Genomic DNA, 115343 nt, shown 5'->3' on the forward strand with positions numbered 1-115343 from the left:
GGCACGAAACCAGTCAGGCGAAGGGTCACACCTGCTACTGCCGACCATCAGCTCACCACTGATGAACCGACCCCGCCATGCTCACAGTCAGGCGACGACCGAGACCAGCCGGCCCGGCACCACGATGACCTTGCGCGGCTCCTTGCCGGCCAGCGCGGACGCGACCGCCGCCAGGGCCGCCGCCCGGACGGCCTCCTGCGGCGCGTCGGCGGGCACCTCGATCCGGCCCCGGACCTTGCCGTTGACCTGCACCGGGTAGGTGACCGTGTCGGCGACCAGCAGCGCCGGGTCGGCGGTCGGGAAGTCCGCGTACGCCAGGGAGGTGTCGTGGCCCAGCATCCGCCACAGCTCCTCGGCGACGTGCGGGGCGAACGGGGCCAGCATCAGCACCAGCGGCTCGGCCACCTCGCGCGGGGTCTCCTCCAGCCGGGTCACCGCGTTGGTCAGCTCGATCAGCTTGGCGATCGCGGTGTTGAACCGGATGCCCTCCATGTCGGTCCGGACCCCGTCGATCACCCGGTGCAGCAGCCGGCGGGTCTCGGTGTCGGCGGGCGCGTCGGTGACCCGCAGCGTGCCGGCCTGCTCGTCGACCACGGCCCGCCAGACCCGTTGCAGGAACCGGTACGACCCGACCACCGCCCGGGTCTCCCACGGGCGGGACACCTCCAGCGGGCCCATCGACATCTCGTACACCCGGAAGGTGTCCGCGCCGTAGGCCGCGCACATGTCGTCCGGGGTGACCACGTTGCGCAGCGACTTGCCCATCTTGCCGTACTCGCGGGTCACCTCCTGCTCGCCGTGCATCCAGCGGCCGTCGACCTCGACGACCTCCTCGGCCGGCACCGGGGTGCCCCGGGAGTCGCGGAAGGCGTACGCCTGGATCATGCCCTGGTTGAACAGCTTGCGGAACGGCTCGAACGACGACACGTGCCCCAGGTCGTACAGCACCTTGTGCCAGAACCGGGCGTACAGCAGGTGCAGCACGGCGTGCTCGGCACCCCCGACGTACAGGTCGGTGCCCCCGCAGTCACCCTCGGCGCGCGGGCCCATCCAGTACGCCTCGTTCTCCGGGTCGACGAACCGCCCGGAGTTGGTCGGGTCCAGGTAGCGCAGCTCGTACCAGCAGGAGCCGGCCCACTGCGGCATCACGTTGGTCTCCCGGGTGTACCGCTGGGGCCCGTCGCCCAGGTCCAGCTCCACCTCGACCCAGTCGCGCCGCCGCGACAGCGGGGTCTCCGGGTTGCTGTCGGCGTCATCCGGGGCGAACGTCTTCGGGGAGAAGTCGTCCACCTCGGGCAGCTCGACCGGCAGCATCTCCTCGGGCAGCGCGATCGCCGCGCCGGTGGCGTCGTAGACGATCGGGAACGGCTCGCCCCAGTAGCGCTGCCGGGAGAACAGCCAGTCCCGCAGCCGCCAGGTGACCGCGCCGACACCGTGGCCGTTGGCCTCCAGCCAGGCGATGGTCGCCGCCTTGGCGTCGGCCACCCCCAGCCCGTTCAGGTCCAGGCCGCGCTCGGGCGCGGCGCTGTTGATCGCCGGCCCGTCCCCGGTGTACGCCTTCCCGTCGAACCCGTCGACCGGCTGCACGGTCCGCACGATCGGCAGCTCGAACACCTCGGCGAAGGCCCAGTCCCGCTCGTCCTGGGCGGGTACCGCCATGATCGCGCCGGTGCCGTAGCCGGCCAGCACGTAGTCGGCGATGAAGATCGGGATCTGCCCACCGGTGACCGGGTGGGTGGCGTACGCGCCGACGAAGACGCCGGTCTTCTCCTTGGTGTCGGCCTGCCGCTCCACGTCGGTCTTGGCCGCCGCCGCCTTCCGGTACGCCTCGACGGCCTCCCGGGGGCCGGCGTGCCCACCGGTCCAGGCGTCCCGGGTCCCGGCCGGCCAGGCGGCCGGCGTCAGCGCGTCGACCAGCTCGTGCTCGGGGGCCAGCACCAGGTAGGTGGCCCCGAAGATGGTGTCCGGCCGGGTGGTGAACACTCTGATGCGGGCTTCGCCCGCGACACCGGAATCGGTGGTCCCGGTGGCGAAGTCGATGTGCGCGCCGGTGGACCGGCCGATCCAGTTGCGCTGCTGCAGCTTGATCGACTCGGGCCAGTCCAGGGTGTCCAGGTCGTCCAGCAGCCGGTCACCGTACGCGGTGATCCGCATCATCCACTGCTTCAGGTTGCGCTTGAAGACGGGGAAGTTGCCCCGGTCGGAACGGCCGTCGGCGGTGACCTCCTCGTTGGCCAGCACGGTGCCCAGCCCCGGGCACCAGTTCACCGGCGCCTGCGAGACGTACGCCAGCCGGTGGTCGTCGACGATCCGCCGCTGCTCGGCCGGGCTCAGCTCGGCCCAGGCCCGACCGTCGGGGGTGGGCCGGTCACCGGCGGCGAACGCGGCGGTCAGCTCGGCGATCGGCCGGGCCCTGCGGGCGTCGGCGTCGTACCAGGAGTTGAAGACCTGCAGGAAGATCCACTGGGTCCACCGGTAGAAGTCGGTGTCGATGGTGGCCACCGAGCGCCGGTCGTCGTGGGCCAGCCCCAGCCGGCGCAGCTGCGCCTTGTACCGCTCGATGTTGGCCACGGTGGTCGTGCGGGGGTGGGTGCCGGTCTGCACCGCGTACTGCTCGGCGGGCAGGCCGAACGCGTCGAAGCCCATCGCGTGCAGCACGTTGCGCCCGGCCATCCGCTGGTAGCGGGCGAAGCAGTCGGTGCCGATGTAGCCCAGCGGGTGGCCGACGTGCAGTCCCGCCCCGGACGGGTACGGGAACATGTCCAGCACGTACAGCTTCTCCGCGCCCGCCCGCGGGTGCCCGGGGTCGGCCAGCGGACCGGTCGGGTTCGGTGCGTGGAAGGTCCCCTCCCGCTCCCAGGTGTCCTGCCACCGACGCTCGATCTCGTCGGCCATGGCCGCGGTGTACCGGAACGGGGGGATGTCGCCCGCCGGTGCGGCTGCCTCACTCATACCTACTCCTTGGCGCGGTCATCGCGGTCGTGTCGCACTGACGCGATCATCGGGGACCGGTGCCCTCGGGCGGGACCGGCGCGGTCGTGTCGGATCTGGGGAGCGTCGGGCCCGCAGGACCCTGCCGCGGGCACGAAAAAGCCCCTCGCACAGGAGGGGCCGCCGTGCTGTCGCGCGTCAGCGCATCAGCACGGCCCGGTAAGAAGCAGGGAGACTGCGCTCATGTCCCGCAGTCTACCCCCTGGCAGCCGCAGGCCGGGGACCGCACCCGCCCCGACGGTCACCTTCCGTGAGCACCCGGCCGCGTCGGGTCCCCCGACCTGACGAATATCCGCTGTGTGACCGGCCGACTTCCGGCAGGGTTCGGCGTTCACCGTAAACATGGTTAGCCTGAGAGACCAGTGCGATTCCTGCGGCAGACGAGGCTTCCCGTTGCGAACCGAACGACGGGTCCAGGTGCTCTTTACCGAGCTGCCGTCGCGACGAGGAGAAGGCCCGTGACACAACAGACCTGGGACGAGGTGGGCGGCGTACTGCCGCACGACGAGTTCCGCGCCGCCAGCGAGGCCGTGGTGGCCAACATCGAGCAGGTCATCGAGGGCAAGACAGCCACCGTGCGGCTCGCCCTGGCCGTCCTGCTCGCCGAGGGTCACCTGCTGATCGAGGACGTCCCAGGAGTCGGCAAGACCAAGCTGGCCAAGGCGCTCGCCCGGTCCATCGACTGCTCGGTGCGGCGCATCCAGTTCACCCCCGACCTGCTGCCCAGCGACGTCACCGGGGTCAGCGTCTACAACCAGGAGACGCACGACTTCGAGTTCCGCCCCGGCGCGGTCTTCGCCAACCTGGTGGTCGGCGACGAGATCAACCGGGCCTCCCCCAAGACGCAGTCCGCCCTGCTGGAGTGCATGGAGGAGCGTCAGGTCACCGTCGACGGGGTGACCTACCAGCTCCAGACCCCGTTCATGGTGATCGCCACCCAGAACCCGATCGAGATGGAGGGGACGTACCCCCTCCCCGAGGCGCAGCGGGACCGGTTCACCGCCCGCATCGCGATGGGCTACCCGGGCCCGGAGGCCGAACTGGCCATGCTGGACGGGCACGGCGCGGCCGACCCGCTCCAGGAGCTGCGGCCCGTCTCCGACGCCGACACGGTCCGCCGCCTGATCGCCACCGTCCGCAACGTGCACGTCGCCGACGCCGTCAAGCAGTACGCCGTCGACCTGGTCACCGCCACCCGGGAGGCCCCCGACCTGCGGCTGGGCGCGTCCCCCCGGGCCACCCTGCAACTGTTGCGCACCGCCCGCGCGGTGGCCGCCCTGGAGGGCCGCGACTACGTGCTGCCCGACGACCTCCAGGCGCTCGCGGTGCCGGTGCTGGCCCACCGGATCATCCCCACCGCCGACGCCCAGCTGGCCCGCCGCACCACCGACGCGATCGTCGCCGAGCTGGTGCACCGGCTGGCCCTGCCGGCGGACCGCAAGCGTCCCACCGGGTACGACACCCCCCGCCCCGCCGCCGGCAACGGCCGCCCGCCGTTCGAGCCGCGGAGGCCGTGACGTGCGTGCCGGGCTGCGTGGCCTGACCACCCGGGGCCGGTCGTTCCTGGCGGCGGCGATCGCCGCGGCGATCTCCGCCGGCATCCTCGGCGAACGGGACCTGCTCCGGGTGGCGGTGCTGCTCGGCGTCCTGCCGCTGCTCGCCGCGCTGTACGTCGGCCGGACCCGCTACAAACTGGCCTGCAACCGCTCGCTGGACCCGCACCGGGTGCCGGTCGGGGCCAGCTCCCGGGTGGTGCTGCGGTTGCAGAACATGTCCCGGCTACCCACCGGCACCCTGCTGCTGGAGGACCGGCTGCCCTACGCGCTGGGCAGCCGGCCCCGGGTGGTGCTGGAACGGCTCGGCGCGCACCAGGCCAGCTCGGTGGCGTACACGGTCCGCGCCGACGTACGCGGCCGCTACGAGGTGGGCCCGCTGGTGGTCCGGATGACCGACCCGTTCGGGCTGTGCGAGCTGAGCCGGGCCTTCCCCAGCACCGAGCAGCTGACCGTGATCCCGCAGGTCACCCCGCTGCCCTCGGTACGCCTACCCGGCGAGTACGCCGGCAGCGGCGACAGCCGGGCCCGGTCGGTGGCGGTGCACGGCGAGGACGACGCCGCCACCCGGGAGTACCGCAGGGGCGACGATCTGCGCCGGGTGCACTGGAAGTCGACGGCCCGCACCGGTGAGCTGATGGTGCGCCGGGAGGAACAGCCCTGGGAGAGCCGGGCCACGGTGCTGTTGGACACCCGGGCGCACGGTCACCGGGGCGACGGTCCCACGGCCAGTTTCGAGTGGTCGGTCTCCGCCGCCGCCAGCATCGCCTCGCACCTGCGGCAGGCCGGTTACAAGCTGCGCCTGGTCACCGGGGACGGGGTGGACGTGGACGCCACCGAGGCCACCGGGGACGGCCTGCTCCTCGACCAGCTCGCCGACGTCCGGCTCGACCAGCGTGGTGACGTGGCGACCCTGGTGCAGCGGGTCCGGCAACGCGCCGACGGGGGCCTGATCATCGCCTTGTTCGGCTCACTGACCACCAGTGAGGCGGAGCTGCTGAGCGGGCTGCGCGGCAGCGGCGCGACGTGCGTCGGCTTCGTGCTCAACAGCTCCACCTGGCTCAGCCTGCCGGAACGGGCCCGGTTCGAGGCCGAGCAGACCCACGCCGCCGCCGCGTTGGCCCTGTTGCAGGGCGGCTGGCGGGTCATCGGGGTCAACCACGACGGCCAACTGCCGGTGCTCTGGCCGCAGGCCGGGCGCGGTTCGCAGGGCTTCGCGCTGCGTGCCGCCCTCGCCGAGACGGTCGCCGGGGCCGTCCGGTGAGCCGTCCGACGACAGGAAGGGTGACGTCGTGATCGCGTCCCGGAACATCGGCTTCGTGGCAGCGGTGGCGACCCTGCTCGCCGCGGCACCACTGTCGTCGATCTTCCAACAGTGGACCTGGCTGATCCAGTCCGCCATCGCGGTCGCCGTGGTGGCCGGCGCGGCGGCACTCACCCGACTGGTCCGGGCCCCCCTGTGGGGTCAGGTGCTGGGCATGCTCGCCGGTCTGCTGCTCGCCCTGACCTGGCTCTTCCCCGGTGGTGGCGAGCTGATCGCCTTCCTGCCCACGCCGGCGACGCTGGCCCACTTCGGCGAGCTGGCGCAGGGCTCCTTGCAGGACATGCGCTCCTACGGGGTGAAGGTGCCCGACACCACCCCGCTGCTGTTCATCAGCGTGCTCGGGGTGGGCGCGGTCGCGGTGGTGGTCGACGTCCTCGCCGTCGGGCTGCGGCGACCGGCCCTGGCCGGACTGCCGATGCTGGCCATCTACTCGGTGCCGGTCGCGGTCTACGTCGACAGCGTCCCCGCGCTGCCGTTCGTGGTCGGCGCCGCCGGCTACCTCTGGCTGCTGGTGACCGACAACGTCGACCGGGTCCGCCGGTTCGGCCGCCGGTTCACCGGTGAGGGCCGCGACGTGGACGTCTGGGAGTCCTCCCCGCTGGCCGCCGCCGGTCGCCGGCTGGCGGTGGTCGGGGTGGCGCTGGCCGTGGTGCTGCCGTTGGCCGTGCCGGGGATGACCGGTGGGCTGCTGGACCAGTTCAACACCGCCGGCAACGGCACCGGCACCGGCACCGGCCGCCCCGGGCAGGGTGGCGGGCCAGGCCGGATCGACCTCTTCGCGTCGCTCAGCGGGCAGCTCAACCAGTCCGAGGTGGCCGACATGGTCAAGGTCACCACCACCGAGCAGAACCCGTTCTACCTGCGCTTCGGGGTCGCCGACGAGCTGCGCCCGGACGGTTTCCGGGTACGCCCGCCCAACGGCCGCCCGGTGAACCGGGAGCTGCCCGACCCGTCGGGTCGCACCGGGCCGGGGGTGGAGCAGCGGACCTACCGGGCGACGGTGGAGATCAACCGCACGCTGAGCATGCCCTTCGTGCCGCTCTACACCGACCCGGTCAGCTTCGACGGGCTCAACGGCAACTGGTCGTACGACCAGAACCTCGGGGTGGTCTTCTCCAACCGGGACAACTCCCGGAGCAAGCGCTACTCGTTCGAGTACGTGCGCTCGACGTTCACCCCGGCGGCGCTGCGTCGGGCCCGCCCGTTGCCGGCCGAGCACCCGATCCGGCTGCAACAGACCCGCACCCCGGAGGTCCGTGAGGTCAGCCTGCTGGTCAGCCGGCTGGTGGAGGGGAAGTCCACCGACTACGACCGGGTCCGGGCGATCTACGACTACTTCTCCCGGGAGAACGGCTTCAGCTACTCGCTGAGCACCAAGGGCGGCACCAGCGGCCAGGAGATCGTCGACTTCCTCACCAACAAGGTCGGCTACTGCCAGCAGTACGCGGCGGCGCTGGCCTGGCTGGTACGCGAGGCCGGCATCCCGGCCCGGGTGGCGTTCGGCTTCACCAACGGCAGCAGCGCCAACGGGGACACCTACACGTTGACCAACCGGAACCTGCACGCCTGGACGGAGGTCTACTTCGACCAGTTCGGTTGGGTCCCGTTCGACGCCACCCCGGCGTACGGCGTCCAGGGGGCGAACCGGTCGGCGTGGGCGCCGGACTCCGACGCCCCGGACCCGGAGCCGTCGGACACCGCCGCGCCGGCCGCCCCGCAGGACCCGGGGGCCACCACGGGACCGCAGCGGGACGAGGCCGCCGACAAGGACACCGACGCTGGTTTCGACCCGACCACCGGCGCTCCCGTCGAACGTGCCCCGACCTGGCCCTGGTGGACGGTGAGCGCGCTGCTCGCGGTGGCGGCGCTGTTGGCCGTCCCGGCGCTGCGGCGGCGGGCGCTGCGCCGGCAACGGCACCACCTGCCGACCCCGGTGGCGGCCGGGCCCGCCCCCGACGACGGGGCGGGCGGGAGCATCCCGATGACGGTGCTGGGCGTGGACGCCGAACGGGCCCGGGCGGACGCCCACGCGGCCTGGGACGAGTTGCTCGACACCCTGGTCGACTACCGGGTGCGGATCGACCGGACGGAGACGCCCCGGGCGACCGCCGAGCGGCTGGCCCGGGAGGCGGTCGGTGAGGACGCCGGCTCCGCCACGGCGGTACGGCTGCTCGGTCGCGCCGAGGAACGTGCCCGGTACGCCCGGGACCCGCTCACCGGCGAACCGCTGCACCCGGCGTTGCGGACGGTACGCGACAGTCTCGCCGCGCGGGCGGACCGGCGTACCCGGTTCCTCGCCGCCGTGCTGCCCCCCTCGGTGCTGCTGCGCTGGCGTACCTCGCTCGGCGACACGTCGGCGCGTCTGGTGACGGCTTCCGGCCGGCTCCGCCGCCTGCTGCTGCGCTGGAACCCGCGCCGCCTGCTCGCCACCCGCCGCGCCTGACCCCGCCCCGGCGGGGCGGGCCGCTCGTGGGGCGATACAGCCGTGTCAGCCGTCCTGGACACCGCCACGTCGCCGCACGGGAGTGGGCCAGGGATGGTGACGGGCGGCGTGGGGGCACCGACGGGCCCGGGTGGGCAACCTGGCTGGCAGCAGAGCGCGGGCATGGCGATATGACGGAGGTGGCCGGACCACAGGTCCGGCACCTACCGTCGTCGGCGACGCCCGTCCACCCTCAGGGGTGGGCCGGGTTCAGCGATGTCCCTCCGGACGTTGCCGCCACCGATCCTCCATGCGGTCCAGCAGCGACGGCCGACGGCCGCCCCGGCCACGCGGACGACGACGACTCGTCGTGCCGCCCACCACGTGCAGGTCCGGTGACTGCGCCCGCCGGTGCGACTGCACCGCATAGCCCAACGCGGCCAGCATGACGACGAAGCCCGCCACTGCCAGTGGCGGTGTCTTGATCACCGCGCCGTAGACCAACAGGGCCAGGCCGACGACCACCACGCCGGCAGCGACGAGCAGGCGACGCCGCGTATGGAAACGCGGGTCGCTGGCGCGCACGGCCGAGGCGAATTTGGGGTCCTCGGCAAGCGACCGCTCGATCTGCTCGAACAGCCGCTGCTCGTGCTCCGAGAGCGGCACGGCACTCCTCCCCGGTCACGTTGGTCGGCCCGGTCGGGCCGACAGACCGTGGCAGCCATCCGGCTGCTTGCCGCCAAGTCTACGAGGGGGGTCGCGCGTCGGAAAGCGGGACGACCTATGGCCGACTGCTATTTTCCCCGCGCCGGGGATCACGTTTACCGAGCAGACTGGCCGGACCTATGACGGACCGCCCGAAACGGGCAGCCGCCGCGTCGGCGGCGGTCTCCGCTTCCCGCCATCCCCGCTCCGGTGCGCCCAGCGTGAGTTGTCGCGGGGTGTCGACCGCTCCCGCCAGGCCCTCCACCCGGACGCCGACCAGCCGGACCGGCTCACCCGGGTCGAGAACCGTCCAGAGGCCCCAGGACGTGTCGAATATCTCCCGGGCCACGTCGGTCGCCCCGTCGAGGGTGCGGGACCGGCTGACGGTGCGGAAATCGGACATTCGGACCTTGATCGAGATGGTCCGGCCGACCTGGCCGGCCGCCCGGAGCCGACTGCCCACCTTTTCGCTGAGGGCGAGCAGCGCGCGCCGGATCTCCTGCGGGTCGACGACGTCGACGTCGAAGGTCACCTCGGCCCCGATCGACTTCTCCACCTGGTCCGGGCTGACTGGGCGCGCGTCGCGCCCCCGGGCCAACTCGTGCAGGTGGGTCGCGGACGCCACACCGAGCGCCTTGCGGAGCATCCCGGCGGGTGCCTCGGCCAGGTCGCCGACGGTGCGTAGGCCGAGCCGCCGCAGCGTCTCGGCGGACCGCTCCCCCACCCCCCACAACGCGTCGACCGGCAGTGGGTGGAGGAACTCCAACACCCGATCGGCCGGCACCACCAGCAGGCCGTCCGGCTTGGCCTGGGTGGAGCCGAGCTTGGCCACGAACTTACTCGGCCCCACCCCGACCGAGCAGGTCAACGCCTGCTCGGCGGCGACCCGGGCCCGGATCCGCCGGGCGATGGCGGCGGGCGGGCCGAACAGCCGGCGGGCACCCGTCACGTCGAGGAACGCCTCGTCGAGGGAGAGCGGCTCGACCAGCGGGGTGACGTCCCGGAAGATCCGCATCACCGCGTCGGAGGCCGCCCGGTAGCGGGCGAAGTCGGGGGGCAGGTAGACCGCGCCGGGGCAGAGCGCGCGGGCCCGCGCGGTGGGCATGGCGCTGCGCACGCCGAAGCGGCGGGCCTCGTAGCTGGCGGAACTGACCACACCCCGCGGCCCGACCCCGCCGACCACCACCGGACGGCCGGCCAACTCGGGCCGGTGACGCACCTCGACGGAGGCGAAGAAGGCATCCATGTCGACGTGCAGGATCGGGCTGGCCGAGTCGTCGGCGTCGGGCCCGAAACGCGGGTCACCAGCACCACGCGGCAACGACTGGCTCCGGCCCATCACCGCAGGCTAGCCGCCCGGTACGACAACCGGCCCGGCGGTCAGCCCCGGACCACCAGCAGCGGCACGGTCATCTCCGCCGCGCTGTCCGCCCCGTGGTACGCCACCAGCCGGGACGCCGCCGGCGGCTCCGACCGGGTGGCCAGCACCGCGTACGTGTCGCGGCAGGTCACCACCACGTCACCGACCCGGGACAGGTGTTCCTCGGCGACCGGGCCGAACCAGCCCTCGGCCACCAGCTCCGCCCGGGTGCACACCCGGGCGGCCGGCCCGAGCACCGCCGACCAGGTGGCCACCACGTCGTCCACCGCCCCCGGCTCGACGTGCAGGTACCGCACCCGGGGCTCACCGGCGACCACCCGGATGCCGGCCCGCAGCCGCAGATCGGTGTCCAGGTCGAAACGGTGGGCCGCCGGCACGTCGAGCTGGCCGTGGTCGGCGGTGACCAGCAGCGCGGCGTCGGCCGGCAACCCGTCGACGAGCCGGGCGAGCAGGCCGTCCACCTCGGCGGCGGCGATCCGCCAGGGCGCGGAGTCGACCCCGCTGAGGTGCCCGTGCCGGTCCAGGTCGGGGTGGTAGCCGGAGACCAGGGTGGGGCCGGCCCCGGCGGACAGCGCCGCCAGCATCGTCCGGCCCAGGGCGTCCACCCCGGCGGCGCCCCGGTAGTCGCCACCCCGGTTGGCGGCCAGGGTGAGCCCGCTGCCGGCGTACTCGGGACGACTCACCACGCTCACCGCGACCCCGGCGGCACGGGCCCGCTGCCACTGGGTGCGTACCGGCTGCCAGTGCAGCGGGTCCGGGTCGCCGTGCCAGTCGATGTGGTTGAGCACCCGGTCGGTGCCGGGCACCCGGACGGTGAAGCCGAGCACGCCGTGCGTGCCGGGGGCCGCGCCCGCGCCCAGGGTCACCAGGCTGGTCGGGGTGGTGGAGGGGAAGCCGCAGGTGAGCGGGCGGCCCACCGTCGCGGCCAGCCCGGTCAGGGTCGGGGCGTACCGGGCGGCGGTGGGGAGCTGGTACCAGCCGAGACCGTCGACGAGCAGCACGGCGACCCGGCGTACCCCGGCCAGGCCGGGGGCGAGCCCGAGCAGGTCGACCGCGCCCGGCACACCGAGCACGGCCAGCGCGCTGGGCAGCACGTCGGCCAGGCTGCCCCCGCCGTAGCGCGGCGACACCACCGCGAGCGGGTCCGCCGCAGGCACCGGCCCCGCCGCTCGGTCCACCGGCACAGCAGCCGGGGGCAGGGTCGTCCCGGCCGGGGGCAGGTCGGTCATGCCGGGCGGCGGGCGAACAGGTGCAGTTGGGCGGCGAGATCCCGGTAGGGCGGACGCCCGGCCAGCGCCTTCTCCAACTCGACCAGGGCACCCGGCTGACCGTCGGCGACGGCGGCGGGCAGCAGGTCGGCGAGGACGCGTACCCCGTGGATCTCCTCGACGGTGAGGCCGGCGGCGCGCAACAGGGCGGTGGCCTGCTCGGCGTCGAAGCGGCGGCGCAGCGTGTCCCGGGGGCCGGCGGCGCCGTCGGTGGCGGCGGCCAGCGCGGCGGCGACGTCCAGGTGACCGTTCATCGCCCGACCCAGCACGGCGGCGGCCCGCCCGGCGACCAGCACACTCGCCGCCCCACCGGGGCGCAGCGCGGCGGCCAGCGCGGTCGTCACCGGCAGCGGGTCGTCGACCACCTCCAGCACCGCATGGCACAGCACCAGGTCGACGGAGGCCGGTTCGACCAGGCCGGTCAACGCGTCGCCGTCGCCCTGCACGGCGCGGACCCGGTCGGCCACCCCGGCCTCGGCGGCCCGGCGGGTGAGGGCGGCGAGGGCGTCGGGGCTGGCGTCGACCACGGTCACCCGGTGGCCGGCCTGGGCGAGCGGCACGGCGAAGCCGCCGGTGCCGCCGCCCACGTCGAGCACGGTCAGCGTGTCGTCGGCCCGCCGGTCCAGCTCGGCGGCGAGCACCGACCAGATGACGGCGGTACGGGGGGTCAACGGCGGCTCGACGAACCGACCTCGGGTGCTCTGCTCCACCCGGTGGAGCCTAGTCACCCGCCTCACCCGACCCCCGCTGGCGGTGCCGACGCCGACGGCTCAGATCTCGCCGCCGCCGGCCGGGTCCTCCTCGGCGCGGGACCGGCGGTCGTTCGCCACCGGGCCCTCGGTCACCTGGTACTCCCGCGGCTCGGCGTCCTGGGCGGGCGTCCAACCGGCGCCCAGCCGGGTACGCCGGGCGTTCGCCAGTCCACCGGTGTACGTGCTGTCCATCGTCACTGGTCATCCCCCTTGCCGCGAGCGGGCCGCTCTGCCCGCGCGTGCCGGAATTCTCCCGTCTCCCGGCCCGGAAAACCGTAATGTGGATCACTTCACCGGAAGTCGCGGGAGGCGGATTCCACCGGCGGCGTGATCGGGTCCAGCCGGTCGGCGGTGAGGTTGGTGACCCCCTCGTGCCGCTGCAACCGACCACGGACCACGAGGGCGCTGCTGGTGCGGGCGATTCGACGATAGCGCTGCCACAGCCCCGGGGAGCAAGTGACATTCAGCATCCCCGTCTCGTCCTCCAGGTTGAGGAAGGTGACCCCACCGGCGGTCGCCGGCCGTTGCCGGTGGGTGACGATCCCGCCGACCCGGACCCGCCGACCCGACTCCACCCGCCCCAACCGGGCGATCGGCACCGCACCCAGCGCGTCGAGCCGGTCCCGGACGAACCGGGCCGGGTGGGTCTCCGGGGACAGCCCGGTGGCCCAGACGTCGGCGACGAGCCGGTCCACCGCCTCCATCCCCGGCAGGGTCGGGGCCGCCGCGCCGGTCACCGTGCCGGGCAGCCGGCCCGGCCGGTCCTGGGCCGCCGCCCCGGCCGCCCAGAGCGCCTCCCGCCGGGTCAGCCCGAAACAGGCGAAGGCGTCCGCGGTGGCCAGCGCCTCCAGCTGACCCGCGGTGAGACCGACCCGCCGGGCCAGATCAGGCATGTCCCGGTACGCCCCGTGCGCCGTCCGCTCCGCCACGATCCGCCCGGCCAGGTCGTCGCCGAGGGTACGCACACCGCCCAGCCCGAGCCGGACCGCCGGACCGCCCAGCCCCCAGGCGTGCGGCGGTTCCCCCGGCACGCTCCCCCACCGGGTCTGCGGGGTGGACTCCAGCACCGCCCCGGCCCCACTGGCGTTGACGTCCGGCCGGCGGACCTCGACGCCGTGCCGCCGGGCGTCGTCGACCAGGGTCTGCGGCGCGTAGAACCCCATCGGCTGGGCGTTGAGCAGGGCGGCCAGGAACGCCGCCGGATGGTGCCGCTTGAGCCACGAGCTGGCGTACACCAGGTAGGCGAAACTCATCGCGTGGCTCTCCGGGAAGCCGTAGCTGGCGAACGCGGTGAGCTTGCGGTAGACGTCGTCGGCCAACTCGCCGGTGATGCCCCGCTCGGCCATCCCGGCGTAGAGCCGGTCGGCGAGCTGCGCCATCCGCTGCACCGACCGTTTCGCCCCCATCGCCCGGCGCAACTGGTCGGCCCCGGCGGCGTCGAAGCCGGCCAGGTCGATGGCGAGTTGCATCAGCTGCTCCTGGAACAGCGGCACGCCGAGGGTCTTCTCCAGCGCGTTGCGCATCAGCGGATGCGGGTACGTCACCGGCTCCTGGCCGTTCTTGCGCCTGATGTACGGGTGCACCGAGCCGCCCTGGATCGGGCCGGGCCGGATCAGCGCCACCTCCACCACCAGGTCGTAGAACTCGCGGGGTTTCAGCCGGGGCAGGGTGGCCATCTGGGCGCGGCTCTCCACCTGGAACACCCCGACCGAGTCGGCCCGGCAGAGCATGTCGTAGACCTCGGGGTCGTCCAACGTCATGTCGCCCAGGTCCAGCCTGGACCCGATCAGGTCGTAGCCGTAGTGCAGGGCCGACAGCATGCCCAGCCCGAGCAGGTCGAACTTGACCAGCCCGACGGCCGCGCAGTCGTCCTTGTCCCACTGGAGCACGCTGCGGCCGGGCATCCGCCCCCACTCCACCGGGCACACCTCGATCACCGGCCGGTCGCAGATCACCATCCCGCCGGAGTGGATGCCGAGGTGCCGGGGGAACGTCTGCAACTCGTTGGCGTACGCCACCACCTGCTCGGGGATGCCTTCGACGTCGACCGCCGCGACGGAACCCCAGCGGTCGATCTGCTTGCTCCAGGCGTCCTGCTGGCCGGGCGAGTAGCCGAACGCCTTCGCCACGTCCCGCACCGCCGACCGGGGCCGGTAGGAGATGACGTTGGCGACCTGGGCGGTGTGCTCCCGGCCGTAGCGGGCGTAGACGTGCTGGATCACCTCCTCCCGCCGGTCGGACTCGATGTCCACGTCGATGTCGGGTGGCCCGTCGCGTTCCGGGGCGAGGAACCGTTCGAACAGCAGCCGGTGCCGTACCGCGTCCACGTTGGTGATCCGCAGCGCGTAGCAGACCGCCGAGTTGGCCGCCGAACCCCGGCCCTGGCAGTAGATGTCCTGCGCGCGGCAGAACGCCACGATGTCGTAGACCACCAGGAAGTAGCCGGGGAAGCCCAGCTCGTCGATCATCCGCAGCTCGTGTTCCAGCTGCGCGTACGCCTCCGGGTGCGCCCCGGGCGGCCCGTAGCGCTCGTGCGCCCCGGCCAGCGTCAGGTGGCGCAGCCAGCTCATCTCGGTGTGCCCCGCCGGCACCGGGTACGCCGGCAGCCGGGGCGCGACCAGGTGCAGGTCGAAGGCGAGTTCCGCGCCGAACTCGGCGGCCCGGGACACCGCACCCGGGTACGCGGCGAAGCGGGCCGTCATCTCCGCACCGCTGCGCAGGTGGGCGGTGGCGGCAGCCGGCAGCCAACCGTCGATCTCGTCCAGGCTACGGCGGGCCCGGACAGCGGCCAGGGTGGTCGCCAACCGTCGTCGCCCCGGGCTGGCGTAGTGCACGTTGTTGCTGGCCACGGTGGGCAGCCCGGCGGTGGCGGCCAGCTCGGCGAGCGCGTCGTTGCGGTCGGCGTCGACCGGGTGCCCGTGGTCGGTAAGCTCCACCGCCACCGTCTCCGCGCCGAACAGCGCGGTGAGCCGGTCCAGCTCCCGGGCCGCCGCGTCGACCCCCGTGGTGAGCAGCGCCGCCGGCACGTGCCCCTTGCGGCAACCGGTCAGCACCAACACGTGGTCGCGCAGCTCGGCGGCGACCTCCTCCAGCTCGCCGTAGACCGGCCGGCCCTTCTCCCCGCCGCGTAGCTGGGCCCGGGAGATGACCGACGCGAGCCGGGCGTACCCCTCGTGGCCGTGGGCGAGCACCAGCAGGTGCCGGCCCAGCGGGTCGGGCTCGCCCTGCTGCGGGCCGGGCAGCCCCAGCGACAGCTCCGCCCCGAAGACCGTGGGCAGGCGCAGCGTACGGGCCGCCTCGGCGAACCGGACCACCCCGTAGAACCCGTCGTGGTCGGTCACGGCGAGCGCGGTCAGCCCCAACCGGGCGGCCTCCTCGGCCAGTTCCTCCGGGTGGCTCGCCCCGTCGAGGAAACTGAAGTTGGTGTGCGCGTGCAGCTCGGCGTAGGGCACCGGGTCGTCCGGGCGGGCCAGCTCGGGGGGCGCGTACCGCTCACGGTGCCGGGTCCAGGCCGGCGAGTCGCCGCCGTCGGCCTCGGCGAGCGGGTCCACCACGTGCAGGTGCCGTTCCCCGCGCCGCCGCCCGCCCCGCCCCCCGCCGTCCTGGGCCCCGCCGTCCCGGAGGCGGTCGTCCCGGAGGCGGTCGTCACGGAGGCGGTCGTCACGGGAGCGGTCGTCACGGGAGCGGTGGTCCGCGCCGCCGTCGGTGGTGGACCGTCCGGACAGCACCCGCTCCAGCTCCGACCAGGGCAGCTTCGGATTGTGGAAGCTCATCCGGCCGCCCCGGTAGCGCGGGTCGGCCTTCTGCGTGCGGCGGTGGGACCGGGCGTGGCCACTACGGACAGCCATGGTCCTCCCGATGAGTGATATGCCACTGAGGCATATTTATGCCGCTGAGGCATACCACTCACCCGGAAACATCGTCGGGACGCGGGGTGACCCCGGACGGAACACCGCACCGATCGGCATACAGCCGACCGGCATGCGGTCAGCCGACACGCGGTCAGCCGGCAATGCCCGAACCGGCAGCACTCCGGCAGACCCGGAACCAGCGCGCACCCGACCGACCGGCATACCACCGGCCGACACACGGCCGACCTGCACGCAGCCGGCCGATCCGGGTCCAGCCCGGAAAGGTCCCACCGGCGCACACGAGGCCAGCGCGAACGAGGCCAGCCCAGGCAAGACCAGCCCGGACCGAACCAGCCCGGAGCACCGGTCAGTCATAGATCGCCTCCACCAGCCACCGGCCCGCCTCGACGGCCAGCAGCAGGGCGGCACCGTCGGCCAGGCAGACCTGGAACCGGGCCCGGCGACGGGCCTCGGCGGGGGCCCACCACCGCTCGTCCACCGGCCACGGGCCCGTCCAGCCGACGATCTCCGTCGGCGCGGTGCCGCCGACGGCCAGCCGGGCGGGCGCCGCGCTGACCACCAGCCTGGCGCTGACCAGCACCGGTTCGCCGGTGGCGTCGTGCACGGTCGCGGTGAGCGGAACGGGCAGCACCACGGCCGGCGCGGGTGGCGGCAGTCGCCCCGGCCAGGGCGGTACGGGACCCGGCCGCCGTGGCCCGCCCCGCCTGGCACCCCCGGCCCCCGTCACCGCCTGCCCGGCACCCCCGGCCCCCGTCACCGCCCGCCCAACGCCCCCGGCCCCCGTCACCGCCCGCCCGGCACCAGCAGACTGCGCCACCGCCCGCCCGACGCCACCGGACTGTGCCACCGCCCGCCCGGCGGCACCAGGCTGCGCCTCGGTGACGCCCGGCAGTGGGGGCGGGCCGGGACGGGCGGGGAGGCGTTCGTCGCCCCAGGGGACCAGGCGGGTCTGGTCGGCCGGGGACCGACCACCGCCCAGCACGGCGGTGACCACCGCCTCCGGACCGAGGATGCCCTGCACCCGGCTCAACGCCCGGTGTGCCCGGTCGCGTTCCTCGCCGACCTCCCCCCACAGGCCGGGTTGCAGCCCACCCCGGGACAGCAGCCCGTCGGGCACCAGCCGCAGCCGGATGATCCCGGCGGTCGGTCGGGCCGGTCGGGCACCGGCCCGACCGGTGCCGCCGGAGAGCCAACCGTCGAGCTGCCAACGCACCCGGTCGGCGATGGCGGCGGCGGTGAGCAGCCCGTCGTGCCGCCACACCCGGTGCAGTTCCTGGCCGTGCGCGGTGACCGCCTCGATGCCGAGCCGGGTGCAGGCCAGCCCGTGCCCGGCCAGCCGGTCGTGCAGCCGTTCGGCGAGCATCCGGGCGGCGAAGGCCGCCGCGTCGACCCGGTCGAGGGGTTCGTCGTGGTGGGCGGTGACGGTCAGGTCGACGGGGGGCTGCCGGACGGCGAGCGGCCGGTGGTCGTGCCCGGCGGCGAGCCGGTGGGCGAGGGCCCCGTCGAAGCCGAACCGGGCCAGCACGTCACCGGCGGGCAGCGCCGCGAAGTCGCCCAGCGTGCGTACGCCGAGCCGGCGCAGCAGGTCGGCCAGGGCCGGGCGGCCGATCGCCTCGACGGGCAGCCCCGCCAGGAACCCCGGCGTCCCGCCCGGCGGCACCACCTGACCGGTACGCGCGGCGAGGCCGGCGGCGAAGACCCCGTCGGCGATGCCGATCTGGCTCTCCACCGCGCAGGACTCGGCGACCTGCTCGACGATCCGCTCGGCGGCGGCCTCCTCACCACCGAGGTAGCGGGCGGGCCCCCGGGCGGCGAGCGCGCAGACGCCGGGGCGGACCACCTCGACCCCGGCGGCGACCTCCTCCACGGCGGCGACGACCGGTTCGAAGGCGCGGGCGTCCCGACCGGGGTCGTGGTCGACGACGGTCAGCGTGGGGCAGCGCCCCTGCGCCTCCCGGCGGCGCAGGCCCCGGCGTACCCCGGCGGCGCGGGCCGGTGCGGAGCAGGACACCACCCGGTTGGCGTGCAGCACGGCCACCGGGCCGGTGGCGGGCACCCCGTCGACGATCTCGGCGGCGAGCACCGGCCAGTCCGGGCACCAGAGCAGCAGGGTGCGCACGGGCGTGCCGGTCACCCGGACCCGACCACGGTGAATCCGCCCGGCCGGGGCCCGGCGGTTGCGGCGGGGACGGCCGACGCGGCGGGGGGTACGACCCGGGTGAGCCCGTCGCCGGGCAGCCACATCGTGATCTCCTTGGGACGGGCCGCCGCTCCGCGTCCGCGTGCCGACACGGTGACCTCGCGTCGGCGCAGCCGGCCCCGCCCCGCCCCGAGCCCCTCCCAGACCCCCCGGACCACCTGGAGCGTCACGTCCGCACCGGTCCACCGGCCGTACGGGACGAGCACGCAGCCGCGCTGCCGGGCCCGGGCGGCCAGCCGGTCGGCGACCGGGGCGGAGACGGTGTGCGGTACGGCGGTCACCACCACGTCGACCCCGTCGATCAGGGCGGCGACCACGGTGGGCCACTCCGGGCCGGGATGGGGCACCAGGGCCAGCCGGTCCAGGGCGATGCCGGCCTCGGCGGCGGCGCCGGCCCCGAACGTGGGCACCCCGACCACCGCGCACCACGACCCGGCCCGGGACGCCTCGGCGAGCAACGCCAGCACCAGGGAGGTGCCGCCACTGCGCCGGGGCTGGCCGACGGTCACGGCGACGGTGCTGCCCCGGCGCAGCCCCCGGTGTGGCAGCAGGCCGGTCAGCTCGGGTGCCACCGGGAGCAGCCGGTGACCGACCGCCGGGTCCGGAGCGCTCGCCGGGCGTACCAGAGCGGCCAGTGCGGCGGAACCGCCCACCATGCGGCCCGCCATCGGACCAACCCCCCGTCGTGTCGTTGCGTGGATCAGGTGCACTGCGTGCTCGCCCCGGACGCGGTGGGACGCTGCGTCGAGGTGCTGCGGCGGGCCCGGTGCCGGCCGGATCAGGTGCCCGGCGGGGACCCGGGCACGCCCCCGGGTCAGGCGGCGAGGCCGTCGAGGGCGGGCTGGTGGGTCACGCCGAGCGCCTGCTCCACCACCGTCACGAACTGTTCGGCGGCCCGGAGCAGGTCGTCGGCCTCCCGGGCGTTCACCACCCGGGGTATGCCAGCCTCGGCGGCGGCCCGCTTGCCGGCGGCGGCGGCGAAGTAGCGGGACCACTCGTCCAGTTCGGGGGCGACCCCGGCGAGCAGCACCCAGACGCTGGTGATCCGGCGGCGGCGGGCGGGCGCGGGCCGGGCCCGGGCGGCCAGCAGGGCGGCGGCGGCGCGGAGCGCGGCCAGGTGGGCGGCGGCGTAGCGCAGCCCGTCGGGGCGGGTCTGGGCGGCCTCGGCCAGCCCGTGTCGGGCCACCGTGAGGAGTTGGGTCGGGGTGCGGTGCGGCAGCACGTGCGCGGGCACCGTCGGCGCCTGGGCCGGGTTGGTCGGCATGACTGTCTCCTCCGCGTGACCGGATCGGGCGGGACGCCCGGTGGAGGAGGTCCACCGGCGCGATGCCCGGGGCGGGTGGTGCGGAGGAAGACGCACCGCTGGGGGCCGGCCGGGTGCGGATGCTTCCCCACACCACACCCGGCCGGCGAACCGGCGGGTTCGTCGCCCGCCGCCCGGGGGTCGTGGGCGGCGGGCGACGACCTGCCTTGACGGGACCGGGCTCGCGACTGCCCGGAACCCGGTGCGGTCCGCGAAACCGCACCTGCCCGGGTCGACGCCGCGAAACACCGCCCGGGGGCGTTGGAACGGGTGTGCGACTGAATCGAACACTCGTTCTAACTGCTCTGACAGTACACCCTGCCCCCGACGAAAACGCAACGTCTGGCGTACGGCGTGCCAGCGACGATTCCCAGCCGGCGCACAGCGACGGCAAAGCCTGACCCGAGGTCACCGCCGCAGGGTGGAACGCATGAGTGAAGGACCCGCCGGAACGCCCCGCGGATGAGCGCCACCGTCCTGGACCGGGGTACCCCGCGCCGGCCGTTGCCCACCGCCCCCGGCTGGTGGGCCGACCTGGCCGGCAGCGCGGCGGTGCTCAGCCTGCTGGTCGTCGTCGCGCTCTGGACCGCCGACCGGGGGGTGCAGGAACTGCTCTCCGGGGTGGCCACCGGCCTCACCTCCGCCGGTCGGCTCACCGGCCTGCTCAGTGCCGACCTGATGCTCGTCCAGGTGGTGCTGATGGCCCGGGTGCCGCTCGTCGAACGGCGCTTCGGCCAGGACCGGATCGCCCGCTGGCACCGGCTGGCCGGCTTCACCTCGTTCCACCTGCTGCTGGCCCACGTGCTGCTGACCACCCTGGGGTACGCCGGCGCCGCCCGGGAGAACCCCGTGACGCAGCTCTGGCTGCTGGTCACCGGGTACCCGGGGATGCTGCTGGCCACCGCCGCGCTGGCACTGCTGGTGCTGGTGGTGGTCACCTCCGTCCGGGCGGCCCGCCGTCGGCTGCGCTACGAGTCCTGGCACCTGCTGCACCTGTACGCGTACCTGGGGATCGGGTTGGCGCTGCCGCACCAGTTGTGGACCGGCGCGGACTTCGTCTCCTCGGCCGCCGCGCGGGCGTACTGGTGGACGGTGTACCTGGGGGCGCTGGGCAGTGTGCTGGTGTTCCGGCTCGGGCTGCCGGCGTACCGCTCGCTGCGGCACCGGGTCGAGGTGGCCGCGGTGGTCCCCGAGGCGCCCGGCGTCACCTCGGTCTGGTTGCGCGGGCGGGACCTGGACCGGCTGCCGGTCCGGGCCGGGCAGTTCTTCGGCTGGCGCTTCCTGACCGGCCCCGGCTGGTCCCGGGCGCACCCGTACTCGCTGTCCGCCCCGCCGACGGGCGACCTGATGCGGATCACCGTCAAGGACCTCGGCGACGACAGCTCCCGGGTGGCCACCCTGCGACCGGGCACCCGGGTGCTGTTGGAGGGCCCGTACGGGCGGCTGACCGGGCAGCACTGGCGCGGCGGCGGGATCACCCTGCTCGCCTGCGGGATCGGCGTCACCCCGCTGCTGGCCCTGCTCCGGGAGCTGCCGTACGCACCCGGGCAGGTGGTGCTGCTCTACCGCGTGCGTACCCCGCAGGAGCTGGCCTTCCGGGCGGAGCTGGAGCGGCTCGCGGTCGAACGCGGGGTGTCGGTCCACTACCTGGTCGGTCCGCGCGGCCGGCAACCCTCCTGGCTGCCCGGTTACGCGGCCGGGCTCCCGGACGCCGAGGCGCTGCGTCGGCTCTCCCCCGGCATCGCCGACCACGACGTCTACCTGTGCGGCCCGGACGGCTGGGTCGACGCGGTGCAGGCCGCGACCCGGGCCGCCGGGGTGCCCGAGCGGCACGTCCATCACGAACGCTTCGCCTGGTGACGGGCGGGAAGGGGGAACCGTGCGACGGATCACCATCTGGCTGCTCTCCACGGTGACCGCCCTGGTGCTGCTGTTCAGCTACCGGACCAGCACCATGGGCGTCGGCGGGGGGACCAGCGCCGTCGCCGTCGACCGTGGCGGCACCACCCCCGGCTCCGGGGACACGCCCACCGGCACCGACCCGGGCTCGGGCGTGCCGGGCGGAGACACCGGCGAGGGTGGAAACACCGGCGAGGGTGGAAACACCGGCGACGGCGCAAGCACCGGCGACAGCGGCGGCGGAAGCTACGACGGGTCGGTGGCGCAGACCCGGTGGGGGCCGGTGCAGGTCCGGATCACCGTGGCGGGCGGGCGGATCACCGACGTCACGGCACTCCAGGTGCCCGACGGCAACTTCCGGGACCAGCAGATCAACGACTACGCGGTACCGATCCTGCGGCAGGCGGCGCTCACCGCGCAGAGCGCCCGGATCGACACCGTGTCCGGGGCGACCGTCACCAGCGACGGTTACCGCGAGTCCCTCCAGGCCGCCATCGACGCGGCGCACCTGAAATGAGCACGCCGACGGGCCGGACGGCGGAGCTGGACCGGCGGGCCTGGGTGGTGCAGGTGATGGGGCTGCCGGTGAGCGTGCACCTGCGCGGCCCGGACGTGCACGACGACGCGGTCGCCGCCCGGGTGGAGCGGTTCTTCACCTGGCTGGGCACGATCGACGCGACGTTCAGCGTCTACCGGTCGGAGAGCGAGATCGGACGGCTGGCCGGGCGGGAACCCGATCCGGCCACCGCGAGCCCACTGGTACGGGAGGTGGCGAAGCTGTGCGAACTGGCCCGGACGCGCACCGGCGGCCGGTTCGACGCCCGGCGGCTGCCGCTGCCCACCGGCGGTGCCGGCTACGACCCGTCCGGGCTGGTCAAGGGGTGGGCGGTGCAGCGGGCGGCCGGGTGGCTGGCCGATCTGGCCGGGCACGACCTCTGTCTCAACGCCGGTGGGGACGTGGTGCTGCGCGCCGAGGCGGACCGGCCGGCCTGGCGGGTCGGCATCGAGGACCCGGACCGCCCCGGCCACCTGCTGGACGTGCTGGACCGGCGCGACGGCGCGGTCGCCACCTCGGGCACCGCCCGGCGCGGCGCGCACATCGTGGACCCCCGCACCGGCCGACCGGCGACCGCGCTGCGGTCGGTCACCGTGGTCGGACCGGAGCTGCTCTGGGCCGACGTGTACGCCACCGCGGCGATGACCCGCGACGCCGACGACGCACTGACCTGGCTGACCGGCCTGGCCGACCACGAGGCGCTGCTGGTGACCGCCGACGGCCGGATCCGGGCCACCGGGCACTGGCCCGGCACCCGTCCCGGGTCGCCGCCCGCCCGCTGACCCGCCACGGTGGGCGGCCGGCTGCGGGGTGTCGGGGCGTACCGGGGAGAATGGGCCGCATGCAGTCACACCCGAACGTGCAGGCGGTGCAGCGGGCACTCGACGAGGCGGGCGCGCGGGACGGTTCCGGTGCGGCCAGCCGGGTCCGTCTGCTACCCGAGGCGGCGCACACCGCCGCCGCGGCGGCCGACGCGCTCGGCGTCGACGTCGGCGCGATCGCCAACTCGCTGGTCTTCGAGGCCGACGGCACGCCGCTGCTGGTGCTCACCTCCGGCGCGCACCGGGTCGACACCGCCGGCCTGGCCGCCCAGCTCGGGGTGACCCACCTGCGCCGGGCCACCCCCGACTTCGTCCGGGAGCACACCGGCCAGGTGATCGGCGGGGTCGCCCCGGTCGGCCACCCCGGGCCGCTGCGCACCCTCGTCGACACCGCCCTGACCGGGCACCCGCAGGTGTGGGCCGCCGGTGGCGTACCGCAGGCGGTCTTCCCCACCACCTACCCGGAGCTGCTGCGGATCACCGGCGGCACCCCCGCCGAGGTGGCGTGAACACCACCCCGGAGCTGGTCACCCTGCACGTGTGGCGGGTGCCCCGGGCCGCCGTCGGTCGGGCGTTGGCCCGGATGGCCCGGCATCCGTGGCAGCTGCGACGCACCCCCGGCGTACGGTTCGGCAAGCTGCTCGGCACCGGGACCGGCACCGGCTTCGGCCCGGGGGACGCCGACCTGACCCGGTGGGCGGCGCTGGTGGTGTGGGAATCCCCCGCCGCGGCGGCCGGCTTCGACGCCTCCCCGGTCGGCCGTTCCTGGGCCCGGATCGCCCAGGCGTCGGCCCGGCTGGAGCTGCGCCCGGTGACCAGCCGGGGCGAGTGGTCGGGCCGGCGGCCGTTCGGCGATCCGGCGGGCGGCCGGGTCGACGGGCCGGTGCTGGCGCTGACCCGGGCCCGGCTGCGCCCCCGCCGCGCGCTCACCTTCTGGCAGGCCGTCCCGCCGGTCGCCGCCGCACTGCACGCCGCGCCGGGGCTGCTCGCCCGGTTCGGTGTCGGTGAGGCCCCGCTGGGTTGGCAGGGCACGGTCAGCGTGTGGCGCGACCCGACGGACCTCGTGGCCTTCGCGTACCGTCACCCGGAGCACCGGGCGGCGATCACCCGCACCCCCACCGAAGGGTGGTACGCGGAGGAGTTGTTCGCGCGCTTCGAGGTGCGCGCAGTGGTCGGTGACCGGTCGGTGCTGGGATGGGTCGCCGACGGTGATCCGCAACCGTGAGAGGACGCGCATGAGGTTGGTGCGGTGGACGCCGGAGGATCTCGTCCGGCGGCTCGACGACGTGGTCGCGGTGTACGGGGAGGCGATGGGCTACCGCAGCGACCTGCTGGAGGCCCGACGCGGCTACATCGCCACCCACGCCCGCCGGCCCGGGTTCCGCGCCGTCGCCAGCCTCACCAGCGAGGGCCACCTGGCCGGCTTCGGGTACGGCTACCTCGGCGCGGGTGGACAGTGGTGGCACGACCAGGTCTACCGGGCGCTGGACCCGGACGCCCGGCAGCGCTGGCTGACCCACTGCTTCGAGGTGGTCGAGTTGCACGTCCGGCCGCCCGCGCAGGGGCACGGCCTGGGTGCCCGGCAGCTCACCGCCCTGCTCAGCATCGCCGAGGGCGGCACCACCCTGCTGTCCACCCCGGAGGCCGACGAGCGGACGTCGCGGGCCTGGCGGCTCTACCGGCGGTTCGGCTTCGTCGACGTGCTGCGGCACTTCCGCTTCCCCGGCGACGAACGGCCGTTCGGGGTGCTCGGCCGGGACCTGCCGCTGCCCCGACCCGACACGTCCGGCCCGGCCTCGTCGTGACCCGCCGGCACGTCCCGTGGCTGCTGCTGGCCCTGCTGGTGCTGATCCAGATCTGCTACCCGCTCACCACCGGGGTCACCCGGGCCCGGCTCACCGTCGCCACGGTCGTGCTGGGCTACCTGCTGTCGGTGGGGCATGCGCTGCTCACCCGGGGTGCCCGTACGGCGGCGGCGCTGGTCGCGGTGGCCACCGGCGGCGGGTTCGCCATCGAGGCGCTGGGGGTGGCGACGGGCTTCCCGTTCGGCAGCTACGACTACTCGGGGGAGTTGGGGCCGAAGCTGGCCGGGGTGCCGTTGATCATCCCGCTGGCCTGGACCTGGATGGCCTGGCCCGCCTGGCTGGCCGCCGTGCGGCTGACCACGCCCGCCGGCCAACTGACCACGCCCGCCGGCCGGATGCCCGGCACCGCGCCGCCCGCCGGCCGGATGCCCGGCACCGTGTCGACCACCGGTCGGACGCCTGGCACCCTGACGCCGGCGGGGCACGTCGGGCGGGTGGCGTTGGCCACCGTCGGGCTGGCCGGCTGGGACCTCTTCCTCGACCCGCAGATGGTTGCCGAGGGCTACTGGGTGTGGCGCGACGCCACCCCGGCGCTGCCCGGACTGCCCGGCATCCCGGTCAGCAACTACCTGGGCTGGTTGCTGTTCGCGGTGCTGCTGATGAGCGCGCTGCGCCCGCTGGCGGGGCCGGCCGTCGCGGTCACCGGCTCCCGCGACGACCCGATGTTCGCCCTCTACCTGTGGACGTACTTCTCCAGCGTGCTGGCGCACGCGGTCTTCCTCCGGCTGCCCGCCTCGGCGCTCTGGGGTGCGGTGGGCATGGCGGTGGTGGCGGTGCCGCTGGCGGTGACCCTGCTGCGCGCCCGCCGACGGCCCGCCGACCGGCCGGCACCGCAGCGGCGCGGCGTCGACACCCCGGCATGAGCGGCACCCGCCCCGGCCGACCCGCCCCGCCACCGCGCCGGCACCCGACGCCGGGACGACGACCGCACCCGGCCTGGTCGGTGGGGGTCCGGCGGTGACCGTGGTTGCGCTCGTGCTGGCCGTCGCGGTGACCGCGCTGACCGCGCACACCTGGGTCAACGCCCGGTACTGGCTGCGCCGGCCCGCCGACGGGCCGGTCGGGGTCGACGAGACGGTGGCGGTGCTGCTGCCGCTGCGCGACGAGGCCGACCGGGTCACCCCGTGCCTGCGCGCGCTGCTCGCCCAGCAGGGGGTGCCCGGCCTACGGATCGTGGTGCTCGACGACGGTTCGACCGACGGCACCGCCGGGGTGGTCCGCGCGGTCGTCGGCGACGACCCCCGGGTCACCCTGCGCACCGGGGTCACCCCGCCACCGGGCTGGCTGGGCAAGCCGTACGCCTGCCACCAGCTCGCCGGGCACGCCGGGCCGGACGCCACCGTGTACGCCTTCGTCGACGCGGACGTGGTGCTCACCCCGTACGCGGTGGCGGCGGCGGTGACCGAGCTGCGCGCGGCACGGGCGACGCTGCTGTCGGCGTACCCGAGGATTCTGGTGCGGACGGTGGGTGACCGGCTGGTGCAGCCGCTGTTGCAGTGGTTGTGGCTGACCTTCCTGCCGCTGCGCGCGATGGAACGCTCGCCGCGGCCGTCGCTGGCCGCCGCCGGTGGGCAGTTCCTGCTGGTGGACCGGGCCGGCTACGAGCGGGCCGGCGGGCACGCCGCGGTCGCCGACCGGGTGCTGGAGGACATCGAGCTGGCCCGGGCGGTGAAACGCGCGGGCGGCCGGATCGCGCTGGCCGACGGCTCCCGGCTGGCCGCCTGCCGGATGTACGAGACCTGGCCGCAACTGCGCGACGGCTACACCAAGTCGCTCTGGGCCACCTTCGGCCACCCGGGGGCCGCCGCGACCGTGGTCGCCGCGCTGCTGCTGCTCTACACCGCGCCGCCGCTGCTGGCGGTGGCGGCGCTGGCGGCGGGTTCGCCGTCGGCCGCCGGGCTGGCCCTGACCGGGTACGCGGCGGGAGTCGCCGGGCGGGTGGTCGCCGCCCGCGCCACCGGCGGCCGGGCCTGGCCCGACGCGCTGGCCCACCCCGGCTCGGTCGTGGTGCTCGGTTGGCTGACCCTGCGGTCGTACCATCTGCGGAAGCGGCGTCGCCTGTCCTGGCGTGGCCGCCCGGTCAGCTAGGAGGCGCGGCATGGCGCGGATCGTGGTCATCGGCGCCGGCGTGGGCGGGCTGGCCACCGCCGCCCGGCTCGCCGTCAGCGGGCACGAGGTGACCGTCTTCGAACGGTCCGACACCGTCGGCGGCAAACTCGGCAGGTACGTCCACGACACCCCGGCGGGCAGCTTCCACTTCGACACCGGGCCGAGCCTGCTCACCCTGCCGCAGGTCTTCCACGACCTGTTCGAGGCCACCGGCGCGAAACTCGACGAGTACCTCGACCTGACCCCGCTGGACCCGATCGTGCGGCACGTCTTCCCCGGCGGCGGGCCGGCCCTCGACTCGTGCGCCGACCCGGACGAGTTCGCCGCCCGCATCGGCGTCGCCCTCGGCGACCGGGCCGCCGCCGACTGGCGGCGGCTGTGGCGGCGGGCCGCCCGGGTGTGGACCGCGTCGCACCGGGACATCCTGCGGCGTACGGTCGACTCGCCGCGCGACCTGGCGGCGCTGGCCTGGCGGCTGGGTGACCTGGCCGCCATCGGGCCCGGCCGTACCCTGCGCGGGCTGGGTCGCAGCCACCTGTCCGACCCCCGGCTGCGGATGCTGCTCGACCGGTACGCCACCTACACCGGCGCGGACCCGCGCCGGGCCCCGGCCGCGCTGGTCGCCGTCCCCTACGCCGAGCTGGCCTTCGGCGGCTGGTACCTGCGCGGCGGGCTGGGCACCCTGGCCGACGCGCTGCTCTCCCGCTGCCTGGACCTGGGCGTGACGGTCCGCACCGGGGAGACCGTCACCCGCATCGACGCCGCCGGTGGCCGGGTGCACGGGGTACGCCTCGCCGGGGTCCACGCGCCCGTCCCCGCCGACGTGGTCGTCGCCAACGCCGACGCGCTCACCGTCTACCGGGACCTGCTGCCGCACCCGGGCCGGCTGGCCGCCCTCACCGACCGCAGCCTGGCCGGTTTCGTGCTGCTGCTCGGGGTACGCGGCGACTCCGGGCTGGCCCACCACAACGTCTTCTTCCCCACCGACTACGACGCCGAGTTCGACGCCGTCTTCGGTGACCCCGGTCGGGGGGTGCGGGCCCGACCGGCGACCGACCCGACGATCTTCGTCACCGTGGCCGACGACCCGACCGCCCGCCCGACCGGGCACGAGGCGTGGTTCGTGCTGGTCAACGCCGCCCGCCACGGCACCGCCCCGGACGCCGTCAACTGGCGTCGGCCGGGGCTCGCCGACGCGTACGCCGACCGGATCCTCGACGTGCTCGCCGCGCGGGGGGTCGACGTCCGCGACCGGCTGGTGTTCCGCGAGACCCGTACCCCCGCCGACCTGGACGCCGCGACCGCCGCGCCCGGCGGGTCGATCTACGGCACGGCCGGTGGGCTGCTCCGCCCCGCCAACCGGGGGCCGGTGCACGGGTTGTGGCTGGTCGGCGGCTCCACCCACCCCGGCGGCGGCCTGCCCATGGTCACCCTGTCCGCGCAGATCGTCGCCGACGAGATCGGCCCCGCCTGGTAGGCCCCGCCCCTGCCCGGCCCGTCGGGGCGGGTGGGTCAGCCGGCGTCGAGCAGGGCGCGGCGGACGGTGGACAACAGCTGCCCCAGGCCGAAGCCGGCCAGCAGCACCCAGACGGCGGTGGCCATGGTGATGGTGCCGGCCGTCAGGTCGAGGTCGATGAGCCCGGTCAACCCGGCCAGCAGCAGCCCGACCAGGGCGACGCAGACCCGGGTGGGCCGCTCCCCCACGGTGACCGCGCCGATCTCCCGCATCCCGGCGGCGACCGCGCGGGCCCGCACGTACTCGTGCAGCCAGGACAACGCGCCGGCCGCGACGACCAGCGCGCCGGGCGCTCCGATCAGCCAGAAAGCCGCCAGCCAGGCGATCTCACCGAGCCGGTCGGCGACCGAGTCGTAGACGTAGCCGAGCCGGGTGGTCCGGCCGGTGGCGACCGCGACCGCCCCGTCGACACTGTCGGCGACCGAGGCCAACAGCACGAACAGCGCGCCGACGATCGGGCCCTGCGCCGACCGGACGCTGAACAGCGGCACGCACAGGCAGAGCAGCACCCCGCCGACGGTCACCGCGGTCGGGGTCACCCGCAGCCGTCCCAGCACATAGCCGACGTGGTACGCGAAACGCAGCCAGGCCCGGACCACCGGCGCCGCGACCCGGGGGTCGAAGCCACCGTGCAGCCGCGCCCACGCGGTCGCGTACTCGTCCCATTTCAGCTGTGTGCCCACCATCGGTCAACCGTCGCGGCCTGGTCGAGGTGTCGGGGTCGACGCGTTCACACCCGGGCGTCGGCCCGCAGGCTGCGCCACACCTCCCGGGTCGCGGGAGAACGGTTGAGGGTGATGAAGTGGATGCCGGGCACCCCCTCGTCGAGCAACCGGGCGCACATCTCGCTGGCCTGTTCGATGCCGAGCCGGCGGACCGCCTCCGGGTCGTCGGCGACCCGGGCGAACCGCTCGGCCAGCGCGGGCGGGAAGGGCGCTCCGGACAGCTGCACCGAGCGTTCGATGGTGCCGATCTGGGTCACCGGCATCACCCCGGCCAGGATCGGGGTGTCGCAGCCGGCCGCCGCGACCCGGTCGCGCAGCCGCAGGTAGTCGTCGGCGTCGAAGAACATCTGGGTGATGGCGAACTCCGCGCCGGCCCGACACTTACGCACGAAGTGCGCGGTGTCGCTGTCCACGTCGGCCGAGCGGGGATGCTTGTAGGGGAAGGCGGCCACCCCGACGCTGAAGTCGCCGGCCTCCCGGACCAGCCGGACCAGGTCCTCGGCGTAGTCGACGCCCTCCGGGTGCCGGATCCACTCCCCTCCCGGGTCACCGGGCGGGTCCCCACGGACGGCGAGCACGTTGCGCACCCCCACGCCGGCCAGCCGTCCGATCACGTTGCGCAGCTCGGCGACGGAGTGGTTGACGGCGGTCAGGTGGGCCATCGGCAGCAGCGTGGTCTCGGTGGCGATCCGTTCGGTCACCGCGACGGTGGTGTCCCGGGTCGAACCACCGGCCCCGTAGGTGATCGACACGAACGACGGGCGCAACGACTCCAGCTCCCGGATGGCCTGCCAGAGCAGCCGCTCGCCCTGCGCCGTCTTGGGCGGGAAGAACTCGAACGAGAACGTCGGCTGGCGGTCGCGGATCAGCTCCCCGATCGCCGGCTGGGGATTGGGAAGGACAGAGGGAAGACCGAGCGCCACGTGACGACTCTAGCGGGCGACGCGGCCCGACCCCACGCACTTCCCACCAGAGCATCGACACCCGCCGAAACCCGGCCGACCGACGCCGTCGCCACGCGGCGGCGCACGTCGTACCCCCGGGGTGGAAACGTCGTACGCCGGGGGTAGAACGGACGGGCGCGGGTGGCGTCGGTCGGTGCCGACGCCCGGGGTCACGCGCGGGGGTCGGCCACCGTGACCGGCGGCATCCCGGCCGTGCTGTGGGGCGGACGGGCATGGCCGCGTCGACACCCACCGGAGGACCGATGACCCCGTCCGACCCGAGCCTGCTCGGGCCGCTGATCACCCAACTGCGGCTGGCCCGTGGGTGGAGCCAGCAGCGGCTCGCCGACGAGCTGTGCGCCACCGCCGGCACACCCACCCTGACCCGGCACGAGGTGTCCCGGTGGGAACGGGCGGTACGGGTGCCGGGCGACCGCTGGCGACGGCAGCTCGCCGTCGTCCTCGACGCTCCGATCGGGTCGCTGGCCGGCGGCCCGACCCGCGACCGGCAGGCCGCTCCGACCCAGCGGGCCGACCCGACCCGGCGAGCCACTCCCACCCGGCAGGCCGACCCCACCCGGCGAGCCACTCCCACCCGGCGAGCCACCCCGACCCGGCGAGCCACTCCGAAGCCGACCCGGGCCGGCAACGCCGCCCCGGGTCGATGGATCGAGCCGGGTCCGGACGGGCCGACACCGCAGCGGCGGCGGACCGGTCCGACGCCGGGCAAGGGACCGGGGTCGGGCGGCGGTCCCGTGTCGGGCAAGGGACCGGGGTCGGGCGGCCGTCCCGTGTCGGGCAAAGGACCGGGGTCGGGCAACGGTCCGTCCCGTCCGGCGGGACACCCCGGCCGCCCGGTCGGGCGGGGTCGGGGTGGCGACCGGGGTGACGCGCCGAGCCGCTGGTGAGGCGGCGGCGGTGGGGACCGGCTAGCGTCGTGGCGTGACCCACGCTGCTCCCGTCTCCCCTGTCGACCGTGCCGGCCTGCGGCAGCGCGTCGACAAGGCGCTGACCGAGTTCCTGTCCGGCCGGCGCAGCTGGATGGCCGGCATCGACGAGGCACTGGCCCCGATCGCCGAGTCCATCGAGGGGTTCGTGCTCGGTGGCGGCAAGCGGCTGCGTCCGGCCTTCGCGTACTGGGGGTTCCGGGGTGCCGGCGGGGTGGACGCCGACCCGGTGGTGACCGCCCTGGCGGCACTGGAGTTCTTCCAGGCCAGCGCGCTGATCCACGACGACCTGATGGACCGGTCGGACACCCGGCGCGGTGAGCCTGCGGTGCACCGACGGTTCGCCACCCGACACCGGGCGTCCGGCTGGCACGGTGATCCGGACAGCTTCGGCGACGCGGCGGCGATCCTGCTCGGTGACCTCTGCCTGGTCTGGTCCGACGAGCTGCTGCACTCCGCCGGACTGGCCCCGCACACGGTGGCCCGGGCCCGACCGGTCTTCGACGAGATGCGCGGCGAGGTCACCGTCGGGCAGTACCTCGACGTCCTCACCCAGGCGACCGGTGAGGTCTCGCTGGAGCGGGCCGGCAAGGTGGCCCGGTACAAGTCGGCCAAGTACACCGTCGAGCGGCCGTTGCTGCTCGGCGCTGCGCTCGCCGACGCGTCGCCCGACGTGCGTACCGCCTACTCGGCGTACGGGTTGCCGCTCGGTGAGGCGTTCCAGCTCCGCGACGACGTGCTGGGGGTGTTCGGCGACCCGGCGCAGACCGGCAAGCCGGCCGGGGACGACCTGCGCGAGGGTAAGCGCACCTACCTGGTGGCGGCGGCGGTGGAGGTCGCCGACGAGGCCGGCCGGGACCTGCTGCTCAGCCGGCTCGGCGATCCGGAGCTGGACGAGGACGGGGTGGCCCGGCTCCGCGAGCTGATCAGCGCCACCGGCGCGTTGGCCCGCACCGAGCAGCGCATCGTCACCCTCACCGACACCGCCCTGGCCGCCCTGGCCGGCGTCGACCTCGACACCGAGGCCCGCCAGGCCCTGGTCGACCTGGCCATAGCCGCCACCCGCCGCGCCGACTAACCCGCACCCCCTCCCCCGCCTCCCCCGCCGCCCGCCCCTCCCCGCCCGCCCCTCCCCGCCCCGCCCGATCACGTTGATCAAGAGGTTTCGGTCACGAATGGGCCGTCAGATGACCCAAACCTCTTGATCAACTGACCCAAACCTCTTGATCAACGCGGGCGGGGGCAGGGGGGTGGGGGGTGGGGGTGGGGGTGGAAGGGGCGAGGGGTGGGGCGGGGGTCGGGCTAGAAGCCGAGGGCCTGGGCGCGGCGTTTCACCTCGCGGGCGTGGTCGCCGCCGAGGGTGACCGCGCCCGTGCCGCCGGAGAGGGTGTCGTCGGGCTCGTAGAGCCAGCGCAGGGCGGCCTCGTCGTCGTAGCCGGCGTCGGCGAGCAGGTTGAGCACGCCGGGCAGGTGCTTGAGCACCGTCTTGTTGGCCACCAGGTCGGCGGGGATCCGGCGGACGCCGTCGCGGCGGACGGCGATCAGCTCGCGGTCCCGGATCATCTGGTGGACCTTGCTGATCGACAGGTCGAGCCGCTCGGCGACGTCGGGGAGGGTGAGCCACTCGGCCGGGTCGCGGGGGCCGCCGAGGTCGCTGTCGGCAGGCTGGTCGGCGGGTACGGAATCGGTCACCGGACCACCCTGCCACGTCACCCGGCCACCCGTGCAGCGGCACCCCGTCGGGCCTGGGTGAGCGCGCCGGGACGGACCGGCGGGGACCCCGGCTGTAGCATCCTGTTCAACCTTCACCCTCAGGACACATAGACTCCCTGCCGATGGACATACAGGTCGCCGACACGTTGCTGGGCTCGCTGCTCGACGGGCGCTACCGCATTCGCGGCCGCGTGGCCCGTGGCGGCATGGCGACCGTGTACACCGCCACCGACGAGCGCCTGGAGCGTACCGTCGCGGTGAAGATCATCCACCCGTCCCAGGCCGCCGAGGCGCGGTCGCGGCTGGCGGGCTTTCCGGACCGGTTCACCGACGAGGCCAAGGCCATCGCCCGGCTGACCCACCCCAACGTGGTCGCCGTCTACGACCAGGGCACCCACCAGGGGCTGCCCTACCTGGTGATGGAGTACGTCCGGGGTCGCACCCTGCGTGAGGTGCTCGCCGAACGCCGCCGGCTGAACCCCGACGAGGCGCTTGCGATCATGGAGCAGATGCTCGCCGCGATCGCCGCCGCGCACCGGGCCGGACTGGTCCATCGTGATGTCAAGCCGGAGAACGTGCTGGTGGCCGAGGCGCCCACCGGCGGGGTCGCCAATCTGGTCGACAGCGTGGTCAAGGTCGCCGACTTCGGCCTGGCCCGCGCGGTGGAGGCCAGCGCCGAGGAGGGCGACGGCAACCAACTGATGGCGACCGTCGCGTACGTGGCGCCGGAGCTGGTCACCGACGGACGCGCCGATCCCCGTACCGACGTCTACTCGGCCGGCATCGTGCTGTTCGAGATGCTCACCGGCCGGGTGCCGTACGACGGGGACCGCCCGGTCGACGTGGCCTGGCAGCACGTCGACCGGGACGTCCCGGCCCCGTCGGTCCTGGTGCCGGGCCTGCCCCGGGTGCTCGACGAGTTGGTCGCCCGGGCGACCCGACGGGACCCGGGCGCGCGTCCGGCCGACGCGGGCGCCCTGCTGGCCGAGGTGCAGGTGGCCCGGGACGACCTGGGCAACCCGAACGCGCACACCGCCGTGCTGGGTCGGGTGGCCGAGGAGTTGCCGGCGGTGGCCCAGCCGACGATGGTGGTCGCGGCGGTCACCCCGGTCACCCGGCCGACCTGGGCGCGGCTGCCCGAGCCGGCCACCCCGCAGCGCCCGCACCGACGCCGGGCCGCCGAGAGCGCCGGCCTGGGGTCCCGCCTGGCGGAGCTGCGTACCCGGGTGATGGGCACCCCGCGCGGCCGGCTGTCGGTGGCGGCGGCCGTGGTGGTGGTCGGCCTGCTCGCCGCGATGGGCGGCTGGTGGGTGGGGGTGGGCCGGTACACGGTCGCGCCGCAGCTGGTGAACCTCAGCCGGGCCGACGCGCAGGCGCAGGCGGACCGGGCGGGTTTCCAGCTCGACTTCGCCGCGCCGCGCTACGACGAGAAGATCCCCCGCGACGGGGTGGTCGCCCAGGACCCGGGTTCGGCCGCCAAGATCCTCAAGGGTGGCACCATCACGGTGACCCTCTCCCTCGGCCCGGAGCGGTTCCCGCTGCCGGACGTCGTCGGCAAGGAGTTCGGCCTGGCCGAGGCCGACCTGACCGGCGCGAAGCTGGTGGTCGCCAAGGGCAGCCCCCGCTATGACGACAACCTGCCGGCCGGGGTGGTGGTGGACACCAACCCGAAGGTGGGCACCGAGGTCAAGCCGGGCACGAAGGTGACCGTCATCCTCAGCCGGGGCCGCGCCCCGATCACCGTGCCCGACCTGGTCGGCAAGAGCCTCAACGACGCCCGGTCCGCGTTGTCCCGGCTCGGGCTGGTGGTGGCCGAGACGACCTACAAGGAGTCCGACAAGCCCCGCGACGAGGTCCTCGGGCAGAGCCCGGCCGACGGTGCGGGCGTGGAGAAGGGCACCAAGGTCAAGCTGGAGGTCAGCAAGGGCCCGCCGCAGGTGACCGTCCCACGGGTCGTCGACCTGCCCTGCCAGCAGGCCAAGCAGCAGTTGGAGGGGGCCGGGTTCACGGTGAACGTCCAGTTCAACCCCAACGGCACCGTCCGGTTCCAGAACCCGGGCGAAAACTCGCAGGTGCCGCCGGGCACCCCGGTCACCCTGGGCTGCCTGTGAGCACCCGCCGGCCGGTCGGCTCGCACACCCCCACCTCGGGTGGGCTGGCCAGGGCCGCCCTGCCGTACGTGGACGCGGCCGGCTCCCAGGTGGTGCAGGTCTACGTCGCCAACTCGCGGGGCTGGGCGTTGCCGCCGGGCGACCCGGCTCAGGACGCACTGTTCGCCGAGGGTTGCGCCGCCCGGGGCGTGCCCGTCTACATCCACGCGTCGCTGCTGGTGAACCTCGGCTCGCCCACCCCGGCGACGGTGGAGAAGTCGACGCAGACGCTGGCGCACGCGCTGCGCCGGGGGCGGGCGATCGGCGCCCGGGGCGTGGTGTTCCACGCCGGTAGCGCGGTCGACGCCGGTTACGCCGAGACCGCCCTGCGGCAGGTACGCGAGTCGCTGCTGCCACTGCTCGACGAGATCACGGCCGGCGGCGGTCCGCTGCTGCTGGTGGAGCCGAGCGCCGGTGGCGGCCGGTCACTGGCCTCCCGGGTGGAGCACCTCGGCCCCTATCTGGACGCGGTCGACCGGCATCCGGGGCTGGGCGTCTGCTTCGACACCTGCCACGCCTGGGCGGCCGGGCACGACCTGGCCGTGCCGGGCGGCATGACGGCGACCCTGGACACCCTGGTCGCCACGGTAGGGGCGGACCGGCTGAAGCTGATCCACGCCAACGACTCCAAGGACCTGTGCGGCTCCACCCGGGACCGGCACGAGAACATCGGCAAGGGCAACATCGGCGAGCCCGCCTTCGCCGAGCTGATGACCCACCCGGCGACCGCCGGCGTCCCCGTCGTCGTGGAAACCCCCTCGGACAAACACGAGGGCCACGCCACCGACATAGCCACCCTCACCCGCCTCCAAACCCCCTGACCCCCACCCCCGCACGCCCTCCCACCCGCCGCCCCCGACTCGCCGCCCCCGACTCGGCGTCCCCGGCTCGCCGTCCCCGGTGATCAAGAGGTTCGCGTCAAGTTTGATCTCCAGGCTGACGCAAACCTCTTGATCAACGCCCGACGGCGCGGAGGGTGCGGAGGGTGGAAGGGTGCGGGCAGCGCCGGTGGGAGGTCAGGGGGTTAGGAGGTGGGGGAGGATCTTGGTGGCGTGGTCGATGGCGGCGTCGTCGAGGTCGAGGTGGGTGACCAGGCGGGCGGTACGGGGGCCGAGCACCGACAGCAGCACCCCCTCGGCGCGGGCGGCGGCGGCCAGGGCCCGCGCGTCGAGCCGGTGCCCGGTCAGGTCCAACGGGACGATGTTGGTGCGTACCGGACCGGCGAGCACCCCGCACGGGGCGAGCGCCTCGGCGAGCCGGGCGGCGCGGGCGTGGTCGTCGGCGAGCCGGTCGAGATGGTGGGCCAGGGCGTACCGGCCGGCGGCGGCGAGCACCCCGACCTGCCGCATCCCGCCCCCCATCCGCTTGCGCAGGAACCGGGCCCGGTCGATCCGCTCGGCGCTGCCCACGACCAGCGAGCCGACCGGTGCGCCGAGGCCCTTGGACAGGCAGACCGACAGGGTGTCGAAGAGTGCGCCGTACTCGTGCAGCGGCACCCCGTCGGCGACGTGCGCGTGCCAGATCCGGGCGCCGTCGCAGTGCAGGGCGAGACCGGCGGTGTCGGCGACCCGGCGCAGCTCCCGCAGGATCGCCAGCGGGATCACCCCACCACCACCCCGGTTGTGGGTCTGCTCCACGGCGATCGCCCGGGTCGGCACCGCGAAGTAGCCGTCCGGCCGGATCATCGCCGCCACCACGCCCGGGTCGAGGTCCGCGCCGACGGCCGGCCAGGTCCGGGTGGAGATCGCACCGTACGCCGCCGCCGCGCCGACCTCGTACGTGACCACGTGCGCGTCGGCGTCGCAGAGCAGTTCGTCACCCGGTGCGACGACCAGTTGCAGGGCGATCTGGTTGGCCATCGAGCCGGTCGGGGCGTAGAGCGCCGCCTCGTGCCCGAAGAGCGCGGCGACCTCGGCCTCCAACGCGTTGACCGTCGGGTCCTCGGCGTAGACGTCGTCGCCGACCTCGGCGGCGGCCATCGCTTCGCGCATTCCGGCGGTGGGCCGGGTCACCGTGTCGGAGCGCAGGTCCACCAGCGGGCCCGGGTCGCCGGGGCGGCCGGAACGCGCCGGGCCCGGCCCGCCCGTCGGGTCACCGGCGAGGTCGGCCGGATGGTCAGCCACGGAGCATCTCCGCGACCAGGAAGGCCAGCTCCAGCGACTGCTGGGTGTTAAGCCGGGGGTCGCAGGCGGTCTCGTACCGGCCGGGCAGGTCGAGGTCCTCGATGCCCTGGGCGCCGCCGAGGCACTCGGTGACGTCCTCACCGGTCAGCTCGACGTGGATGCCGCCGGGGTGGGTGTCCAGCCCCCGGTGCACCTCGAAGTAGCCGAGCACCTCGTCGACGATCCGGTCGAAGTGCCGGGTCTTGTAGCCGTTCGACGACTCGTGGGTGTTGCCGTGCATCGGGTCGCACTGCCACACCACCTTCGCCCCGGCGGCGGTGACCTTGGCGACGATCGGCGGCAGCGCGTCGCGGACCTTGTGGTTGCCCATCCGGCTGATCAGGGTGAGCCGGCCCGGGATGTTCTCCGGGTTGAGCTTCTCGCACAGCTCGATCGCCTCGTCCGGGGTGGTCGTCGGGCCGAGCTTCACCCCGATCGGGTTGGCGATGCGGGAGATGTAGTCGATGTGCGCGCCGTCGAGCTGCCGGGTCCGCTCGCCGACCCACAGGAAGTGCCCGGACAGCCCGTACGCCCGGCGGTCGGAGACCCGGGTGAGCGCCCGGTCGTACTCCAGGGCCAGCGCCTCGTGGGAGCAGTAGAGGGTGACGGTACGCAGCGCGTCGTCCTCGGTCATCCCGCAGGCCCGGATGAACGCGATGGCCCGGTCGATCTCCCGGGCGATCGCCTCGTAGCGCTCCCCCGCCGGGGAGTTCTTCACGAAGCCCTTGTTCCAGTCGTGCACCGCGTGCAGGTCGGCCAGTCCGCCGGCCAGGTAGGCGCGCAGCATGTTCATCGCGGCGGCCGAGTTCGCGTACGCCCGGATCATGCGCTGCGGGTCGGCGACCCGGGCGGCCGGATCGGCCTCCAGCGCGTTGATCATGTCGCCGCGGTAGGCGGGCAGGCCCCGGGCGTCGGTCGGCAGCGACCGGGGCTTGGTGTACTGGCCGGCGACCCGGGCCACCTTCACCACCGGCAGGGACGCGCCGTAGGTGAGCACGATCGCCATCTGGAGCAGGGTGCGGGCGTTGGCCAGCAGGTGGCTCTCGGTGTTGTCGGCGAAGGTCTCGGCGCAGTCACCGCCCTGGAGCAGGAACGCCTTGCCCTCGCAGACCAGGGCGAGCTTGCGCCGCAGCTGGTCGACCTCGTAGGGGGCGACCACCGAGGGCACGGTGTCGAGCACCTTGCACACCTCGGCGACCTGGGCCGGGTCGGACCACGGCGGGGTCTGCTGACGGGGCAGTTCGCGCCACCGGTCGAGGCCGAGCGCGGCGTCCTCGGCCGAGTCGACGGTGGGGCGGCTGGTCTGCAGCCCGGGGCTGCTCACGGCGGGGTAGCTCAGCTGATGCCACTCATGGCGCATGGGAGAAAGCGTACGGCGACGGTCCGGACGCCGCGCCCCCGAGGGGCGGGGTTCCGGAAGGTGGGAGTCAGGGGGTGACCGACGGTGCCGGGGTGTGCCCGCCGGGCTCCTCGCCCGCGATGCACCAGTCCGCGCCGTCGCGGGTGACGGTGAACAGCAGCGGCCGGGTGGTCTTCTTCGACCCCACCGACACGGTCACGGTGGTGCTGACCTCCTGGCCCCGGGAGCCGGCCCGGATGTCGGTGATCCTCGCGGCGGGCACCGTGAAGTGGTCGGCGAAGTCACCGTTCGGCCCGGTCGCGGCGGCGTCGAAGCCCGCCTGCATCGTCGCGCAGAGCTGGTTGCGGCCGGCGGCCGGGTCCTTGGCCGCCATCGCGTCGAGGTACGCCTGCACCCGCTCGCGGGCCTTGGCGGACGCCTCCTGGACGGGCACCCTGGTGGGCCCGCCGTCGGCCTCGTCGTCCCCCCCGAGACCGCAGCCGAGCAGGGCGAACGGCAGCAGGGCCAGCGGTACGACGCCGACGGTGCGGAACCTGCGGCCCATGCGTCCTCCCCGGGTGCGGATGTCGACCGGCCCCTGGGGCGGTTGTCGACCGGATGCCGAGCGGCGAGTCTGCCACACCGCACCCGTGCGGTGGCAACCCGTCACGGCCGCGCCGCCCGAGCCGGCCGGCGTTTCGTCCGACGGGACCGCCCGACGCCGGAAGCTGACCACCCTACCCGGCACGGGCCGACCCGGACGGGCGTCGGACGGGCCCCGGCCGCAGCCGGGCGGGGAGGGACCGGTGGCCGGTCCCTCCCCGCGCGGGTGGCGCGTCGGGCGCTCGGCTCAGCCGAGGCCGCCCTTGATGGCGCCGATCAGCTCACCGTTGCTCGTGTCGCCGGAGAGCTCCCAGAAGAACGCGCCGCCGAGGCCCTGGTTCTTCGCGTAGGTCATCTTGCCGCCGATGGTGGCCGGGGTGTCGTAGCTCCACCAGTTGCTGCCGCACTTGGCGTACGCGGTGCCGGCGATGGTGCCGGTGGCCGGGCAGGTGTTCTTCAGCACCTTGTAGTCCTCGATGCCCGCCTCGTAGGTGCCGGGGGCCGCGCCGGTGGCGGTGCCGCCCGGGGCGGCCTGGGTCACCCCGGTCCAGCCCCGACCGTAGAAGCCGACGCCGAGCAGGAGCTTGTTGGCCGGTACGCCCTTGGACTTGAGCTTCTGGATCGCCGCGTCGGAGTTGAAGCCCTGCTGCGGGATCCCGGTGTACGAGGTGAGCGGCGAGTGCGGGGCGGTGGGACCCTGGGCGTTGAACGCGCCGAAGTAGTCGTACGTCATCGGCATCAGCCAGTTGAGGTTGCCCACCGCACCGGCGTAGTCGGTGGCGTCGATCTTGCCGCCGTTGCTGCCGTCGGCCGTGATCGCGGCCGTGACCAGGGCCGACGAGCCGAACTTGGCCCGCAGCGCGGAGATCACGTTCTTGAACGCGTTCGGGCCGCTGCTGTCACAGCTCAGACCGCAGGCGTTGGGGTACTCCCAGTCGACGTCGATGCCGTCGAAGACGTCCGCCCAGCGCGGGTCCTCGACCAGGTTGTAGCAGCTGTCGGCGAACGCGGCCGGGTTCTGCGCGGCCTGGGTGAAGCCACCCGACCAGGTCCAGCCGCCGAAGGACCAGATCACCTTGAGGTGCGGGTACATCTTCTTGAGCTTGCGCAGCTGGTTGAAGCTGCCGCGCAGCGGCTGGTCCCAGGTGTCGGCGACGCCGTCGACGCTGTCCGCCGCCGTGTACGCCTTGTCGTAGTCGGCGTAGCTGTCCCCGATCGTGCACCGACCGCCGGTGGTGTTACCGAAGGCGTACAGGATGTGGGTGAGCTTGGCGGCGGAGCCGCTGGTGGCGATGTTCTTGACGTGGTAGTTGCGGCCGTAGACGCCCCATTCGGCGAAGTAGCCGACGACCTTCTTGTCCCCACTGGGCGGGGTGGTCGTGGGTGGCGGGGTCGTCGGGGGCGGGGTCGTCGGCGGGGCGGTGGTGGGCGGGGCCGTGGTGGGCGGCGGGGTCGTCGGCGGCTTCGTGGTGGGCGGGGTGCCGCCGCCGCACGACGCGCCGTTGATCGTGCAGTTCAGCGGCGCCTTGTACGGCCCGGTGCCGTTGTAGCCCCAGCTGAAGCTGGCCCCCGGGGCGAGCGGCCCGGCCCAGCTCTTCTTCACCGCCACGTAGTGGTTGCCGCTGCTGGTGACGTCGGCGTCCCAGAAGCTGCTGATGGTGGTGCCGGACGGCAGGTCGAACTCGATGCGCCAGGTGCTGACGCTGGCGCTGGAGCCGTTGGCCACGGTGACCCGCCCTTCGTGGCCGGTCCCCCAGTCCTGGGCCGAGGCGAATGTCGCGGTGACGCTTCCGGCGCCGAACGCCGAGGTCACCGGTACCGCCGCCACGGTCAGCGCCATGACGGCGCCGGCCCAGAGGGCGCGGCGGAGCGATCTCTTCATGAGGCGCCTCCTCAAACAGTTAGGAAACTTTCCAAATCGATGGGGAGACGCTACTCACACCGTCATCACTTCGTCAAGATGCGCATCCGTCGATTCGTCACCGGCCCGGGGCGACGGGACGAGCAGCGGACCCGCCGGCGGGACGAGCAGCGAAGCGGGCGGCGGGACGAGCAGCGAAGCGGGCGGCGGGACGAGCAGCGAAGCGGGCGGCGGCCCGGGCGCTAACCTCGCCACATGACCGTCTTCGACATCGAGATCGACGCCCTGGCCGGTGGCCCGGCCGACCTGGCCGGCTACCGGGGCCGGGCACTGCTGGTGGTGAACGTGGCCTCCCGCTGCGGCCTCACCCCGCAGTACGCCGCCCTCCAGGCGCTGGCCACCGAGTACGCCGACCGGGGCCTGGTGGTGCTCGGCGTACCGTGCAACCAGTTCGCCGGGCAGGAACCCGGCACGGCCGCCGAGATCGGCGAATTCTGCCAGGTCAACTATCGCGTCACCTTTCCGCTGACCGAGAAGGTCGACGTCAACGGCCCGGCCCGGCACCCCCTCTACGCGGCGCTGGTCGACACTCCCGACGCCGAGGGGCACGACGGCGACGTCCGGTGGAACTTCGAGAAGTTCCTGGTCGCCCCGGACGGCACCGTCGCCGCCCGGTTCGCGCCGACCGTCACGCCGGACTCGGCCGAGCTACGCGCCGCCATCGAGAAGGTTCTCCCCGCCTGAAGGCTCGCCCCTGCTTCCGGGTCGCACCGTCCGGGTCGGTCCCGTTCCGGGGCCGCCCACCGGTCCGACCCGGACGGTTCGGGCCGACCGCCGGCCGAGCCCCCGTCGGCCGGCTCACCCCTACCCGCCGGGCGCCGCCCACGACGCGGACCGCCCTGCCCCCACAAGGGTCTCCTCGCGCCCTTTCGAGCTGACGACACCAACGAGTCACCCCGCCCGGACAGGACGACACCCCACTCCCCCGCGTAGGAAGCCGGGCCGAGTCGACCGCGAACCCCGACCTACGCCGAGCAGCGCCGTCCGGACCCCGGTGGGGACACGCCACGTGATTTCCACCGGTCCCGACGACCCACCCCGGCCGGGAGTCCCGGGCCGGCCGGGGTGGACCAGCACACGCTGCGGGCGCGGTCTGCGTCGACGACACCCGTCCAGCCCCCGTCCAGACGCCGAGCGGCCGGACGGGGGCCGTCGGAGCCGGGCCGGACAGCGAGTCGTCAACGTCATCAGCTCGAAAGCGTCCGCGACGGCATCGGCAGGAGGGCAGACGCCCGGCACTCGACCGGACGGCCCGACCACGCCCGCAAGCCAACCCACCCACGCCCGCAAGCCGGCCGACCCGCACCCCGGAAGCCAGCCGGAACAGGGACACCTGCGGACCCGACCCGGCCGGACAGGATGCCGCAGACCCACCCGACGGCCGTGACCGCGCCGACCCGGGCGGGGCGACGCGGTCACGGTGGAGCCGGCGGGACGCGGTTCAGGTCAACCGGCGGCGGAGCGGAAGACCGGGTAGTAGCCGCCGGACTGCCCGGCCGCCGTCGGGTGGTACGAGACGCCGAGGTTGGCGAAGTTCAACGCGTGCAGCCACTTCTCGCCGTAGCTGCACAGCTGGTGACCGACGAAGATGGACCGTACGTCGGCGAACGTGAAGCCGGCCGAGGTGGCGGCGGTGCGGGTGATGTCGTCGATCAGGTTGATGCCTTCGTTGATCTTCGCGCGGGAGTTCGCGCTGAGCCCCACGCAGACGGTGCCGAGCTGGTAGAAGACCGGGTAGCCGACGACCACCACCCGGGCCGACGGCGCACGCGACCTGATCCCGTTGTAGACGGTGGCGAGCTTGGCGGGCAGTTCCGCGCGGGCCTTGTTCTCGGCGGCCTGCACGGCCGCGACACACTGGGTCTCCCCCTGGAGCACGCAGGTCGACATGATCGTGGTGAACCCGACGTCGTTGCCACCGATGGTGACGCTGACCAGGGTGGTGGTCGAGGTCAGCGCGGAGAGCTGGTTGTTGACCACGTCGGTGGTGGTCGCGCCGGAGCAGGCCACCGACTTGTACGAGGCCGGCTTGATGTTGGTGTTGTACAGCGCCGGGTACGCGTTGGTGCTGCGCTGACAGGAGCCGCTCTCGGAGGTGTAGCTGCCGGCGCCGACACCGGAGGCGTACGAGTCGCCGAGGGCCACGTACCGGTCGGTGGGGGCGGCCTGGACGGGCACCGCCGCGCCGAGGGTCACGCCGATGGACGCCGCGAGACTCACGGCGAGGGTCACGAGTCGGGATCTCCGCACGTCGCACTCCTGGGGGTTAGGAAGTGGTGGTGGGAGATAGATATCACTCAATCATGTGTTTACGGAAGATTATCGATGGGCAACAGGGGTTACTAGGGGTTCATCCGCACGTGACGTCGCCGTCGGACAGACGACCCGGCCGGGCCGACGTGGACGGTCGACATCCGGCGCACAACCCATCGGTCAGGTCGGGAATACCCACCCACGCCGGCCGGTTGGTCACCGGCATGACAACTGTGGGACTCATCGGCAGCGGCAACATCGGCAGCACCCTGGCCCGGCTGGCGGTCACCGCCGGACATGACGTGGTGCTCAGCAACTCACGCGGCCCGGAGACGCTCAAGGACCTGGTCGACGAGTTGGGCATACGGGCCCGGGCGGCCACCCCGGCCGAGGCGGCGGCAGCGGGCGACCTGGTGGTGGTCACCATCCCGCTGCGCGCCTACCGGGAGGTGCCGGCCGCGCCGCTCGCCGGCAAGACCGTCATCGACACCAACAACTACTACCCGGAGCGCGACGACAGCTTCCCGGAGCTGGACGACGAGTCGACCACCACCAGCGAGCTGCTCCAGCGGCACCTGCCGGAGTCGCAGGTGGTCAAGGCCTTCAACAACATCTACTTCAAGCACCTGCTCGCGCTGGCCCGCCCGGCGGGGGCCACCGACCGCACCTCGCTGCCGGTCGCCGGGGACGACGCCGCGGCCAAGGCCGAGGTCACCGCGTTCATCGACTCCGTCGGGTACGACACCGTCGACGTGGGGCCGCTCGCCGAGGGCTGGCGGTTCCAGCGGGACACCGCCGCGTACGGCGTCTTCTACACCGCCGACCCGGCGGCCGGCTACGAACAGCCGGGCCTGCCGACCGACGCGCAGCGGCTGCGCGACGCCCTGGCCGCCGCCCGCCGCTACGCCGACGTCTGACCGGTACCACCACCGCGCCGGCCGGGACGGCAGCCGCGAGGCCCGTCCCGGCCGGTGCGGCCGGCGGGCGGCCCCCCGTGTCAGCGAGGAGCCTGCCACTCGTCGGCCAGCACCGCCCACACCTCCATGTCCACCCGGCCCGCCGGCCCCCGAGCGACCTGACGCAGGGTGCCCTCGTGCCGCATGCCGAGCCGCCGGGCCACCGCGATGCTGCGGACGTTGCCGACGCTGGTCCGCCACTCGACCCGGTGGATGCCGCGTTCCCGGATCGCCCAGTCCACGATCCGGGTCGCCGCCCGGGTCACCAGGCCCCGACCCTCGGCGGCCGGCTCCAGCCAGCAGCCCGCCTCCGCCACCCCCGTCGCCGTGCTGAACGACACGAACAGCACCCCGCCGACCAGGACGCCGTCGAGCCAGATCCCCCAGATGCCCCCGGCGTCGTCGGCCCACTTGTCGGCCGACCGACGCAGCACCCGGCGGGCCGCCTCCAGGTCGGTGGCCACGAAGGACGTACCCACCCACGGGGCGATGTGTGCCCGGGCCCGGTCCAGGTGGGCCAGGAACTCCTCGGCCTGCCACGGTGCGAGCGGACGCAGCTCGGCGTCCCCGGTCAGCGGTAGTGCGAACATCCGTCAGTTCCTCCGGTGTGCGACCGGCAGGCTCAGCCGCAGCGTGGGCCCGGGAGTGGGGACGAAGCCCAGCGACCGGTAGAGCGGCTCGCCGTCGGTCGAGGCCCGCAGGTCGACCTTGCCGACCCCGCGCTGCCGGTACCAGTCCAGCAATGCCTCCAGGCAGGCCCGGGCGTAGCCGCGCCGACGGTGCACCGGCTCGGTGGCCACGTTGAAGACGTACCCGGTCAGGCCGTCGGGGTTGCCGGGGCCGCCGAGACGCTGCTCGATGGTCCCGGTCGCGCAGGCCGCCAGGACGCCGGGCCGGGCCGGGTCGTCGACGACGAAGACCGCCATCAGGTCGGCCGGCTCGGCCAGCCGTCGGTGCAGCACCTCCCGGGACGCCTGCTGCCAGGGCCCCGGCGCCGGGTCCAACTGGTCGATGTCGGCCAGCATCACCCCACGCAGGCGAACGATCTCACCAGCGTCGGCGACCACGGCCCGTCGAACGTTGATCACGAACGGACGGTACCGGATGCCCCGGGCGGACCGCCGACCCGAACCGCGCCGACCCGGGACCGCCCGACCGGAAACGACGGAACCGGCCCGGAACCGCGCCGACCGGAAAGTGCCGGAACACGACGTCCGGCCAACTTGCCATCGGGTCCCACTCACGGGACGCTGGGGGTCGGGACCGACACCACCTCGGAGGCGAGATGCCCCAGCTCCCCACCGTGCCGCGTCGGCTGCTCGCCGCCGCCGGCACGCTCCTGCTCGGCACCGCGCTGGCCACCATCGGCATCACGCCCGCCGGGGCGGCGGCCGGCGACGTCGGCTACGTCCGGCTCGCCCACCTCTCCCCCGACACCCCGGCCGTGGACGTCTACCTCTCCGCCCCCGGCAGCGCCGCACCGCAGGTCTTCCCCGCCGTCGGCTACGGCGTCGTCTCCCGCTACCTGCCCCTGGCCGTCGGCCGCTACGCGGTGGCGATGCGGCAGGCCGGCACCCCGGCCAGCGAACCCCCGGTGCTCACCACCGAGGTGGACCTCGGCGCGGGCGAGGCGTACACGGTGGCCGGGGTGGGCCGTTACGCCGACCTGGGCCTGCGGGTGCTCGCCGACGACCTCACCGCCCCGGCCCCCGGCCAGGCGAAGGTACGGGTCGTCCACGCCTCCGTACGCGCCCCGGTGGTCGACGTGACGGCCGACGACGGGCCGACCATCGCCGACGCCGTCCGGTTCGCCACCACCACCAACTACCGGCAGGTCGAGCCGGGTCGTTGGCGGCTGCGCCTCGGCGGCGGCAGCGGCCCGAGCACCGACGCCGAGGTGACCCTCACCGGTGGGCGGGTCTACTCGCTGCTGGTGCTCGACGGCAAGCGGGGCGGACTCACCACCGAGCTGCGCGAGGACGCCCGGGGCGGCGGGGTCGCCCCGGCCGGTGGCGTGCCGGCGGGAGCGGGAGGGCTGGCCGGGGACGGGCCCGGGGCGTACCCGATGGTGGCCGGCGGGGTGCTCGCGGGGGCCGTGGTGGTGGGGGCGACGGTGCTGGCGCGGCGACGGCGGCGACCGGTCTGGTGACTGGGCCCGGCTTCGCGATCCGCCGGCACCGCGCCCGCCGGACGCCGGCCGCCGCCCTGGTCGCGGCCGGGGCGGTGCTCTGTTTGGCCGCCGGCACCGGCGTCGGCCTGGCCACCGACACGCGCCTGACCAGCGACTCCGCCCGCCCGGCCGACCCGGCCGGCGCCTGGCAGCCCGGCTGCGCGGCCGGTTGCGCCACCAGCGCCGGCACCCCCCGCGCCACCCCGACACCGCCCACCCGGGTACGCGTGGCGCGGATCGGCGTCGACTCCCCACTCACCGCCCTCGGGCTTGACCGGGCCGGCATCCTGGTCCCCCCGGCGGACTTCACCCGGGCCGGCTGGTACGGCGGCGGCCCCGCGCCGGGCGACCCGGGACCGGCGGTGATCGCCGGGCACCTCGACTCGCGGCGCGGCCCGGCCGTCTTCGCCCGCCTCGGCGAACTGCGCCCCGGCGACCGGATCGAGGTGTGGCGGGGCGGACGACGGGTGCCGTTCCGGGTCACCGGCGCGCTGCGCACCCCGAAGGACGCCTTCCCCACCGCCACCGTGTACGGCCCGACGCCCGGCCCCGAGCTACGCCTGATCACCTGCGGCGGCGACTTCGACCGACGGGTCGGCCACTACCGGGACAACGTGGTGGTCTTCGCCGTCGCCGACGCACCGGCCGATCCCCTCCCCCGCTCCGCCGCCGACTGACTCACCCGGCCACCCGCCGAGCTGACCTGCCCCGGGTGTCGCGCGCGATCTTGGAGTTCTGGTGCCGATTTCACGGTGATACACCCCTTTTGCAACCCACCACAACTCCATGATCGACGCGGAGGGGTGGGGCGCGGGGGTGGGGAGGGGCGGAGGGTGGGGGTGGGGGGTTAGCGGATGGGGCGGCGGCCGGCGAAGCCGCACTCGACGCGGTGGAACCAGCGGACGTCGGGGTCACCCTCCAGCCAGCACCAGAGCACCGCCCGGCCCTCGTGTTCGCCGGGGAAGTCGAGCAGCACCGGGGCGATCCCCTTGACCTGGATGTCGTGCGAGTTCAGCTCCTCCAGCACGCCGTGCAGCCGGGCCTCCAGGGCCTTGACCTCGGCCCGGCCGCCCAGCGCCGACATCCCCGGGCCGGCCAGGTCGGCCCGCAGCTCGGCCAGGTCGGCCCGGATGCCGATCAGCTCGTCGATGCGGGGGTGCAGGGTGGCGACCAGGTACCGCGCCTGGGCGAGAGTGAACACGGGGCCAGTATGGGGCACCCGGGTGATCCGCACCGACCCGTCCGCCGGCTTCAGTCGGCCCGGAGGCGTCCGAACCGACCCGTCGACGTCCGAAGCGCTCGGCAGGCGTGCCGACATGCCGGAGCCGAGGTGGAAGGTCCAGTTGTCCCAGCCGCCGTTGGCGACCGGTTCGACCGGCAGTTCGGCCCAGTGCGGAAACTGGGTGGCGACGAGGCGGCGCACCTGCGCCACGTCGACGACGACCCGTTCGGGTGGCGGACCGAGATCCGGAATGCCGTCGGCCCCCGCCCCTGACACGGCGAGCCCGGGTCAGTCGGCCTGGGCGGCGAGTTCGCGGGCGCGGTCGCGGGCGGCTTCCAGCGCCGCCAGCAGCGCCGCGCGTACCCCGTGTTTCTCCAGCTCGCGGACGGCGGAGATGGTGGTGCCGGCCGGCGAGGTGACCGCCTCGCGGAGCTTGACCGGGTGTTCGCCGGAGTCGCGCAGCATCACAGCCGAACCGATCGCGGTCTGCACGATCAGCTCGTGCGCCACCTGCCGGGGCAGGCCGAGCAGGATGCCGGCGTCGATCATGGCTTCGACCAGCAGGTAGAAGTAGGCCGGGCCGGAGCCGGAGAGGGCGGTGACCGCGTCCTGCTGCGACTCGGGCACCCGCAGGGTCGCCCCGAGCGGGGCGAACATCTCCTCGGCCAGGGCCAGGTGTTCGCCGGTGGCGTGGGCGCCGGCCGAGATGGCGCTCATCGCCTGGTCGACCAGGGCCGGGGTGTTGGTCATCACCCGGACCACCGGGGTGCCCTCGGGCAGCCGGCGGCTGAAGAAGCTGGTGGGCAGCCCGGCGCAGAGCGAGACGACCAGCTTGTCGGCCGGCACCTTGGGGCCGATCTCGTCCAGCAGGACCCCTGCGTCCTGGGGTTTCACCGCGATCGCCAGCACCGCCGCCTCGGTCACGGCGGTCAGGTTGTCGACCACCCGTACGCCGTACCGGGTGGCCAGTTCCTCGGCCCGGACGGGTCGGCGGGCGGTCGCCAGCAGGCGCTGCGCCGGCCAGCCGGACCGCAACAGCCCGGAGAGCACCAGCTCGCCGATCTTTCCCGCCCCGATCACCGCGACGGTGTGTCTCGCCGACCCCATGTCACCCTTCCGTCCCGCTCGTCCGGTCCCGTGCCCCTTCCCCTCCGGCGCTGCGGAGGGGAAGGGGATGGGCTGCGATCAGCTGCCGAAGAAGACCTCGGCCTCGTCGTAGCGCTCGACCGGGACGGTCTTCAGCTCGCGGGTGGCCTCGGCCAGCGGCACCCGGACGATGTCCGTGCTCTGCATCGCGACCATCTTGCCCCAGTCACCCTCGTGCGCGGCGTCGATGGCCTGGAGGCCGAGCCGGGTGGCGAGCACCCGGTCGAACGCGGTCGGGGTGCCGCCGCGCTGGATGTGCCCGAGCACGACGGTGCGGGCCTCCTTGCCGGTCTTGGCCTCCAGCTGCTCGGCCAGCCACTGGCCGATGCCACCCAGCCGGACGTGCCCGAAGGCGTCCAGCTCCTGGTTGTGCAGGACCATCTGGCCGTCCAGCGGCTGGGCGCCCTCGGCGACCACGACGATCGGGGCGTACTGGTGCTGGAAGCGCTTCTCGACGTAGCCGGCGACCTGGTCGACGTCGAACTTGCGCTCCGGCAGCAGGATCACGTTGGCGCCGCCGGCGAGGCCGGCGTGCAGGGCGATCCAGCCGGCGTGCCGGCCCATCACCTCGACGACGAGGGTGCGGTGGTGGCTCTCCGCGGTGGTGTGCAGCCGGTCGATCGCCTCCATGGCGATGTTGACGGCGGTGTCGAAGCCGAAGGTGTAGTCGGTGGCGCCCAGGTCGTTGTCGATCGTCTTCGGTACGCCGACCACGTTGACGCCCAGCTCGTGCAGCTTGGTGGCGACGCCCAGGGTGTCCTCGCCGCCGATCGCGATCAGCGCGTCCACGCCCTGCCCGGCGAGGTTCTCCTTGATCCGCTCCACGCCGTTCTCGATCTTGAACGGGTTGGTGCGGGACGAACCGAGGATGGTGCCGCCGCGCGGGAGGATGCCCCGCACCTCAGGAATGCCGAGCGGCTTGGACAGGCCCTCCAGCGGACCCTTCCACCCGTCCCGGAAACCCACGAACTCGTGACCGTAAGTAGCGACGCCCTTACGGACCACCGCTCGAATGACCGCGTTGAGACCTGGGCAGTCGCCGCCGCCGGTGAGCACGCCGATACGCATGATCTGCTCATCCTCCTGGAACGTCAGGTGAAGCCCGGATAAGCCCCAGGATATGTGTCCGCTCAGACCATCGGCGTCGTTGCCGGCCCGGGGCGGGCCGTCAGTGCGCACTGTAGTCGGCTCAGCTGCACGCCGACACCGCGCCCCGGCCGGTCCCGCCCACCCCGGCGGCTACCGGTCAGTAGCTGACCTCGTGGTTCTCCCCCGCCTCCGGCGGCCTCCCGGTGACCGCCGCCCTGGCGAACCCGAGCAGGTTGACCACCGTGCCACCCGGGGAGTCCCAGTACTCGGCCGAGCTGGCGTGCACCTTGAGCAGGGTCAGCCCGGGGGTGTCCAGCCCGTCGGGGAACCAGGCCTTGAACAGCGGGTTCCACAGCTGCTCGGCCCGCGCCCGGTCGTACGCCTCCTGGGCGGTGCCGGCGATCGACACCCAGGCGTGGTGGCGCTGGTCGGAGAAGGCGACGTTGACCTCCGGGTTGACCCGGATCTGACGCACCTTGGCGGAGTCGGCGTAGGCGAAGAACCACAGGTCGCCGTCGAACTCGGCCGCCTGGAGCGCCATCGGCCGGCTGAGCATCCGACCGTCCACGCCGATCGTGGTCAACATGCAGATCCGGGCGTCCCGGATCAGCTCGGTCACCCGCCGCCGGGCGTCGGTGATGGTGGTCGCGTCGTCGGCCATGGCGCACTCCCTCGGATCGGCTCGCCCGGACCCGGTGCCCCCGACGGGACCAGCCAAACCTGCTGATCGTCACGGGCTGTCATCAGCCACCCGGCCAGCCAGGGAGCGGCCGGGCCGCCGGCCGGACCCGGCGGGCCGGGCCGGGGCTCAGACCGGACGGGCCGTCATCGCCCGCCAGCGGGCCAGGTTGTGCCGGGCGTCGACCAGCGCGTCGTGCCGGTCGGCCGCCGCGTCCGGCAACCGGGGACGACCGACGTCGTCCCAGAGCTGCCGCAGCTCCTTGGTGAACCGGGGGATCTCCCGGGGCAGCGCCGGCATCGCCCCCCAGAGCTGGGCCAGCACCACATGGTCGTACGCGGCGTACCAGGCCCACAGCTCCAGCTGCTCGTTCGGCCGGTCGCGGACCGGCTCCAGCAGGAACTCGTGCAGGTCGTCGCGGATGCGGGCCCGGGAGCGCCAGGCCCGGTCGGCCGGCGACGGGAGCTTGTCCAGCACGTTACGGCGGACCCAGGGCACGGCGCGGGAGTCGTCGAACTCGGTGGAGACCGCGTAGAACTCGCGGCCGTACTCGTCGACGACACCGATCGACACGAGGTCGACGCTGCGGCCGTCCTCGATGAATTCGCAGTCGTAGAAATAGCGGTAGACCATCGCCGTCCATCCTCGCCCACCGCCGGTGACCGCCGACGGGCGGGGCGGCACCGGAGCGGCCGGGTGGGCGGTGCCGGAGCGGCGGGTGGACGGTGCCGGAGCGGCCGGGTGGGGCTCCAGGGCCGTACCCTCGCCGTCCGCCGCAGCTCCGGAGTGTCACGGAAAGGTTTACAGGGGTGTACAGCAAGCGACTGGGCCGTCATGATCTGATGTGTACCGCTACCGGACGCCGAACCGGTGTCAGTTCACCTCTGCAGGGGCCGTCAGGGTTCACCCGGTGAGCGAAATTTGTGGTCCTTGACCGGGGAGGGGTGGGGCGGTGGAGATGCGCCTACCGGAGCCGGGTGACGCCCTCACGGGGGTGGAGATGTTCGCCGGGTTGGAGCCCGAGGTGCGCCAGCGGGTGATCGCCGCAGCCGTGCCGCGCACCTACCGTAAGGGTCAGCTGCTCTTCGTCGAGAACGATCCCGGTGAGTCGCTGATCGTCCTGCGTCGGGGGGCGGTGGCGGTGTTCCGCACCGCGCCGACCGGAGAGCGTGCCGTGTTGTCGGTCATCCGACCACCGGACGTGCTGGGTGAGGTCTCCCTGCTGGACGCCTCCACCCGGTCCGCCTCGGCCGAGGCGATCGAGGACTGCGCGGCGCTCGCCCTGTCCCGTCCGGCCTTCATGGAACTGGTGCACTCCAACCCGCGCATCCTGGACGCGGTGATGCGGTCGCTGGGCGCGCTGATCCGGCGGCTCACCGAGCAGAACGCCGACCATGTCTTCCTCGACCTGCCCGGTCGGGTGGCCAAGACGCTGGTCCGGCTGGCCGGCGAGAGCCAGGCCCCGATGATCACCATCGAGCTGAACCAGAGCCAGCTGGCCGAGATGGCCGGTGGTTCCCGACAGAGCGTCAACCAGGCGATCGGCTCCTTCGCCAACCGGGGCTGGCTGCGTACCGAGGGGCGCCGGATCGTGGTCACCGACGTGGCGGCGCTGCGCCGACGCGCCGGCATGAACGACCGCTGACCGACGATCCCCGGCGGACGCCCGCATCCAGGCGACGGCGGCGGGTTTCCTGGCGGGGCCGGGGTACGTGACGGTGGCACCGACAGCGGCGTGGCCGGTGGACCTGGTCCGCCGGCCACGCCGGTCACTCACTTGCCGCTGTCGTCCGCGGGCGGGGCACCCGGTCCGGGTCCGATCTCGTCCGGCGGTGTGCCTGGTCCGGGCCCGATCTTCTGCGGCTTTGACGGCGAGGTCGTGGTCGTGCCAGTGTCCGAGGACGCCTTGCTGTCGGGATTCTCCACCATGCCCTGTTCCTCCATTCTGGCGAGAGTGACCGCGTCGACGTCGACCGTCTCCCCGGGAGACCGGACGGTACCGTTCGGGTCGGTCCAGTAGCCGGACAATCGCACCTGCACGGCACTCTCCTGACAGTGAGTTTTCCTCGTGAGGAACACTAGTGGCGGCCGACCAGCGGCAGGGTCCGCCCGCACGTCGGGTACCCGACTGGCCCGCCGCAGCGGGATAATGGGACCTCCTCACGTACGGAGTTCGTCATCGACCTCAAGTGTGGACACTGCTCCCGGGCGGCGGGACCGGACGACCGCTTCTGCGGCGGCTGCGGACAGGCGCTGTCGCTCGGCTGTGCCTCCTGCGGGCACGGCAACAACCCCGAGGCCAACTTCTGCACCAACTGCGGGCAGCCGCTGCGTGACCACGGGGTCACCGTGCAGGAGGACCGCCGCCAGGTCAGCGTGCTCTTCATCGACATCGTCGACTTCACCACGTACGCCGAGCGGGCCGACCCGGAGCAGGCGCGCAGCCTCCAGCAGGCGTACTTCGCCACCGTCCGCAAGCTGGTCCACCAGTACGGCGGGGTGGTCGAGAAGTACATCGGCGACGCGGTGATGGCGCTGTTCGGTGCCCCCGTCGCCACGGACAACGACGCGCTGCGCTGCGTACGGGCCGGTCTGGAGCTGCAACGCAACCTGGCCCGGCAGGCCGCCGGCCCGCACCCGCCGCTGGGTTTCCGGGTGGGTGTCGCCACCGGTGAGGCGCTGGTGGACCTGTCCGCCACCCGTGACGGCGGCCAGGCGTTCGTCACCGGCGACGTGGTGAACACCGCCTCCCGGTTGCAGGCGCTGGCGCCCACCGGCGGGGTGGTCGTCGACGAGAGCACCTGGGCGGCGACCCGACACGAGTTGGAGTACGTCGACCGGCCGGCCGTCACCCTGCGGGGGCGCTCGGCGGTGAGCCGGATCTGGCTCGCCGTACGGGCCCGGCCGCGCAGCGGGCCGCAGGCCGCCGAGCTGACCCCGATGGTCGACCGGGAGCACGAGCGCGGGCTGCTGGTCAGTGCCCTGCACCGCACCGTCAACGAGCGCACCTCCCAACTGGTGACCGTCTTCGGGCCGGCCGGGGTGGGCAAGAGCCGGTTGCTGCGCGAGTTGTCCCGGCACGCCGCCAACCTGCCCGGCCACCGGGTCACCTGGCTGGTCGGGCAGTGCCCGCCGTTCGGCGAGAACGTCACCTACGCTGCCCTGGCGGACATCGTCAAGGGGTGGCTGGGGGTGCCGGAGGGCGACGACCCGGAGCCGCTGCGCGACCGGCTGCGCCAACGGCTGGGCCAGCTCGGCGATCCGCACGCCACCCGGTTGGCCAACGCCCTGGGGCCGCTGCTCGGGGTCGCCGCCGGCACCCGGCTCAACTCGGGGGAGACCGAGGCGGCCTGGCGGCGGTTCCTGCTCACCCTGGCCGGGCAGGGGCCGACGGTGCTGGTGTTCGAGGACATGCACTGGGCCGACCAGGCGATGCTCACCTTCGTCGAGCAGCTCGGCGCGGCGGCCCGGGGCGTACCGCTGCTGGTGGTGGCGACCGCGCGGCCGGAGCTGCGGGAGCGGCAGCCGGCCTGGACGGGCACGATCAGCGGGGCGATGTCGATCTCGGTGCCGCCCATGCACGACGCGGACATCGACACCCTCTACTCGCTGCTACTCGGGCAGGCCGCGCTGCCGGCGGCGGCCCGTGAGCCGCTGATCGAGTTCGCCGACGGCAATCCGCTCTACGCCCAGGAGTACGCCCGGATGCTGATGGACGGCGGGCTGCTGGAGCCGGCCGCCCGGTTCGCCCCGGCCGGCACCAGCGACATGCCACGCACCGTCCAGGCCGTCATCGCCAACCGGCTCGACCTGCTCGACCCGGCGGACCGGGCGGTGCTCCAGGCCGCCGCCGTGGTGGGGGTGCAGTTCTGGCCGGTGCCGGTGGCGACCGCGCTGGGGCGGACGGTGGAGTGGGTGGAGCGGGCGCTGGACCGGTTGCAGCGCCGGGACATGGTCTTCGAACTGCCCGCCTCCACCATGGCCGGTCAGCCGGAGTACCGGTTCCGGCACATCCTGGTCCGCGACGTGTGCTACCAGCGGCTGCCCCGGGCGGAACGGGTGCTGCGCCACCAGCGCACCGCCGACTGGCTCGCCCAGCTCACCGACGCCGGGCAGCAGGACCTGGCCGAGGTGCTGGCCAACCACCGCTGGACCGCCCACGAGATCGCCCGGACGGTCGGACTGGACCCGACCCCGTACGCGGTGGCGGCCCGGACGGCGCTGCACCAGGCCGCCCGCCGGGCGTACGAGCTGCACGCGTTGGAGAACGCCGCGACGTTGGTCGGGCGGGCCCTGGCCGTCGGCGGGGACCCCGACCCGGGGCTGGAGCTGTTCGCCGCCGAGCTGGCCTTCTTCCGGGACGGGGACGCCTTCCTCGTCGACGGGGGGACCGAGGTGCTGGCCGGGCTCACCGAGCGGTTGGCCGCCGTCGGGGACCGTGCCGGCGCGGCCCGCGCCTGGACCCGGCTCGCCACCGCCGCCTGGAGCCGGGCCGACCGGTCCGAGACGCTGCGTTGCCTGGACCGGGCCAACGCGATCTACGCGGAGTTGCCGGAGTCCGAGGAGAAGGCGGAGGCCCTGCTGGAGCTGGCCCGGGTCCGGATGCTCAACGCCGAGACCGATCAGGCCTGCGTGGCGGCCCGCGCGGCGGTCGAGCTGGCCGAGCGGCTGCTGCTGCCCGAGGTACGCGCCAACGCGCGGATCACCCTGGCGGTGGCCCGGTACATGGCCGGCGAGCAGCAGGCGTACGCGGAGCTGGCCGAGGTCGCCGAGCAGTGCCGGGTGGACCGGTTGGCCAGCCGACGCCGGGCGGTGCACAACCTGGCCTGGGCGGCGCAGGAGGAGGGTGACCTGGCCCGGTCGGCCGAACTGGTCGACGAGCAGCGCACGCTGGACCCGGGTGGCGGGCACAGCCTCGCGACCAGTTTCGCCGACAAGTGGGCCCGGGCGTACTACGCCGGCGACTGGGTGGCGGCGCTGGAGCTGGGCACCGAGTCGACCCGGCTGCCGACCGCCGAGTGGGACCTGCACATCGTCGCGATCTCGGGGTGGATGCGCGCCCTGCGCGCCGACGACCCACCCGCCCACCCGACGACCCAACCACCGGCTCGTCCGCCGGCCGGCCAGCCGGCTCATCCGCTGGTGCCGATCCAGCCCGGCCCGGCCGACGAGGGGCCCCGGGCGTCGGCCCCGACCCGCCACACGCCGAGCGGTCCCGGGACGCCCGACCCGGAGGCACCCGACGCCGAGGCGGCCGGCCCGGGGTCGGGCGACGCCGGGGCGGACGATCACGATCTGGTGTCCCGGGCCCTGGTCGCGGCGCGGCGCAGCGGTTTCCACCGGGTGTTGCAGTCGACGCTGGCGCACGCCGCGCTCTGCCGGGCGGTCCGGGGCCGCCGGGACGAGGCGATGCGGCTGCTGGTGGAGTTGGACGAGGACTGGGGCCGGACCCGGATGATCCCGTTCGCCGAGTGGGTGCCGGCGGTCGGTCACGTCGCCGCGGTGCTCGGCCCGCAGGCCGCCCGGCTGGTGCACGACATGCTCGACCGGTCCCCCCGGATGACCCCCTGGGCGGAGGCCGCCGGGCAGGTCGCCGACGCCACCCTGGCGCTGGCCGACGGGGACGCCGAGCGGTCCGCCCGGCTGTTCCGCACGGCGGCGCAGAGCTACGCCCGGATGACCGACGCCACGGACCACGTGCTGACCACCGCGCTGTCGGTGCGGGCGCTGGCCGTCGCCGACCCCGCCCAGGCGGCGGCCACCATCGACCGGGTACGCGACTTCGCCGATCGCAACGACGTGCCCGGTCTGCTCCGGCTCGCCACTGCGGCCCCCGCGACCTGACCCCGCCCACCACCCGCCCGGGCCAGGCCGACCCGGGCCAGGACGGGCCAGGACGGGCCAGGCACCTTGATCAACTTGCTCGGACCGCTCGCGGTACGGGGATACCCGGTGAAGTATTCCGTTTCGCGCCGGATGTGAGTTCTTGCAGACACTGCCCCGGAACGGGCCGGCGGAGAGTGGTCGGATCCGCCGCCGACGCGGGGCACCGGACCGCCGACGGGCAGGTCGACGGCGCCTCCCCCGGCAGCGGATGGTCCCGCCCCGCGCGGCGCAACGGCGCCCAGTTGCACTACCAGCCGGTACGGCCACGGTTCGCGGCCCCCACCCGGGCCCGGACTCCGGGTCCGGAGAGTCCGGGCAGCTCGGCCGGGGCGGCCGGACGATCGTCCACGACGGTGACCGACGGGGAGGCGGCCGGCCCGGAGCCGACGAACCACGAGCGGCACGCCACAACGCACTCCCGGAACGGGGTGCCGACGTGTCACGATTCAGAGCACGGCGTGCGGGGCGCCGACACGACCGCACCGGGAGGTGCGCGGAGGAGGATGTCCGGTGTCAGCGGGTGGTGCCCGCCGGGGACGGCGGGACAACGGGCTCGACGCGAGCGAGTACGCCGTCGCGGGCGACGTCGATCCGCGCGTCGGCGAGCACCTGCTCGACGTGCTCGCCGCGGGCGGGATCGCCGCCTACCTCCAGCCCTCCGCCGACCTGAACCCGATCACCCGGACCACCACCGTGCCGTCCCGGCCGGTCGACCGGCTCTACGTGGACCGCTCGCACCTGACCACCGCCCGGGACTACCTCACCCAGCTCGCCGACGAGGCGACGCCGGAGCCGGCCCGGGCCGAGCCGGACGTCGACGCCGAGTGGGAACGCCTGGTCGCCGCCTTCCACACCGCCCCGGCCGCCGGCAGTCATCCCTGGCCGGCCGCCGAGGACGTCGACGACGAGCCGACCGACCCGACCACCCGGGCCGGTGGATCGACGACCCGGGCCGACGAGCCGACCGGCCCGACCGCCACCGACGTGCGGCGGCTGCCGTACGCGGCTGACATCTCCGGCATCTCGGTGACCCCCCGGGGCCGCCAGGACGAGCCGTCGCTGCTGGACGGCCTGGACACCTTCGGGGCGGACCTGCCGGACGATCCGGAGGAGGGGTACACCCCGCCGCCACCCCCGCCGCTGCCCCGGATCTCGAAGTACGCGGTGGTCGGCGTGCTGGGGATCGTGCTCGGTTTCGTCCTGTTCCTCAATCCGTCGTTGCTGCCGGTGGACGCCTCGGTGGTGACCCTGCTCGGTTTCACCGGCATCCTCGCCGGGTTCGTCACGTTGATCTGGCGACTGCGCCCCGGTGACGAGGACGACCACGACCCCGACGACGGCGCGGTCGTCTGAGTCCCCACCCCCTGCACATCACCGCCCCCGCCGTCGACCTTCGCCCGCATCCCGGGACACCGCCGCCCCCACGCCGGGCGTAACAGTGGTGTAACTTACGGTCAGTAGGAATACCGCTGTAGGTCACTTCGCCCACCGACTGCCCGGTTGTTCCTTGCTCGCGTGGTCGGTCCCCTGCCGATCGGAATGCCCGAGATGCGACAGAGTTCCCTGGTGGTGGTCGCCAACCGGCTCCCCATCGACGACAGCGTGGCGCCCGACGGCGCCTGCGAGTGGCGCCGCAGCCCCGGTGGGCTGGTGAGCGCGCTGCACCCACTGCTCCGACAGACCCCGGCCACCTGGGTGGGCTGGGCCGGCGGCACCGGGCCGGCGCCCGTGCTGCCCGACGTGGACGGCGTGCACATGCAGACCGTCCCGCTCAGCGCCGACGACCTGCGCGACCACTACGAGGGCTTCGCCAACGCGACCCTCTGGCCGCTCTACCACGACGCCGTCGAGCAACCCGAATACCACCGCCGCTGGTGGGAGGCGTACCAGCGGGTCAACCAGCGGTTCGCCGAGGCGACCGCCGAGGTGGCCGACCCGGGCGCGGTGGTCTGGGTGCAGGACTACCACCTGCAACTGGTCCCCGGCCTGCTCCGCGAGCTACGGCCCGACCTGCGGATCGGCTTCTTCCTACACGTGCCGTTCCCACCGCCGGAGCTGTTCATGCAGCTGCCCCGCCGGGCGGAGCTGCTACGTGGGATGCTCGGTGCCGACCTGATCGGTTTCCAGCGGGCCCAGGCGGCACACAACTTCGCCCAGCTGGCCAGCAAGGTCCTCGGGCTGCCCGCCACCGACCGGCGGATCGGCGTGCAGGACCGGGTGGTGCGGATCGGGGCGTACCCGGTCTCGATCGACACCGCCGAGATGGCGGCGCTGGCCGGCCGACCGGACGTCACCGCGCGGGCCCGCCGCCTGCGGCACGACCTGGGCGACCCGGAGCGGGTCATCCTCAGCCTCGACCGGATGGACTACACCAAGGGCATCGAGCAGCGGCTGAAGGCCTACAGCGAGCTGCTCGCCAGCGGTGACGTCAAGGTCCGCGACACGGTGCTGGTGCAGGTCGCCATGCCGAGCCGGGAACGTGTCGGCCAGTACCAGATCCTGCGCGAACGGATCGAACGCGAGGTCGGCCGGATCAACGGCGAGTTCGGCCGGGTCGGCGAGCCGGCCATCCACTACCTCACCCAGCCCTTCGACCGGGCCGAGCTGGCGGCGCTCTACCGGGTCGCCGACGTCATGGCGGTCACCCCGCTGCGCGACGGGATGAACCTCGTCGCCAAGGAGTACGTGGCCGCCCGGGTCGACGACACGGGTGCGTTGCTGCTCAGCGAGTTCGCCGGAGCGGCGGCCGAGCTGGACCAGGCGTACCTGGTCAATCCGCACGACCTGGAGGGGCTCAAGCAGGGGCTGTTGTCGGCGTTGCGGGCCGGGCCGGACGACGTCGGCGACCGGATGCGGGCGATGCGCGACCACCTGCACCGGCACGACATCCGGGCCTGGGCCCGCTCCTACCTCAGCGCCCTGGACGACACCGGCTCCCTGCTCACCCGGCTCAGCAGCACCGGCTGACCCGCCGCCGGCCCGGCTACCCCGCCCGGCGGGGTGGCCGGTGTCCGCCGAGCCGGCGACGGGGCGACGGTCAGCGGCGGCCCGGCTCCTTGACCAGCCAGTCCAGGAGGGCGTCCAGCGGCTCCTGCCACCGGGTGTCCAGCATCAGGTCGTGGCCCATGCCGGGGAAGAGCAGCGGGGCCGCGCCGTACCTGCCGGCCGCCCGGGTCAGGGCGGCCGGCGGGACGACCCGGTCGTCCGGGCTGCCCAGCACCAGCACGGGTGGGTGGCCCACCGCCGGCTCGGCCGGTCGGCCGGCGAGCAGCTGCCACTGGGCCCGCCGGTCGGCCCGCCCCAGCCGGGCCAGGTGCCGCCGGGCGTCCGCGTCGGGCAGTTCCCGGCCGAACAGCTGCCGGCGGTGCAGCCGCAGCGCCCCGCCGAACAGGGCGGGCAGCGTGCCGACCGGGTTGGCCCGCAGCGCCGCGAGGGCCGTGGCCGGGCCACCGAGCACCGGCGCGACCAGCACCGCGGCCCGGGCCGGATACCGCGCCAACGCGTGCGACACCACCAACGCCCCGGCGCCGTGCCCCACCAGCACCGCCTGCCGTGGCAGCTCCGCCGCCGCCTGGACCACATCATGGGTGTACGCCCGCAGCGTCGCCCCCGGCGCAGGTTCGCTGCCGCCGTGCCCGCGCAGGCTCACCGCGTACGCGGGAAAACCGCGCGACGCGGCGTGCTCCAGCCAGTGCTCGGCGAACGCCCAGGCCCCGTGCCCGAACCCCGGGACGAACAGCAGCGGCGGGCGTCCCTCGTCCAGCTCGGGCACGGCGCTGAGCACCTCCCGGCGGGCCGGACGGACCGGGTGCGCCCACTCCCGGCCCCGCAGGATCCGTACCCGCTCCTCGGTCGTCCCGCTCACTTGCCCTCCAAGTCGTCGAGGGCGCGCTGCACCGCGCGCAGGTAGTCGACGTGGCCCACCTCGAACCAGTGCCGGCTGCTGTCCTTGACCCTCCCGGCGTACCGCTCCCCCGCGCCGGCCGCCACCCGGGACGCGAACGCGGCGGCCCGCTGCGGCCGGTCCCGACGCAACCGCAGCGATCGGGCGAAGAGCACCGTCTGCCAGTGCGCCAGGGTGAACAGGCCCGAGTCGGGCTGCAACAGCCCGGCCACCGCCAGGGTCGGGTGGCCCGGCGGGAAGGCGTGCAGCCAGAGCCGGGGCCGGCCGGAGCCGTCGGCGTCGCCGAGGATCTGCGGGTCGAGGAACTCGAAGCGGGGCAGGTAACCGGTGGCGAAGACGACCAGCTCGGGGTCGATCTCCCGGCCGTCGGTGAGGCTCACCCCGCCGGGATGGAACCGGGCCACCTCCGGGACCGGGGTGATCTCGCCGTGGCCGACGTAGTAGACCAGTTGGCTGTTGGCGATCGGGTGCGTCTCGTAGACCCGGTGGTCGGGCTTCGGCAGCCCGAACCGGGTCAGGTCGCCGACGGTCAGCCGCAGGGTCCGGTGGTAGAGCCACTGCCGCAGCCGCAGCGGCACCCGCCACGACAGCAGCGCGTCGTTGACCTGGTCGGCGGGGCGGCCGAGGACGTACTTGGGGGCGTACCAGTAGCCGCGGCGGGTGGAGTGCCAGCAGCGGGACGCCTGCTGGGCGGCCTCGACGGCCAGGTCACAGCCGGTGTTTCCGGCCCCGACCACCAGCACCCGCTTGCCGCGCAGCTGGGCGGGGTCCTTGTAGGACGAGGCGTGCATGACCTCGCCCCGGAACTCCTCCAGCCCCTCGTAGCGGGGCAGCTTCGGTGACCAGTTGTGCCCGTTGGCGACCAGCACGGCGGCGTACCGGGAGGTGCGCTCGGGGCCGTACCCGCCGGTGCTGCGGGTGGTGACGTCCCACCGGTCACCGTCGACCGGCTCCACCCGGACCACCTCGGTGCCGAACCAGATGTGCCGGCGCAGGTCGAAGTGGTCGGCGTACCGCTCGAAGTAGGACAGCACCTGACCGTGGTGCGGGTAGTCCGGCCAGGAGTCCGGCATGGGGAAGTCGGGGAACTGGGTGAACGGCCGCGACGAGATGAGGTGGGTGCTGGCGTACACCGGGCTGCGGTCGTGCCGCCAGTTCCAGGCACCGCCGACGCCGGTTTCCCGTTCGTAGCAGTCGACACCGAAGCCGTGTTCGGTGAGGTTCTTGACGGCGGTGAGGCCGCTGGCCCCGGCCCCGATCACGCAGACCGTGTCGCCCCGGTCGGAGACCGGCCGGCCGTCCCGGCTCGGGGCGGGCGTCGTGGTCTCCGGATCGGGCCGGCCGTGCTCGGTGGAGGAGGGCACCGGAAATCTCCTTTGATGCGGCCAGGTACGCCGGTTCGACGGGCATCCTCCCCGTACCCGCATCCCGTTGTCCAGCCCGGCTCGCGGGGGCCCGGACCCGGCGACGGCTGCTCCCCGGTCGGCGGCGTCGGCCCGCCGGGGACGCCTGCCGGCCGGTCAGCCGGCGGCGGGCAGCAGCAGGTCGACCAGGACCGGGAAGTGGTCGCTGGCCCGGCGGGTCGTCGGGGTGTCCACCACGTCGTAGCCGACGACCTCGACGCGTGGGTCGACGAAGAGGGCGTCGATGCGCCGGCGCGGGTTGGTGCACGAGTAGGTGTGCCGGTCGGCCGCGTCGGCGGCGACCGCGGCGTCGACGAGTCCGCTCGCGACGGTGCCCCAGGCCGGGCCGTCCGGGCCCTCGTTGAGGTCGGCCCCGAAGACCACCGGCAGGTCGCTCGCGGCCAGTTCCCGCTTGAGCAGCGCGGCCTGGCCGGGGCGTTCGGCCGGGTCGGTGGCCAGGTGCGAGCCGGCCAGCAGGAACCGGGCCCCGCCGACCTGGCAGCGGGCGTACGCCGCGCCGCGCAGGTGCCGGCCGGGGGTGAGCGGGAACCGTTGGCAGTGCGTCCCGGTCACCCGGACCCGCAGGCTGGTCAGCAGCAGGTTGCCCAGCGAGGGCAGGCCACCGGCGGCCACCACCAGGCCGAACGAGTCGGCGAGGGTGGCGGACTTCTGCCGCCACCGGAACCGGCGCGGTGCCTCCTGCACGATCACCACGTCCGGGGCGGCCTCGCGGACCACGCTGGCCAGCGCCGCGGTGTCGTCGCGCTGGCTGTGGATGTTGTACGACACCACCCGCAGCGGCACCCGCCCGGCACCGGTCGGGGCGGCCCCGGCGGGGGCACCCGACCCGGAGGCCCCGGCGGCGGTGGGGCTGGCGGCGGTAGGGCTGGCGGCGGTGGGGCCGGTGGCGGCCGGGTCCTGCGGTGCGGCGGTCACCGGCGGCGGGCCAGGTCGGCGGCGCCGATGACGCCGGCGGTGTTGCCCAGCTCGGCGGGGCGCACCTGCGCCACCGGGAGTCGGCTGCGCTGGGCCAGCGCGTCGGCGAAGGACCGCCGGGTCGGGCCGAGCAGCAGGTCACCGGCGTCCACCACGCCGCCGCCGACCACCAGCACCTGCGGGTCGAGGATCTGGGCCATGTCGGCGAGGCTGGTGCCGAGCCAGCGGCCGATCTGGGCGAACGCCTCGGCCGAGATCGGGTCGCCGGCCTGCGCGGCGGTGGTGACCATCGGCCCGGTGATCGCCTCGGCCTCGCCACCGGCCAGCTCCAGCAGGGCGGTGGCCCGCTGCGGCTCCTGTCGGGCGCCGGCCCGGGCGAACCGGACCAGGGCGCTGCCGCTGGCGTACTGCTCGATGCAGCCGAGCCGGCCGCAGCCGCACTGGTGGCCGTCGGGGACGGTGAGCATGTGGCCCAGCTCGGCGGCGATGCCGTTGGCGCCACGGACCAGCTCACCGCCGAGCACGATGCCGCCGCCGACACCGGTGCCGATGGTGAACATGACCATGGAGTCGTCGGCGTCGCGGGCCGCGCCGTGCCGGAACTCGGCCCAGGCCGCCACGTTGCCGTCGTTCTCGACGATCACCGGCAGCCCGGTGGCGGTGCTGACGTAGTCGCGCAGCGGTTCGTCGCGCCAGGCCAGGTTGGGGGCGAAGAGGACGGTGGAGCGGGAGGCGTCGATCCAGCCGGCCGCGCCGATCCCCACCGCGTCCACCTGGTGGCCGGTGGACAGCTCGGTGACCAGCTCGATGATGACGTCGCGGGTCTTGCCGACGTCGTCCGCGGGGGTGTCCCGCCGGGCCTGCACGAGAACCCGGCCGGTGTCGTCCACGACACCGCCGGCCACCTTCGTGCCACCGACGTCGACTCCGATGGTCAGCGTCACCGCGGCCACTCCCCTCTGCTGTGCTGCCCGGCATCGACCGAAACAGGCCGTACGCTGCCGGGATGTCCGGTGGTCAGGCCCCGTCGCCTGGTGCGTCCCCGTCCGCGCCGGCCGGCGCGCGCGAGGCGGGCACCACGTGACCGTCGGCCGTGGGCCGGACCTGCTGGGCCGGCGCGGCCGGCCCGGCGTCGTCGACGGGCGGTGCGGCGACGGCCGGTGCGACCGCGTCCTCCGCCCGGGTGGCGGCGGACCAGACGTCCCGCTCCGGCGCCGACGCAGAATCATGCCCGGTACGGGTGGCCTCGCGCCACACATGATCGGCCTCGGAATCGGAAGGGCCGCCCCGACCTGTCGTCGCGCTGGCGTCACCGGGCGTCCCGTGGGATGCTTCCCCGCCTGCGGGCGGGGCGAACGCACGCATCATGCTGGCGATTCCGGCGGCCAGGTCCCCCGCGCCGGTGGCGAGCCGCTCGGCGAACTCGGGACTGGGATCGCGCAAGGCGGTGACAGCCCGGCAGATCGGACAGATGCAGCACTCGGGCGATCCGGTGGCGAAACCCTCCGCCCGGTGGGTGCCGGCGGTCGGCCGGGCCGCGCCGGCACTGTGACCGAGGACACCCGAGACGATCCCACCGAGCGGACCCCACGGTCCCGCCCCCGACCCGGTGCCGGCGGAGGCCAGCCGGGCCGTCGCGAGCAGCGTGGCGACCAGCCGTTCCGCTTCCTCCCGGGCCGAGCCCGGTTCCGTTGCGCCCATGGTCGGCTCCTCCGTCGTGTCGCCGGCCGTTGTGTCGCTACGCCGCACCGGGTGCTTCTACCCGGCGCTTGAGCTGCTTCAACGCCGTATCCATGATCATTTTCTCGGCTTTGCGGCGAAACATGCCGAGCATGCCCACCGACAGCTCGACCTCAAGCGTGTAGGTCACCGTGCAGGTGCCGTCCGGGTTGCCGACCAGGTCGTACGAGCCACGCTGGGTCTTCTGCATCTTCGAGGGTGCCACCAGGTGCCACTCGACGCGGGAGAGGTCCTCGGCGTACTCGTAGGCCAGCACGTACTCGTCGGCCATCACCCCGGCGTCGATGGTGAACCGGACCTGGCTGGCGTAGCCGTCCTCGTACTCCTCGACGACCTCGGCCCGACGCACCGCCTCGGTCCACCGGGGGTAACTCGCGAAGTCACAGATGACGGCCGCCACCCGGTCCGGTGACGCGCCGATGATGATCGACTGGGTGGAGGAGTCCGCCATGGGGGGAGGCTACCCGCCGCCTCCGCCGGCCGCCCCGCTCCACCCCCGAAGCCGGGTCCCGGGCCACCCCGCAGCGGGGCCGGGGGTGGCCCGCCGCGGGCTCCCGGGCCGTCCCCGACGGGGTCCGGGCCGGTGGGGCGGGCAACCTGCCTGGGGCGTTCGGGGGGCCGGCCGGGTAGGTTTCGACCATGCCGGCCAAGGTCGGCCCGGCCAGTGCGAGCACGAGGGAGTGCAGGTGCGCGAGTTCTCCGTTCCGCCGATCGTCAGCATCGGCGACGCGGCAAACCTGACCGACCCGGTCTGGGACAACGCCGAGGCGGCCCCGGACGCGGTGCAGTTCGTCCGGCCCGCCGCCGACGGCAGCGCCGGGATCGACGTCACCTGCCGGCAGTTCCGCGACGAGGTCGTGGCGGTCGCCCGGGGCCTGGCCGGCGCGGGGGTGGCCCCCGGTGACCGGGTCGCCCTGATGAGCCGCACCCGCTACGAGTGGACCCTGCTCGATTACGCCATCTGGGTGGCCGGCGCGGTCACCGTCCCGATCTACGAGACGTCCAGCGCCGAGCAGGCCGCCTGGATCCTCGCCGACTCCGGCGCGGTCGCCGTGGTGGTGGAGACCAACAGCCACGCCACCCTGGTCGCCGGGGTCCGCGACCGGCTGCCCGAGCTGCGCGACGTCTGGCAGATCGAGCTGGGTGGGGTGGACGAGATCGTCGCCGCCGGAGCGTCGGTCGACCCCGCCGAGATCGAGCGCCGCCGCACCTCGGTCCGCGCCGACGACGTCGCCACGATCATCTACACCAGCGGCACCACCGGCCGCCCCAAGGGCTGCGTGCTGACCCACCGCAACATGTACGCCGACATCGCCAATGCGGTGCCGGTGCTGCCGAACCTGTTCCGGCCGGGGGCCTCGACCCTGTTGTTCCTCCCCCTGGCACACGCCTTCGCCCGGCTCATCCAGATCGGGGTGGTGCAGGCCCGGGCCACGATGGCGCACTGCGCCGACACCCGGGACCTGGTCGCCCAGCTCCAGGAGTTCCGGCCGACGTTCGTGCTCTCGGTGCCACGGGTCTTCGAGAAGGTCTACAACGGCGCCCGGCAGAAGGCCCAGGCCGACGGCAAGGGCGCGATCTTCGACCGGGCGGAGAAGGTCGCCATCGCCTGGAGCGAGGCGCAGGAGACCCCGGGGGGTCCCGGGTTCGCGCTGCGCGCCCAGCACGCGGTCTTCGACCGGCTGGTCTACCGGAAGCTGCGGGCCGCCCTTGGTGGCCGGTGCCGGGACGCGATCTCCGGCGGTGCCCCGCTCGGCGCCCGGCTCGGGCACTTCTTCCGGGGCATCGGGGTGACCATCTGCGAGGGGTACGGCCTCACCGAGACCTCCCCAGCCGCCGCGGCCAACCTGCCCACCGGCACGAAGATCGGCACCGTCGGCCGGCCGCTGCCCGGCGTGACCATCCGGATCGCCGACGACGGCGAGATCCTGATCGCCGGTGACCTGATCTTCCAGGGCTACTGGAAGAACGAGTCGGCCACCGCCGAGGCGCTCGTCGACGGCTGGTTCCGCACCGGCGACCTGGGGCACCTCGACGACGACGGCTTCCTGCGCATCACCGGCCGCAAGAAGGAGATCATCGTGACGGCCGCCGGCAAGAACGTCGCCCCGGCCGTGCTGGAGGACCAGGTCCGGGCGCATCCGCTGGTCAGCCAGTGCGTGGTGGTCGGTGACCGGCAGCCGTTCATCGCCGCCCTGGTCACCGTCGACGAGGAGGCCCTGCCGAAGTGGCTGGCCGGGCACGGACTGCCCGAGGACACCCCGGTCGAACAGCTCGTGACGCACGACGGGCTGCGGGCCGAGATCCAGGGGGCGGTGGACACCGCCAACCTGGCCGTCTCCAAGGCCGAATCGATCAAGGTGTTCCGCATCCTGCCCCGCGACTTCACCGAGGCGACCGGCGAGCTGACCCCCTCACTCAAGGTCAAGCGGCAGGTCGTGCACAAGTCGTACGCGGCCGAGATCGCGGAGATCTACCAAGGCTGACTACGATCCGTCACGTGTCCGCCTCCACAGCTGTCCGCCCCCAGACGCGACCCGTCGCCGCCGCCGCGCGTGCGGTGATGCTCGCGCTGGTCGGCACACTGACCCTGATCGCCACCGGCGATCCCGCCCAGCTCTGGTGGATCGCCCTGTTGGCGGTCGCCGGGGCACCCGCCCTGCTGGCCCCCGAGCACCGGTTGATCGGTCCGTTGAGCCGGCTCGCCGAGGCGGTGGTGATCGGGCTGGCCGCCAGCCAGGTCGCCGTCTCCTCCACCCTCGGCTCGTCGGTCGGCGGGCTGGGCGCCTCGGCCGTACTGCCCTATCTGGCGGTGCCGGTGACGGTCACCGCGCTGCGCCGGCAGTTCCGTGAGGGGGCGGTGCTGCTCGGGGTCACCGCCGCCACCCTGGTGGTCGCCGGTGGTTTCACCGAGGTCGACGGCGGGCGGCAGTTGGGCCAGCCGGGCTACCTGGCGGTCTGCGCGCAGTGGTTGATCCTCGCCGGGCTCGGCCTCTACGCCGCCGGCACGCTGCACCAGGTGATGCGGGTCCGGGCCGAGGGCAAGCCCCAGCCGTACGCCGAGGCGACCCGGCTGCTGACCCAGCTGCGCACGGTCGCCCGGCAGCTGCCCGGGGCCACCCTCGATCCGGGCGGTATCTCCGAGCACCTGCTGGAGGAGCTGCGGACCGTCGCCCCCGTCAACCGGGGCGCGGTGCTGTCGGCCAGCGGCGGCGGGCGGCTGGTGGTGCTCGCCCAGATCGGCGTGGACCGGGTCGACTGGGAGACGACGCTGGACTCCGACTCGGCGATCGCCGACGCCTGGGCCAGTCAGCAGCCCCAGACCGCGGCCCGGTCGCAGGCCCGCTCGCACACCGGCGGGGACGTCTCGTCGCTGATCGTTCCGCTGGTCGCCGGGGTCCGCACGGTCGGCCTGGTGGTGCTGGAGGCGGACGCGGCACACGCGTACCCGCCGCCGGTGGTGTCCCGGGTGACCGCGCTGACCGGCCCGGCGGCGCTGCGGCTGGAGGCGGCGCTGCTCTTCGACGACGTGCGGTCGCTGGCCACCAACGAGGAGCGGCAGCGGCTGGCCCGGGAGATCCACGACGGGGTGGCGCAGGAGCTGGTGATGGTCGGCTACGGCATCGACAACGCGCTGGCCTACGTCGACGAGGACCCGAAGGAGACCGCCGAGGCGCTGCGCACCCTGCGCGGCGAGGTGACCCGGGTGATCACCGAGCTGCGGTTGAGCCTGTTCGAGCTGCGCAGCGAGGTGGACCGGCACGGCGGCCTGGCAGCGGCGATCGCCGAGTACGCCCGGACCGTGGGTTCGGCCGGCGGGCTGCGGGTGCACCTGTCGCTGGACGAGTCGACCGCCCGGCTGCCGGCCGCCACCGAGGCCGAGTTGCTGCGCATCGCGCAGGAGGCGGTGACCAACGCCCGCAAGCACGCCGGGGCGTCGAATCTCTGGGTCACCTGCGAGGTGGACCCCCCGTACGCGCAAATTGAAGTGTCGGATGACGGTCACGGCATCGGTGACCAGCGCACCGACGGTCACTACGGCCTTGCGATCATGGCGGAGAGGGCGGAACGTATCCGGGGCCGGTTGGAGATCAGTCCCCGGCAACCCAGTGGTACGACCGTGGCGGTGGTGGTGGGTTCGTCGCCCCGGCGCGATAACGTGCGTGGCAGCGCAGCAGCAGAAGTGGAGTAATTCGAGGATGACCACAAGCCCGACACCGGCCACCCGTACCAAGGTCCTCCTTGTCGACGATCACGACCTGATCCGCAAGGGGCTGCGGCACGCCTTCGAGCGGGACCGTCAGTTCGAGGTCGTCGGCGAGGCCGCCACGGCGGCGGAGGGCGTGCGCCAGGCCGGCGCGCTGCAACCGGACGTCGTGATCATGGATCTGCGGCTTCCCGACGGCAGCGGCCTGGAGGCCACCCGGGCGCTGCGCAAGTCCAGCGCGTCGATGGGCATCGTGGTGCTCACCATGTACGCCGGCGACGACCAGCTCTTCGGCGCGTTGGAGGCCGGGGCGAGCGCGTTCGTGCCGAAGACCGCGCCGGCCGACGAGGTGGTCGCCGCCGCCCGGCACGCCGCCTCCTCGCCCAGCGCGTTCACCGCGGCCGACCTGGCCGAGGCGATGAAGCGCCGGCTGGCCCCGTCCGGCCCGCAGCTCTCCCCCCGCGAGGGGCAGGTGCTGCGGCTGCTCGCCGACGGCATGAGCGTGGCCGGCATCGCCAAGCAGCTCTTCGTCAGCGAGTCCACCGCCAAGACCCACATCTCCAAGCTCTACGAGAAGCTGGGTGCGGCCAACCGGGCGCAGGCGTTGATGACCGCCCTGCGGTTGGGTCTGCTCGAGGCTCCGGACGCCCCGAAGTTCTGAGCGGGTCCCCACCCGCAGGCCGGCAGGCCCGGATCCCTCGTCGGACCGGGCCTGCCGGGCGATCCACAGGTTTCGATTGCACCCGGTGAGGGGATGATCGCGCACAGATCGCGGTCTTTGCACCTGGGCAACGGGCGGGCACAATACCCGGGTGAACCGCGCAGGCTACGACCCACGTGGTGATACTCGACAAAGGGGTTGGGGATGCAGCGACCGGACTGGGCACCCGACGACATCGACGTCGAACGCCCCAGCGTCGCCCGCATGTACGACTACTATCTCGGCGGCTCGCACAACTTCGCCGCCGACCGGGTCGCCGCCCGGGCGATGGTCGACGCGGTCCCCGACGCGCCGCTGATGGCCCAGGCCAACCGGGCGTTCCTGCGCCGGGTGGTGCAACATCTCATCGACGCCGGCATCCGGCAGTTCCTCGACATCGGCTCCGGCATCCCCACCGTCGGCAACGTGCACGAGATCGCCCAGCGGGCCGCCCCGGACGCCCGGGTGGTCTACGTCGACGTCGATCCGGTCGCCGTGGCGCACAGCCAGGAGATCCTCGCCGGCAACCGCAACGCCACCGTCGTCCGGGAGGACCTGCGCCGGCCGGAGGCGATCCTGCGGCACCCGGAGGTGACCCGCCTGATCGACTTCTCCCAGCCGGTGGCGGTGCTGGTCGTGGCGGTGCTGCACTTCATCCCGCACGCGGACCATCCGGAGGAAACCCTGCGGACGTTGCGCGCGGCGCTGGCCCCCGGCAGTCACCTGGTCCTCTCCCAGGCCGGCGAGGACGGTCGCCGCAGGGCGGAGCGGGTCGAGGCGGAACGGGTCTACCGGCGTACCGACAATCCGCTGTGCATCCGCAGCCGGGCCGAGCTGACCGCGTTCTTCGACGGTTTCACGCTCGTCGACCCCGGGGTGGTCTGGGTGCCGCAGTGGCGACCCGAGACACCGGAGAGCGCCGAGGACGCCGAACGGGCCGGCTTCCTGGGCGGCGTCGGGCGTCTCGATGGGTGAGCCGGTGACCCCCGGGGCGTCCTGCCCGGGCACCTTCGCCCGCGCCTGGGCCAAGGCGGTCTCCGGCACCAGCTACCTGCCGATGACCCAGGCCCAACTCGAGGAGCTGCTGCAACGGCTCACCCACCGGTTGGCCGCCGCGCTGCGGGCCGAGCCGTTCGACCCGCGTGTCGGCCACCAGGTGGGTGCCGAACTGGTGGCCGCGCACATCGCCTCGGCCGAGGGGTTGGGGCGTACCGTCGAGGTCATCCAGCTCCGTCTGCTGCGTGACCTCGGCCTCGTCGGCGACGACATCTCCGACCGGCTGGCCCGGCTGCTCGCCACCATCACCACCGGGTACACCCGCGCGCTGCGCGACCGGACGCTCGACGAGCAGGAGTCGATCCGGCGGGCCGCGATGGTGGCCCGCGCGCAGGCCGAACGGGCGCTGCGCGACAGCGAGTCCCGGTTCCGCCACCAGGCCACCCATGACCCCCTCACCGACCTGCCCAACCGCACCCTGTTCACCGAACGGCTCGCCGCCGCCATCAACGCGCCGGGGCGGGGTGCCGACCGGGTCGGGGTCTGTTTCCTCGACCTCGACCGGTTCAAGGTGGTCAACGACTCGCTCGGGCACCAGCTCGGCGACGCGCTGCTGGTGCAGATGGCGCAACGGCTGCGTCGGGCGCTCGGCGAGCACCTGGTGGCCCGGCTGGGCGGCGACGAGTTCGTGATCCTGGTCGAGCGGACGGGCGGCACCGACGACGTGGTCAAGGCGGCCGAGGCGGCGCTGGCGGCGGTCAGTGAACCGGCCCTGGTCGACGGGCACGAGCTGAGCGTCACGGCCAGCGTCGGCATCGTGGAACGACCGGTCGCCGGCACCACGCCCGGCGAGTTGATGCGGGCCGCCGACAGCACCCTGCACTGGGCCAAGGCGGCCGGCGGTGCCCGGTGGGCGCTGTTCGACCCGGCCCGGCACCGCACCGAACTGGCCCGGTACGCCCTGTCGGCGGCGATCCCCGCCGCCCTGGACCGGGGTGAGTTCTTCCTGGACTACCAGCCGCTGACGTCGCTGCGCGACGGCACCCTGCTGGGGGTGGAGGCGCTGGTCCGCTGGCGGCACCCCGAGCTGGGGGTGCTGCGCCCGGACAGCTTCATCGGGCTGGCCGAGGAGACCGGGCTGATCGTCCGGCTGGGCGGCTGGGTGCTCGCCGAGGCGTGCCGGGAGGCGGAGAGCTGGGGTGCCGACGGTGGGCCGGCGCCGTTCGTCAGCGTCAACCTCGCCGTCCGGCAGGTGAACCGCCCCGACCTGGTGCAGGAGGTACGCGGGCTGCTGGCCCAGACCGGCCTGCCACCGCAACGGCTCCAGCTGGAGATCACCGAGAGCACGATGATGAGCGCCGGCGCGGAGGACCCGGTCCGGGCCCTGCGGGCGCTCAACGACCTGGGCGTGCGGATCGCCATCGACGACTTCGGCACCGGTTACAGCAACCTGGCCTACCTGCGGGACCTGCCGGTGACCGAGCTGAAGATGGCCGGCGAGTTCGTGACCGGGCTGCGTGCCCCGCAGGTCGACCCGGCGAGCCGTACCGACGAACGGATCCTGGCCTCGCTGGTGTCGTTGGCCCACGCGTTGGACCTGACCGTCACCGCCGAGGGGGTGGAGACCGCCGACCAGGCCGACCTGCTGCGCGCCATCGGCTGCGACGCCGGCCAGGGCTGGCACTTCGGCCGGCCCGCACCCGCAGCCCGCATCCTCGAACAGATCCGCTGACCGGTCGGCCGGGGTGACCGGCCCGGCACCTGCCGCTGCGGCGACGCCGGCCGGGCCACACCGGTGGGCGGTCAGTGCCGGCTCAGCCGGGTGCGGTGGTGCCGGTGAGCAGGTCGGTGAGTCGTCGGGCCTGGGTCTCCCAGCGCCACTCCTTCTCCACCCAGGCCCGGCCGGCCGCGCCGAGCTGGCGGGCCAGGTCCCGGTCGGCGAGCAGGGTGGCCACCCGGTCGGCGAGTTGGGCGACGTCGCGGCCCGGGACCACGTATCCGGTCTCGCCCTCGCGGACCGCGTCCGGTGCGCCGCCGGAGTCACCGGCCACCACCGGCAGCCCGGTCGCCGACGCCTCCAGGTAGACGATGCCCAGCCCCTCGACGTCCAGGCCCCGGTTGCGGGTGCGGCAGGGCATCGCGTAGACGTCACCGGCGGCGTAGTGGGCGGGTAGCGCCTCCCACGGCACCGAGCCGGTGAACACCACGTCCCGTTCGACACCGGTGGACCGGGCCAGCTTCTCCAGCGTCGCCCGGTAGGGCCCGCCCCCGACCACCAGCAGCGCCGCGTCGGGCACCCGGCGGCGGATCGCCGGCAGGGCCCGGATCAGCGTGTCCTGGCCCTTGCGGGCGACCAGCCGGGAGACGCAGACCACCACCGGCCGGTCGGTCAGCCCGAGCCGGGCCCGCACCGGTGCGCCGTCCACCGCCGGGTGGTAGGTGTCCACGTCGACCCCGGGGGCGAGCCGGTGCAGCTCGGTGACGCCGTGCAGGGCGCGCTCCAGGCGTACCCGGGTGTAGTCGCCGAGGTAGGTGACCACGTCGGTGTGCCGGCCGATCCGGCGCAGCGCGGCGCGGGCCCCGGGCAGGGTCGCCCAGCCGGCCTCGTGGCCGTGGGTCAACGCGACCGCCCGACGGATGCCGGCGCGTCGCCGCAGCCCTCCGGCGAGCAGGCCCAGCGGGGCGGCGGCACCGAACCAGACGGTGTCGCAGCCGTGCTCGCGGGCCAGCCCGGCGGCCCGGCGGGCGACCCGTGGGGTGGGCAGCAGCACCCGGGTGGCGTCCCGGATCACCGGGAAGGGTTGCGCGGCGTCGAACTCGGCGGTGTCGCGCCAACTGGAGGCGTAGACCACCACCGACCCGGGCGGCTGACGGACCGCCAGGTGGTGCACGAACGACTGGATGCCGCCGGGTCGGGGCGGGAAGTCGTTGGTGATCAGCAGGGTGCGGCTCATCGACCGACCTCCCGGGCGTAGGCACGGGCGGCGGCCATCCGCTCCACCGTCGACGGATGCGACGCCGCCCAGAGGTACTCCCAGCGGGGCGGGTCCGGGTCGGCCCGGTTGACCCCGGCGAGCCGGCGTTGCATCGCCTCGAAGGTTGCCGGGTCACCGGTGAGCGCCAGGGCGTGCGCGTCGGCCCGCGCCTCGAACCGACGCGACATCAGCGCCTGCACCGGGCCGGCGACCAGCCCGACGACCGTCACCAGGGCGATCAGCAGCGCGAACGCCCGGGGCTCGGCGATCGAGTCGACGCCGGCCCGGCGCAGCAGTGGCGTCCAGGAGCCGAGCAGGTAGAGCGCGACCACCGCGGCGGCGGCACCGAGCGCGCCGGTCACCGTGCCGGTCCACACGTCCCGGTCCTTGGCGTGGCCCAGCTCGTGCGCGACGACGCTGGTCACCTCGGCCGGGGTGGCCTCGCGCAGCAGGGTGTCGTAGACCACCACCCGCCGGGTCGGCCCCAGCCCGGACACGTACGCGTTGACCGCCGTGGTCCGCCGGGAGGCATCGGCGACCAGCACGTCCCGTACGGGTACGCCGTCGCGGGCGGCCAGCGCGGTCAGCTCGGTGCGCAGCGGCCCCTGCTCCATCGGGGTGAACCGGTTGAACACCGGCTCCACCAGCACCGGCAGCACGAAGGAGAGCAGCACCACCAGCCCGGCCGCGCCGGCCGCCCCGAACGCCCACCACCAGCGCGGGGCCAGTCGGGTGACGGTGTAGAAGCCGAGCAGCACGGTCGCGGCGAGCACCGCGCTGAGGGCGTACGACTTGAGCAGGTCGACCGTCCAGCCGCCCCAGCCCTGGGTGCTCAGCCCGTAGCGGGTCAGCACCGACTGCCGCCAGGCGGCGAAGGGCAGGGTGAGCAGGTCGGCGACGAGCACCACGGCGATCCCGCCGAGCACGGCGCGGGCGATCCAGTGGTCACCGAAGGGCCGCCCGGCCAACTCGACCAGTCTCGCCCCGAGCGGGGTCAGCCCGAGCAGCAGCGCCACGACGAGCCCGACGGCCAGCCCGGTGTAGCGGCCAGGGCGCAGGGCCGCCTGCAACGCCCGCCCCCGGGCCACCTGATCGGCGGGCAGGTCACGCAACGCGGCGAGCTGATCGGACCGGGGGGCCGGGGGTCGGCTCCACGGGACCAGCAGGGCCGCGACGACGAGCAGGGCCAGCGCCAGCGCCGCCAGGGTGAGCACCGCCCAGCCGCGCGGGGTCACCTCGGCACCCCGTGGACGGGCCTGCGGGTGTGGCGTCGTACCCGTGTCATGCCGCCGCTCCTCCCGCCGTGAGCGCCCATCCTATGGCCCACCGGGGCGGCCCCGGCGCGGTGTGTGCCCCGGCCCCACCCGGCCCGCGCGGAGCAACCGTCAGCCACGGACATCGCTGGCCCGGCGGGCCTGCTCCGGCGGGGCGGCGGCGGTCAGGCGACCCGGCGGCGGGTGGACCGGGCCCGGCGGGTCTCGTGGGCCAGCACCTCCACCTCGAAGCCGGAGCGGGTGAGCACCTCGATCGCCCGGTGCTCGGCGGCACCCAGGCCGGCGGCCGGCGAGTCGGTGTCGAGCAGGGCCGTCACCAGGCAGCCGGCGCAGCCCGCGCCCCGGACCCGGCAACCGTCGCAGTCGATGAGCATCGTGCCTCCTGACGCAGTGCGGCGTCGGGCGGAGGACCATCGTCACCACCCGAGCACCGTCGGTCAGGTCGGACACTAACCATCGGGTACGACACAATCGGACAACCGGTGATCAACCAGGGCCGAGCCGGTGGACAACGGCAGGCCACCCAGGATGATCCGTCCACGTCACCCGATGGTCCCTCGTCAGAACCTATGTCACTTCTTCATGCCCGGATCGCGGGTGAGCACGTCGAACAGGGGTGCCTCGGGCCAGCCGGGTCGAAGGCGGGTGACGGTCCGCCATCCCCAGGATCGGTACGCCGCCTGCGCGGGGCCGTTGTCCGGCCGGGCGAGAAGCGTCATCCGCTCCTCGTGTCGGCTCCCCACCAGATCGTCATGCAGTGCCCGCGCAACACCCTGCCGCCGCGATGCCGCGCGTACCAACAACTCGGAGATGGCGAAGGTGCGGTGCCCGTCCTCCTCGGTGAAACCGACCGGTACGGGTTCCTCGATGCCGTCCCACCACCGGGTGTCCGGTGCGAGTGGAAACCCGTACACGTAGCCGATCAGCTCCTCGTTGAGCCATGCGGTGACCAGCGCCCAGCCGTCCCGCTGCCGGTGCGCCGAGAGTTGGCGACGGTAACGGTCCTCACCGTAGAAATCGCCCTGCCCGGCATGGACCTCCAGGTAAAGAGCGATCAGTTGCTCGATGATTCCTTCGGATTCGGCCGCGCCGTAGTGGCGGAGGGCCAGATTCTCGGTCATCGGACGGCCACGCCGTCGAAGGCTTCGATGAAGTCTCGGACCGGGGCGGCCGGTCGAGGTAGCTGACCCACCGTCGAACGGATGTCAGCCAGGTGCCGAGTCACCCGGCCGGAGTTCATCTGCCGCACCTCGGGTAGGAGGTCAACTGCCATCCGGGCGGCCTCGTTGACGTCGCCCTCCCGGTAGGTCGCCTCGACCAGCCGTACCCGGTAGTAGACCTGGTTGCGCCGGTGTGTGGGGGACCCGTTGGCGATGGCGTCCCGGAGCGCCTCGGCGGCGCGATTCGGCTGGTCGAGCGAGAGGAGCGACAACGCCTCCAGGCCCTGGACCTCTTGGAAGTTGACGAAGTGGGTGAACTCGGGATCCTCCTCGCGCGTACCCCGCTCCAGTTGCTGGCGTGCGTTGCGCATCTCGCGCTCGAAGGCGCTGCGGTCGTTCAGCTCGGCGAACGCGCATGCCCGCCGAAGGTGCAGAAGCGTACGCAGCCGTGGAGTGGCCCAGCCTGCGGAGACCCGGAGTGCGGCGTCCGCGCAGTGCAGGGACTCGGTGGGCTGGGACTTCCAGGCGAGGAGTGCGAGTTGCGCGAGCGCGCGTGCCTCGACCTGAAGATCGTCGGCGAGACGTGCCCTCGCGATCGCCTCGTGGAGGTACGGACGCGCGGCGGCCCTGCGATCGGCGTCGTGGGCCAGCCACGCCGTCTCCACGGCAAGGTCGGCGAGCGAAGCCTGGAGGGCTTCACCGACATCCCGGCTGTAGTGCGCCTTCGCCGCCCAGGACGCCAGACGGCCATGGACATGGATGGCGATGTCGCACAGTTGGTTGGCACCGGTCGCCGCGTCGGCCTCCCGGAACTCCTTTACCAGGGAACCAGCCAGCCGGACGTGTTCGAGGCCAATGGACGGCGACTGGTCCGCGAGCGTGGCGAAGAAGCCCAGATTGCTCACGGAGGCCAGGCCCGCCAATGCTGCCAGTGCGTGGAACTGCCGGCGATCCGTCGTGACCACCCCCTTCATCGATGATGCGAACGATGCTGACGTTGCCTCAACGTTCGCGTGGTCATGGCAATCGCGCCCCCACGCCCCCGGTGCTGTCGCCGAGTCCGTGGTCGAGCCGGGCCGCGCGTCGGGAAGGCTGAACCACAGCAGGGCACCCGGTATCCCGAGGATCGTCGCCCAGTGCGCCAACCGGTCCAGGTGCACCACCGGCGGTCCGTTCTCGACCCGGCTCAGTTGTGCCTGCGTGATCCCCAACCAGCCCGCCACCACGGTCTGCGACAACGCCAACCGCCCGTGGTAGGGGTGGAACCGGTAGGCCCTGATCACCCGCCCGAGGTGTCGGTCGGCGAGCGCCTGCCCGAGCGGTTCGTGATCCCAGAAGGACGCCGGCACCTCGGGTGGTGCACTGAGCCGGTCTCGCTCCGCGGCCTGACAGGGCGCGCAGCGTCCGCTGTCGTTGTCACGGGCGAGTCGCCCGCCACAGCGTGGGCAGTTCGCAGATGTCACCGGCAACCTCGCCAATCGCGGGCGGCTGAGTCCGAAGTCGAGCGTAGCCATTCAACCCGCTCCGTGCAGGATCGGTATACGTAGCGCGCATATCGAGGACGCCCACGCTCATGTCGTACCGGTCGGCCGGCCTGTTCGACGGAGGGTGTCGACCACGATCGCCCAACGGTCGGGCGTCATCTCGTCGCCGGGCCGGAGGAAGCTGGCGTCGTGGAAGACGACCCCGGCTTCCCCGAGCAACCGGAGGTGCCCTGCGTAGGCGGGGTGGGCGGCGAGAGTCGCCTTCACCCGGGGAAAGGCGTGGACCGGCAGGCCGGTGCCGATCGCCTCGTTGAGGATGCCCAGCGCCAGCGTGTCACTCGCCCCGACCGCCCACTTGTTCACCGTGTTGAAGGTGACCGGAACGACCAGCAGCGCGTCGGCCGGTGGATGAGGCTCCGTATCACCGGGCCTGCGCCACTCCGCCCGTACCGGATAGCCGGTCTGTTCCTGCAACGCCGACCGGTCGAGCCAGGACGCCGCGACCGGGGTGGCGATGAGGCACACCGTCCACCCGTCCGCCATCAGCAGGTCGACGAGTTCGCCGATGCGGTCCACCGGCGGGGCCGCGCAGACCACGAGATGCAGCACTCCCCGATCATTCATGCCAGCAGTGTCACCCACGGGCGGGCGGGTCCATCCGCGTAGTCGGTCGGATACGGTGCGCGCATGCCGCTCACGATCAGCACCGCATAACGGAACCCCTGGTCAGCGGCGATGGTCGACGGCATGGCCCGGGGCGGGTGCCGGGCTCCGGGGTGGTGTCGACCCGAACGACACGACCTCGTCCCCGCCCGCCCCGGCGTCCGTCCACCTTCCGCGACGCACAGGGGCGCAGACACGATGACCACCAGGGCAGACATCCCCGACGGGGACCGGCCACCCGGCGACGACAAGCCGGAGCGGGACGCCTGCGGCATGACACCGGCCGAGATCGTCCGCCGCTGGTTGCGGCTGGTGACGGCGGACGCGGAGCTGTCGCCGTACCTCATCGGGGTGGATCGGGTCCGGCTTGCCGGGCACCTGACGGCGGGCGTGACCGCCGCGCTCGTCGGGGAGCCGGCGGACGCCTGGGGTGGGCTCGGCCTGTCCGAGGAGCAGCACCGGCGCATCGGTGACTACCTGGTCGGAGTGTGCTGGGCGGCGGACCTGCCCGACGGGTTGATCGCCCAGGTGCGCCGGGCGGTGGCCCGATGAGCGCCGCCCACCACCCGCCGCCGGAGCGGTCCGCCGCGCTGCCGCAGGTGACGCGGGCCGACACCGCCGAGCCGGCGGGGTGGGCCGGCGACAGCGTGCCGGCCCGGGTGATCGATCACGACCGGCCCTGCCCCGGCACCGCCATCCTGACCGTCCGCCCCTGGTCGCGGCTGCCGCACCGCCCCGGCCAGGCCGTCCCCGTGCACACCCCACACCACCCCGGCCGGTGGCGCTGGTACTCCCCCGCCAACGCCCCACGCCCCGACGGCACCATCGAGCTACATGTCCGCGCGGTGCCCGCCGGCGCCGTCTCGGCCAGCCTCGTCAACGAGGTACGCCCCGGCGACCTGCTGCACCTCGGCCCACCTCGCGACACCGGCCTGCACCTGCGCGACGGTGACCTGCTGCTGGTCGCGGGCGGCACCGGCCTGGCCCCACTGCGCGCCCTGGTCGAACAGGTCGCCGCCGCCCCCGACGGCCGCCGGGTCACCCTGATCGCCGCCACCCGCACCTTCACCGACCTGTACGACGCGATCACCCTCGACACACTCCAGCAGGCCCACGACTGGCTGACCATCGTGCCCGCCTTCTCCCACGACCCGCACGCCGCGCCGGCCGAGCAGGGCGACGCGCTCACCCTCGCCCTGCGCCACCACCGACCCCACCACCAGGTGTACGTCTGCGGCCCACCAGCGCTTCTCGACGACGCCCGCCGCCAGCTACCCCTCGCCGGGGTACCCGCAGACCGCCTCCACCTGCCCGAACCACCACGCCGCACGAAGACGCACCGCTGACGCGCGACCACCACCGACGATGTGGGTGCCCTGCTGCACCGGCTCAGGAGCGGGCGAGCCGGCGCAGCAGCGAGTCCGCGCCCAGCGGGTACGCCCCGTGCCGGCGTACCCCGTCGGCGACCTCCCGGTCGGAGGAGACCACCACCACCGGACGGCCGGGCGGTTCGGCCCGGACCAGCCGGCGGATCAGCTCGTCGGCGGTTTCGCCCTTGCGGGAGAAGAGCACCCGCACCCCGCGCGGGGTGGGCGGCAGCCCGTGCATCCGTTCCGCCCCGTCGAAGACCACGGTCACCTCGTCACCGGTCTGCGCGGCGATCCCGCCCAGCCCGGTGATCAGCCGTTTGCGCTGCTGTTCCAGGGACATCTCGCCGAATCCGCGCTTGGTGACGTTGTAGCCGTCGACGACCAGGTGGGCGCGGGGCAGGGCGAGGAGTTGGTCCAGTCGGGCCGGGTCGTCGGTGTCCCGGGCGCGGGCGGCCGGCCCGCCCTGGGTGGTGACCGGGGCGTCGGTGAAGGCGTCGGCCACGAAGTCGGCGGGGAGCTTGTCCACCGGGTCCAGGGCCAGCTCCCGGCGTAGCCCCACGGCGGCCTGACCGATCGTCTCCAGCAGCAGCCACAGCCGGGCGTCGTCGACCGAGCGGGCTTCCTTGGCGCTGGCTTTGGCCACCCCCGCCGCCGCCTCGGCCTCGGCCAGCCGGGCCCGCGCGCGGCGCAGTTCGGCGTCGGTGTCGGCGGCGGCCCGGGTGGCCCGGCCACGTTCGGTGGCGAGCAGCTCGTTGGCCCGGCGTTCCCGGGCCTGGGTCTCCCGCAGGCTGCGCTGGAGCTGGCGGCTTTCCTCCCGGAGCTGGCCCAGCTCCTCGCGGACCCGGGCCAGCTCGTCGCGGAGCTTGTCCGCCTCCACCCGGGCCACCGCCCGGTCGTGCTCGGCGCGGGTGGCCCGCTGCTCGGCCTCCCGGACCAGCTCGGCGACGACGGCACTGTCCGCCTCGGCGCGGACCACCGCGCCGCTGGTGTCGATCAGCTCCCGCCAACCCCGGGGACGGACCAGGTAGGCCAGGGCGGCCACCTCGACCGGGTCGGCGGCGGCCGGCGCGGTGCCCTCGACGACGGCCGCGCCGAGGTCACCGGCGTCGGTCAGCACCCGGGCGGTGACCCGCTGCCGGAACAGCGGGTCGGCGGTGAGCTGGGCGGCGATCACCGAGCCACCGAGCCGGGCCCGGCGGTTCGGGGCGAACTTCGCCACCCGGCGCAGCGGCACCGGCACCTCGTCGGCGGGCAGACCGGGCAGGACGGCGGCGGTGAGGGCCACGATCCGCTGCCGGACCGGCTCGGGCAGGACGGGCTCCGGCTCCGGCAGCCCGGCCCCGGGCTCACCGTCGTCGGATTCGTCGGGCGTGGGCAGGGCTGGCTCCGGCTCGGGCAGGCCGGGCGCGGACTCCGGCTCGGGCAGGGTGGGTCCGGGCTCGGGTGCCCCCGCACCCAGGTCCCCGCCGGCCTCGGGCACGGCGGCGGACGACCCCTCCTCCGGGAGGCGGTCGTCGTGCGGCTCGGTGAGGGGCATGGGGCAAGTCTCCCACCGCGACCGGGCCCACCGCCGGTTGAGTGAGCCGATCTCTCATCCTATGCCGGCCGGGGCCCCTGGGGCTGCGGTGACGCGAGTGTCGCACCGAACGGTTAGCCTGCCGCCCGTGGCACCTGGGGAGTACGTCCAGCAGACCCTGGCCGGTCTGGACCAGTCGGCCGGCGGCGTCGATCCGGCCCTGCCGCTGTACGCGACGACGTTCGTGGTGGTCGACCTGGAGACCACCGGCGGCTCACCCGACGGCGGGGGCATCACCGAGATCGGCGCGGTCAAGGTGCGGGGCGGCGAGGAGCTGGGGGTGCTCGCCACCCTGGTCAACCCGGGGGTGCCGATCCCGCCGTTCATCACCGTGCTGACCGGCATCACCCAGGCCATGCTGGTCCCCGCCCCGCCGATCGAGGAGGTCCTGCCGAGCTTCCTGGAGTTCGTCGCCGACGCGGTGCTGGTGGCCCACAACGCGCCGTACGACGTGGGCTTCCTCAAGGCCGCCTGCGCGAAGCACGGCTACCGCTGGCCCAACCCCCGGGTGCTGGACACGGCGGCCCTGGCCCGCCGGGTGCTCAGCCGCGACGAGGTGCCCAACCGCAAGCTGGGCACCCTGGCCGCCTACTTCCGCACCGCCACCCAGCCCACCCACCGGGCGCTCGACGACGCCAAGGCGACGGTGGACGTACTGCACGGGCTGATCGCCCGGCTCGGCGGGCACCGGGTCGACACGGTCGGCGACGCGATCGAGTTCGCCCGCGCGGTCACCCCCACCCAGCGGCGCAAGCGGCACCTCGCCGACGGGCTACCCAAGGCGCCCGGGGTCTACATCTTCCGGGCCGCCGACGACCGGCCGCTCTACGTCGGCACCTCCGGGGACATCGCCACCCGGGTGCGCAGCTACTTCACCGCCGCCGAGAAGCGGGCCCGGATGTCGGAGATGCTGGCCGCCGCCGAGCGGGTGGAGGCGGTCGAGTGCGCCCACCCGCTGGAGGCGGAGGTGCGCGAGCTGCGCCTGATCGCCGCGCACGCGCCGCCGTACAACCGGCGGTCGAAGTATCCGGAACGGATGGTGTGGCTCAAGCTCACCGGCGGGCCGTACCCCCGGTTGTCGGTGGTGCGCGGCCTGGCCCCCGGTGACACCGCCTACCTGGGTCCGTTCCGCTCCACCCGGGCCGCCGAGCTGGCCGCCGCCGGGTTCCACGACGCGGTGCCGCTGCGCCAGTGCACCCACCGGCTCTCACTGCGCACGATCACACCGGCCTGCGCGCTGGCCGAGCTGGGCCGCTGCCCGGCACCCTGCGAGCACCGGATCACCCCGCAGGAGTACGACGACCGCGCCGTCGCGCCGTTCCGCGCCGCCACCACCAGTGACCCGCAGGTGGTGGTGGACGCCCTGCTGGCCCGGATCGAGGCGCTGTCGACGGCGCAGCGCTACGAGGAGGCGGCGGTGGTGCGGTCCCGGTTGGCGGCGGTGCTGCGGGCCGCCGTCCGGATGCAGCGGCTGGCCGCGTTGACCCGGATCGCCGAGGTGGCCGCCGCCCGACCCGCCGCCGGGGGTGGCTGGGAGCTGGCGCTGGTCCGGTACGGGCGGCTCGCCGGTGCCGGGGTTTCCCCGCCGGGTGTCCATCCGCGACCGACGATCACCGCGATCCGGGCCACCGCCGAGACGGTGGAACCGGGTGGGCACGGGCCGGTGCCCCGGGCCACCGCCGAGGAGACCGAGCGGATCCTGTCCTGGTTGGAGCGACCGGAGACCCGGCTGGTGGAGATGACGTCCGTTTGGTCGTCCCCGGTGGCCGGCGCGGGGCGGTTCCGTGACCTGCTGGTCAAGGCTGAGGGCGGCGGGTCCCACCAACTCTCGACCGAACGCCCATGAGCAAGTGACCGATCGGACGACCTCGCCTCGCTTAGTCTGTTAAGGGAGTGCAGTCCTGCCCGTTTCGTGGGCCTGCTTCCGGTTGCCGGTGACGGTGACCGTGGAGCCGGGGTGAGGAGGTGTCCCACGTGGACGTCGACGCCGGACACGGCGCCGCCCTGGGGGGTGCGCTCCCGGCCCAGCCGGGTGAGTTGCCCCTGGCCCGGCGGCTCCGGTCCCTGTTGAGTTGGCCGGCCAACGACGCCGACCCGGTGACCCAGCTCGTCCGCACCCACCGCGGCATCCACTCCAGCGCGGACGCCTCGGTGCTGCGCCGGGCGTACACGATCGCCGAGAACATGCACCGCGGTCAGTTCCGCAAAAGCGGCGAGCCCTACATCACCCACCCGCTGGCGGTCGCCCAGATCTGTGCCGACCTCGGGATGGACACCACCACCCTGGTCGCGGCGCTGCTGCACGACACGGTGGAGGACACCCGCTACACCCTCCAGGCGCTCAGCGAGGACTTCGGCCACGAGGTGGCGCACCTGGTCGACGGGGTGACCAAGTTCGACAAGGCGTTCTACGGCAAGGCCGCCGAGGCGGAGACGATCCGCAAGATGATCATCGCGGCCGGCAAGGACGTCCGGGTGCTGATCATCAAGCTGGCCGACCGGCTGCACAACATGCGTACCCTCGGGGTCCGCTCGGCCGCCTCCCGGGAGCGGATCGCCCGCAAGACCCAGGAGGTCCTGGTCCCGCTCTGCGACCGGCTCGGCATCCAGACCCTCAAGCGTGACCTGGACGACGTGGTGCTGCTGCACCTGGAGCCCGACGAGCACGCCCGGCTGGCCCGGCACGTGCACGACCGGCCCGGCTGGGACGCCTACCTCGACGACGTGGTGGCCCAGGCCAAGGTGGCGCTGCGCCGCAGCCGGGTGGACGCCGAGGTGAGCGTCCGCCCCCGGCACCTCTACTCGATCTGGAAGGACACCGTGGCCGGCGGGCACGCCCAGCCGTACGACCTGCCCCGGATCGTGATCGTGGTCGACGGCCCGGCCACCGACTGTTACGCCGCCCTCGGCGCGGTGCACGGCCGCTGGCGGCCGGTCTCCGGCCGGTTCAAGGACTTCATCGCCTCCCCCAAGAACAACCTCTACCGCTCCCTGCACACCAGCGTCTGCGGCCCGCAGAACCGCACCGTCGAGGTGCTGATCCGCACCCGGGAGATGCACCGTTGCGCCGAGTACGGCGTGGCCGCCGACTTCCGCTTCCCCCGCGCCGCCACCGGGGCCAGCAACACCGACCAGCTCTCCTGGCTGCGCCGGGTGCTCGACTGGGAGCAGGAGGCCCCCGACCCGGCCCAGTTCCTCCAGTCGCTGCGGTGCGACCTGGCAGAGGCGCAGATCCAGGTGGTCGCCGACGGCCGGCAGGTGGTGCTCCCGGCCGGGGCCACCCCGATCGACCTGGCCTACGAGCTGGGCACCGAGCGGGGCGACCACTGCCTCGCCGCGCGGATCAACGGCCGGCTCGCCCCACTGGCGTCCGAACTGGACGAGGGCGACGTGGTGGAGATCTACTCGGAGAGCAGCGTCGCGAGCGGCTTCGAGGCGGACGTCGCCCCCCGGGGCCCCCGCCGCGAGTGGCTCGACTTCGTCAAGTCGCCGCACGCGCAGATGCAGATCAGCCGCTGGTTCACCGAGCACGTCGAGCCGGGCATCTCCATCGCCGACAAGGTCCGCCTCGGCCGGGCCACCATCGGCCTGGCGCTGCGTACGCACAACCGGGGGCTGGCCAGCGACCTGCCGTTGCTGCGCCTGTCGGAGGAGCTCGGCTACCCCGACCTGGAGACCCTGTTGGTCGCGGTCTTCGACCGGGCGGTCGAACCGGACACCGTGGTCCGTCAGCTCATCGACCTGGTCGACCATCGACAGTGAGTCCCTGGCCGGGTGACCGGTCGCCCCGCACCCCACGGCAGCACGCCGACGGCCTAGCCTGGAGCGATGATCCTCCGTTCCCGCGCCACCGGCCGGGCCGTGGCGTACAAGGTCTTCTACCGGCTGCCGGTCTCGGTGCGGCGTCGCCTGGTCCGGCTCGCCGGGCCGAAGTACGTCGTCGGCGCGGTGACCCTGGTCCGGGACAGCGGGGCCGACGGCGCCGGCCGCCTGCTGCTGCTGCGCCAACCCCCCGGGCACAGTTGGACGCTGCCCGCCGGCCTGCTCCAACGCGGTGAGACCCCGGTCGTCGGCGCGGCCCGCGAACTGCACGAGGAGTCCGGGGTCCGGCTCGCCCCGGAGCAGCTCCGCCCGGCCGTGCCGAACGCCGTGGTGCACACCCGGGGTTGGGTGGACATGGTCTTCGAGGCGGAGGTGCCCGCCGCCACCACCACCCTGGCCGTCGACGGCGCGGAGGTCTTCGAGGCCGCCTGGCACCCGCTGGACGACCTGCCCCGGCTGAGCCGGGCCACCGCCAACCTGCTCGGCCACTACGGCATCGGGCCGCAGGCCGGCCAGCCGACGACGTGACCGCCCCGGACGGCCTGTGCGCGGTGGTGCTCGCCGCCGGTGAGGGCACCCGGCTGCGCCCGCTCACCGCCCGGGTGCCCAAGGCGCTCTGCCCGGTCGGCAACGTGCCGCTGCTGGACCGGGCCCTGCACCGGCTCGCCGGGCTGGGCCTGACCGGGCCCCGGCGGGTCGCGGTGAACGCCTGTTACCTGGCCGACCAGGTGGTGGCGCACGTCGGCGACCGGGCGCACCTGTCGGTGGAGCCGGGTGACCCGTTGGGCACCGCCGGTGGCCTGGGCAACCTGCGGGACTGGATCGCCGGTCGGGGGGTGCTGGTCGGCAACGCCGACGCCTACCTGGCCGATCCGGGGGCCGCCCCCGGCCCCGACATCGCGGCGCTGCTGGCCGGGTGGGATTTCCACTCCGTACGGCTGCTGGGTCGGCCGGCGCCCGACCCGCGCGCGCCCGGCACCTTCGACGGGCACGTCTTCACCGGCTTCTCCCTGCTGCCCTGGCACCGGGTGCGCGAGCTGCCGGCCAGCTTCGGTGACCTGGTCCGCGCGGTGTGGCGTCCGGCGGAGGCGGCCGGCGAGCTGACCGTGGTGCCGTACCCGGGCACGTTCTTCGACACCGGCACGCCCGCCGACTACCTGGCGGCCAACCTGCACGCCGCCGGCGACGGCGCGCTGGTCGCCCCGGACGCCACCGTCACCGGTCGGGTCCGGCACGCGGTGGTCGGCGCGGGCGCGGTGGTACGCGGCGACGTGGAGCGCGTGGTGGTCTGGCCCGGCGCGACGGTCGGCCCGGACGAACGGCTCCGCGACGCGATCCGGGCCGACGACGGGCTCACCGTGGCCGCCCCACCAGGCGGACGTTGATCACCGGTGTCAGAATCACCAGCATGCAGCCCTCCGTGCCTCGGATCCCCCTGTCGGTCGGCTACCGGTCGAGCCGTACCGGTCGGGTCGTCTCGTTGCTGGTGCTGGGTGTCATCCTGACTGTCGGTTGCGGTTGTGTCGGCGCCTTCATCGGCACCGGCATCAACGCGGCCGGCGGCAACGACACCTCGGGCAGCGCGGCGGTGCCGGCGATCGCCGCGCTGGTGTCGGCCGGGCTGGTCCTGCTCCTCATCGGCCTGCTGGTGACCAGCATCGTGCGCAGCGGCGCCTGGTTGGAGGGCAGCCGGCTCACCGTGGTCGGGCTCACCACGAAGAGCGTCGACCTGCGGGCCGCCCGGTCGGTGTCGCTGCACGCGGCGGCCGTCGCGCAGACTGGCGTCTCCAGTGACGGTTCGCTGGTCGCCACCGGCGCGGTCACCCGGACCCCGGTGCTCACCGTCACCGCCGACTCCGGCACCGTCAAGCTGGGGCTGCGCAGCAGGGAGAGCCTGCTCATCCCGCCGCCCGAGATGTACGCCCTGGCCGCCGCGCTGGACACCGCCCGCTGCCCGGGGGCGGCGGAGGCGGCCGCCTGGCTGCGCGCCATGGCCGCCGACCCGCGCACCATGCTGCTCTGACCGGCAGCCGGGTCCACCGGAGGGCCGCCCGCGGGCGGCGAGGGCGGCACTAGCATGGTCGACGACACCAGGCCGGCGTCGCGCCGGGCACGACGAACGGAGAATCGTCCAGTGATCACCGCGATCGTCCTGATCGACTGCGCCACCGACTCGATCCCCGAGGTGGCCGAGAACCTGGCCAACCTGCCCGGTGTCAGCGAGGTCTACTCGGTGGCCGGACACGTCGACCTGATCGCCATCGTCCGGGTCCGGGAGTTCGAGCAGATCGCCCAGGTCATCGCCGGCAGCATCTCCAAGGTGCCGGGGGTGCTCAACACCGAGTCGCACATCGCCTTCCGCGCGTACTCCCAGCACGACCTGGAGGAGGCGTTCGCGATCGGCCTGGCCAGCGCCGACTGACCGACGCCCGGACAGGCGACGGTGGCCGGCCCCTGGGGACCGGCCACCATCAGGTGGTACGAGAGGTCAGCTGTTGCCCGGAACGGGCGTCTCGGTGGTGGCGCCCGGTTCCGGCGACTCCGTGCCGCCGCCCGGGGTCGGGGACCCGGTCGTGCCACCCGGTGCCGGCGTACCGCTGCCACCCGGGCTCGCGGTGCCGCTGGCGCTGGTCTGCGGGACCGGGATGCCCAACTCCTGGGCCAGGGCCACCAGCGCGTCGTAGTGCGCCTGCAACACCGGCAGGGCGTCCTGCGCCAACTGGACCACCGACTGCTCGGAGCCCTGCGAGATCTCGGTCTGGGTGGCCTGGATGGCCTGCACGTGACCGGCCAGCTCAGCGGTCACCCAGGCCTTGTCGAACGCGGCGCCCTTGAGGCCGTTGAGCTTGTCGATCACCTTCTGCTGATCGGCTGTCGGCGCGTTCGGCAGGGTCACGTTCAGCTGCTGCGCGGTGCTCTGCACCGTCTGGTCGAGCTGGGTGTGATCCGTGACGAACTGCTGCCCCAACTGCTTGACCTGCTCGTTCTGCCCCTTCTTCTGGGCCAGGTTCCCGGTGACGATCTCCGCCAGGTTGACCTGGTGCACCGCCTGCAGGTACTGGGTGTCCTGCGCCGACGGTTGCGCGGCGGCCTGCGCGGCAGCCGCGGGTGCCAGGCCGACCACCGCCAGCGTGGCCAGCAGTCCCAGGCGTTTGATACCCAACATGTTTCCTCCCCGTTTTCGGTGGACCGCACGGATACCCGACTGGCGAGGGTTAATCCTGGCTTTCCACCCGTTGGGGTCCGGCCGCGCCGGCCCGCCGGCCGGAAAACGGACACCGCACCGCACGCCCCCACCGCACCGGAGCGGATACGGACGAGGCGGGCCGGGGATACGGACGAGGCGCCCGCCGGAATCCTCCGGCGGGCGCCTCGGTCGAGTGGTACGGGCAGGTCAGCGGCGGGAATCTCCGCTGCCGATCTCCTCCCGCTCCGGGCGGGGTTCCACCGGCGGGTGCCCCGGCGAGACCGGTGCCTCGACCGGCTTCTCGATCGGGTAGAAGAAGCCCCGGATCGCCGGGCCGAGCGCCCCGAGCCGGTTCATCTTCTTCGGCACCACCCAGCCGACGTAGTCCAACTCGCCGTGCCCGTGGCCGTCACCGGCGCTGAGCGGCTGGTGGACCTCCTCGAACCGGCCGTCGGGCAGGCGGCGGATGATGCCGGTCTCCACGCCGTGGGCCAGCACCTCCCGGTCGTGCTGCTGGAGCCCGAGGCAGATCCGGTAGGTGACGTAGTACGCCACCGGCGGGACGATCAGCAGGCCGATCCGGCCCGCCCAGGTCATCGCGTTCAGGCTGATGTGGAACTTGTCGGCGATCACGTCGTTCGCGCCGGAGAGGGTCAGCACGATGTAGAAGGCGACGGCCATCGCGCCCACCGCGGTCCGGGCCGGGACGTCCCGGGGCCGCTGGAGCAGGTTGTGGTGCCGGTAGTCCTTGAGCTGCCGGGCCTCCACGAACGGATAGAGCGTGGAGAGGCCGACCAGGATGCCGGGCAGGACGACCGTCGGCCAGAACAGCGGCGGGATGACGTACCCGTTGCCGATCGGGATGTTGATCTCCCAGGCCGGCATCAGTCGGGTCGAGCCGTCGAGGAACATGACGTACCAGTCGGGCTGGCTGGCGGCCGAGACCACCCACGCCTCGTACGGGCCGAAGTACCAGATCGGGTTGATCTGGAACAGGCCGCCCATCAGCGCGATCACGCCGAAGACGACCATGAAGAAGCCGCCCTGCTTGAGCGCGTAGCGGGGGAACATCCGCTCGCCGACCACGTTGTCGTTGGTCCGGCCGGGGCCGGGCCACTGGGTGTGCTTCTGCTTGAACACCAGGCCCAGGTGGGCGCTGATCAACGCGACCAGCAGACCCGGGATGAGCAGCACGTGGGCGATGAAGAACCGGCTGATGATGATCTCACCGGGGAACTCGCCGCCGAAGATCGACGAGGTGACCCAGGAGCCGATCACCGGGATCGACAGCATGATGCCGGAGGCGATCCGCAGGCCGGTGCCGGACAGGCCGTCGTCCGGCAGCGAGTAGCCGGAGAAACCGGCGAGGAAGCCGACCCAGAACAGCAGCGACCCGATGATCCAGTTGGTCTCCCGCGGCTTGCGGAACGCGCCGGTGAAGAAGACCCGCATCATGTGCACCACGATCGCGGCCATGAACAGCAGCGCGGACCAGTGGTGCATCTGCCGCATGATCAGGCCACCCCGGACATCGAACGAGATGTCCAGGCTGGAGGCGTACGCGGCGGACATCGGGGTGCCCCGCAGCGGGGCGTAACTGCCGTTGTAGACCACCTCGGTCATCGCCGGCTCGTAGAAGAAGGTCAGGAAGACGCCGGTCAGCAGCAGCACGACGAACGAGAAGAGCGCGATCTCGCCGAGCAGGAACGACCAGTGGTCCGGGAAGACCTTGTTGAGCAGCTTGCGCAACGGGGTGGCGACCTGGAAGCGGTCGTCCACTCCCCCGGCGGCCTTGCCCGGCACCGCTGCTACGTCAAACTTTCGGCGCTTCATGGCCGCTCCCAGAAGTCGGGGCCGACGGTTTCGGTGTAGTCGGACTTCGCCACGAAGAAGCCTTCCTCGTCCACCTCGATCGGCAGCTGGGGCAGCCGCCGGCTCGCCGGGCCGAAGACCGGACGGGCGTTGTCGGTGATCAGGAACTGGCTCTGGTGACACGGGCAGAGCAGCCGGTTGGTCTGCTGCTCGTACAGGCTCGCCGGGCAGCCGGCGTGCGTGCAGATCTTGGAGTACGCCGCGTAGTTGCCCCACATGTAGTCACCGTGACCGACCCGCGAGTTGGCCTGCCGGGACTTCTCCGCGTCGGACTCCCGCAGGTGGATCAGCAGCGTCGGCGAGTCGGCGTGCTTGTTGCTCACGCCGTGCTCGATGCCGGGGAAGACGGTCAGCTGACCACCGGTGCTGACGTCGGCGGGCCGGATCGGCCGGCCGTCCTCGCGGACCAGCCGGATCTTCTTGCCGTCGGCCGGCGCGAACCCGGTGGTGAACATCTGGTTGTTCTTGTGCGGGTTGGAGATCAGGCCACCGACCAGCGGGGCCGCCGCGACCGCACCGACCGGCAGCAGGCCGGCGACCAGCGAGACACCGAGCAGCGGACGACGCCGTACCCCCATCTCGTCGGCGAGGTAGAGCATCGTCTCGCCGGTGATCTTCCGGTCCTCCGCCGACCCGGGACCGTCGTGCCGGTCCTGGATCGAGACCTCCTTGGGCAGCAGCTTCTTACCCCAGGTGAGGATGCCGAAGCCGATGCCGAGCAGGGCGACACCCAGGGTGAGGCCGAGCAGCGGGGTGTACCACTTGTCACCGCCGCGACCCGGCTCGTACTCCCAGGGCCACCAGATGTAGACGACCAGGAACGCGGTGGCGGCCAGGCCGGTGAGCAGGAACATCGCCGCGACCGTACGGGTCAGCCGGCGCTCGGCCTTGCTGCCCGGGACGACCTGCTCCTCGTAGTGGACGATCTCGATGTCGTCCCGGCGGGCGCCCTCGGTGACGATGTCGAACCGGGAGAGCCGGGGGTCGTGGACGTCGAGCGGCTCCCGACCCTGCGGGGCGTGCTGCTCGGTCTGGGTGCTCATGCCGTCACCTCGCTACGGGCGGTGCCGGCGCACGGCACCACGGCAATGCTGTTGACGATCCGCTCGGTCACGACTTGCCCGCAATCCACAGGCTCGCGAAGACCAGCGCGACGATGCCCACCAGGAAGATCGCCAGACCCTCGGTGGACGGGCCGTACCGGCCGAGGTTGAAGCCACCCTGGTCCTGGTCGGCCTTCAGGGACTCCTGGATGTAGGCGATGATGTCCGCCTTCTGCTCCGGGGTGATCTGGTTGTCGCCGAACACCGGCATGTTCTGCGGGCCGCTGAGCATCGCGGCGTAGATCTGCGCGTCGCTGGCCGGTGCGAGGCTCGGGGCGTACTTGCCCGAGGAGAGCGCGCCGCCGCCGCCGCCGAAGGCGTGGCACTGCGAGCAGTTGATCCGGAACAGCTCGCCGCCGGTGGCGAGGTTGGCGCCCTCGCGGAGGTTGCCCTGCGGGACCTGCGGGCCGCCGCCGAGCTCCTGGATGTACTGGCCGAGCTGGCGGACCTGCTCGTCGGTGAAGACCGGCGGCTTGCGCATGGCCTGCGCCTCCTGCCGGGCCATCGGCATCCGACCGCTGCTGACCTGGAACTCCACCGAGGCGGAGCCGACACCGATCAGGCTCGGGCCACGACCCTCGACGCCCTGGGCGTTGCGGCCGTGGCAGGTCACGCAGCTCACGTCGAACAGCGCCCGACCCTCGGCTGCGGCACCGGTCAGCGGCGGGTTTTCCTGCGCCTGCACGCCGGGGGCGAAGACGGTGTAGGCGCCGCCGGCCAGCGTCAACGCGGCGATCAGCCGGAACGCCGCGCCCAGCCGGCGGCGGCCCCTGCTGCGCGCCGCGGGCCGCCCGCGCAGGCGCGCGAGCAGACCGCGTCGGCGGTCGTTGTCAGAAGTCATGACCTGTGTCCTTAACCGGTTGGACCTTGTCTCAGGGGACGGAGCAGCGGCGCGGAACGTGACACGCCAAGATCACTGAAGCCAGTAGATCATGGCGTAGAGCCCGATCCACACGACGTCGACGAAGTGCCAGTAGTACGACACGACGATCGCCGACGTGGCCTGGGCCGGGGTGAAGCGGCCCATGGTCGTGCGGATCATGAAGATGATGAAGGCGATGAGACCGCCGGTCACGTGCAGGCCGTGGAAGCCGGTGGTCAGGTAGAACATCGACCCGTAACCGTCTTCGTTGATCTTCACGCCCTCGTGCACCAGGGTCAGGTACTCGTTCGCCTGGCCGAGCACGAAGATCAGGCCCATCACGAAGGTGAGCGTGAACCAGCGCCGCAGGGCGTGGACGTCACCCTTCTCGGCCGCGAAGACACCGAGCTGGCAGGTCACCGAGGACAGCACCAGGATCACCGTGAAGGTGGTCGCATAGGGGATGTTGAGTACCTCGGTGTGCTTCTCCCACTGCTCCGGCGCCGCCGCACGGATCGAGAAGTACATCGCGAACAGCGCCGCGAAGAACATGAGTTCGCTGGAGAGCCACACGATCGTCCCGACGCTGACCATGTTGGGCCGCGTCAGAGAGTGGATCCGGCTCTTGTCAATGGCTGGGGCCGCAGTCACGCGGTCATTATTGCCCTTGACCGGGGCGGGCGATCAGCGGGGGGCCAAACCCGGGTGAGGGATGGCCCGATCGTGGCGGTCCGGTTCGCCTGGCCTAGCCTGAAAAGCGTGCTGCACGTCGATTCGATCTTCGCCGCCACCTCGACGGCCCCGTCCACCGGCCTCGCGGCGGGCGGCGTCGAGGTACCGCCGCCGTTCGACATCACCCGGGTCTTCACCGAGACCCGGCTGGACAGCTGGCTCGCCCTGGGCCTGGTCCTCGCCGCCGGCCTCTACCTCTACGGGGTCCACCGGCTCCGGCTGCGCGGCGACCACTGGCCGGTGGTCCGTACCGTCTGCTTCCTCGGGCCGGGCCTGGGCGGCATCGCCGCGGTCACGGTCAGCGGCCTGCACGCCTACGACACCGCCCTGCTCTCGGTGCACATGGTGCAGCACATGGTGCTGTCGATGGTCTCCCCGATCTTCCTGGCCCTGGGCGCACCGATCACCCTGGCGCTGCGCACCCTGCCGGTCGGCCCGCGCAAACGGCTGCTGGCGGTGGTGCACAGCCGGATCGCCCGGATCTACAGCTTCCCGCTGGTGGCGTTCACCATCTTCGTGGTCAACCCGTTCGCGCTCTACTTCACCGACCTGTACCGCTACACCCTCGAACACGCCTGGGCGCACGAGCTGGTGCACGCGCACTTCATCATGACCGGCTGCGTGTTCTTCTGGCCGCTGCTCGGGCTGGACCCGTTGCCCGGCCGCTGGCCGTACCCGGCGCGGGCGCTGCTGATGCTGCTGTCGGTGCCGTTCCACACCGTGCTCGGGCTCACCATCATGCAGAGCACCACGCTGTTCGGCGGCGACTGGTACCCGTCGCTCAACCTGGCCTGGTCCGACCCGTGGAACGACCAGGTGGTCGCCGGCGGCGTCCTGTGGGCCGGCGGGGAGTTCGTCAGCGTGACGATGCTCGCGGTGCTGGTGGTGCAGTGGGTGAAGCAGTCCGAGCGGGAGGCCCGCCGGGTGGACCGCGAGCTGGACCGGCAGGAGGCCCGCGACCGCGCCGCCGAGGCCGCCGCCACCCCGGCCGCGGCCCCCGGAACCCCGTCCTGAGCTGCCGCGACACCCGGTCGGCCCGGGGCCGGCAGGCGGGATGTCGGGTACGCCACACCGCCCGGTACGATCAACGGCAGCAACGAGGAGTACAGCCCATGAGTGAGCGCAGCGAGCGAGTCAGGCTCAGTGCGACGGTGCCTCATCACGGCACGGAGCGAAGCGGAGTGTCGGCATGAGCGAGCGTCTCTGCACCGTCCTGCTCTACAGCGACGACGCGCAGGTCCGGGACCGGATGCGGCTGGCCGTCGGCACCCGTCCCGCCCCCGGGATCACGATCGAGTTCGTCGAGGCGTCCGACTACTTCGGCTGCGTCCGGCTGGTCGACGACTACGAGATCGACCTGATGCTGCTCGACGGCGAGGCCAGCCCCGGCGGCGGCATCGGCATCGCCCGCCAGATCAAGGACGACCGGGAAGACGCCCCGCCCACCTGCGTGGTCATCGCCCGGGCCGCCGACCGATGGCTCGCCTCCTACGCGCAGGTCGACGGCGTGCTGATGCACCCGCTCGACCCGGTGACCACCGGCACCACGGTCGCCGAGCTGCTGCGTACGCACGCCGCCGCCTGAGTCAGACGCACTCGGCGGCGCCCAGGCGCCCGGGGTGACGGGCGCACCGTCCACCCCCACCCCACGCCCGCTCGGGAGGCCCATCATGGGCGAACGGACCTGGCCGCACCTGCTCAACGCGCTGCTGCGCGGCGACGAGCTGTCCACCGCCGACACCGCCTGGGCGATGAACGAGATCATGGCCGGTGCCGCCGGCCCGGCGCAGATCGCCGGCTTCGCGGTCGCGCTGCGCGCCAAGGGTGAGACCCCTGCCGAACTGGCCGGTCTGGTCGAGGCGATGCTCGACAACTCGGTGCCGGTGACCCTGCCGGAGGAGCTGCGGCGCACCTCGGTCGACGTGGTGGGCACCGGGGGTGACCTCGCCCACACGGTCAACATCTCGACCATGACCGCACTGGTGGTGGCCGGTGCCGGCGTCCCGGTGGTCAAGCACGGCAACCGGGCCGCCTCGTCCCTGTGCGGCACCGCCGACCTGCTGGAGTTCTTCGGCCTACCGCTGGATCTGGGCCCCGAGCAGGTGGCCAGGTGCGTGACCGAGGCCGGCATCGGCTTCTGCTTCGCGCCCCGGTTCCACCCCGGGTACCGGCACGCCGGCCCGGTCCGCCGGGAGATCGGCGTGCCGACCGCGTTCAACTTCCTCGGCCCGCTGACCAACCCGGCCCGGCCGCACGCAGGCGCGGTCGGCTGCTTCGACGCCCGGATGGCCTCCGTGATGGCCGAGGTCTTCGCCGGTCGGGGCGACTCGGTGATCGTGATGCGCGGCGAGGACGGCCTGGACGAGTTCACCACCGCCGCGCCGACCCGGGTCTGGGTGGCCCAGCAGGGCGCCGTCCGGGAGGCCGTGTTGGACGCGGCCGACCTCGGGGTGCCCCGGGCCACCCTGGCCGACCTACGGGGCGGTGACGCCGCGCACAACGCCGCCGTGGCCCGCCGGCTGCTGGCCGGCGAGACCGGTCCGGTACGCGACGCCGTCCTGGTCAACGCGGCCGTCGCGCTGGCCACCCAGACCCCGCTGGACGGTGACCTCACCGAGGCGGTACGCGCCGGCATGGCCCGGGCCGCCGAGTCCGTCGACTCGGGGGCGGCGGCGGCCGTCCTGGACCGCTGGGTCGACGTCGCCCGTTCCCTCTGACCCGCCGTTCAGCGCGGCCCGCTCTGACCCGCCGTTCAGCGCGGCCCGCTCCCCCGGGCCGAGCGGTGTGCCGGGCGGGGCTGGCGGGGAAGTGTCGGAGGGGCGTGGGAAACTACATGGGAGTAATTTTCCGTTTCCGGTGATGGCGGCGATGTCCATCGGCGGGTTCCGGAACGAGAGGAGACGCCCGTGTCGGACCGCGAGCTCTACTGCGACACCTGCGAGGGCGTTCAGCCGTTCGAGGTGCCGCCGTGCGCCGACGGCCACGGTGCCGACTGCCCCGAGCTGGCCTGCACCGGCTGCGGCACGGCGGTGCTGATCGCCACCTTCGCCTTCCAGCCCACCCGCCTGGCCGACCGTCGCCGCCGCCCGTCAGCCGGTCGTCACGCGGCCTGACCCCTGCCGGTCGTCACGCGGCCTGACCCCTGCCGGGCACCGCCGGCTCCCTGGTCCTGTCGGGAGATCCGGCCTGCTCAGTTGCGTGGCAGGATCACCGGATGCTCCGACTCACGGATTTCATCATCGACTGCCCGGACACCATGAGGCTGGCGGCCTTCTACGCCGCGGTGACGGGTCGCCCGGTCAGGGAGGGCAGTGACGGGGACTGGGCCGGCATCCGGTTCGGCGAGATCGAGCTGGCCTTCATCAGGGTGACGGATTACCGCGCCCCGCAGTGGCCCGACGGCGAGCACCCCAAACAGTTCCACCTCGACTTCGAGGTCGATGACATCGAGGCCGAGCAGGCCCGCGTCCTGGCCCTCGGCGCGACCCTGGCGCAGGATTTCCTCGGCCCCGAAGGCTACGGATGGCGGGTCTACACCGACCCGGTCGGTCACCCCTTCTGCCTCTGCCGCAACAGGGGTGTCACCTGGACCGACCAGGGACCCGTCTGGCCCGAGCCGGCCTGATCCACTCAGCCTGCCTGATCCACCCAGGCCGAGCCGAAACAGCGGCATCAGCCCGCCGGGGACACCGCGACTTCGGCCCCCTGGAGTCGATCACCCGCCCAACGACGACAGGCCCGCCTCCCCGGGTGGGGAGGCGGGCCCGTCGGGTGGTTCTCCGGGCGCTGACGCGGCGAACGGGGCTCGCCGCGAGCAGGCCGGTGGGTCAGTGCTCGGCGGTGCGGCGGGTGCCGGAGTAGTACTCGAAGAGCAGGCCACAGGCGGTGACGATGACCAGCACCAGACCGAGGCCCAGCAGCCAGAACTGCCAGAACACCAGGCCCAGGCCGGCGACCGCGGCGGCCAGCGCGAGGCCGAACGGCCAGTAGCTGCCGGGGCTGAAGAAGCCGATCTCGCCCGCGCCGTCGGCGATCTCGCCGTCCGGCCGGTCCTCCGGGCGCAGGTCGATACGGCGGGAGACGAACCAGAAGAAGCCGCCGCACATCGCGCAGAGCAGGAAGGACAGCAGCAGGGCCACCGTGCCGACCCACTCGACCTGGCCACCGGAGTCGCCGTACGTCCAGGCGCCGTAGAGGATCGTCGCGCCGAGGAGGAACCCGGCGATGATGAGGAAGATGCGCCACTCGGTCTTCATGCCGGATACCTCAGTTTCCCGCGCCCGCGGACGCGCCGTCCGGGTTGAAGTTGTCCTTGGTCCGCCGGGTGTCGAACGGCTGGGTGGTCTTCGCGTACGGGTCCTGGCCGATGGCGGTGAGAGCCTCCTGCGTCGACTTGCCGTCCCGCTTGGCCGCCAGGAACTGGTCGTACGCCTCCGGGGAGACCACCCGCAGCTCGAAGTTCATGAAGGCGTGGTAGCTGCCGCACAGCTCGGCGCAGCGGCCCACGTACGCCCCCTCGGACTCCAGCTTGGAGACCTCGAACACGTTACGGATCTTGCCGGGCATCACGTCGCGCTTGAACAGCAGCTCCGGCACCCAGAAGGAGTGGATGACGTCGCGGCTGGTCTCCTCGAACCGGATGGACCGGTTGGTCGGCAGCACCAGCACCGGGATGACCTCGCTGGTGCCCAGCACCGACGCCACGGTGTTGGCCTCGGTGCCCTGGCCGTCGCGGTAGTTGAACTGCCAGTTCCACTTGAAGGCGACGACCTCGACGGTGACGTCGGGGTTCTTGGTCGTCCGCACCACGTCGGTCTGGACCACGGCCGTGTAGTAGAAGAGCACCGAGACGATCAGGATCGGCGCGATGGTGTAGAGGAACTCCATCGGCAGGTTGTAGCGGGTCTGCACCGGCAGCTCGTTGCCGCGCTTGCGGTAACGCACCACACACCAGAAGATCAGGCCCCAGACGAAGACACCGACCGCCAGGGCGGCGATGCAGGAGGCGATCCACAGGTCGTACATTCGGTGCGATTCGGGGGTGATGCCGCCCTGCGGCCAGCCGAAGCCGTCGACCGAGCGGCCGACGTCACACCCGGTGAGCAGAACCAGCAGCGCAGCTCCGCCGAGACCGAGCCCGGCGAGCCGGCCAGCACCACGCCGCCGACGCTCACCGGCTCCGGGGGAAGCGCTGTGCCGTACGGCCGACGGCCGTACCTCCGAACTCCTTGCGACCACCTGGTCCTGCCTCCCTAGCGCGCCGCGGTGGGGCTTTCCATCAGCACCGACGGCAAAGGCGTCACCGACGGTCGCAGATTACTCGACCATGGCGGGCTCGACCGTCTTGGGGTCGCTGTCCGACCCCATCGGGGGGATCGTGGCCATCCCGACGCGATAGCGTCGTCAGCCGTGAGTGCCCACCCGGTCTACCTGGACGCGGCCACTGCCGCGCCGCTGCACCCGGTCGCCCGGCAGGCGTTGCTGGCGGCCCTCGACGACGGCTGGGCCGACCCCGCCCGCCTCTACAGCCGGGCCCGTCGGGCCGCCCAACTCCTCGACGCCGCCCGCGAGGCCACCGCCGGCACCCTCGGCGTCCGCCCCGACGAGGTCTCCTTCACCCCCAGCGGTACGCACGCCGCGCACTCCGCCGTGCTCGGCGGCCTGGCCGGCCGGCAGCGCACCGGCGACACGCTTGTGCACTCGGCGATCGAACACTCGGCGGTGCTGCACGCCGCGCAGCGGCACGTGGCGACCGGTGGCACCGCGATCTCCGTACCGGTGGACCGGCTCGGCCGGCTCGACCTGACCGCCTGGTCGGCGGCGGTGCGCTCCCCCGGGGTGGCGCTGGCGACGCTGATCGGGGCCAGTCACGAGGTGGGCACCGTGCAGCCGGTCACCGGGGCGGCCGACGCCTGCGCCACCGTCGGGGTGCCGCTGCACGTCGACGCGGCCCAGCTCGTCGGCCGGGTGCCGGTGCCGGACGGGTGGTCGGTGCTGACCGCCAGCGCGCACAAGTGGGGCGGCCCACCCGGCGTCGGGCTGCTCGTGGTCCGCAAGGGCACCCGCTGGGAGTCGCCGTGGCCGGCCGACGAGCGGGAGTTCCGACGTACCCCCGGGGTGGTGAACCTGCCGGCGGTGGTGGCGGCGGCGGCGAGCCTGCGCGCGGCGGCGGCCGACGCGGCGGCCGAGGCGGCCCGGCTGACCCCGCTGGTGGACCTGATCCGGGCCCGGGTCGCCGCCGAGGTGCCGGACGTGGAGGTCGTCGGCGACCCCGTCGACCGGCTCCCCCACCTGGTCACCTTCTCCTGCCTGTACGTCGACGGCGAGGTGCTGCTGCACGCGTTGGACCGGCGCGGCTTCGCCGTCTCCTCCGGCTCCTCCTGCACCTCCTCGACGCTGCGCCCGTCGCACGTGCTGGAGGCGATGGGGGTGCTGTCGCACGGCAACGTCCGGGTCTCGCTGCACCGGGAGACCACCACGGCGGACGTCGAGCGGTTCCTCGCCGAACTGCCCGGGATCGTCGCCGACCTGCGCGCCGACGCCGGCGTGGTGGGCCTGTGACCACCCCGCCCAGCCCGGACAGCCCCCCGACCGGCGCGGACGGCCTCCCGACCGGCGCGGACGGCCTCCCGACCGGCGCGGACGGCCTCCCGACCGGGCCGGGCGGCGGCGAGGCCGGACCGGGCGGCGACGGGGCGGGGCCGGTCGAGGTGCTGGACTGTCGGGGGCAGCGCTGCCCGCTACCGGTGATCGCGCTGGCCCGCCGGCTGCCTGAGCTGCCCGTCGGCGCGGTGCTGCGGGTCCTCGCCGACGACCCGGCCGCCGCCGTGGACATCCCCGCCTGGTGCCGGATGCGCGCCCAGCAGTTCGTCACCGCCATCCCCGACGGCCCGGGCTACGAGGTACGCCGCACCCACTGACCCACCCCGCCCCGCTCCGTCGATCATGGAGTTGTGGTGGCCGATCTGCGGCACTAATGCCGTTTCGAAGGCACCACAACTCCATGATCGCGATCGGCAAATTCGTCCTGCTGGACTTCGCCAACGTACGCCCGCCCGAAATCGGCCGCCAGCCCCACCAGCCGCACGCCAGGTGCCCCGGACCGGGACAGCCAGGTACCCAGACCGGGATCGGGACAGCCAGTCGGGTCGGGATCAGGTGAGGTAACGCAGGAGCGCCGGGAGCGGGTCGATCGCGATGGCGGTGTCGACCACCAGCCGGGGGCCGATCAACGGTTCGTACTCCGCGCCACGCTGCCGGGTCTGCTCCCAGGTCGGAGCGTGCGGGTCGGCGGCGTGCCGGGCCTCGACCCGGCGACGCAGCTCCGCCTCGTCACCGCAGTGCACCTCGATCAGCCGCAGCGGCACCCCGGACCGCACGGCCAGGTCGAGCCAGAGCCCTCGCGCGCCGGCCACCGGGTTCGCCGCGTCGACCACCACGCCGGTGCCCAGCCCGAGCTGCACCTCGGCCAGCCCGGCCAACGCGTCGTAGCCGGCCAGGCCCGTGCCGGGGCCGGTCAGCCCGTGCCGGGCCAGTGCCCGCTCGATCGGGTCGACAGGCAGCACCGGGGCACCCAGGGCCACGCCGACCTGCCGGGCGATGGTGCTCTTACCCACCCCCGGCAGACCGGCGAAGACGACCAGGAGCTGCGTCACGGCACCAGGTGTGGCCGGACGTCCTGGGCGGCGGCGTCCCCGTACGACTCGGCCAGCCGCTTGACGAACACGTCGCGGCGCACGTCGTACTCCTGGGTGCCGACGGTCTCCAGGACCAGGGCGGCCAGCAGCGAACCGACCTGGGCGGCACGTTCCAGGCCGAGGCCCCAGGACAGGGCGGCAAAGAAACCGGCCCGGAAGCCGTCACCGACCCCGGTGGGGTCGACGGCCCGCGCGTCCCGGACGATCGGCACCCGCAACGACTCCCCGTCCCGGGTGACGATCTCCACGCCGTCCTTGCCGAGGGTGGTGACCCGGACCTTCACCCGTTCCAGGAGCTGGGCGTCGGTGAGGCCGGCCTTGCTCTGCAGCAGCGACTTCTCGTACTCGTTGGTCATCAGGTACTCGGCGCCATCGATCAGCGCGACCACGTCGTCGCCGTCCATCCGGGCGAGCTGCTGCGACGGGTCGGCGACGAAGGCGTAGCCGCGGTCCCGGCACTCGGCCGAGTGCCGGATCATCGCCTCCGGGTCGTTCGCGCTGACCAGGACCAGGTCGAGGCCGCCGAGCCGGTCCGCGACGGGGCCCAGCTCGATGTTGCGGGCCTCGCTCATCGCACCGGCATAGAACGAGGCGATCTGGCACATGTCGGTGTCGGTGGTGCAGACGAAACGGGCGGTGTGCGCCACCTCGCTGACGTGCACCGAGTCGCAGTCCACGCCGTGCCGCTCCAGCCAGGAACGGTAGTCGGCGAAGTCGGCACCCACCGCGCCGAGCAGGATCGGGCTCAGCCCGAGCTGCCCCATGCCGAAGGCGATGTTGGCGGCCACCCCGCCCCGGCGCAACACCAGGTCGTCCACCAGGAAGGAGAGCGACACCTTGTGCAACTGGTCGGCGATGAGCTGGTCGGCGAAGCGACCCGGGAAGCTCATCAGGTGGTCGGTCGCGATCGAGCCGGTCACGGCGATCTTCATGTCAACCCTCGGGGTCGGGAGCACGGCGCGGGTCAGCCTACCGGTCGCGCGCGAACGACGGTCGACGGTCGGACGGGCACCGGCCACCACCTGCTCATCCGCCCGCCACACACCGGCAACCCCGTGCCACCGGGCACATCGGCACGAGCAGCCCGGCCACCGCGACCGGCACCGCCTCGGCCCGGACAGGGTTGCCGGACGCGCGCCGGGGCCGCCCCGTGGTGGGGCGGCCCCGGCGACGGCGACGGTCGCGACTCAGCTGAACGAGTCGCCGCAGGCGCAGGAGCTGCCCGCGTTGGGGTTGTCGATGGTGAAGCCCTGGGCGTCGATCCGGTCGGCGAAGTCGATGGTCGCCCCGGACAGGTAGGGGGCGCTCATCCGGTCGACGACGACGCCGACGCCGTCGAAGTCGGTGACGACGTCACCGTCGAGCGAACGCTCGTCGAAGAAGAGCTGGTACCGCAGGCCGGAGCAGCCACCCGGCTGCACCGCGACCCTGAGCCGCAGGTCGTCGCGGCCTTCCTGCTCGATCAGGGCCTTGACCTTCTGCGCCGCGACGTCGGTGAGGACGACGGAAGTAGGGGCCTGGGCCTCGGTCGAGTCGGTCTGCGCTGGCGTGGTCACGTGGAAATCTCCCTGCGCGGTATGGGTCCGGACACCCTGGTCAACAGCACGCGTCGCCCAGTGATTCCCGGTTTGGTCCAGCTTCGATGGTACGCCGCCCCGGCCGACCCCACCCGGCCGGCGTGATCGCCGCTCCAGGCCACCCGCACCACACCCACCCGCCCGCGCCCACCCGGCGCACGTGCGAGCCGGTCGCACCCCGGTGGTCCGGCCCACCCCGGTGGTCCGGTCAGCGGCTCCACTGGCGGGCCAGTCGGGCACCGAGCGCCCGCAGCCCCTCGACGGGCCGGCCCATCGCCGCCGCCACCCCGCCGCGTTCCTCACCACCGAAGTGCTCCACCAGGCTGTACGCCTCGGTCACCCCGGCGGAGGCGGCCTCCCGCCGGCCGGTGCTCACCCGACCCGCCAGCACCACGCAGGGCACCCCCCGGTCGCGGGCCGCCCCGGCCACCCCGGCGACCACCTTGCCGCGCAGCGACTGGTGGTCGAACGATCCCTCCCCGGTGATCACCAGATCGCAGTCGTCGAGCGCGGCCTCCAGCCCGATCGCCCGGCTGACCAGGTCGATGCCGGATTCGCAGCGCCCACCGAGGGCCAGGATCGCCGCGCCGAGGCCGCCGGCCGCGCCGCCACCGGGCAGCGTGCCCAGGCCGGGCGGGCAGCCGGGCAGGTCCCGTTCCAGCACCGCCGCCCACCGCTGCAGTGCGGCGTCGAGCAGCAGCACGTCGGCCCGGTCGGCGCCCTTCTGCGGACCGTAGACGTTGCTCGCGCCGTGCAGGCCGAGCAGCGGGTTGTCCACGTCGGTGGCGGCGACCAGGGTCACCCCGCGCAGTCGGGGGACACCGTCGAGGGCGGCGACGGCGGTCAGCGCCGCACCGCCGTACGGCAGGGCCCGGCCGGCGTCGTCGAGCGGGGTCGCACCGAGCGCGGTGAACAGGCCGGCCCCGCCGTCGTTGGTGCCGGAGCCGCCCAGCCCGATCACCACCGTCCGGGCCCCGTGCTCCACGGCGGCGGCGACCAGCGCGCCGAGGCCGTACGAGGTGGCGGCCTTCGGGTCCCGCTCGGCGGCGGCCAGCAGGTGCAGCCCGCAGGCCTGGGCGCTCTCCAGGTAGCCGACGCCGTCGGCGGTGAGCAGGATCTCACCGGTGACGGGCCGGCCCAGCGGGTCGAGGGTGGAGACCGGCACCCGCCGCCCGTCGAGAGCGTCGGCGAGCACCGTGATGAAGCCCGGCCCGCCGTCGGCGAGGGGACGGATGAGCAGCTCGCCGACGTCGTCCACCTCGCGCCAGCCGGCGGCGACGGCGGCCGCCACCTCGGGCGCTTCCAGGGTGCCGGCGAACTTGTCGGGACAGAGCAGCACGCGCATGCCCAGAGTGTGGCAGGCCACATCGGCGCGGGGGCAGTGTGGCAGCCCACACCGGCAGCGGTCGTGCGAACGCCCCGTTGTGGGACCATGAGGACGTGACTTCGACCTGGGTGGAACCCTCCAACACGGCGACCGCGCTGCTGCTCCTCGGCCGCGGCAGCGACCCCGCCACCGAGCGTGGCGTGGAGTGTCCGGGAGACCTGCCGGCGCCGAGCGACCCGGACCTGGTGGCCCGGGCGGCGGCGGCGAAGGCCGCGCTGGGCACGAAGGTGTTCGTTCTCGGCCACCACTACCAGCGCGACGAGGTGATCCAGTTCGCCGACGTCACCGGCGACTCGTTCAAGCTGGCCCGGGAGGCGGCGGCCCGCCCCGACGCGGAGTACATCGTCTTCTGCGGCGTGCACTTCATGGCCGAGAGCGCGGACATCCTCACCACCGACGCGCAGCGGGTGATCCTGCCCGACCTGGCGGCCGGTTGCTCGATGGCCGACATGGCGGTGCTGTCGCAGGTCGAGCGGGCCTGGGAGGTGCTGACCGACCTGGGCGTCGCGGCGGACACCGTTCCGGTGACGTACATGAACTCCTCGGCGGACATCAAGGGCTTCGTCGGCCGCAACGGCGGCGTGGTCTGCACCTCGTCGAACGCGAAGCGGGCGCTGGACTGGGCCTACGCGCAGGGTTCGAAGGTGCTGTTCCTGCCCGACCAGCACCTGGGCCGCAACACGGCGGTGCTGGAGATGGGCTACTCGCTGGACGACTGCGTGCTCTACGACCCGCACAAGCCGAACGGTGGGCTCACCGCCGAGGAGCTGCGCGACGCGAAGATGATCCTGTGGCGCGGGCACTGCTCGGTGCACGGCCGGTTCACCCTGGACAGCGTCGAGGACGTCCGGGCCCGGGTGCCCGGGGTCAACGTGCTGGTGCACCCGGAGTGCCGGCACGAGGTGGTCACCGCCGCCGACCAGGTCGGTTCGACGGAGTACATCATCAAGGCGATCGAGGCGGCACCGGCCGGCTCGGCGTGGGCGGTCGGCACCGAGCTGAACCTGGTCCGCCGGCTGGCGCTGGCCCACCCCGACAAGCAGATCATGTTCCTGGACAAGGCGGTCTGCTACTGCTCCACGATGAACCGGATCGACCTGCCGCACCTGGTCTGGGCGTTGGAGGAGCTGGTCGCCGGCCGGGTGGTCAACCAGATCACCGTCGACGCGGACACCGCGCACCACGCCCGGGTGGCGCTGGACCAGATGCTCGCGCTGCCGGGTGCCGACACCCCGCCGCCCGCCGCAACCTGATCACCTACGGTCACCGCCGAGGTACGGGAACGTACCGGATTCACCGGTTCGTTCCGTAACCCGTGCGGTGACCGATTCCTATTTCGTCACGGAGGGCTATGCTGCCGGGGCGACGTACCACGGGGACCGTTTTGAGCCGGCCCCGTCCCGGGTAGCTGGACAGCTCGTATCGGACAGCTGGACAGCATGCCCCATCATCGACTCACACCGCACCACCCGACACGCGCTGGAGGTTTGCGTTGACGGACGACGTCCTGGTCGTACACGGAGGTACCCCGCTCGAAGGGCGGATCCGCGTGCGCGGCGCGAAGAACCTGGTCTCCAAGGCGATGGTCGCGGCCCTGCTGGGCGACTCGCCCAGCCGGCTGTTCGACGTCCCCAAGATCCGTGACGTCGAGGTGGTCCGCGGGCTGCTCGGCCTGCACGGGGTGAAGGTGACCGACGGCACCGAGGACGGCGAGCTGGTCTTCGACCCGTCCAACGTCGAGAGCGCCAGCACCGACCAGATCAACGTGCACGCCGGGTCCAGCCGGATCCCGATCCTGTTCTGCGGCCCGCTGCTGCACCGGCTCGGCCACGCGTTCATCCCCGACCTGGGCGGCTGCCACATCGGCCCCCGCCCGATCGACTTCCACCTCCAGGCGCTGCGCGAGTTCGGCGCGACGGTGGAGAAGACCCCCGAGGGTCTGCACCTGTCCGCACCCAACGGGCTGCACGGCACGAAGTTCGCCCTGCCGTACCCGAGCGTCGGCGCGACCGAGCAGGTGCTACTGACCGCGGTGATGGCCGAGGGCGTCACCGAGCTGCGCAACGCCGCCGTCGAGCCCGAGATCATCGACCTGATCTGCATCCTGCAGAAGATGGGCGCGATCATCAAGGTGCACACCGACCGGGTGATCGAGATCCAGGGCGTCAAGCGGCTGCACGGCTACAGCCACCGGCCGATCCCGGACCGGATCGAGGCGGCGAGCTGGGCGGCGGCGGCGCTGGCCACCCGGGGTCACGTCGAGGTGCTCGGCGCGCAGCAGGCCGACATGATGACCTTCCTCAACATCTTCCGCTCCGTCGGCGGCGAGTACGAGGTCACCGACGCCCGGCCGCCGAAGCTCAGCGACCCGGGCCAGGAGGGCGGCATCCGGTTCTGGCACCCCGGCGGTGAGCTGAACGCGGTGGCGTTGGAGACCGACGTGCACCCCGGCTTCATGACCGACTGGCAGCAGCCCCTCGTCGTGGCGCTGACCCAGGCCCGGGGCCTGTCGATCGTCCACGAGACGGTCTACGAGCAGCGGCTGGGCTACACCGAGGCGCTGAACACGATGGGCGCCAACATCCAGGTCTACCGGGACTGCCTCGGCGGCACCCCGTGCCGGTTCGGCCGGCGCAACTTCAAGCACTCCGCGGTGATCGCCGGCCCGAGCAAGCTGCACGCCGCCGACCTGGTCATCCCGGACCTGCGGGCCGGGTTCAGCCACCTGATCGCGGCACTCGCCGCCGAGGGCACCTCCCGGGTGTACGGCGTCGACCTGATCAACCGGGGCTACGAGGACTTCGAGGCCAAGCTGGCCAGCCTCGGCGCGCACGTAGAACGGCCGTAACCGACCGTCCCCCCGGCGGCCCCGACGGCCCCCGTGGGCCCGTTCGACCCGCTCCACCGAGCGCCCGGTGCACCCGTGATGTGCACCGGGCGCCGTCGGGTGGCTACCCTTCACCTCGTGCCGTCGCTGTTTCGCCGCAAGTCCGCCGACTCCGACTCCTCCGCCACCGCCACGGTGGTGACCGAGGAGCCATCCGCCGCGCGCCCCCGGGGCTACACCCCGAGCAAGAAGGAACTGGGCGTCGAGACCCCGAAACGGCCGGTCGCCGGCCGCCGGCCGGCCGGTCCGACCCGGCCGCTGACCAAGGAGGAAGCCCGGGAGCAGCGCCGCAAGGCGCGCACCGAGGCCGCCGCCGAGTTCCGCCGCGAGGGCGGCCCCCGGGACCGGGGGCCGGAGCGGCTGCTGGCCCGCAACGTCGTCGACTCGCGGCGGACGATCGGCACCTGGTTCTTCGGTGGCGCGTTGATCGTGCTGATCGGGTCGAACGCCGCGATGCCGCAGGCGATCCGGCTCGCCTCCAACGTCGTGTGGGGGGCGCTCGCGCTCGGCGTGGTGATCGACTCGGTGCTGATCTCCCGCCGGATCAAGAAGCTGGTGCGGGAGCGCCACCCCAACAGCGGCGAGCGGATGGGGTCGCTCTACCTCTACGCGATCATGCGGTCGATCACCTTCCGCCGGATGCGCGCCCCGGCACCCCGGGTGAACATCGGCGACCCGATCTGACCGACGTCTCCCGACGGCCCCGCCCCGGTGGCGGGGCCGTCGCCGCGTCCGGAAGCCGTCGCCGCGTCCGGAAGCCGTCGCCGCGTCCGGAAGCCGTCGCCGCGTCCGGAAGCCGTCGCCGCGTCCGGAAGCCGTCGTCGCGTCCGGAAGCCGTCGTCGCGTCCGGAAGCCGTCGTCGCGTCCGGAAGCCGTCGTCGCGTCCGGCGGCTCGGAACGGCGGGCGGGACCGGTCCGGGACCGGTCAGGACGGGCGGCGCGGGTCGGGGGCCGGGCTGCGGTAGAGCCGGGCCACCACGTCCTCGATGTCCGGTTCGACGATCGAGACGTCACGCAGCGCGGCCAGCCCGGCCAGCGCGGAGACCACCTCCGCCACCCCCGCCGACTCCAGCGCGTAGACCAACCGGCGGCCGTCGGCCTCGACCCGGTGCAGCGGCGCCCCCACCGGCTGCGGCGGCGTCGACAACGGGGCGTCCAACTCGGCGACGACCAGCCGGCGGGAACCGTAGCGGGCGTGCAGGGCGGCGATCGAACCGTCGTGCACCACCCGGCCGTGGTCGACCACCACCAGCCGGGCGCAGAGCCGCTCGATGTCGGCCAGGTCGTGGGTGGTCAGCACCAGCGTGGTGTCACCGGCCCGGCCCAACTCGGCGAGGAACCCCCGGACCGCCTGCTTGCTCACCACGTCCAGCCCGATGGTCGGCTCGTCGAGGAAGAGCACCTGCGGGCCGTGCAGCAGCGCCGCGGTCAACTCGCCGCGCATCCGCTGCCCCAGCGACAACTGCCGCACCGGGGTGTCCAGGAAGGCGTCCAGGTCGAGCAGGTCACGACAGCGGCGCAGCCGGGCGGCGTGGTCGGCGGCAGGCACCCGGTAGAGGTGGCGCAGCAGGTCGAACGAGTCGCCCAGCGGCAGGTCCCACCACAACTGGGACCGCTGGCCGAAGACCACCCCGATGCGCAGCGCCAGCCGGGTCCGGTCGGCGACCGGGCGCAGGCCGCAGACCCGGGCCTGACCCGCCGACGGGCTCAGCACCCCGGTGAGCATCTTCAGGGTGGTCGACTTGCCCGCCCCGTTCGGGCCGATGTAGCCGAGCATCTCGCCCTGCTCCACCCGCAGGTCGATGCCGTCCACGGCGGTGACCGTCCGCTTCTCCCGGCGTAGCCGGCCCGCCTTCACCCGTACCGTGAACTCCTTGCGTAGCCCGTCCAGTTCGATGACGCTCATGACCCCGTACTCCGGTAGTGGCGGATGCCGGTGCGCCAGGCCGTCGCCGCGAGCGCGGCGGCGACCAGGGCCACCGCCGGCGCCGCCCAGCCGGCCCACGACGGCAGGCCGAGCGGGTCGGCGCGGCCCAGCAGCGCCAGCGCCGGCTGGTAACTGACGAAGGCGAACCCCAGGCCGTACGCGAAGGCGGCCCGGAACCACCCGTCGAAGATGGTCACCGGGTACGTGGTGAAGTCCCGCCCGCCGTAGGTGACCGAGTTGGCCAGCTCACCGGAGTCCACCCACCAGAACGACACGGTGGCGGTCGCCACGAAGAGCGACCCGAAGAACACCACCCCGGCCAGCGGGGCGACCACCGCCAACGCCACCCGGGCCGGCGTCCAGTCGATCCCGGCCGAGGTCAGCGCCACCACCAGCACGCCCACCCCGAACACGCCCCGGGACACCTTGCGCAGCGGCAGGTTCATCAGCAGCAGTTGGGGCAGCGCGCCGAGCGGGCGCAGCAGCACCGCGTCGAACAGGCCGGTCCGCACGTGGGTGGGCAGCCGCTCGATGTTGCCGACCAGCAGGTCCGCCACCGCGAAGGCGCTGGCCGACAGCCCCACCATCACCAGCGTCTCGCGCAGCGTGAACCCGCCCAGCTCCCGGGTCACCCCGTAGATCACCAGGACGGTGACCACGTCGAACACGGTGGCCCCCACGTTGCCCAGCAGGTCCAGCAGGAACGATGCCCGGTACGCCGTCTGCGACCGGGCCTGCGCCCCGAGCAGCGCCCGGTACGCCCGCAACGTCCCACCCGACCGGACCGCCTCGCCGGTGCACACCCCCTGCTCAACCACCCTGCACCACCAGCCGACGTTCGGCCCGCCGCTGCACCAGCCGGCAGGCGGCCAGCACCAGCACCGCCCAGCCGAGCTGGAGCGCGACCAGGCCGACCTGGACGGCCGGCGGATCCCGCTCCACCAGCACGTCCAGCGGGGTCTGCAGCAGGCTCGGGAACGGGGTGCCACACCACAGCACCAGTTGCAGCCACTCCGGCAGAAACCGCAACGGGAAGTAGAGCCCGGCCAGCACCCCCGAGCCGAGGGTCCACAGCAGCAACGGACCCCGCGCGTCCTGCCACCAGTACGCGGTGGCGTTGACCAGGAACCGGCAACCGAAGCAGAGCACCACGGCGGTCACCACGGAGACCACGAAGAGCCCGACGGTGGGCCACCGCGACGGCAGGTAGACGTCGAAGAACAACGGCCCCACCAGGACCGGCGGCAGCAGCCGGGCCAGCGCCGCGTAGCCTGCCCGACCCAGGTCGGTGGCGAGGTAGCTGGTCACCGGGTGCACCGGGCGGAGCAGGTCGGCGGCCACGTCACCGGTGCGGATCCGGTCGGCCAGGTCGCTCCAGCCCCAGAGCAGCACCACGGCGAGCAGCCCCTGCCCCACCCAGACGAAGGTCGCGAGCTGTGGCCGGTCGTACCCACCGACGGTCCCGGAACCGGCCGCGGCCAGCAGCACCGCGCAGCGCAGGAAGCCGAACACGGTGTTGGTCACGGCACCGGCCACGGCCGCCTGCCGGTAGGTGGAGTAACGACGGAAGCCGGCCCGGGATAAAGCCCCGAATGTCCGGAACCATCGGGTAACGTTTGCGCTCGTGGCCGGTGCCACAGTGGCGGTGACCGAGCCCACGCCGTTACCCTCCTTCCGCAGCCCCGCCGTGCCGGACGGGGGACTCTACCGGCATCCCGGAGCGCCCCGCACGACAATTTGCAACGAGGTGACACCGCCGTGAGCGAGCGACGCGAGCCGGGCATCGGACCGCGCCGCACGCGTGGCCACGGAGCCCCCCGATGACGGGCGGTTGGCCCGACCGTTGGGACGCCCCGCCGGAACCCGCCTGGGTGATCGAGCCGACCGGCGAATGGCATCCCCAGTTCCCCGGCCAGCGCTACCCCGGCGACATCGGCAGCCAGTACGCCGACCCCCGGGGGCGGGTCGCCGCCTCCGGTCGTGCCGAGGTGCCCCCACTCGCCCCGACCCGCCCCGACGGCACCTACCTCGGCCGGTCCTGGGCCGACCAGCAGGACGACCAGACGAACCTCAGGGGCGAACCGCACACCGACCACGACGCGTACCGGCGACCGACCGACGACGCGTACCGGCGGCTCCCGGACGAGCCGATCTGGCAGCGGGAACGCCGTCAGCCCGCAGCGGACCGGCACGTACCCGACCGGTACGACGCACTGTCGGCCCTGGACCGGCAGACCGGTCGGACCAACTGGTCCGACCGGCGGCGCGGCACCGCCGAGCCGGCCCCGACCGGGTGGCACCGCGACCGGGCCGGCGGCGACCGGCACGACACCGACCGGCACGACACCGGGCGGCACGACGACACCGGCCGGCACGACGCCCCGCCCCGCCAGGACCGCACCGCCCCCGGTGTCACGCCGGTCTCCCCCGGCCGCCCGCCGGTATCCCCCGCCCCCCGCCACGAGCCGCCCCACGGTGCCCGGCCCGACCGGTCCACCGAACCGGGCTGGGGGGCCGCCCCGACGCAGAACCCACCCCGCCGCCGGGTCACCGGGGAACGCCCCAGCGCCGACCGTCGCACCACCGACGACACACACGACTACGACCGGCTGACCGCCGAGGACTTCGCCGAGCCCGACCAGCGGGCCGGCAACGGCGCGCAGCACCGCACCACCGGTGGGTACGAACCTCTCCCGGCCCGGCCGGCACCGACCGGACGGGACCTGCCACCCCGGTTCCGCGACGACGACCCGCAGCGGTCCCCCCGCCGGGACGACGACGGACGACCCGCCGCGCACAGCCACGACGACCAGCGGTACCGCCTGCCCGGGGACGCCCCACGGCACCGCCCGCCCGACGGCGGCCGAGGGGCGATGGCCGCCATTCCCGAGGAGCGTTGGCAGCACCCGCGCGGGCCCGACGAGCGCCGGTCGCCGGACCCACGCGAGGCGGCCGTGCGCAGCGAGTCGTACCCCGACCTACGCTCCCGCGAGGTGGTCACACCACCCCGCGAGCCGTGGAACACCTCCGGCACCGACCGGGCGGAGCCGCTGCGCCCCGCCCGGGAAGCGGAGCACGGTCGCGACGTCCGGCAGCCGTACTCCCGGCCGGAACGCCACCCGGCGGAGGCGACCCGGCCCCCCGCCCCGCCTGCCCCGTCCGGCCCGTGGGGTCCCCGTCCCGGCCCGCCCCCGGCGCAGCCCGGCGAGCACCCCGCCACTGCCCGCCCGGGCGACGCCGACGCCACCAACCCGGGCGTCGGGCGGCCCGACCCGGCGCCGCCGGGCACGCCCGTACCGCCGGCCGACCTGCCGACCCGGCAGCGCCGCACCGACCGGTGGTCGCCCGCGCCCGACCCGGACGAGACCGCCCCGGTCTCGGCGCCGCCGGCCGCCCGGTTGCACCTCGAGTTCCGCCAGCCCACGCCGGCCACCCCGCCGGCCGACCGGCCCACCACGGGGTCCGGCACCGACCGGGCCGTTCCCGGGCGGACCCCGGCGGCGGCCACGGCTGGCTCCGCAACCGACCGGACCGCTCTGGAGATCACCCCGGACCGACCACGCCGGTACGTCCCACCGACGCCGGAACCCGACCCGACCGACCACCGGGACACCGCTGCCCGTACCACGTCCGGGGGTCCCGCAGCCTGGTTCCAACCCGGCCGCTCGGCCTCCGCACCAACCACGCCCGCACCGTCCAGCCCGACCACACCGCCCGGCCCAACCACAACACCGCCCGGCCCGACGCCCACGCCATCCGGCCCGACGCCTACGCCATCCGGCCCGACGCCCACGCCGCCCGGCCCGACCGTGTCGCACAGGCCGACCGCGTCGGCCGGCGCTGCGCCCGCCACGGTCGAGCCGCCGGCACCGCGCACCGGTCGACCGGCCTCCACCCCACCCCCCTCGGACGTGTCACGGGCGGAGGGCACGGAGGTCCGGGCCCCCCGGTCGCCGGCCCCCGACGCCGCTCCCCGGCCGACCCCGCCCATCGCTCCCCCTCCCGCCGAGGACCGGCCGGAGACCCCGGTAGCCGACGCCGCCGACACCCGTGGGCGGCCGACCGTCGTCGACCGAGAAACGGGGTCGGCCGCCCACGGGCTCGCCGAGCGCGAAACGGGGTCGGTGGACCTGGCGCCCAGTTCCGGCACCTCCGGCACCCGACCCGGTCCCGACCGTGGTCCCCTGCCGACCGCCGGTCGGGACGCCCCGTCCCCCGTCGCCGGCCCCCCGGGTGGAACCGGGCTGCCTCCGTCAACTGACCCCGGCACGGCCGGCCCCGGCACGGTTGCCGGCTCCCGCCCGACCGCCCCTGTCACGGACGGCACCGGCACGGACGAAACCGGACCGGCCGACGACGATCCGGCCACCGGTAAAGCCACGGGCGTGAGTGCCGCCGCGGCGGCGACCGCCGCTCCCACGCCGCCCGACACCGCAACGGTGCCCGACACCTCAACGCCGCCGGGCACCACGCCACCGCCGGGCACCGCAACACCGCCCCGCCCGACAGCGCCGACCGATACCCCGCCATCGCGCGACACCACAGCACCGCCGGGCACCACGCCACCGCCCGGTACCCCGGCACGGACCGGCACCACGCCACGCGCCGGCACCACAGCACCGGTCGACACCCCGGCACTGACCAGCGCGGGGGTGTCGAACGCCACGGCAGCGCCGACCGCCGCCGGAGTTCCGCCGGGCGACCTCGCACGGGCAACCGCCGCGCCCGCCACCGACGCAGTGGCCGACGCCGTCGGGCCGGCCGGTGGCACACCGGAGCCGGCCACCACCGGGACCCGACCGGACACCACCGGGGTCCAGCAGGACACCACCGGGGTCCAGCAGACCGCTACCGGGGTCCAGCCGGAGACCACCAGCCTGGCGGCGACGGTGGTCGGCGGCCTGGACCGGACGTCATCTCCGGACCGGCCCCCGGCTCCGGGGCGAGCCACGACCACGGACCCGACCACCAGCACGGAACGGAACACGGCTCCCGAAGGGGCCACGACCACCGGGCAGACCTCGACCACCGGGCAGACCTCGACCACGGACCGGTCCGGCACTGCCGAACAGGCTGCGACACCCGAGCTGGTCCCGGCCACGGGCGGTGCCGCTGCTGCCCGGCAGGCCGCGTCGACGCACCTGCCCCAGGGCGATCCGGAGCAGGCGCTGGCCGGCTACCGGTGGCAGCTGGACCCGCAGACCCTGCGCGAGGTGGTCGACGACCCGACCGAACTACGACTCATCCGCCGCCGGTTGACCGAGAAGCTCGCCTCGGCCCTGGACAACCGGGCCCGGGCCCGGCTGCTCAGTCTCCGGGCGGTGCTCTCCCGGCTGGTCGGCGACCTCGCCGACGCGGTGGCCGACGGCCGGCTCGCGCTGACCTACGCCGAGGCGACCGGTGAACTGCGGCGTACCGCGCTGGCCCGGGCGCGGCTGGCCGAGGCGCTGCGCTGGAAGGGTGAGTTCGCCGAGGCCGACCGGCTCTTCGCCGAGGCCAACTCGACGGAGCTGCCGGACCGGCTGCGGTCGGCCCTGCACGAGCACGCCGGCCGGTGCTGCTATGACCAGGGCCGGTTGATCGAGGCGTGCGGGCACTTCGAGCGGGCCCTCGACCTGCACCGGGCCGACGATCCGGAGCTGACCGAGCGGATCGGGGTGGCGCTGGACGCGGTGTACGCGCGGGCGGTGGCCCGGGAGGGGTTCGGGCCGTACCCACGCAGCCGTGACGAGGTGCGGCACGGCCGCCGGTCCCCGCGGCCCACCCAGGACGGCCGGGGCCGCTGGGGGTACGCGGACACCGACGGTGACCTCGTCGTCGACTACCGCTACGCCGAGGCGCAGCCGTTCCACGAGCGGCTGGCCTGGGTACGCCGCCCCGACCAGGCCGGCTGGGAGCTGATCGACGAGTCGGGCGTCACCCGGCTCGACACCGCGTACGCCCGGGTGCTGGCCTTCTCCGACGGCCTGGCCTGGGTGTCGCAGGGCGGCGACGCGGACTGGTCGGCGATCGAGCCCGACGGCACGGTGGTGGTGCCGGCGGGTTTCGAGGAGGTACGACCGTTCCGGGCCGGGGTGGCGGCCGTACGGCGGGGCGGCTGGGGGGCGGTGGACCGGCACGGTCGACTGGTCGTCCCCCCGCGCTACCACGGGCTCGACACGATGCTGTCCGACGGTCGCCGGCTCGACGGCTTCACCGACGAGGGGCTGGCCGTGGTGGAGCTGGCCGGCCGCCGGGGCGTGCTCGACCGCACCGGCGCGGTGCTGGTCCGGCCGGTGCACCCGGCGTTGGTGATCCATCCGGTGGCGTTCCTGGTCGGCGACGGGATGAGCCACTGGGGGGCGTTGGACCGGCGGGGCGAACCGCTGATCCCCCCGGTGCACCCCGACTGGGACACGGTGGTGGCGGAGATCGACAGGCTGCTCGCCGACACCCACCCGGTGCTCTGACACCCATCCGGTGCACCGACGCCCACCGGGTGCTCTGATGCCCGACCGCGTCGGCGGGTGCCCGGGGCCGGTCGGGGCTAGGGTCGCAGGATGGAATTCCGACACCTTGGCCGTTCGGGCCTCATGGTCAGTGAGATCTCGTACGGCAACTGGATCACCCACGGTTCCCAGGTCGAGGAGGAGGCGGCGCTGGCGTGTGTCCGGGCCGCCCTGGACAACGGCATCACCACCTTCGACACCGCCGACGTCTACGCCGGCACGCGCGCCGAGACGGTGCTCGGCAAGGCCCTCGCCGGGGAGCGCCGGGAGGGGTTGGAGATCTTCACCAAGGTCTACTGGCCGACCGGCCCCGGCCGCAACGACCGTGGCCTGTCCCGCAAGCACATCATGGAGTCGATCAACGGTTCGCTACGCCGCCTCCAGACCGACCACGTGGACCTCTACCAGGCCCACCGGTACGACTACAGCACGCCGCTGGAGGAGACGATGGAGGCGTTCGCCGACGTCGTACGTGCCGGCAAGGCGCATTACATCGGTGTGTCGGAGTGGAAGGCGTCACAGCTGCGCGAGGCGCACGCCCTCGCCCGGGAACTGCGCATCCCGCTGGTGTCCAACCAGCCGCAGTACTCGATGCTGTGGCGGGTCATCGAGGCCGAGGTGGTGCCCGCCAGCGAGGAGCTGGGCATCTCCCAGATCGTCTGGTCGCCGATGGCCCAGGGGGTGCTGTCCGGCAAGTACCTGCCGGGCCAGCCGCCGCCGGCCGGTTCCCGGGCCACCGACGAGAAGTCCGGTGCCAACTTCATCGCGCAGTGGCTGGGCGACGAGGTGCTGACCCGGGTGCAGCAGCTCAAGCCGCTCGCCGAGCAGGCCGGGCTGACCATGCCGCAGCTCGCCGTCGCCTGGGTGCTCCAGAACCGCAACGTCGCCTCGGCGATCATCGGCGCGTCCCGCCCCGACCAGGTGCACGACAACGTCAAGGCGGCCGGGGTGACCCTGGAGGCCGACCTGCTC

101 protein-coding genes (1 of these 101 running past the window's edge) are annotated in these 115343 nt (G+C 73.8%); 49 read left to right on the forward strand and 52 right to left on the reverse strand.

The genetic code is table 11. The features are described 5' to 3' along the window. Positions 1-87: 87 nt before the first annotated feature. Positions 88-2952, reverse strand: a complete 2865-nt coding sequence (leuS, locus tag AB0C22_RS14575) for a leucine--tRNA ligase (RefSeq protein WP_357535303.1) — start codon at positions 2950-2952, stop codon at positions 88-90. A 497-nt stretch (positions 2953-3449) separates the two neighbouring features. On the opposite strand from leuS, the gene AB0C22_RS14580 reads away from it, so the two are divergent. Genes AB0C22_RS14580 through AB0C22_RS14590 form a run of 3 tightly spaced genes read left to right on the forward strand, consistent with a single transcriptional unit; the run spans position 3450 to position 8311 of the window. After that, positions 3450-4508 carry a MoxR family ATPase gene (locus tag AB0C22_RS14580; protein WP_091237553.1) on the forward strand — a complete coding sequence of 353 codons (1059 nt, stop codon included), beginning with the start codon at positions 3450-3452 and terminating at the stop codon, positions 4506-4508. 1 nt (position 4509) lies between these two features. After that, complete coding sequence (locus AB0C22_RS14585; RefSeq protein ID WP_357535305.1) at positions 4510-5808, forward strand: DUF58 domain-containing protein; 1299 nt, start codon at positions 4510-4512, stop codon at positions 5806-5808. 28 nt (positions 5809-5836) lie between these two features. Beyond that, positions 5837-8311: a DUF3488 and transglutaminase-like domain-containing protein gene (locus AB0C22_RS14590; RefSeq protein ID WP_357535307.1), complete on the forward strand. Its 2475-nt coding sequence runs from the start codon at positions 5837-5839 to the stop codon at positions 8309-8311. A gap of 249 nt (positions 8312-8560) precedes the next feature. On the opposite strand, the gene AB0C22_RS14595 is transcribed toward AB0C22_RS14590, so the two are convergent. The 9 genes from AB0C22_RS14595 to AB0C22_RS14635 all read right to left on the reverse strand — a co-directional run bounded on the left by AB0C22_RS14595 (position 8561) and on the right by AB0C22_RS14635 (position 19732). Continuing rightward, on the reverse strand, positions 8561-8956 hold the full coding sequence (locus AB0C22_RS14595) for a DUF3040 domain-containing protein (RefSeq protein ID WP_067301847.1): 396 nt from the start codon (positions 8954-8956) through the stop codon (positions 8561-8563). Positions 8957-9071: 115 nt separating this feature from the next. Next, a complete protein-coding gene (locus tag AB0C22_RS14600; RefSeq protein WP_357535309.1) occupies positions 9072-10334 on the reverse strand; it encodes a DNA polymerase IV in 1263 nt (420 codons plus the stop codon). A 41-nt stretch (positions 10335-10375) separates the two neighbouring features. Further along, positions 10376-11605, reverse strand: coding sequence for a nucleotide pyrophosphatase/phosphodiesterase family protein (locus AB0C22_RS14605; protein ID WP_357535311.1), 1230 nt, complete (start codon positions 11603-11605; stop codon positions 10376-10378). Beyond that, a complete protein-coding gene (locus tag AB0C22_RS14610) occupies positions 11602-12372 on the reverse strand; it encodes a methyltransferase domain-containing protein (RefSeq protein WP_208569749.1) in 771 nt (256 codons plus the stop codon). Before AB0C22_RS14610 ends, AB0C22_RS14605 begins: the two co-directional genes overlap by 4 nt. Positions 12373-12414: 42 nt before the next feature. Beyond that, on the reverse strand, positions 12415-12594 hold the full coding sequence (locus AB0C22_RS14615) for a hypothetical protein (protein WP_067301863.1): 180 nt from the start codon (positions 12592-12594) through the stop codon (positions 12415-12417). Positions 12595-12686: 92 nt separating this feature from the next. Next, positions 12687-16169, reverse strand: coding sequence for an error-prone DNA polymerase (locus AB0C22_RS14620; protein WP_357535740.1), 3483 nt, complete (start codon positions 16167-16169; stop codon positions 12687-12689). A gap of 445 nt (positions 16170-16614) precedes the next feature. Then, complete coding sequence (locus tag AB0C22_RS14625; RefSeq protein ID WP_357535313.1) at positions 16615-18402, reverse strand: DNA polymerase Y family protein; 1788 nt, start codon at positions 18400-18402, stop codon at positions 16615-16617. Continuing rightward, positions 18399-19136, reverse strand: coding sequence for a hypothetical protein (locus AB0C22_RS14630; RefSeq protein WP_357535315.1), 738 nt, complete (start codon positions 19134-19136; stop codon positions 18399-18401). The genes AB0C22_RS14625 and AB0C22_RS14630 overlap by 4 nt, the downstream gene beginning before the upstream one ends. Positions 19137-19282: 146 nt before the next feature. After that, positions 19283-19732 (reverse strand): SAV_6107 family HEPN domain-containing protein, encoded by a 450-nt coding sequence (locus tag AB0C22_RS14635; protein WP_219463972.1) that lies wholly within the window; start codon positions 19730-19732, stop codon positions 19283-19285. A 501-nt stretch (positions 19733-20233) separates the two neighbouring features. Here AB0C22_RS14635 and AB0C22_RS14640 point away from each other — a divergent pair. The 9 genes from AB0C22_RS14640 (at position 20234) to crtI (ending at position 28498) form a co-directional block, all read left to right on the forward strand. Further along, a complete protein-coding gene (locus AB0C22_RS14640) occupies positions 20234-21631 on the forward strand; it encodes a ferredoxin reductase family protein (RefSeq protein ID WP_357535318.1) in 1398 nt (465 codons plus the stop codon). Between the two features lie 19 nt (positions 21632-21650). After that, positions 21651-22187 carry an FMN-binding protein gene (locus AB0C22_RS14645; RefSeq protein ID WP_357535320.1) on the forward strand — a complete coding sequence of 179 codons (537 nt, stop codon included), beginning with the start codon at positions 21651-21653 and terminating at the stop codon, positions 22185-22187. Continuing rightward, positions 22184-23008, forward strand: coding sequence for an FAD:protein FMN transferase (locus AB0C22_RS14650; protein WP_357535322.1), 825 nt, complete (start codon positions 22184-22186; stop codon positions 23006-23008). The genes AB0C22_RS14645 and AB0C22_RS14650 overlap by 4 nt, the downstream gene beginning before the upstream one ends. 59 nt (positions 23009-23067) lie before the next feature. Next, a complete protein-coding gene (locus AB0C22_RS14655; protein WP_219463977.1) occupies positions 23068-23556 on the forward strand; it encodes a YbaK/EbsC family protein in 489 nt (162 codons plus the stop codon). Then, positions 23553-24272, forward strand: coding sequence for a monooxygenase (locus tag AB0C22_RS14660; protein ID WP_219463978.1), 720 nt, complete (start codon positions 23553-23555; stop codon positions 24270-24272). Before AB0C22_RS14655 ends, AB0C22_RS14660 begins: the two co-directional genes overlap by 4 nt. A gap of 10 nt (positions 24273-24282) precedes the next feature. After that, entirely contained in the window at positions 24283-24852 is a 570-nt protein-coding gene (locus AB0C22_RS14665; protein WP_219463979.1) for a GNAT family N-acetyltransferase, read from the forward strand. Beyond that, entirely contained in the window at positions 24849-25775 is a 927-nt protein-coding gene (locus AB0C22_RS14670) for a carotenoid biosynthesis protein (protein ID WP_357535325.1), read from the forward strand. The genes AB0C22_RS14665 and AB0C22_RS14670 overlap by 4 nt, the downstream gene beginning before the upstream one ends. A 100-nt stretch (positions 25776-25875) precedes the next feature. Beyond that, a complete protein-coding gene (locus AB0C22_RS14675) occupies positions 25876-27000 on the forward strand; it encodes a glycosyltransferase family A protein (RefSeq protein WP_357535742.1) in 1125 nt (374 codons plus the stop codon). Positions 27001-27010: 10 nt separating this feature from the next. After that, the gene (gene crtI, locus AB0C22_RS14680) at positions 27011-28498 is read left to right on the forward strand and encodes a phytoene desaturase family protein (RefSeq protein ID WP_219463981.1); all 1488 of its coding nucleotides are present in this window, start codon (positions 27011-27013) and stop codon (positions 28496-28498) included. Positions 28499-28533: 35 nt separating this feature from the next. On the opposite strand, the gene AB0C22_RS14685 is transcribed toward crtI, so the two are convergent. Further along, positions 28534-29223: a CDP-alcohol phosphatidyltransferase family protein gene (locus AB0C22_RS14685; protein WP_208569760.1), complete on the reverse strand. Its 690-nt coding sequence runs from the start codon at positions 29221-29223 to the stop codon at positions 28534-28536. A 44-nt stretch (positions 29224-29267) separates the two neighbouring features. After that, on the reverse strand, positions 29268-30185 hold the full coding sequence (metF, locus tag AB0C22_RS14690; protein ID WP_219463984.1) for a methylenetetrahydrofolate reductase [NAD(P)H]: 918 nt from the start codon (positions 30183-30185) through the stop codon (positions 29268-29270). 284 nt (positions 30186-30469) lie between these two features. On the opposite strand from metF, the gene AB0C22_RS14695 reads away from it, so the two are divergent. Both AB0C22_RS14695 and AB0C22_RS14700 read left to right on the forward strand, forming a co-directional pair. Then, complete coding sequence (locus tag AB0C22_RS14695) at positions 30470-31114, forward strand: hypothetical protein (protein WP_357535327.1); 645 nt, start codon at positions 30470-30472, stop codon at positions 31112-31114. A gap of 34 nt (positions 31115-31148) precedes the next feature. Then, on the forward strand, positions 31149-32231 hold the full coding sequence (locus tag AB0C22_RS14700; RefSeq protein ID WP_219463987.1) for a polyprenyl synthetase family protein: 1083 nt from the start codon (positions 31149-31151) through the stop codon (positions 32229-32231). A gap of 224 nt (positions 32232-32455) precedes the next feature. Here the strand turns inward: AB0C22_RS14700 and AB0C22_RS14705 are convergent, their stop codons facing one another. Next, positions 32456-32845: an Rv2175c family DNA-binding protein gene (locus AB0C22_RS14705; protein ID WP_208568675.1), complete on the reverse strand. Its 390-nt coding sequence runs from the start codon at positions 32843-32845 to the stop codon at positions 32456-32458. Positions 32846-32988: 143 nt separating this feature from the next. Here AB0C22_RS14705 and AB0C22_RS14710 point away from each other — a divergent pair, with 143 nt between their 5' ends. Together AB0C22_RS14710 and AB0C22_RS14715 are read left to right on the forward strand one after the other, a co-directional pair. Beyond that, positions 32989-34977 carry a PASTA domain-containing protein gene (locus tag AB0C22_RS14710; RefSeq protein WP_357535329.1) on the forward strand — a complete coding sequence of 663 codons (1989 nt, stop codon included), beginning with the start codon at positions 32989-32991 and terminating at the stop codon, positions 34975-34977. Continuing rightward, entirely contained in the window at positions 34974-35837 is an 864-nt protein-coding gene (locus AB0C22_RS14715; RefSeq protein WP_219463991.1) for a deoxyribonuclease IV, read from the forward strand. Before AB0C22_RS14710 ends, AB0C22_RS14715 begins: the two co-directional genes overlap by 4 nt. A 195-nt stretch (positions 35838-36032) precedes the next feature. On the opposite strand, the gene AB0C22_RS14720 is transcribed toward AB0C22_RS14715, so the two are convergent. The 4 genes from AB0C22_RS14720 to AB0C22_RS14735 all read right to left on the reverse strand — a co-directional run bounded on the left by AB0C22_RS14720 (position 36033) and on the right by AB0C22_RS14735 (position 41002). Next, positions 36033-37052 (reverse strand): GntG family PLP-dependent aldolase, encoded by a 1020-nt coding sequence (locus tag AB0C22_RS14720; protein WP_219470231.1) that lies wholly within the window; start codon positions 37050-37052, stop codon positions 36033-36035. A gap of 79 nt (positions 37053-37131) precedes the next feature. After that, positions 37132-38538, reverse strand: a complete 1407-nt coding sequence (locus AB0C22_RS14725) for a class II 3-deoxy-7-phosphoheptulonate synthase (protein WP_208568678.1) — start codon at positions 38536-38538, stop codon at positions 37132-37134. A gap of 67 nt (positions 38539-38605) precedes the next feature. Then, positions 38606-39082: a hypothetical protein gene (locus AB0C22_RS14730; RefSeq protein ID WP_219463993.1), complete on the reverse strand. Its 477-nt coding sequence runs from the start codon at positions 39080-39082 to the stop codon at positions 38606-38608. A 285-nt stretch (positions 39083-39367) separates the two neighbouring features. Next, positions 39368-41002: a glycosyl hydrolase family 18 protein gene (locus AB0C22_RS14735; protein ID WP_357535332.1), complete on the reverse strand. Its 1635-nt coding sequence runs from the start codon at positions 41000-41002 to the stop codon at positions 39368-39370. Positions 41003-41236: 234 nt separating this feature from the next. On the opposite strand from AB0C22_RS14735, the gene AB0C22_RS14740 reads away from it, so the two are divergent. Then, entirely contained in the window at positions 41237-41725 is a 489-nt protein-coding gene (locus AB0C22_RS14740; protein WP_357535334.1) for a glutathione peroxidase, read from the forward strand. Positions 41726-42487: 762 nt separating this feature from the next. Here the strand turns inward: AB0C22_RS14740 and AB0C22_RS14745 are convergent. Beyond that, positions 42488-43291, reverse strand: coding sequence for an SGNH/GDSL hydrolase family protein (locus tag AB0C22_RS14745; protein WP_219463995.1), 804 nt, complete (start codon positions 43289-43291; stop codon positions 42488-42490). Positions 43292-43518: 227 nt separating this feature from the next. Between AB0C22_RS14745 and AB0C22_RS14750 the strand changes: the two genes are divergently transcribed. After that, entirely contained in the window at positions 43519-44211 is a 693-nt protein-coding gene (locus AB0C22_RS14750; RefSeq protein ID WP_219463996.1) for an NADPH-dependent F420 reductase, read from the forward strand. Between the two features lie 80 nt (positions 44212-44291). Here the strand turns inward: AB0C22_RS14750 and AB0C22_RS14755 are convergent, their stop codons facing one another. Both AB0C22_RS14755 and AB0C22_RS14760 read right to left on the reverse strand, forming a co-directional pair. Beyond that, positions 44292-44840 carry a GNAT family protein gene (locus AB0C22_RS14755; protein WP_219463997.1) on the reverse strand — a complete coding sequence of 183 codons (549 nt, stop codon included), beginning with the start codon at positions 44838-44840 and terminating at the stop codon, positions 44292-44294. Between the two features lie 3 nt (positions 44841-44843). Continuing rightward, positions 44844-45338, reverse strand: coding sequence for a GNAT family N-acetyltransferase (locus tag AB0C22_RS14760; protein ID WP_308290859.1), 495 nt, complete (start codon positions 45336-45338; stop codon positions 44844-44846). A gap of 197 nt (positions 45339-45535) precedes the next feature. Here AB0C22_RS14760 and AB0C22_RS14765 point away from each other — a divergent pair, with 197 nt between their 5' ends. Both AB0C22_RS14765 and AB0C22_RS14770 read left to right on the forward strand, forming a co-directional pair. Continuing rightward, on the forward strand, positions 45536-46399 hold the full coding sequence (locus AB0C22_RS14765; protein WP_357535338.1) for a DUF4397 domain-containing protein: 864 nt from the start codon (positions 45536-45538) through the stop codon (positions 46397-46399). Continuing rightward, positions 46396-47097, forward strand: a complete 702-nt coding sequence (locus AB0C22_RS14770) for a class F sortase (protein ID WP_357535340.1) — start codon at positions 46396-46398, stop codon at positions 47095-47097. Before AB0C22_RS14765 ends, AB0C22_RS14770 begins: the two co-directional genes overlap by 4 nt. 170 nt (positions 47098-47267) lie before the next feature. Here the strand turns inward: AB0C22_RS14770 and AB0C22_RS14775 are convergent, their stop codons facing one another. The 5 genes from AB0C22_RS14775 to AB0C22_RS14795 form a co-directional block, all read right to left on the reverse strand. Next, positions 47268-47918: a DUF2203 family protein gene (locus tag AB0C22_RS14775; protein ID WP_308290860.1), complete on the reverse strand. Its 651-nt coding sequence runs from the start codon at positions 47916-47918 to the stop codon at positions 47268-47270. Between the two features lie 12 nt (positions 47919-47930). After that, positions 47931-48749, reverse strand: coding sequence for a pyrroline-5-carboxylate reductase (gene proC, locus AB0C22_RS14780; RefSeq protein ID WP_219464000.1), 819 nt, complete (start codon positions 48747-48749; stop codon positions 47931-47933). A gap of 78 nt (positions 48750-48827) precedes the next feature. Beyond that, the gene (locus AB0C22_RS14785; protein WP_219464001.1) at positions 48828-49856 is read right to left on the reverse strand and encodes a 6-phosphofructokinase; all 1029 of its coding nucleotides are present in this window, start codon (positions 49854-49856) and stop codon (positions 48828-48830) included. A gap of 178 nt (positions 49857-50034) precedes the next feature. Then, positions 50035-50538 carry a pyridoxamine 5'-phosphate oxidase family protein gene (locus tag AB0C22_RS14790; protein ID WP_219464002.1) on the reverse strand — a complete coding sequence of 168 codons (504 nt, stop codon included), beginning with the start codon at positions 50536-50538 and terminating at the stop codon, positions 50035-50037. A gap of 147 nt (positions 50539-50685) precedes the next feature. Continuing rightward, entirely contained in the window at positions 50686-51189 is a 504-nt protein-coding gene (locus AB0C22_RS14795; RefSeq protein ID WP_208568690.1) for a polyadenylate-specific 3'-exoribonuclease AS, read from the reverse strand. Positions 51190-51508: 319 nt separating this feature from the next. Between AB0C22_RS14795 and AB0C22_RS14800 the strand changes: the two genes are divergently transcribed. The 4 genes from AB0C22_RS14800 (at position 51509) to AB0C22_RS14815 (ending at position 59409) form a co-directional block, all read left to right on the forward strand. Further along, positions 51509-52201, forward strand: coding sequence for a Crp/Fnr family transcriptional regulator (locus AB0C22_RS14800; RefSeq protein ID WP_208568691.1), 693 nt, complete (start codon positions 51509-51511; stop codon positions 52199-52201). Between the two features lie 533 nt (positions 52202-52734). Next, entirely contained in the window at positions 52735-56400 is a 3666-nt protein-coding gene (locus AB0C22_RS14805; protein ID WP_357535744.1) for an adenylate/guanylate cyclase domain-containing protein, read from the forward strand. 552 nt (positions 56401-56952) lie between these two features. Beyond that, entirely contained in the window at positions 56953-57795 is an 843-nt protein-coding gene (locus AB0C22_RS14810; RefSeq protein ID WP_219464004.1) for a DUF308 domain-containing protein, read from the forward strand. 195 nt (positions 57796-57990) lie between these two features. Then, positions 57991-59409, forward strand: coding sequence for a trehalose-6-phosphate synthase (locus AB0C22_RS14815; RefSeq protein WP_219464005.1), 1419 nt, complete (start codon positions 57991-57993; stop codon positions 59407-59409). Positions 59410-59479: 70 nt separating this feature from the next. On the opposite strand, the gene AB0C22_RS14820 is transcribed toward AB0C22_RS14815, so the two are convergent. The 6 genes from AB0C22_RS14820 to AB0C22_RS14845 form a co-directional block, all read right to left on the reverse strand. Further along, positions 59480-60307: an alpha/beta fold hydrolase gene (locus tag AB0C22_RS14820; protein ID WP_357535344.1), complete on the reverse strand. Its 828-nt coding sequence runs from the start codon at positions 60305-60307 to the stop codon at positions 59480-59482. Beyond that, positions 60304-61710 carry an NAD(P)-binding domain-containing protein gene (locus AB0C22_RS14825; RefSeq protein WP_208568695.1) on the reverse strand — a complete coding sequence of 469 codons (1407 nt, stop codon included), beginning with the start codon at positions 61708-61710 and terminating at the stop codon, positions 60304-60306. The genes AB0C22_RS14820 and AB0C22_RS14825 overlap by 4 nt, the downstream gene beginning before the upstream one ends. Before the next feature lie 156 nt (positions 61711-61866). Next, entirely contained in the window at positions 61867-62553 is a 687-nt protein-coding gene (locus AB0C22_RS14830) for an endonuclease/exonuclease/phosphatase family protein (RefSeq protein ID WP_208568809.1), read from the reverse strand. Between the two features lie 128 nt (positions 62554-62681). Further along, entirely contained in the window at positions 62682-63629 is a 948-nt protein-coding gene (locus AB0C22_RS14835; RefSeq protein WP_208568696.1) for an ROK family glucokinase, read from the reverse strand. A 73-nt stretch (positions 63630-63702) separates the two neighbouring features. After that, positions 63703-64386 carry a hypothetical protein gene (locus tag AB0C22_RS14840; protein WP_357535346.1) on the reverse strand — a complete coding sequence of 228 codons (684 nt, stop codon included), beginning with the start codon at positions 64384-64386 and terminating at the stop codon, positions 63703-63705. A 37-nt stretch (positions 64387-64423) separates the two neighbouring features. After that, positions 64424-64876, reverse strand: coding sequence for an SRPBCC family protein (locus AB0C22_RS14845; protein ID WP_208568698.1), 453 nt, complete (start codon positions 64874-64876; stop codon positions 64424-64426). 235 nt (positions 64877-65111) lie between these two features. Here AB0C22_RS14845 and AB0C22_RS14850 point away from each other — a divergent pair, with 235 nt between their 5' ends. The 5 genes from AB0C22_RS14850 (at position 65112) to AB0C22_RS14870 (ending at position 72060) form a co-directional block, all read left to right on the forward strand. Continuing rightward, entirely contained in the window at positions 65112-66911 is a 1800-nt protein-coding gene (locus AB0C22_RS14850) for a long-chain fatty acid--CoA ligase (RefSeq protein ID WP_357535348.1), read from the forward strand. A gap of 14 nt (positions 66912-66925) precedes the next feature. Then, on the forward strand, positions 66926-68617 hold the full coding sequence (locus AB0C22_RS14855) for a GAF domain-containing sensor histidine kinase (RefSeq protein WP_357535350.1): 1692 nt from the start codon (positions 66926-66928) through the stop codon (positions 68615-68617). Between the two features lie 7 nt (positions 68618-68624). Further along, positions 68625-69293 (forward strand): response regulator transcription factor, encoded by a 669-nt coding sequence (locus tag AB0C22_RS14860; RefSeq protein WP_007072219.1) that lies wholly within the window; start codon positions 68625-68627, stop codon positions 69291-69293. A 204-nt stretch (positions 69294-69497) separates the two neighbouring features. After that, complete coding sequence (locus tag AB0C22_RS14865) at positions 69498-70307, forward strand: SAM-dependent methyltransferase (RefSeq protein WP_357535352.1); 810 nt, start codon at positions 69498-69500, stop codon at positions 70305-70307. Continuing rightward, positions 70300-72060 carry a bifunctional diguanylate cyclase/phosphodiesterase gene (locus tag AB0C22_RS14870; protein WP_357535354.1) on the forward strand — a complete coding sequence of 587 codons (1761 nt, stop codon included), beginning with the start codon at positions 70300-70302 and terminating at the stop codon, positions 72058-72060. The genes AB0C22_RS14865 and AB0C22_RS14870 overlap by 8 nt, the downstream gene beginning before the upstream one ends. 82 nt (positions 72061-72142) lie before the next feature. On the opposite strand, the gene AB0C22_RS14875 is transcribed toward AB0C22_RS14870, so the two are convergent. From AB0C22_RS14875 to AB0C22_RS14900, 6 genes are all read right to left on the reverse strand, one after another. Then, positions 72143-73282, reverse strand: a complete 1140-nt coding sequence (locus AB0C22_RS14875; protein WP_357535356.1) for a glycosyltransferase family 4 protein — start codon at positions 73280-73282, stop codon at positions 72143-72145. Continuing rightward, positions 73279-74538, reverse strand: a complete 1260-nt coding sequence (locus AB0C22_RS14880) for a M48 family metallopeptidase (RefSeq protein ID WP_357535358.1) — start codon at positions 74536-74538, stop codon at positions 73279-73281. The genes AB0C22_RS14875 and AB0C22_RS14880 overlap by 4 nt, the downstream gene beginning before the upstream one ends. A 203-nt stretch (positions 74539-74741) precedes the next feature. Then, on the reverse strand, positions 74742-74951 hold the full coding sequence (locus tag AB0C22_RS14885) for a hypothetical protein (protein WP_091237684.1): 210 nt from the start codon (positions 74949-74951) through the stop codon (positions 74742-74744). A 198-nt stretch (positions 74952-75149) separates the two neighbouring features. After that, positions 75150-75698: a GNAT family N-acetyltransferase gene (locus AB0C22_RS14890; protein WP_357535360.1), complete on the reverse strand. Its 549-nt coding sequence runs from the start codon at positions 75696-75698 to the stop codon at positions 75150-75152. Next, positions 75695-77086: a helix-turn-helix transcriptional regulator gene (locus AB0C22_RS14895; protein ID WP_357535362.1), complete on the reverse strand. Its 1392-nt coding sequence runs from the start codon at positions 77084-77086 to the stop codon at positions 75695-75697. The genes AB0C22_RS14890 and AB0C22_RS14895 overlap by 4 nt, the downstream gene beginning before the upstream one ends. Positions 77087-77308: 222 nt before the next feature. After that, positions 77309-77845, reverse strand: coding sequence for a flavoprotein (locus AB0C22_RS14900; RefSeq protein WP_357535364.1), 537 nt, complete (start codon positions 77843-77845; stop codon positions 77309-77311). Positions 77846-78082: 237 nt separating this feature from the next. Here AB0C22_RS14900 and AB0C22_RS14905 point away from each other — a divergent pair, with 237 nt between their 5' ends. Then, positions 78083-78436: a hypothetical protein gene (locus tag AB0C22_RS14905; protein WP_357535366.1), complete on the forward strand. Its 354-nt coding sequence runs from the start codon at positions 78083-78085 to the stop codon at positions 78434-78436. Further along, the gene (locus tag AB0C22_RS14910) at positions 78433-79230 is read left to right on the forward strand and encodes an FAD-binding oxidoreductase (RefSeq protein WP_357535368.1); all 798 of its coding nucleotides are present in this window, start codon (positions 78433-78435) and stop codon (positions 79228-79230) included. The genes AB0C22_RS14905 and AB0C22_RS14910 overlap by 4 nt, the downstream gene beginning before the upstream one ends. 43 nt (positions 79231-79273) lie before the next feature. Here AB0C22_RS14910 and AB0C22_RS14915 read toward each other — a convergent pair whose 3' ends face one another. Beyond that, a complete protein-coding gene (locus AB0C22_RS14915) occupies positions 79274-80791 on the reverse strand; it encodes an NYN domain-containing protein (RefSeq protein WP_357535370.1) in 1518 nt (505 codons plus the stop codon). 127 nt (positions 80792-80918) lie between these two features. On the opposite strand from AB0C22_RS14915, the gene AB0C22_RS14920 reads away from it, so the two are divergent. The 6 genes from AB0C22_RS14920 to AB0C22_RS14945 all read left to right on the forward strand — a co-directional run bounded on the left by AB0C22_RS14920 (position 80919) and on the right by AB0C22_RS14945 (position 87074). After that, positions 80919-82676, forward strand: coding sequence for a DEDD exonuclease domain-containing protein (locus tag AB0C22_RS14920; RefSeq protein ID WP_357535372.1), 1758 nt, complete (start codon positions 80919-80921; stop codon positions 82674-82676). 128 nt (positions 82677-82804) lie between these two features. Next, on the forward strand, positions 82805-84592 hold the full coding sequence (locus tag AB0C22_RS14925) for an HD domain-containing protein (RefSeq protein WP_208568810.1): 1788 nt from the start codon (positions 82805-82807) through the stop codon (positions 84590-84592). 66 nt (positions 84593-84658) lie between these two features. After that, positions 84659-85180 (forward strand): NUDIX domain-containing protein, encoded by a 522-nt coding sequence (locus AB0C22_RS14930; RefSeq protein ID WP_208568712.1) that lies wholly within the window; start codon positions 84659-84661, stop codon positions 85178-85180. Next, a complete protein-coding gene (locus AB0C22_RS14935; protein WP_357535374.1) occupies positions 85177-86037 on the forward strand; it encodes a sugar phosphate nucleotidyltransferase in 861 nt (286 codons plus the stop codon). The genes AB0C22_RS14930 and AB0C22_RS14935 overlap by 4 nt, the downstream gene beginning before the upstream one ends. A 23-nt stretch (positions 86038-86060) precedes the next feature. Beyond that, the gene (locus AB0C22_RS14940; RefSeq protein WP_357535376.1) at positions 86061-86675 is read left to right on the forward strand and encodes a hypothetical protein; all 615 of its coding nucleotides are present in this window, start codon (positions 86061-86063) and stop codon (positions 86673-86675) included. Between the two features lie 111 nt (positions 86676-86786). Further along, on the forward strand, positions 86787-87074 hold the full coding sequence (locus tag AB0C22_RS14945) for an Lrp/AsnC ligand binding domain-containing protein (protein WP_208568715.1): 288 nt from the start codon (positions 86787-86789) through the stop codon (positions 87072-87074). 66 nt (positions 87075-87140) lie between these two features. Here the strand turns inward: AB0C22_RS14945 and AB0C22_RS14950 are convergent, their stop codons facing one another. The 5 genes from AB0C22_RS14950 to AB0C22_RS14970 all read right to left on the reverse strand — a co-directional run bounded on the left by AB0C22_RS14950 (position 87141) and on the right by AB0C22_RS14970 (position 92327). Beyond that, positions 87141-87818, reverse strand: a complete 678-nt coding sequence (locus AB0C22_RS14950; RefSeq protein WP_357535378.1) for a DUF4142 domain-containing protein — start codon at positions 87816-87818, stop codon at positions 87141-87143. Between the two features lie 228 nt (positions 87819-88046). Next, positions 88047-89672 carry a cytochrome bc complex cytochrome b subunit gene (locus tag AB0C22_RS14955; protein WP_219464031.1) on the reverse strand — a complete coding sequence of 542 codons (1626 nt, stop codon included), beginning with the start codon at positions 89670-89672 and terminating at the stop codon, positions 88047-88049. After that, positions 89669-90754: a Rieske 2Fe-2S domain-containing protein gene (locus tag AB0C22_RS14960; protein WP_208568718.1), complete on the reverse strand. Its 1086-nt coding sequence runs from the start codon at positions 90752-90754 to the stop codon at positions 89669-89671. The genes AB0C22_RS14955 and AB0C22_RS14960 overlap by 4 nt, the downstream gene beginning before the upstream one ends. 67 nt (positions 90755-90821) lie before the next feature. Continuing rightward, positions 90822-91655, reverse strand: coding sequence for a cytochrome c (locus AB0C22_RS14965; RefSeq protein ID WP_208568719.1), 834 nt, complete (start codon positions 91653-91655; stop codon positions 90822-90824). 72 nt (positions 91656-91727) lie between these two features. Continuing rightward, the gene (locus tag AB0C22_RS14970) at positions 91728-92327 is read right to left on the reverse strand and encodes a heme-copper oxidase subunit III (RefSeq protein ID WP_067314692.1); all 600 of its coding nucleotides are present in this window, start codon (positions 92325-92327) and stop codon (positions 91728-91730) included. Positions 92328-92453: 126 nt separating this feature from the next. Between AB0C22_RS14970 and AB0C22_RS14975 the strand changes: the two genes are divergently transcribed. The 5 genes from AB0C22_RS14975 to AB0C22_RS14995 all read left to right on the forward strand — a co-directional run bounded on the left by AB0C22_RS14975 (position 92454) and on the right by AB0C22_RS14995 (position 96033). Continuing rightward, a complete protein-coding gene (locus tag AB0C22_RS14975; RefSeq protein WP_357535746.1) occupies positions 92454-93422 on the forward strand; it encodes a cytochrome c oxidase assembly protein in 969 nt (322 codons plus the stop codon). Between the two features lie 175 nt (positions 93423-93597). Next, positions 93598-93993, forward strand: a complete 396-nt coding sequence (locus tag AB0C22_RS14980) for a hypothetical protein (RefSeq protein ID WP_208568721.1) — start codon at positions 93598-93600, stop codon at positions 93991-93993. Positions 93994-94078: 85 nt separating this feature from the next. Then, complete coding sequence (trpD, locus tag AB0C22_RS14985; RefSeq protein WP_357535380.1) at positions 94079-95125, forward strand: anthranilate phosphoribosyltransferase; 1047 nt, start codon at positions 94079-94081, stop codon at positions 95123-95125. 189 nt (positions 95126-95314) lie between these two features. Next, positions 95315-95521, forward strand: coding sequence for a hypothetical protein (locus AB0C22_RS14990; protein ID WP_357535382.1), 207 nt, complete (start codon positions 95315-95317; stop codon positions 95519-95521). Positions 95522-95622: 101 nt separating this feature from the next. Further along, positions 95623-96033: a VOC family protein gene (locus AB0C22_RS14995; protein ID WP_357535384.1), complete on the forward strand. Its 411-nt coding sequence runs from the start codon at positions 95623-95625 to the stop codon at positions 96031-96033. A 202-nt stretch (positions 96034-96235) separates the two neighbouring features. Here the strand turns inward: AB0C22_RS14995 and AB0C22_RS15000 are convergent, their stop codons facing one another. Further along, complete coding sequence (locus AB0C22_RS15000; protein WP_208568725.1) at positions 96236-96664, reverse strand: cytochrome c oxidase subunit 4; 429 nt, start codon at positions 96662-96664, stop codon at positions 96236-96238. Between the two features lie 10 nt (positions 96665-96674). Continuing rightward, positions 96675-97646: a cytochrome c oxidase subunit II gene (gene coxB / locus AB0C22_RS15005; RefSeq protein ID WP_208568726.1), complete on the reverse strand. Its 972-nt coding sequence runs from the start codon at positions 97644-97646 to the stop codon at positions 96675-96677. A gap of 171 nt (positions 97647-97817) precedes the next feature. On the opposite strand from coxB, the gene AB0C22_RS15010 reads away from it, so the two are divergent. Beyond that, a complete protein-coding gene (locus AB0C22_RS15010; RefSeq protein WP_357535386.1) occupies positions 97818-98969 on the forward strand; it encodes an aminotransferase class V-fold PLP-dependent enzyme in 1152 nt (383 codons plus the stop codon). A 149-nt stretch (positions 98970-99118) separates the two neighbouring features. Next, on the forward strand, positions 99119-99328 hold the full coding sequence (locus tag AB0C22_RS15015; RefSeq protein WP_219470244.1) for a sulfurtransferase TusA family protein: 210 nt from the start codon (positions 99119-99121) through the stop codon (positions 99326-99328). 234 nt (positions 99329-99562) lie between these two features. Here the strand turns inward: AB0C22_RS15015 and AB0C22_RS15020 are convergent, their stop codons facing one another. The 4 genes from AB0C22_RS15020 to AB0C22_RS15035 form a co-directional block, all read right to left on the reverse strand. Next, positions 99563-100063, reverse strand: a complete 501-nt coding sequence (locus AB0C22_RS15020; RefSeq protein WP_219464042.1) for an ATP-binding protein — start codon at positions 100061-100063, stop codon at positions 99563-99565. Next, positions 100060-101037, reverse strand: coding sequence for a carbohydrate kinase family protein (locus AB0C22_RS15025; RefSeq protein ID WP_357535388.1), 978 nt, complete (start codon positions 101035-101037; stop codon positions 100060-100062). Before AB0C22_RS15025 ends, AB0C22_RS15020 begins: the two co-directional genes overlap by 4 nt. A 255-nt stretch (positions 101038-101292) precedes the next feature. Continuing rightward, positions 101293-101661: an iron-sulfur cluster insertion protein ErpA gene (erpA, locus tag AB0C22_RS15030; RefSeq protein ID WP_091237771.1), complete on the reverse strand. Its 369-nt coding sequence runs from the start codon at positions 101659-101661 to the stop codon at positions 101293-101295. A 229-nt stretch (positions 101662-101890) separates the two neighbouring features. Next, complete coding sequence (locus AB0C22_RS15035; RefSeq protein WP_357535390.1) at positions 101891-103027, reverse strand: glycerate kinase; 1137 nt, start codon at positions 103025-103027, stop codon at positions 101891-101893. A 95-nt stretch (positions 103028-103122) separates the two neighbouring features. Between AB0C22_RS15035 and nadA the strand changes: the two genes are divergently transcribed. From nadA to AB0C22_RS15050, 3 genes are all read left to right on the forward strand, one after another. Continuing rightward, positions 103123-104322 carry a quinolinate synthase NadA gene (nadA, locus tag AB0C22_RS15040; protein ID WP_357535392.1) on the forward strand — a complete coding sequence of 400 codons (1200 nt, stop codon included), beginning with the start codon at positions 103123-103125 and terminating at the stop codon, positions 104320-104322. 239 nt (positions 104323-104561) lie between these two features. After that, positions 104562-105917 carry a UDP-N-acetylglucosamine 1-carboxyvinyltransferase gene (murA, locus tag AB0C22_RS15045; RefSeq protein WP_208568735.1) on the forward strand — a complete coding sequence of 452 codons (1356 nt, stop codon included), beginning with the start codon at positions 104562-104564 and terminating at the stop codon, positions 105915-105917. 78 nt (positions 105918-105995) lie between these two features. After that, a complete protein-coding gene (locus AB0C22_RS15050; RefSeq protein WP_357014233.1) occupies positions 105996-106640 on the forward strand; it encodes a DUF3043 domain-containing protein in 645 nt (214 codons plus the stop codon). Between the two features lie 241 nt (positions 106641-106881). On the opposite strand, the gene AB0C22_RS15055 is transcribed toward AB0C22_RS15050, so the two are convergent. Genes AB0C22_RS15055 through AB0C22_RS15065 form a run of 3 tightly spaced genes read right to left on the reverse strand, consistent with a single transcriptional unit; the run spans position 106882 to position 109542 of the window. Further along, the gene (locus tag AB0C22_RS15055) at positions 106882-107862 is read right to left on the reverse strand and encodes an ATP-binding cassette domain-containing protein (protein WP_219464046.1); all 981 of its coding nucleotides are present in this window, start codon (positions 107860-107862) and stop codon (positions 106882-106884) included. Continuing rightward, positions 107859-108701, reverse strand: a complete 843-nt coding sequence (locus tag AB0C22_RS15060) for an ABC-2 family transporter protein (protein ID WP_308290861.1) — start codon at positions 108699-108701, stop codon at positions 107859-107861. The genes AB0C22_RS15055 and AB0C22_RS15060 overlap by 4 nt, the downstream gene beginning before the upstream one ends. Next, on the reverse strand, positions 108694-109542 hold the full coding sequence (locus AB0C22_RS15065; RefSeq protein ID WP_219464047.1) for an ABC-2 family transporter protein: 849 nt from the start codon (positions 109540-109542) through the stop codon (positions 108694-108696). The genes AB0C22_RS15060 and AB0C22_RS15065 overlap by 8 nt, the downstream gene beginning before the upstream one ends. A 161-nt stretch (positions 109543-109703) precedes the next feature. Here AB0C22_RS15065 and AB0C22_RS15070 point away from each other — a divergent pair, with 161 nt between their 5' ends. Continuing rightward, entirely contained in the window at positions 109704-114332 is a 4629-nt protein-coding gene (locus AB0C22_RS15070) for a WG repeat-containing protein (protein WP_357535395.1), read from the forward strand. Positions 114333-114422: 90 nt separating this feature from the next. After that, a protein-coding gene (locus tag AB0C22_RS15075; protein WP_219464048.1) for an aldo/keto reductase family protein crosses the window boundary here: on the forward strand, positions 114423-115343 show its 5' portion. Its footprint extends 78 nt past the window's final position; only the first 921 of its 999 coding nucleotides appear in the window; it begins with the start codon at positions 114423-114425; its stop codon lies beyond the right edge, outside the window.

Source organism: Micromonospora sp. NPDC048894 (assembly GCF_040649765.1).
Classification (GTDB): Bacteria; Actinomycetota; Actinomycetes; order Mycobacteriales; family Micromonosporaceae; genus Micromonospora; species Micromonospora antibiotica.

Coding starts and splice junctions, on each gene's coding strand:
- leuS (WP_357535303.1), bottom strand. CDS start 2,952: ATGAGTGAGGCAGCCGCACCGGCGGGCGACATCCCCCCGTTCCGGTAC.
- AB0C22_RS14600 (WP_357535309.1), bottom strand. CDS start 10,334: ATGGGCCGGAGCCAGTCGTTGCCGCGTGGTGCTGGTGACCCGCGTTTC.
- AB0C22_RS14605 (WP_357535311.1), bottom strand. CDS start 11,605: ATGACCGACCTGCCCCCGGCCGGGACGACCCTGCCCCCGGCTGCTGTG.
- AB0C22_RS14620 (WP_357535740.1), bottom strand. CDS start 16,169: ATGAGCTTCCACAATCCGAAGCTGCCCTGGTCGGAGCTGGAGCGGGTG.
- AB0C22_RS14630 (WP_357535315.1), bottom strand. CDS start 19,136: ATGGCGGGCCGCATGGTGGGCGGTTCCGCCGCACTGGCCGCTCTGGTA.
- AB0C22_RS14635 (WP_219463972.1), bottom strand. CDS start 19,732: ATGCCGACCAACCCGGCCCAGGCGCCGACGGTGCCCGCGCACGTGCTG.
- AB0C22_RS14640 (WP_357535318.1), top strand. CDS start 20,234: ATGAGCGCCACCGTCCTGGACCGGGGTACCCCGCGCCGGCCGTTGCCC.
- AB0C22_RS14650 (WP_357535322.1), top strand. CDS start 22,184: ATGAGCACGCCGACGGGCCGGACGGCGGAGCTGGACCGGCGGGCCTGG.
- AB0C22_RS14655 (WP_219463977.1), top strand. CDS start 23,068: ATGCAGTCACACCCGAACGTGCAGGCGGTGCAGCGGGCACTCGACGAG.
- AB0C22_RS14665 (WP_219463979.1), top strand. CDS start 24,283: ATGAGGTTGGTGCGGTGGACGCCGGAGGATCTCGTCCGGCGGCTCGAC.
- crtI (WP_219463981.1), top strand. CDS start 27,011: ATGGCGCGGATCGTGGTCATCGGCGCCGGCGTGGGCGGGCTGGCCACC.
- AB0C22_RS14685 (WP_208569760.1), bottom strand. CDS start 29,223: ATGGTGGGCACACAGCTGAAATGGGACGAGTACGCGACCGCGTGGGCG.
- AB0C22_RS14695 (WP_357535327.1), top strand. CDS start 30,470: ATGACCCCGTCCGACCCGAGCCTGCTCGGGCCGCTGATCACCCAACTG.
- AB0C22_RS14710 (WP_357535329.1), top strand. CDS start 32,989: ATGGACATACAGGTCGCCGACACGTTGCTGGGCTCGCTGCTCGACGGG.
- AB0C22_RS14725 (WP_208568678.1), bottom strand. CDS start 38,538: ATGCGCCATGAGTGGCATCAGCTGAGCTACCCCGCCGTGAGCAGCCCC.
- AB0C22_RS14730 (WP_219463993.1), bottom strand. CDS start 39,082: ATGGGCCGCAGGTTCCGCACCGTCGGCGTCGTACCGCTGGCCCTGCTG.
- AB0C22_RS14735 (WP_357535332.1), bottom strand. CDS start 41,002: ATGAAGAGATCGCTCCGCCGCGCCCTCTGGGCCGGCGCCGTCATGGCG.
- AB0C22_RS14740 (WP_357535334.1), top strand. CDS start 41,237: ATGACCGTCTTCGACATCGAGATCGACGCCCTGGCCGGTGGCCCGGCC.
- AB0C22_RS14750 (WP_219463996.1), top strand. CDS start 43,519: ATGACAACTGTGGGACTCATCGGCAGCGGCAACATCGGCAGCACCCTG.
- AB0C22_RS14755 (WP_219463997.1), bottom strand. CDS start 44,840: ATGTTCGCACTACCGCTGACCGGGGACGCCGAGCTGCGTCCGCTCGCA.
- AB0C22_RS14765 (WP_357535338.1), top strand. CDS start 45,536: ATGCCCCAGCTCCCCACCGTGCCGCGTCGGCTGCTCGCCGCCGCCGGC.
- proC (WP_219464000.1), bottom strand. CDS start 48,749: ATGGGGTCGGCGAGACACACCGTCGCGGTGATCGGGGCGGGAAAGATC.
- AB0C22_RS14785 (WP_219464001.1), bottom strand. CDS start 49,856: ATGCGTATCGGCGTGCTCACCGGCGGCGGCGACTGCCCAGGTCTCAAC.
- AB0C22_RS14790 (WP_219464002.1), bottom strand. CDS start 50,538: ATGGCCGACGACGCGACCACCATCACCGACGCCCGGCGGCGGGTGACC.
- AB0C22_RS14795 (WP_208568690.1), bottom strand. CDS start 51,189: ATGGTCTACCGCTATTTCTACGACTGCGAATTCATCGAGGACGGCCGC.
- AB0C22_RS14815 (WP_219464005.1), top strand. CDS start 57,991: ATGCGACAGAGTTCCCTGGTGGTGGTCGCCAACCGGCTCCCCATCGAC.
- AB0C22_RS14840 (WP_357535346.1), bottom strand. CDS start 64,386: ATGGGCGCAACGGAACCGGGCTCGGCCCGGGAGGAAGCGGAACGGCTG.
- AB0C22_RS14845 (WP_208568698.1), bottom strand. CDS start 64,876: ATGGCGGACTCCTCCACCCAGTCGATCATCATCGGCGCGTCACCGGAC.
- AB0C22_RS14860 (WP_007072219.1), top strand. CDS start 68,625: ATGACCACAAGCCCGACACCGGCCACCCGTACCAAGGTCCTCCTTGTC.
- AB0C22_RS14865 (WP_357535352.1), top strand. CDS start 69,498: ATGCAGCGACCGGACTGGGCACCCGACGACATCGACGTCGAACGCCCC.
- AB0C22_RS14870 (WP_357535354.1), top strand. CDS start 70,300: ATGGGTGAGCCGGTGACCCCCGGGGCGTCCTGCCCGGGCACCTTCGCC.
- AB0C22_RS14875 (WP_357535356.1), bottom strand. CDS start 73,282: ATGAGCCGCACCCTGCTGATCACCAACGACTTCCCGCCCCGACCCGGC.
- AB0C22_RS14885 (WP_091237684.1), bottom strand. CDS start 74,951: ATGCTCATCGACTGCGACGGTTGCCGGGTCCGGGGCGCGGGCTGCGCC.
- AB0C22_RS14890 (WP_357535360.1), bottom strand. CDS start 75,698: ATGACCGAGAATCTGGCCCTCCGCCACTACGGCGCGGCCGAATCCGAA.
- AB0C22_RS14900 (WP_357535364.1), bottom strand. CDS start 77,845: ATGAATGATCGGGGAGTGCTGCATCTCGTGGTCTGCGCGGCCCCGCCG.
- AB0C22_RS14905 (WP_357535366.1), top strand. CDS start 78,083: ATGACCACCAGGGCAGACATCCCCGACGGGGACCGGCCACCCGGCGAC.
- AB0C22_RS14910 (WP_357535368.1), top strand. CDS start 78,433: ATGAGCGCCGCCCACCACCCGCCGCCGGAGCGGTCCGCCGCGCTGCCG.
- AB0C22_RS14915 (WP_357535370.1), bottom strand. CDS start 80,791: ATGCCCCTCACCGAGCCGCACGACGACCGCCTCCCGGAGGAGGGGTCG.
- AB0C22_RS14930 (WP_208568712.1), top strand. CDS start 84,659: ATGATCCTCCGTTCCCGCGCCACCGGCCGGGCCGTGGCGTACAAGGTC.
- AB0C22_RS14940 (WP_357535376.1), top strand. CDS start 86,061: ATGCAGCCCTCCGTGCCTCGGATCCCCCTGTCGGTCGGCTACCGGTCG.
- AB0C22_RS14950 (WP_357535378.1), bottom strand. CDS start 87,818: ATGTTGGGTATCAAACGCCTGGGACTGCTGGCCACGCTGGCGGTGGTC.
- AB0C22_RS14955 (WP_219464031.1), bottom strand. CDS start 89,672: ATGAAGCGCCGAAAGTTTGACGTAGCAGCGGTGCCGGGCAAGGCCGCC.
- AB0C22_RS14960 (WP_208568718.1), bottom strand. CDS start 90,754: ATGAGCACCCAGACCGAGCAGCACGCCCCGCAGGGTCGGGAGCCGCTC.
- AB0C22_RS14965 (WP_208568719.1), bottom strand. CDS start 91,655: ATGACTTCTGACAACGACCGCCGACGCGGTCTGCTCGCGCGCCTGCGC.
- AB0C22_RS14980 (WP_208568721.1), top strand. CDS start 93,598: ATGAGCGAGCGTCTCTGCACCGTCCTGCTCTACAGCGACGACGCGCAG.
- trpD (WP_357535380.1), top strand. CDS start 94,079: ATGGGCGAACGGACCTGGCCGCACCTGCTCAACGCGCTGCTGCGCGGC.
- AB0C22_RS14995 (WP_357535384.1), top strand. CDS start 95,623: ATGCTCCGACTCACGGATTTCATCATCGACTGCCCGGACACCATGAGG.
- AB0C22_RS15000 (WP_208568725.1), bottom strand. CDS start 96,664: ATGAAGACCGAGTGGCGCATCTTCCTCATCATCGCCGGGTTCCTCCTC.
- AB0C22_RS15025 (WP_357535388.1), bottom strand. CDS start 101,037: ATGAAGATCGCCGTGACCGGCTCGATCGCGACCGACCACCTGATGAGC.
- AB0C22_RS15035 (WP_357535390.1), bottom strand. CDS start 103,027: ATGCGCGTGCTGCTCTGTCCCGACAAGTTCGCCGGCACCCTGGAAGCG.
- AB0C22_RS15050 (WP_357014233.1), top strand. CDS start 105,996: ATGTGCACCGGGCGCCGTCGGGTGGCTACCCTTCACCTCGTGCCGTCG.
- AB0C22_RS15055 (WP_219464046.1), bottom strand. CDS start 107,862: ATGAGCGTCATCGAACTGGACGGGCTACGCAAGGAGTTCACGGTACGG.
- AB0C22_RS15070 (WP_357535395.1), top strand. CDS start 109,704: ATGACGGGCGGTTGGCCCGACCGTTGGGACGCCCCGCCGGAACCCGCC.